This is a genomic window from Rhizobium leguminosarum bv. trifolii WSM2297 (assembly GCF_000271845.1).
On record NZ_JH719395.1, the window covers coordinates 1,465,769 to 1,571,708 of the forward strand.

Here is a 105,940-nt window from a genome sequence, read left to right on the forward strand (position 1 = left end):
CACGCCGACGTCGAAAACAATGCGATTATCTGAATGCTCGCCTAACCTAGCGCATATGACCCTAACCCTCTCCCCGTAAAACGGGGAGAGGGGACGTGCCCCACTCAACGTTGGCGAGGAGCGGAGAGGCTGCGGCTTGTCCCCTTCGCCCCGCGCGCGGGGAGAAGGTGCCGGCAGGCGGATGAGGGGCACGCAGCGAATTCCGAGCGACGATCTCTTCAGCTTGCATTTTCCAGCGATTCTCGCAAAAATAGTGCGATCCGCCCCTCACCCCGCCAGCTGCCCACTCTCGGAAAAATCCAGACCATGGCATCAACGAAATCTTCCGACACTCCGGAAAGGCAAACCGTGACCGAGAATGATTATGATGCCTTCGCGGCGGCTTATGACGCGGATAATGAGGGCAATGCCTGGAATGCCTATTATGAGCGGCCGGCCATTCTTGCCCTGGTCGGCGAGGTCGCCGGGCTTTCCGTGCTCGATGCGGGATGCGGCGGCGGGGCGCATGCGGCAGCGCTCGTCGAGCGCGGGGCCGTGGTCACCGGGATCGATGCAAGCGCCGGCATGCTTGATATCGCGCAACGCCGCCTGGAAGGACGCGCGCGCCTGCTGCGGGCTGATCTCGGCGAAGCACTGCCGTTCGAGGATCAAGCGTTCGGGCTGATCCTCGCCTCGCTGGTCCTGCATTATCTGCCTGATTGGTCGGGGCCGCTCCGGGAATTCAACCGGCTGCTGCCTCAAGGCGGCCGCCTGGTTTTCTCCACCCACCATCCCTTCATGGATCACGCCTCGAGCGGCCGCGACAATTATTTCGAGACCTACAGTTTTGACGAAACCTGGCAGCGCGGCGGCAAGGACATCGCCATGCGCTTCTGGCATCGGCCGCTGCACGCCATGTTCGACGCGCTCAAGACCGCCGGATTTCAGATCGAAACCGTCAGCGAGCCGCAGCCCGATCCGCGCGCCCGCACGCTTTTCCCGCAGGCCTATCAGAGCCTGACGACGACACCGCGGTTCCTGTTTTTCTCGGTGGTGAAAACATGACGACCCATGGAAGGGAAGATTCCGGCAGGAACGCCAGCATAGGCTTTTTGCAAAACTCTTACGGGACAGCGCCGATGCTCGACTTTGATCCGCTCTATTCGACCCCGCGGGTCGAGGCAGTCGAACGGTTCATCGATGCGCATTATTCGCTGGCGGGGCCGGTCTCCTGCCGCCTGCTGCAACGCGGGCTGAACGACGTCTATCTCATCGTTGGCAGCAACGCCGAGCGTTATGTCTTCCGGCTTTCGCATCGGCGGGCGCGTGGTCCAGCCGACGTCAAAACCGAAACGGCCTTTCTCACGCATCTCGCGCAATCGGGCGTTCCGGTCGCCGCGCCCATCCCGACACGCGAGGGCGCCTTGTTCCTTCGAGGATCTGCGCCGGAGGGTGCGCGCGAGGGCGTGCTCTTCCGGGCGCTCGATGGCCGCAAGCCGCAGCCAACGGATGCCGGCGATGCTTTGGCCAACGGCAAGACCCTTGCTCTGCTGCATAATGCCGCCGAGACATTTTCGCCCGATGGCGCGCTCTACCGGCTTGACCTCGAACACCTGCTGTTTCGGCCGCTGGCACGCATACGCGACAGCGGCGTCGTCGAAGACGCGGACGTCTATGGCGAGCTGGAAACCATCGCCGCGCGAACCGCAACGGCGATCGAAGCGGGCAATTTGACCCGGACCTATTGTCATGGAGACTGCCACGGCTTCAATGCGCGCATCAACGACGCCGGCGAAGCCGTATTTTTCGATTTTGACGACGGCGGTCCGGGATACCTCGCCTACGACCTCTCGGTCTTCCTGTGGGCGCAAGTCTCCTTCGGCCGGTCGTCGACCGCCATGTGGGACGCCTTCATCGACGGCTACCGCGCCATCCGGGAGATCACCCCCGACGACTTCGAAGCGGCCCAGAGATTCGTGATCGTCCGCCACATCTGGCTGATGGGCGAATACGCCAGCCGGGCACAAGAATGGGGAAGCGAGGCCGTCGGCTGGATCGCCCGGGAGGCGAATTTTCTCAGGGAGTGGGAGAGCGAGCAATTTGTCGATCGTTTGCTCTGAATTCGATTTTGGGCAGGAGGTCTTCACGGCAAGCACCGTGCCTGCAGCCTTTCACGAGCGCCCTCAGTGCGAGCTATCAGCCAATTCTTTAGCGCCAAAAATTCAAGGCGAGGAAGGAGCTTTATGGAGAGGGTGGCGAATTACAGTCTGGAGGTTGAGGAGTGGTAGCCCGGATGAGATCGATCAGTCGGGACCAACGTTATAAACTGGGAATTTGTAATAGCTGCAGCTACTCATCGAAAAGAACGCCACTCCATCACCAATTTCTCGGCGTGCAAGCTCCCATTCGAAGGTGTCGTCGCTACCGAGCCCGCCGATCAACGCCATCATGCTCAGTTCCTTGAATGGCCCTGGAGGATATACGGTGCCGTAGACGATTGCATCCTTTCCAGGGTACTTTCCCTTGATGACTCTCTTAATCTCCAAATCCACCCGTATCATTCGCGTCGGAGCGCCCTCCGTCACCAGCAAACCGGAATCCCCAATCGACAGCGATTTCACACGTGCCTCAACCACGGTCTTCGCTTTCGCCAGCAATTCATTCTGAGGAGGGCATGGCGGCATCCCGGCGGCCGGCCTTAGACCAACAATCAATAGAGCAACAAGTGCTTTGACGCATACTCGCATCTGCGGGTTCGGAAACGATTTCAGCATCGGTCTATTCCTTATGAATAGCCCTATCTATTCCGCCTTGATTGCGTGAGGCTGAAACGGATATTCTCACTCAATCGCATGCACGCGGCCTTGATCGACCTTGCCCGAATGCGCCAATGCGTTCATTGCAAAGTCTGGACGCGCCGGCCTGGGGTCGAAGCATCCGGCTCAGCTGTTCAGCTCGATCGGCGAGGGCGTTTGTCGAAACCGCACCCCAACCTCCGTTATTCCAGGCCTTGAGCCTGGGATCCATGCCGCAACGGATGGAGGCCGGTGTGGATCCTCGGGCCAAGCCCGAGGAAGACGGAGGGTGGGATGAGCCTGGGAGACAGATAGCGATGGCGGACGGGATATGGGCGAATTTTGCTTCGGTCAGCAGTCATTGTCATCCCGCCAATCCGCCGCCTAACCACCAGCCTACCCCACCCCATCACCCACCCTCGCCGCGCGCAAGGCAATCAATCCCCGCCGCAGCCACAGCAGTTGCTGCGGCGGCATCTGGCGCAGGTGTTCGTAGTCCATCACCGTCACATTGTAGACGGTGCTGCGGACCTGCGGGCCGTCCTGGCAGCGGAGCAGGATGGCCTGCAGGGCCATCATGCGGTTGCTGGCCTTGCGGGCGCGGTCGGCGAGGGTTTCGGTCACTTCGCCCTCGTGGCCTTTAACAGTGAAGAGCGATTGGGCCCGGGGGCTCGGGGCCGGGATGCCGGTGGTCTTGTGGTAGCGGGCCATGGCCTCGGCATAGTCGTCGCCGGCCTGGCGCTGCTCTGAAGTGATCAGGCCGTCGAGGAACATGCGGCCCAGCGTATAACCGGCAACCGGGCTCTTGACCGTCTCGTCGCTGACCGTCCGGCCGAAGCCGTGGATGCGGCGGCGGGCTGATATCGCGACGCTGATATTGTCCTTCTCGGTCTCGAAGGGCTTGATCTTGCCGCAGGGAAAACGCTCGACATTTTCCTTGCGCGGCCGGCCGGCGCCCTTGTTAACCCGTTGTGTCCGTGCCTTGGCTGCTTTGCCACCCATGCTGATTGTCCTTCTATCGAATGATGCCGTTGCGAAGCGCTGCGGCGACAAGTGCGGTATCCTTGACGACGCCGAGTCTGGCCTTGGCGTTGGCGATGTGCGTATTCACCGTGATGTGGGAGATGCCGAGAATGGTGCCGATCTCGGCCGCCGTCTTTCCTGCCTCCATCCAGCCAATGATTTCGGTTTCCCGCGGGGTGACGTTGTTGATGACGGCCGGGCTCATGGCGCCGGCCCATCGATGAACGGCACCCGCGGCATCGTCACCTCGGCGCCCGAGAACGTCATACGCCTGACGCGGTCGGGGTGGCGGGGCGGCTCGGGCGGCGCGAGTTCGGCCTGCGGAAGCTTTTGCCGGGCGTCCTGCCGGGCCGGGAACCTGTCGCGGTTGCGGCGCGCCATCATGATGACGGTGTTCTTCTTCGAGCCGAACAGCTCGGCGATCGCTCTTGCCGACAGGCCGTCGTGCCAGAGCTTCACGGCCCTGCCGATTTTGTCTTCCGTCCAGAATTCGGCTCTCATCTCGCCTCCTGCGTCTCTCGTGCGGCCCTTGCGATGACCGGGTTGTCGGGGAACATCTGCGCCAGTTCCCGCCTGGCGCTGCGGCTGCCATTGGCCGCGTCGCGCAGCAGCTGCATCTTGTAGGCCGCGACTTTCGGCTGCGGCGTCTCGGGTTCGGGCTCGAGGCGCGGGCGGCTTTGCGCTGCCATCACCGCCTGCTGATGTCGGCACTCCTCGGCAAAGCTGGCGCTGCTTGGGGCAAAGGCGCGGTTATGGCCCCTCGTCCTTTCCGGCGATGAAACCTCTGGCGGCCCGCCAGACCGCCTCATCCGAAATGCCGTCGATGGCCAAGAGATAGGCGCGGATCTGCATGTCGGGATCAGTGCCGGCGGATGCCGGGAAACCCGAAAGCATCCCCGCTATGATCTTCACCGGAGAGGAAATCTCTTGCGGCATCGACTGTCGTCCTTCTCGCGCTGCTGTTGATCGACCCGGCTTCCCTCGCCTTCTCCTTGAGGTACCAGTCGCATTTGATCGCCTGCCAGCCGCGGAAGATCTGCATCTCGGCAGCACCCGCCGGGTCGCCGGTCAGCAGATATTCCCTGGCCTGGATCCGGGCTGCGTAAGCCGTCAGCGGCCGCTTCAGCGTGCGCTTGCGATGCTCGATGACCGCTGCCGCCAGCTCCTCCCCCAGCACCGGGCTGAGGATGTCCATGATGTCCTTGCTCATTGTTTCCTTTCCTTTCTCCGGTCGATTGAGCCACGCTCAAACCCACAGCCGCCGCTGCCCGCCGGCAAAATTGACCGGCGTGCCCGGCTTGATCCGGTGGGGAAACCGGCGGATCTCCGCGCCGGCATGATCCTGCTGCGCGGTATCGCCCTTCTCGGCGCTGCGAAGCCGGTGGATCTCGATTTCCACCGAGGGCACCGACATGCCGAGGATGGCTGCGATTTCGATATAGTCCCTGCCGGTGCGGAAGAGCTCGAGCGGGTTCATGCCAGGGTGATCCTTGTTGTCCATTTCGAACGCGGCGCGGCGTTCCCGCCGAAGCGGCGCTGCCAGCTGCTTCCTTTGAATTCATCGACGGCGAGCGGAGCGCCGGCTCTGTTGCGGCAGCAAAGGCTCCGGTCGCCTCCGGGCCGCCGCCCGGGGGGGGAATAAGATGCCGGCGTCGCCGAGGGAGGGCAGCGACGCCGGCCACCGATAGCCGTCAGGGAGGAGTGAGGCTGTCGGGATCGGTCATCGGAGAACAGGCGCTCTGCCGCATTTCCTTCGGGTTCGTCTGCCGGCCGCATGTCTCGCAATGGCGCTCGATCACTTCGGCGATCGACAGCGCCTTGCCGCAGTTCGGGCAGCCGGCGTAGCGGGCGCCGCAGCGCCGGAGGCTTGGTCCGTTGTTGATGATGTTGCTGTTTGTCATGCGTATTAGGGTACAATTAATACCCGACATGTCAAGCACAAAAGGGCATGACATATACCCTGAACTAGGGTATTTTTTATATCATGTTGAAAGATCAGGAACAATTTGAGCGCGAAGAACGCGCAAAGCGGCTGGTTATGGCCAGGAAAAACGCGGGCTTCGCCGGGCCGAAGGCGATCGTCGATCGGTTCGGCTGGAATGCGAATGTCTACAAGGCGCATGAGTCCGGCCGCAACGGGTTCGGCATTGCCGATGCGAAGAAATATGCCCGCGCCTTCAAGGTCAATCTCAACTGGCTGCAGTTCGGAACCGGCAACGCGCTCGATCCGGACGAGCTGCCGGTTTCCGTCGCCGACGTGCCGAAGATCTCCTGGGTCAGCGCCGGCCAGCTGAGCGAGCAGGCGCCGATCACCGACTTTTCGGAATTCCCGACGGTGGCAGCCCTTGATCTGCCGGATGGCGAATGGATCGCGCTCGAAGTCGAAGGCAATTCGATGAACAAGATCTCACCGCCGGGCTCGATCATCTTCGTCAACCTTCGCGATAAGCGCCTGGCGCCGAACGCGCTTTATGTCGTCGCCGACGAGACGGGGGCCGCCACCTACAAGCGCTATCGCCCGAACGACGACCCGCCCTTCCAGCCGGCCTCTTACGAGGACGTGCCGCCGCCGCAATTCCAGGGCGCCGTCACCATCGTCGGCCGCGTCCGCCGATCGATCATCGAGATGTAGGGACGGCATGCCCACGCTCGGAAGAAAAACCGCAATTAAATCATATTTATCAAGGAAACCAGGATGATCCGCCCTTCCTCGCGCGCCGGCAGAATTTGGTTCTATATCGTCACATTAGCGGTGTTTCTGCTGGCGTTCAGCGCCGCGCGAGAAATGTACGGCCTGTAAAATTTCGCTTCGATCTCGCCGATCTGGCGGTTGGGATCATCAGTGCGATCGGGGCGCCCCTTCGCTGAAACCACAAATTGCGGAGGCTCCGGATGCCGTTCGCGCACAGCTTCCGGATGGCTGCGAGCAACCTGTCCCTCGGCAGCGCCCCTCCCACGGATCGTAGAATTTCGATGATCGCATCCAAGTCGCCTCGACCGCTTCGCCGGCGATTTCGTTTTCGCTGCGCATGGCCGGCCCCCGTTTTTTCTCGCAGCATCAGACTCCAAGATAGGTTTTGATTCTATCTTTCTGTCTTCGATCCTGAAGGCTGGTGAGGGAGGGTTCCGGCCAAAGCTTCCCCCTACCCCATGAGCAAAGCCCATGAAGCCGGGAGAGCATTGGCCAAGTCCTGAAGGCCGGAGCCGGGATGGGACACGTGCCAGAGGGGCCATTCGCTTCGCCCTCGTCCTGATTTTCTGACAGCGCACTTAAGGACTTTCGCTTCCCGCGCCGCTGGGCTTCGTCAGCTCGGGAGTTGCACCCGGTCGCCCAATCACTAGGGCACAGACATACGCCTATGATTCGTACCTCGTCAATCGTTAAGGTATTTTTTATATCTTTTACGGTTGACGTTATCGGGTATGATATATACCTTTATCTCACGAGCAGAACAGAGGCGTGTGAGAGGACAGAGCGATGCAGCACATCCGCAATATCGAGACCGTGGAGAGCAAGCGCGACGCCCGCTGGAATGGCGCGCTAGGGATGAGCGACTGCAGCGCCTATATGGCGATCGAGGCCCAGCGCATGGGCGCCCTCGGCTTTGCCTATCTCCGCCGTCCTGAACATTCGGTCCGCGGCCCGTCCTGGCTGCGGGGTGCTGTCGCCTCCGTCGAGGAGCATTACCGCTATGCCCGCGAGATCATGGGCATGACCGATCGCGATCAGCTTTACGCCTGAGGGGAGCGGAGATGTCTGCCGATTGCATCGTCAAGGCCTTTTGCGGCTGCGCCTGCCCGGCCCGTGAATGCGCGGAACAGCCCCTCACCCCGGCGCCCGTCACCTTCATCTCCTGGCGCAAGCAGGCCATCACCTGCCTCACCTTCGGCTTCCTCGCCGCCATCATCACGGCCGCCTGGATGGAGGCGCAGTTCAAGAACCAGGATCTCGCCGATCAGGAGCTGATGTCATGGAAATGAGCGACGGCACTGCCCGATACCACCGATCAGGAACTATATTTGATGTCGCTCGCCTTGGCCGCGGTAATGAACGCCCGCCGCACCTGCTCGGGCTCGGCGGCATCGTTGAAGACGTCGAGCACCAGCCGCTCGGCAACCTTGGCCGCCGGCGTCTGGTCGGGCCAATCGTTCAGCAAAGTGTTGCCGGCCTGGACGACATTATATACCGTCCTCACCTTGCCATTGATGGTGATCTTCACCGGTTTGAAGCTTCGTCGCTTGCTCATGGCCCAGTATCTCACACGGAACGCGACTCAACGAATCACTTTGGGACTCGTTCCGGTTGAGGGAGCCGTCTTGGACATATGCCCTGTGGTTGGCGCGCTCGGTTATAACGTTCCCGCAGAAAAATTCTAACCGGATAGAGGTTCGGCTTCGGCCGAAAAGCGCCGCCCTTCCAGAATTCTCGCCTTGATTCGCCGGCGCCGCCGCCTAATTTGACCATATATGGTCATTTAGAATCGGAGGCTGCAATGTCGACAATCAGCGTGGCAGAGGCAAAGGCCGGTTTCGCCGGTCTGGTCGATGAAGCGGCGAACGGGGAATTCGTCACGATCACGCGGCACGGAAAGCCCGCTGCCGTGCTCGTATCCGTCGAAGCGGCCGAGGCCGCGAAAAGGGCTTTGAAGAAGCCACGGCCGAATTTCGGGGATTTTCTGTTGACCTTCCCCGGCGGGGTTGAGTTGGAGCGGAACCCGTCGACAATGCGCGATATCGATCTGTGACCGCCTACCTTCTCGACACCAACATCATTTCGAAATTCGCGCCGGGCAAGATGCCGCCGTCCGATCCAATAGGGGCATGGTTTCATGAGCAAGGCGAAGCCGATAGCCTGTTTCTGTCGGCTCTATCGGTCGCGGAGATCGAGAAGGGAATGCGGAGCCTTCACCGTCCCGGCGGGATCGAGCGGGCAAAGCGCCTTTCGACATGGCTGGACTTAATCACCGACAGTTTCGGCGATCGGATCTTGCCGATGGATATCGTTGTCGCGCGCATCGTCGGCGCTCTGGAAGATGAAGCCGAGAGCCGAGGGCGTCATCCGGGTCTCGGCGACCTCATCATCGCGGCGACCGCGCGGGCCTACGACCTCACCGTCGTTACGGAAAACCTGCGGCATTTCCAGCCGCTTGATCTCGCTGTCGATCTTCCCGCCGCGTTCCGGTCGGAATGATCGTTGCCGTCATTTTTAGTCAGTCGAGGATTTCGGGAAACATTAGCAACCCTGCTTTCCGGCAATAATGACCGAGGGTTACGACTGGTCGGAGTGGAGTGATTCGAACACTCGACCCCCACGTCCCGAACGTGGTGCGCTACCAGACTGCGCTACACTCCGTGACCAGCGGCGCTTCTATAGAACAGCCTATCTGGTTGCACAAGCACCAAATTCCAAAAAGCCGGTGGAATTTTTGACGGGTTGATGACAGGGCGGGCGATGCACTGCTGCTGCAAAAAGACACACTCGGAGCAAATCGTCTGGAAGTGCCAAAGGGGCAATTTTCTTTTGCCGGGTTCCGCGCTAAAGGGCTCGACGGGACAGGCGAAACCGCGCGTAAACAGCGGATTCGCAGCCACTGCGCTAGAGACCAGGGACAACACGATGAAACTCCGCACCATCACCGCGGCCGGGCTTGCAATTGGGCTTGCCGGATGCACGACCATTCCTTCCGCCGGCAATCCGATCGAGGCCCGCTGGGTCGGCAAATCGGCCGGCATCTTCTTTGCCGCCTACGGGCCGCCGATCAGCGACCGCGAAGAAGGCGCCACCACCGTCTATACCTGGCGCGGCGGCTACAAGACCGTGCGCAGTCCGGCAAAATATGCCGAAGGCGCCGACGGCAAGCGCGGCAAGCAGATCGCGTCGGCCCGCACCGCCTATCTGCGCTGCCAGGCCGAAATCACCACCAGCTCGGATTACACGATCCGCGACATCCGCACCGTCGCCGACATTCCCGGCGTCAACGGCCCGTCCTATTGCGCCGAGTTCCTAGCGCCCGAACAGAAGTAACGGGCAACCCGAAGACACCGAAGCAGGCGGCCGATGTGCCGCCTGTTTTGCGTTGGGAGCCGGCCTTAGAGGTGCGGATCGAGGCGGGCGATGAGGTTGAGCGCATAAGCGGCGCGCAGGAGATGATCGGCGCGTTGGCAGCAAGACCCCTCCCCAACCCCCTCCACACAAGGGGGAGGGGCTAGGCTGCGGTGTCCGGCGGTAGCCGGAAGGCGAGGTCTTGCTGGCTGTTATCGTTTCGCAGATGGTTACGGTGAGGGTTACGTGAAGCGGTGCGACACGTTAGCCCCCCCCTTGTGGGGAGGGGTTGGGGCGGGGTCTTGGGCCGATCCGAGACCGCCGCTAAAGCTCAGCCCTCCGCCGGCCCGTAGAGGCCGAGCTGATCGAGAAGCGCGCGCTGCCGGTCGGCATTTTCGACCAGGAGGCCGGTGTAGCGCTCGACGATGCGGCCGCGGTGATCCGGATCGGAGACGGCGGACAGCGCGCCTGTTATGGCGGCGATCTTTTCCGAGGCCTGGCGCAGCTCTTCCAGCAGCTTGGCCTTGCCGCCGGCTTCCGCGACGACCTGCTTCGTCACCTTGCCGATGCCGGCCGGCGTGCGGCTGCCGCCGGAGACGTATCCCTCCGGCAGATCGCCCTTGAGATTGACGACGGATTTGAAGCGGATGACGTCGAAGATCTGGTCGACCGCCTGCTTGGCGCCGGTTACCCGCGAGGGGTGGTCGGTGTCGGCGGCGGCATGCGGCAGCAGTTCGAGCTTGCCCTTGTGGCGCTCCTCGAGCGGCAGGTAGGGCAGCATCGGGCCGCTGAGCGCGCCGGTCGCAGCATCCCTGAAAAGGTCGGCGTCGATGGCCGCATGGGCGATCTTGCCGGAGGCAAGGGCTGCGTCGAGCGCGCCGGCGTCGACAACTTCGCCGCGGTCGTAATTGACCAGCACGGCGCCGTCCTTCATGGCGCCGAGCACCTTGGCATCGACGGTGCCGGCATTGGAATAGACGCCGGTCGCTGCGTCCAGGCGGCCGAGGCCGATATGGACGGAGAGCACGTCGGCGCCGCTGGCCGCTTCGACCGGGCTTGCGGCATAGTCAAAGCCCTCCGCCTCGATCCAGCGCCGGTGATGCTCGCGGGCATAGATCGCCACCTGCATGCCGAAGGCCTTGGCGAGCTTGGCGACTTCACGGCCGATATTGCCATAGCCGAGCACGGCAAGCTTGCGGCCCTCGAGCTTTGCCGTCGGAAAATCCTTGAGCTGGCGGCCGGTATCGAAATCGCCGCCAGAGACCATCCGGTGCAGCCTGTCGACCGGCAGGTCGGGCACGACCTTGAGGATCGCCTTCACAGCCATCTGGGCGGTCGCCCGGCTGTTGATGCCGGGTGTGTTCATCAGCGCCGCATTGCCGCCCTCGCCGTTGCCGCCGCCCCAGGAGGCCGAACCCATATTGCCGGTGCCGGCGCCGATGCGCACGCCGCCGAGCGAAAACACCGAGGCCTTCGGGATGAAGGTCGCAGCCGCGATCAGCGCGTCATATTGGCCCTTGTCGGTCTGCGGCAGGATCTCCGCCTCGGTGCTGAGGTTCGGCTGATAGAAGAAATGGATGCGGCCCTTTTCAAGCCCGGCTCGATCACCGAGCGGGCCGAGATGAAAGGCGCCGCCCTTCTCCTCGATATAGGCCTTGACCTCGCTATAGTCGGGCTCGCCGTCAGCGCCGAAGCGCAAGCCGACCAGATCGGCAATCAGCACCGTATAGGCGTGGTTCGGATCGTCCTTGCGCACGGCGCCATCGGCCTTGACAGGCGCCTCGAAGGTCACGCCGTTCTTTGCCAGTTCCTCTTCGAGAACGACGATCTTGGCTCTGAGATAGGCGTATTGCAGGTTTTCCAGGAGTGCCACGACATCTTCGGGCTCGCGGATGCCGCCGACCCAGGCGCGGTAATCGCCTGGAGTGCCGGGGAAGGCATTGACGTAGCGGGCGGCATCGAGGCCGGGCTCGTATGCGCCGTTCGGATGGGTGATGCCCTCATAACCGAGCAGTTGTTTGGAACGAGCGATGATGCGGGCGTGAATGCCGAGATCGGTGATGCCGTCGTCCTCGACCTTCAACAGCGTCACTGCCGCACCACGCCGGTCGGCATCGGTGACGGTCAGCGACAGCAGCGGATGCGACTTGACCCACTCGTCAATCACGGCGCGATTAGCGGCGGAGCGGCGGTTGAACTCGACGACGGAGCCGACCCGGGCTTCCGACTGCAGCAGGCCGAAGGTGGTCTCGGCAAAGGCGAGCGCGCTGTAGGTGTTGATGACGCCGCCGAGCATGCGGTCTTCGGCCGGATCGTAGAACGGGCCGGCATCGACGGAGCGCTTGGCCGAAAACGGCTGCCGCGGATCGATCGGCGGGGCGATCTTCAGCTGCCGCGGGATCGCCCAGGCCGGATCCTGCTGATTCTTCTCGATCAGCGCCAGGGCATGCGGCGTGAAGGAGGCGACGAAATAGCCTGAAATGCCGCCGATCGCCTTCTGCAACGGCATGAACAGGCAGCATTTCGCCATCACCGCGCTGACCAGTTCAGGCTCCCAGGGCATGGCGCCGAGCATCGAGGTGGCGTCGAACACCGCATGGCGGTTAGCCGGATCGCCGTCGAGCCAGTTCAACAGCTCGTGGATCTCGCCGCTGGTGTAGGCATTGGCGCCGGTGGTTTCGTGGCCGACGCCGACGAAGATCGAAACGCCGAGCGCCGAAAGTTCGGCCGCCGTCGGGATCACGCCTTCCGAGGCGGCGAAATGAATGCGGCTCTCGCAGCCCTTTTCGGCAAAGCGCTGCATCTCGATCAGCTGCGTCGCCCAGGACTGGCGGAAGAAGCCGGCCGCCTTGGACGGATCGCTCTCCGGCTGCGGCGTATCGACATAGACGCGCTGGGCGGCATCGTTGGCATTCATCAGATGCTGGATGCAGACGGTGAAACCGCTATGGCCGCCGCCGAGCCCGACCGCCATGCGGTTGGTCTTGGGAAAACCGAAATAACGATGGATCGCCCGCATCATGTCGGTCAGGATCTTGTCGGCCGGATAGCCGCGATGCATGCTGCGGGAAATCTCGGCCGTGGTGAAGCCGCCGATGTCGTTGCCGCGGTCGTCGTACTTGCGATAGGTCTTTTCGATCCAGGCGTCGAAGGCGATGCGCCGCAGGCGGCTATCCACTTCGTCGGTCGTCGCATCGGTGATCGGCCCGACGCCGAAGAACGGGTTGGACGGCAGTCTCGGCGCACCCGACGCGGTCTGTCGAAGGGCGCTCAATCGCTGTTCCTGCATCTGCGCGATATCTGTCATTGCCTGCCTGTCTCTGTCCGGAGCTGAAGTTACCTTCATGGTGAAGCGACTGCCCCGGCAAGACAACCTCATATGCGCCGAACGACAGGCGAAACGCGCCATGGGTGAGGAGATCGGCGAAAGTGGCCCCTCATCCGGCTGCCGCCACCGACCGGGGTCGAGCCACGGGTCTCGACCCGTCCTTCGGACCCCCGTAAACGGGGCGAAGGGGGAGAGCCGCAGCCTATCCGATCCTGTCTGACCTCTCGCAGGGCACGTCCCCTCGCCCCGTTTTACGGGGAGAGGGTTAGGGTGAGGGGCAGGCTTCGGATGGACCCCACCATCCGCCCCACACAAAAGGGGCTTGCCGCCCCCAGCCATCCGGCGTATGTCTTGCCCGTCGCGAAAAGCGACTGCTTCCCTTGATCCGCTCAGTGGCGGAGTAAACAGGTGGACGAATGGTCGTCCAGGCGGTCGAATACACGCCAGCCATGCGCTTCAGCCATGGTTCGGCCAGCACCTCCCAGAAACCAAACGCCTGACCCAGCGTCAGGCTTCATCGTGAGCCTTCGGCGTCTCGATCCGTTCCGGCAAAACTGCGTCCCGCGTTTTGCCCGGGAAAACTGCGTCCCGCGTTTTGCCCGGGAAAACTGCGAAGCGGCTTTCCCAGGAATGGCTTGAAAGCGGCAGAGCTTTTCCGTGATTCAAAGGAACCGGAAAGGCGCTGCCGGCGCTGCACGCCTGCGTCGACCGGAAACGCGCCATGACCAGATCCCTCATCGTCATCTTCACTGCCATTGTCCTCGATGCCGTCGGCATCGGGCTGATTTTTCCGATCCTGCCGTCGCTGCTGCAGGAGATTACCCATGCCGAAAACGTCGCCCCCACGATCGGCACGATGACCGCGCTCTATGCGGTCATGCAGTTCATCTTCGCGCCGGTGCTCGGGGCGCTGAGCGATCGGCTCGGCCGCCGGCCGGTGCTGTTGATTTCGCTGGCGGGGGCGGCCGTCAACTACCTGTTCCTCGCCTTTGCGCCCAATCTCGCCCTGCTGTTCATCGGCCGGGCGATCGCCGGGCTGACCAGCGCCAATATCGCGGTGGCGACAGCCTATATCACCGACATTTCGCCGGAGGAGAAACGCGCCCGCCGCTTCGGCCTGTTTAACGCCATGTTCGGCCTCGGCTTCATCATCGGCCCGGTGCTCGGCGGCGTGCTCGGCGATTATTGGCTGCGGTTGCCTTTCATCGCGGCCGCCATCCTCAATGGCGCCAACCTGCTGCTCGCCTTGTTCATCCTGCCGGAATCGCGCCCCGGCAGCCGCGAGAGGATCGAGCTTTCGACGCTCAATCCGCTGCGGCCGCTGCGCGCGGTGCTGGAGGTCAAAAGCCTGCTGCCTGTCATCATCCTGTTCTTCATCTTCAGCGCCACCGGCGAGGCCTACGGCACCTGCTGGGCGCTCTGGGGCAGCGACGCCTTCCACTGGAACGGGCTGTCGATCGGCCTTTCGCTCGGCGCCTTCGGCATCTGCCAGGCGCTCGCCCAGGCCTTCCTGCCCGGGCCTGCCGTCAAACTGCTCGGCGAACGCGGGGCGATCCTGACCGGTGTCGGGGGCGTCTGCATCGCCCTCACCGTCATGGCCTTTGCCGATAAGAGCTGGATGATCTTTGCGATCATGCCGGTGTTCACGCTCGGCGGCATCGGCGTGCCGGCGCTGCAGTCGCTGGCGACCCGGCAGGTCGATGAAACCAGCCAAGGCCAGTTCCAGGGCGTGCTGGCCTCAGTCGTCAGCCTCGCCTCGATCATCGCGCCGCTTGCCTTCTCGAGCTTCTATTTCGTCGTCCGCCGGGAGTGGCCGGGCGCCATCTGGCTCTCGGTCGTCGCCGTCTATGCGGTCAGCGTGCCGCTGGTTCTCGACCTCAGGCTGAAGAGGCCGGAGCGGGCTGCGGGCTAGCATGGGTTTCGCTCCGTCCGGGTCAACGCCCGAAGAGGTAGAGGGTGATGCCTTTTAGCCAGCGTGGCGGCGGGGCGCACCCCCCTCTGTCCTGCCGGACATCTCCCCCACAAGGGGGGAGATCGGCAAGAGGCGAACACTTCGTCCCTCTCGATTGATCGACGGATGCAAGCCGTCATTGTTTGGGGAAGCCCGTGCCCCCAGCCGATCTCCCTCCTTGTGGGGGAGATGCCCGGCAGGGCAGAGGGGGGTGGCCACACGACGGCGCTCTCCGAACCCTACGCCGCCTGCGCCGCATTTTTCGAAATCGTCTTCAGGCGGACGTGCTGTTCTTCCAGGTCAGCCCGAACACACGCAGCCAGTTGTCGAAGGCGAATTTCGACAGGGTCTGCCGGTCGAACCCGCTTTTCCGCATCGCTTCGAACAGATGCGGCAAGCCGCTGGCGTCCTTGATCCCGCGGGGGATGACCGCGCCGTCGAAATCCGAGCCGAGGGCGACCCTGTCTTCGCCGACGCGGTTGATGAGATAGTCGATATGGCGAACGACGGTATCGAGCGGGGTGTCGTCAATCAGGTGGCCGTCGGCGCGGATGTCGTTGACGGAAAGGTTGAAGCCGATCACGCCGTCGGTGTCGCGGATGGCGTCGAGCTGCCGGTCGGTGAGATTGCGGGTGGAGGGGCAGATGGCATGGGCGCAGGCGTGGGTGGCCACCAGTGGGGCGTCACTCAAGGCCGCCACATCCCAGAAACCCTTTTCGTTCAGATGCGCAAGGTCGATCATGATCCCGAGCCCATTGCAGGTCCTGACCAATTGCTTGCCGAGATCGGTCAGCCCGGGCCCGGTATCCGGCGACCTCGGAAAGGCGAAGGGAACGCCGTAGCCGAATATATTCGGGCGGCTCCAGACCGGCCCCAGCGATCGGAGGCCGGCCGCATGCAGCGCATGGAGATAGTCGAATTCCCGATCAACCGCCTCGGCCCCTTCCATATGCAGCACGGCGGCAAAGGCGCCTTCGGCCCGCGCCGCCCTGATCTCATCGACATCAATCGCCATGCGCATCTGCCCGCCGGAACGCCGGATCAGACTTTCCAGCGCCAGGCGCTCGGCCTCGATCTGCTGGCGGGCATAAAGCGGATCGACGGTTTCGGCATACATGACCTCATAGCCATCGGCGGTGATGATCAGGTCATTTTCCGGCGGACGCTCCGGTGCTGCATGCAGCGCAAACAACCCGCCGATCAGGCCGCCCTCGCGGGCCCGCGACAGATCGAGATGACCGGTTTCCGACCGCAGCAGAAAGTCGCGGCCGGAGGGCGAGTATTCGGCAATGAATTGAACCGCGTCATTGTGCCCGTCGAAGACATCGATGTCGGCCATGTCGGTCTCCTCCGGGATCGCGAGAGATCAACGTTGCATGGTTGGGGTCGCTTATGCGCGGGCAACATGCGGTAGTTTGCAGGAATAGTCACTGCTGGGGCGTGGAGAGATACCCCCCTCTGCCCTGCCGGGCATCTCCCCCACAAGGAGGGAGATTGGCTGGGCGCACGGGCTTCCCCAAACAATGGCTGCTCGCATTCATATATCACTAGAGAAGGACAAAGCGCGCGCCTCTTGCCGATCTCCCCCCTTGTGGGGGAGATGCCCGGCAGGGCAGAGGGGGGTGCCACACGCCGGCTCCGAACCTATGTTCGCCTACGCCGCCTCCCCCGCCTGCACCGCACTCTCGGCCAACTTGCGCGCCGCCACGAAATCCACCTTGCCGGATCCCAGCACCGGCACCTTGCCGATGTTGACCTCGGCCGGCACCATCATGTCCATGGCGCCCTTGGATTTGGCGTAGGCGAGGAATTCGGCGCGGGTGGCGGTGGGGGCGTCGGTCAGGAGCACCAGGCGTTCGCCCTTCTTGGCGTCGGGCAGCGACGAGACGACCGAGAGCGCGCCGGGCCAGAGTTCGGCGGCCAGCGTCTCGACGGCGGCAAGCGAGATCATTTCGCCGCCGATCTTGGCGAAGCGCTTGGCGCGGCCGCGGATCTTGACGAAACCGTCCTCGTCGATGGTGACGATGTCGCCGGTGTCGTGCCAGCCGTCGGCGAGCGGTTCGAGCACGCCGGGTTTTTCGGCGCGGAGATAACCGGCCATGACATTGGCGCCGCGCACATGCAGGCGGCCGCCTTCATCGATGCCGGGCACCGGTTCGAGCTTCCAGTCCATGCCCGGCAGGATTTTGCCGACAGTGCCCGATTTATTGTACATCGGCGTGTTGATCGAAATGACCGGCGCGGTCTCGGTGACGCCGTAACCTTCGAGAATGCGCAGGCCGAATTTTTCCATATAGGTCTGGCGGGTTGCGGCCTTCACCGGCTCGGCGCCGGAGAAGATGTAGCGGATCGAGCGGAAGTCGTAAGGGTGCGCCGTCCGGGCATAACCGTTGAGGAAGGTGTCGGTGCCGAAGATGATCGTGGCGTTGGAGACATAGATCAGCTCCGGCACGATGCGGTAATGCAGCGGCGACGGATAGAAATAGACCGGCACGCCCGAGATCAGCGGCAGCACGGTGCCGGCGGTCAGCCCGAAGGAATGGAAAACGGGTAAGATGTTGAACACCTTGTCGCCGCTGTGGAAATCGATGCGGGCGGCGGCCTGGGCGGCGTTCGACAGAATGTTGCGGTGGGTCAGCACCACGCCCTTCGGCGTGCCCTCGGAGCCCGAGGTGAAGAGGATGACGGCCGGATCGTCAGCCTGCCGTTTGACCAGCGGCCGCGCCTTCCTGAGAAGCCCGATGAGCTTGTCCTTGAAGGAGACTTCGGCCCTGAGATCATCGAGCCAGACGATCGTCAGCTGCTTCTCCATCTCTGCGATAACTGGGCCGAGCTTGGCCTGGGTGACGAAGGCGCGCGAGGTCAGCACGTGCTTGACCTCGGCGGCCTTGCAGGCGGAGAGGATATTGGCCGCACCGGCGGTGAAGTTCAGCATCGCCGGCACCTTGCCTGATGTCATGACGCCGAGCAGCGTGGCGGCGGCGCCATTGGCATTCGGCAGCATGACGCCGAGGTTCTGCTCGGGAAAGCGGGCGCGGAATTTTGCGCCGAGCACGGCAGCGCCGGTCAACAGCTTGCCATAGGTGAGACTGCCGGTGACCGGATCTTCGACGGCGAGCTTCTTCATGCCGAATTCGTGGCCGGCCTGAATGACCCGGTCGAGAACGGTCGACGAAGTATCGGCGGTCTGGAACAGCAGGTTCGACATCACCTGATAAAGTGCGGCCCCCGCCGCCGTGCGGCGCTTGCGGCCTTTCAGCTCGGCCGGCACTTCGAGCTTCACCGGTTCGAGAATGGTGACCTTGACCTTGGGAAACAGCCGGCGGCGGATCTTGCCGTTATCGAGATAGGAGAGATAGCTCTTCTCCAGCCCGTCGATCTTCACCGGCACCACCATCGAGCCTGTCTTGTCGGCGACCATGGCGGCGCCGTCATAGACCTTCATCAAGGTGCCGGTCACCGTCAGGCGGCCCTCGGGGAAGATGCCGATCGGGTTGCCCTCCTGCACCACCTTGATCAGCGAACGTGTCGCCATAGGCTTGGTCGGGTCGAGCGGCAGGAACTTGCACATTTTCAGGAACGGCCGCACCCACCAGGCCTGGGCGATCTTGTAATCGCCGGCAAAGGTCGGTTCTTCCTCGGTGATGGCAAGCGCCAGGGCGCCATCGAGCAGGCTGACATGGTTCAGCGCAATGATCGGCGCACGGCCGGCCTTCTTGATATTCTCCAGCCCCTCGACCTCGAGCCGCATGAAGGCGCGGAACAGGATCGAGATGAAATCGCGGAAGGGATTGGTCGGCAGCGTCTTCAGCATCAGCCAGGCGACGCCGAAGTTGATGATCCCAAGCCCGATCAGGATTTGCGGAATGGAGGCGCCGAGCGCCTGGACGACGGCGACGATGCCGAGGCCGACAGTGATGAAGAGGGCCGACAGCACGTTGGCGGCACCGATGACGCGGGCGCGGCGGTCCTCATGCGCCCAGGTCTGCAGGGCGGCGAAGGTGGGAACGGCGATGAAGGCGCCCGATATTGCCATGCCGGCGAGATCGATGGCGACGCGGATGGTATTTTCGCCGGCGAAGAAGCCGGTGATCGTCGTCGCATGGCCTGTTGAGGCCAAGCCCCAGAGGTTCCAGGCGAGATCGAGGCTGAAGAGACCGAGCAGCGCCGTGCCGACGGGGGCCGGCAGCAGCACGATGCGGCCGGAGGACATCCAGGCGGCAATCGCCGACCCGACCGCGACGGCGATGGCAAAGACGGTGAGATAGGCGGGAACGACGAGTTCGGAGCCGCCGAGCAGCTCCGTCACCATGGTCGGCAGGATGGAGAGCACGAAGGCGCCGACCAGCCAGAACCAGCAGTTCATCAGCGCCGAGCGCCACAGCCGTTTATCCCTACGGATTTCCATGACCAGCGTGTAGCTGGAGCGGATGACGTTGCGGTCGATCTGCAGATCCGGGGCCTTGGAGCCGGTCGCCGGGATCATCCGGCTGGCAAGCCAGCAGAGCACCGACAGCCCCATCATCATCGAGCCGAACAGCAAGACATTGTCGCCGCTGGAGAAGGCGAGGGCGGCGATGATCGTGCCGGCGAGGATGGCGATGAAGGTGCCGCCCTCGATCCAGGCATTGGCCTTCGGCAGGTCGCGGCGGTCGAGATGATCGGGCAGGATGCCGTATTTGATCGGCCCGAACAGCGCCGAGACGACGCCGAAGCCGAAGAGTGCCGCCATCAGCACGAAGATCGAGGAGAAGGCGAGACCAACGACGGCAAGTGCGGCAATGCCGATCTCGCAGCGTTTCAACAGCTCGGCGATTTTGGCCTTGTCGTGTTTGTCGGCCAGTTCGCCGCCGAGCGCCGAAAGCAGCAGGAAGGGCACGATGAGGATGACGCCGGCAAGCGTCACCAGGGCAGCCCCTTCGCTGGCCGACATCTTGAAGAGAATGAGGAACACCAAAGTGTTCTTCAGAAAATTGTCGTTGAAGGCCGTGAGGAACTGGGTCCAGAACAGCGGCGCGAATTTCCTTGACGTCATCAGCTTGTGTTGCACGGGCACATTCCCTCTTTTCGGCAGGCAGAGAAGGCCACAGAGTTGTTACGCATTGGTTGAATGCCTTAACAACTCTGCGCTGTGGTTAACGAAGATCAATCTTCATCGCTACGATTGAATTTGACCAGCAGCTTTTCGGTGCGGGCATCCTCGACCTTGCGGATCAGCTTCTCGGATTCGGCATTGTCGCGCAGCGTCTTGGTGATGTTCACCGTCGTCTGCACCAGCATCAATATGCCCATGGCGAGATAACCTTTGCCCCAGAGATCGAGCGGCATCATGTAGAGGCCGAGCGCCAGCATGAAGGCGGCCGAGCCGAAGGAGATGTAGGAGAAGCTGACCCAGCTGGCGGAATGTTTCTGGAAACTGTCGTTCATTTGAGTGGTCCCTATGGTTCGATGGATGGATGGTTCGGTGGAAAAGATATCAGGCGGCGGAATTGATGCGGCTCTTCAGCCGGGCGAGCACATCATCGGCCGATGAGGTGAGCGGCGCGCCGCAGCCGGCATTGGCAAGCTTTTCGATGATGCCGGCCGGCCGGGTGGCGCTTTCCATGTCCTTCAGCGCCGCGGCCGTCAGCTCGTTCTGGCCCTGGCGCAGACGCAGGCGCGCCAGCGTCTCCTCGGCATCGTCGAGTGTGGCCAGGCCGGGGCCGGCCACCGTGATATCGAGCTTCTGCGCCTCCTGCGTGGCGCGCGCCAGCCGCTCGCCGCGCTGCAGCTCCTGCAGCCGCACTTCTGCAGCCCGGACGATGCCCTTCAGCTTGTCGATCGCCTGGGTGAACTGAGCTTGCGCCTTGACCGAGGCATCACGCTCGGCTTCGAGAAAGGCGATCGCTTCGGCCGCTTCCCGCGCCAGGCCTTCATTGCCCTTGGTGAGCGCCGCGATGGCGCGGACCTCGAGATCGGCGATGCGGGCAACGATCGTTGCATGCTGCCCCTTCTCCTGCTCGTTCTGGGCGATGGCGACGGCGACGCTGCGGCGCGCCGACTGGATCTGTTGGGCGGCATCGCGGATCTGCTGGGCAAGCAGCGGCACGGCGTTGCGATCGGCAAAGGCCTGCTCGGCGTCACGCGCCCTGCCCCGCAATAATGTCGAAATCAATTTGAACATTTTGTTCCTCCGGTTTATGAACGTTGTTCACGAGATGAGTTATGGCAGAATCGTGAACGTTGTTCAAGAATAATTTTGAACGACGTTCAAAAAATCGAAGGGAAATGGTTAATGGCCGGTCGACGCGAAGAAAAACGCGAGGATCTGAAGGCCCGGTTGATCGAGGCGGCGCGCGAACGCATCGCCCGCGACGGGCTGACCAATCTGCGCGCCCGCGACATCACCCAGGACGCCGGCTGCGCGCTCGGCGGCCTCTACACCGTCTTTTCAGACCTCGCCGAACTGATCATCCACGTCAACTCGGCGACGCTGAAGGCGCTGGAGACCAAGCTGACCCTGCCCGAGGCCAGGGATAAAAGCCCGACCGACCGCCTGCGCAACCTCGCCCAGGGCTACCTCGCCTTCGCCGTCGAACACCGCAATCTCTGGAAAGCGCTGTTCGACCACTTCCCCCCCGACACCAGCCCGACGCCGCAATGGCACCTCGACGAACACCTCTTCCTGATGGACGTGATCGCCGAGCCGCTGGCCGAACTGCAACCCGACATGCCCGCAGAAGACCGCGCCATCCGCGCCCGCACCCTGTTCGGCGCCGTCCACGGGGTGGTCAGCATCAGCCTCGAAGGCCGCTTCGTCGGCCTGCCGCTGGAGCGGCTGGCACGCGAGGTGGACGAGCTGGTGCAGACGATTGCGGCTGGGGCGGAGCGGCGGCGGCAGGGCATGTGAGGTGGCGGCGGTGAAATGGCGAGGTGGAGCGGCGCAGCCTGACGACGTTGCCGTTTTAGGCGCACCGCCATCACACACTCCGTCATCCTAGGCCTTGAGCCTAGGATCCATTCCCGCTGCCAATGGATACGGCGTGGATCTCACTCAAACCATTGAAATTACCCCCCAAAAGCCCCTCATCCGCCTGCCGGCACCTTCTCCCCGCGCGCGGGGCGAAGGGATATGCCGCGCCCTCGCAGTTCCTCGCCAACGTCCCGCATGGCACGTCCCCTCGCCCCGCGAGCGGGGAGAGGGTTAGGGTGAGGGGCAAGCATCCGCACAATGGACAACCGTAAATTCCTCCCGACGACAGACCTGCGAAGCGCACCAACCATTTTACCGAACGGGAAATTTCACGTCCTCACCCCCTTCCAACCCTCCCGATAATCCCGATCGGTAAATTTCCTTGGACGAAAGCCGGAAATCGACTATATTTTCCCGATCGGGAAAATCACATGCCAGAACATATCAAAACTCCAGCCGATATCGGCGCCCTGGTTCGAAGCACCCGCAAGGAGCAAAACCTGCGGCAGGATGAGCTTGCCGGCGTTGCCGGGGTCGGGCTTCGTTTTATCGTCGACCTCGAAGCCGGCAAGCCCACGGCCCAGATCGGTAAAGTCCTGCAGGTTCTGCAAACGCTCGGCTGCTCCATCGACATTCTGGCTCCCGGCGAGCGCAGGCCATGACAGCAAGGCTTCTCAACGTCTGGTGGGACGGCCGTATCGCCGGTCAATTCATGCAGGACAGACACGGCGATATCGGCTTTGTCTATGCGCGAGCCTGGCTTGACGATGACAAAACGCTGCCGCTCTCCGCCTCTCTGCCGAAACGAGCGGAGCGATTTTCCCGCCGGGAATGCCGGCCGTTTTTCGCCGGCCTGTTGCCTGAGGAAAACCAACGGATAGCCGCCGCGCAGGCCCTGGGCGTTTCTCCGGCCAATGACTTTGCGCTTCTCGATCACCTGGGCGGTGATGTCGCCGGTGCGCTGCAGTTGCTTGCCGAAGGCCAACTCCCCGCGCAGACAGGGCCGATTGCCAATCGCCAGCCGGCGCCCTTGGACGAAGCCGGTATCGTCCGCGTGTTGGAGGCACTGCCCATGCGGCCACTCCTTGCCGGCGAGGAAGGCCTGAGACTGTCGCTTGCCGGCGCGCAATCCAAACTGCCGGTTGTGCTGGTCGATGGCCGGATCGAGCTTCCGCTGCCCGGCCAGGCCACAACCCATATTCTGAAGCCGCCGATCGCCCGCTTCAAGGCGACGACGGAGAACGAAGCTTTCGTGATGAGGCTTGCGGCCGCCATCGATCTCGATGTCGCAGCCGTCGAACCGCGCTATGTGCAGGAGCGCCCGTTTCTTCTGGTCGAACGATATGACCGCCTTCGCGATGCCGTCGGCCTGGTTCGCCGCATTCATCAGGAAGATTTCTGCCAGGCGCTCGGCGTGCCGCCGGAAACGAAATATGCGAGCGAAGGCGGGCCGACCTTCAAGGATTGTTTCGAATTGCTGAGACGGATTTCGGCAAGACCGGCCGTCGATGTGCTGAAGCTGCTGGACGCCGCGATCTTCAACCTGATCGCCGGAAATGCCGATGCCCACGGCAAGAATTTCTCCATCCTTTACGATAGCCAAGGGCCACGGCTGGCAAAACTCTATGACCTGCTCTCCACCGTGATCTATCCGGAGCTATCGCTAAAGCTGGCAATGCGGATCGGTAAACGCGCTACGCTCGCCGAGATGGATGCCGAGGGCTGGCAGGCTTTTGCGGGAGAAGCCGGCATCGGCACTCCACTGCTGCGCCGCCGCGTGAACGAAGTTTGCGACAAGGTGATAACGCTGACCGGCAAGGTCGCGGACGAGCTTGCCGACGGATCGCCCGATCGAGACCCAATCGATGAGATTGCCGGTTTGATAACAGGCCGGGCCGCGGCCGCCGGTTTGACTCTCAAAGCCTAGACCATTGCGGCGCGCAGGCCGACTATGGGATGACGGAGCGGGCGGCCGCGCACTCCGGCGGGACTTGCTCCAGCATCTCGCCTCAGCCAATCGCGCCTCCCCACTCTCCGTCCTCCCAGGGCTTGACCCGAGCACCCCTAGCCAAGCACTCTGTGGCAACCACGCCCCCGCGAAAGGAACCACCATGAGCCGCATCTTCATCACCGGTTCCACCGATGGCCTCGGCCTCGCCGCCGCCCGCACCCTTATCAGCGAAGGCCACGAGGTCGTGCTGCACGCCCGCTCCCGCGAACGCGCCACCGCCCTATCAGAGATTTCACCCACCGCCCTCGGCATCGTCATCGGCGATCTCGCCAGCGCCACCGAGGTTCACTCGATCGCCGAGCAGGTCAACGCCATCGGCCGCATGGACGCCGTCATCCACAATGCCGGCATCTACCTCGAGCGCAGCCGCGGCGAAACGCCTGAAGGCCACGCCAAGACGCTGGCCGTCAACACGCTCGCCCCCTATCTCCTCACCGCCTGGATCACCCGGCCCGACCGCCGGATCTATCTCACCAGCGGCATGCACCGCAGCGGCAGCAGCGCCCTTGACGATATCGACTGGAAGAAGCGGCCATGGCGCGCCAGCCAGGCCTATTCGGAAAGCAAGCTCTACATCGCCACCCTCGCCGCCGCCATCGCCCGCCACTGGCCGGATGTGCTGAGCAATTCAGTCGACCCCGGCTGGGTGCCGACCAAAATGGGCGGCGCCGGCGCGCCCGATGACCTGGAGATGGGGCATCTGACGCAGACGTGGCTGGCGACGAGTGAGGACGAAGCCGCCAAGGTCAGCGGCGGGTATTGGTACCATCGGCAGCAGCGGGAGGCGGCGGCGGAGGTTGGCGATCCCGGGTTTCAGGATGTGCTGTTGGAGAAGCTGGCGGAGTTGACGGGCGTTCGGTTGTTTGCAGCGCGCCGTTGAGGCGCGTTCTCACAACGAGCCGTCCACCCAGGCTCAGCGGGAGTGGCCGGTGCGTACCAGCAACGCACTATCTAATCGGCACATCCCTTTTCCTTGCAGCGGTGACTAGCCGCTCATGGATGCCGTTTATCGCCGGGGCGATCATGTAGCCATTGTCCAGGTCGCCAATCATGACAGATTGCTCGCGCGGTGCCACCAGCCAATGCAAGCCAATGAGGCCACAGATCATTGCGTCAATCTTGTCCTGGTCGGCTTTCCTCGGCGTCATGTTAGCCGACACATCCGAACACCAGAGTTCTAGCTGCTCTAAAGTTCTGAGCGATCCGAATGTCCGGATTGTCTCCGCCACGGAATGCCAATGCTCCAATCTAAACATTCTATGGTTGGCCGGATTGTATTTTGGAGCCCCAAGACGCTGGCAGTAAGCGCTCTCGATAGCAACCAGTGCTAGAGCGGGAAATACCTCAATCAGAAAGAGCCCGGCCGATGCGGTCCGTGCGGCTTCTGGATCCTCAGTGGCTCCGAGTGACTGCTTGAAGCTCCAGATCGGTGCGGCATCATCGAACATGCCAAGCTTCGATCTGTTGGCTGGCTGAACACCACCGCCCACCCAGGAGATGAGCGCCCCTGCAACCTTGTCGACCGGGCGCGAGCCACTGAGGTTCGGAACGATTGTTGGCTGATCAAGCGCGACGAGACATTTGCTCACCTCAAGCCTTTCGGCTCGAATAAGTGCTGCGGCTTCACTGAATGAGGCCAACCTCGGCTCCACGTGCAATCGCGCACCGTGCGAATCAAGTCGGACGACACAGATAGCACCTGGCGCCTTAGGATTGTCCGTCCACGCTGAGTCGAAACCAACAACAGATATAGTTGCGGCGCTCCCTTGGTCACCCACCCTCGTAAGCCCGAACCAGTAGTGGCTGTGCCCTCTCGAAATCCGCCATCGACTTCAGCGTTACCTGCAGATCACCAGTGCCAAAGTGGCCGACATTGCTGACGTCGCGCGTAAAGCCGCTTTCAAGCGCCAAGGTGGTTGGATCGAGCTTAAGGAAAAGCATCACAGTCCGCGCCTGGGGATAGATCTCCATGCAGACGAAGTTCTTCAGCCGCTTAAATGCTGTGTAGAGCTTCAATTCCTTTACCTGCACATCATCCCCCAACCCGATCAGGAACTGGTAAACAGCGTCATAGATATCTCGAAGGTCTGCCGACGACTGCGATAGGCGGTAGCTCATCCTTTGGCTGAGATAGGGGTCGTTTTCCTGACTGGTGTCGGCTGTGGGTTGCAGGGAACTTGGACTTTTCACCTCGACTACCACCTTAGGACCATTGAGTTTACTGGTCTTCGGCACGTGCACTAGTTCCAGCATCAACAGATCCTCACCGAACCGCCGGTAGCGGATCAGCTCGATGTTTCGGGCGATCTGCTTGACGGCGTGCTCGTCATAGCGCGTGAAGTCCCCGGCGATGCAGAGCAGTCGCGGAGCAGACCAATCGACGGAATTGGCCACGTCCTGGCCAAGGCGCTCCATCACCATCCATTGGAATTCCTTGCGGTGATCCAGCAGCCAGTCGAGATAGAACAGGCCCTGGTTGATGACGTTCTCGTTTATCGATCGCTTGTATTCGATAATGACCGGCGAGTTGTCCTCGTCCAGGCCGAGCGTGTCGATCCTTCCGCCGTGCACGGGGCCGGTCGAGTGCTCGGTCGCCAGGAAGCGGATGCCGAGCAGCGCCTCGAGATTGGCCTCGAACAGAACCTGCAGGGATTTCTCGACCTGCATGGCGCTGCCCGGCAGCTCGCTCACCTGCGCGCCGCCGAAATGAAAGAGTTTGATATCGCTCAATATTCGCCCCAAGCGTGACCGCAGATTGTGCTGAAATTTCTATTCGCTTTATCGCCCTTGTCCAGATAATTTGCCGGCGAGCGCCGATTTGCGAGGATCGGCCGGCGACGAGCGATGATGGCCCCCAAGGTCAGCGGCGGTTATCGGTACCATCGGCAGCAGCGGGAGGCGGCGGAAGTGAATGATACATTTCCCTGCAAAGAGACGCTGAACACTGTTCGTCAGGGCGCCACTATCACGGTTGCCCCTATAGCAGCGAGCGCTAGCACAGCCGCAACTATTCCGGCCCAGGCTGCGACCTTCGCCCACCTAAGCATGACCTTTCCGAACTCCGTGTTGCGTCGTGCGATCTCGCCCCGCGCTTTCATCGCTTCCGGCTTACTGACAGTGCAAAGGCTTTCGTTGAGGACGCACGGCTTGCTGTAAGCGGCGACAGTTCCAGCCTGGACGATCAAGAGCGGATCTTCTTAAGCAGCGCAAATGAGTTTTGGCGCATGGCATTGCTCGGCGAGCGCTACGACGAATGGGAAATGACCAATTGACCGGGAGGGCGACTTGCGGAGGCTACTATTCCTTGTCGTGACGGGGCTGGCTCTGTGTGTGGGGAAGGTGCAAGCTCAACAGGAAATGCACCCCTCGGCGCTCTATCTGCTTGGACTTTGCGAGGGTAAGGAAGACGTTGCCCTTGCTTACATCATAGGTTGGACCGATAGGCAGCAACATGATGCCGACAGCGGTGACATCTGCTTTCCGAACGGCATGCGGCCGCAATGGGCGCGCGACATTCTTTGCGAATACATGACCGCCCACGCGAAAAACCTGACACTGAACATGGACGCGGACAAGGCTATGTGGTCTGCGATGCATGAGACTTGGCCGTGCAATAAGTGATAGCGAAAGGTTATTGATTTGGCAGAAAGCGAGAACAAAATAGGAGCAAATTCAAGATCGCTGGAATGAAATCCTATTCCTCTGGAGTTCCATGAATCACCGTCGCGACACCGATTTACGCGCACCTTTCACGCCGGCGGGCTTTTATGAGCGTGGCGGAAACCAAATGCACCCCCGTGAGGGCGCTAAGTGAATGGGAGGTGCTTGGCGCGAGATGCTGTGCATGTGGCCGTCTTACGTGAGTCGACAAGAGCGCGATCTTACGGGAATGCGGAGATAGCTATCTCTTAAATCTTCGCAGGGCTCCGTTGCCGATCCTGCAACCGGGAAGGCAACAGGGTGCTTATAGGATTATGCCGCCTCGATACGGAATATGCACCGGAAACTGTTACGGCTAGCTTTTTCTAACATCCTAAGCGGTTGATTTAACTAATAAAACAAGAAATGGCTGGGGCGCCTGGATTCGAACCAGGGATGACGGTACCAAAAACCGTTGCCTTACCGCTTGGCGACGCCCCAACAGAGCTTTCGGCGGAAACCGCCTGCTCAAATCGACGCCTGATTAGCAAAGCTCTTCGCCTGTCACAATGACTAAGTTTAACCGCGAGCAGATTTATGCGCTGCAGAGCGCGGTGGGCCGTGCTAGGAATTGGCGGTGTCATCGGCCCGAGATCATCGCCTCCATGGACAGTCCCGCATTCGACCTTGCTTTCGAGCCGGCCTATGGGCGGGCCGTGCCGGTGGCGCCGGGTGTCCAGCGGCTCACCGCGAACAATCCCGGGCCTTTCACCTTTTTCGGCACCAACAGCTATATTGTCGGCTCTTCCTCGGTCGCCGTCATCGATCCCGGGCCGGAGGACGAGGCGCATTATCAGGCGCTGATGGCCGCACTTGCCGGCCGCGAGCTGACGCATATCTTCGTCAGCCACACGCATCGCGACCACTCGCCGCTTGCCCGCCGGCTGCAGGCGGCAACCGGGGCGGCGACGGTGGGGCAAGGGCCGCATCGGCCGGCAAGGCCGCTGAGGGCCGGCGAGATCAATCCGTTTTCCGAAAGCTCGGATCTGTCCTTCGTGCCGGATCTCGCGATCGGCGACGGCGAGACGATTGCCGGCGACGGCTGGGCGCTGACCTCGGTGCTGACACCGGGGCACACGGCCAATCATGCCGCCTTCGCGCTTGACGGCGGCGATACTCTCTTCTCCGGCGATCATGTCATGGCCTGGTCGACCTCGATCGTCGCGCCGCCGGATGGTTCGATGGCCGATTACATGGCCTCGCTCGAGCGGCTGATAACGCGTGAGGATCGACTGCTGCTGCCCGGCCATGGCGGGCCGGTGACGGAGCCCGGCTCCTTCCTCCGGGCGCTGAAGGCGCACCGGCTGGGGCGCGAGCAGGCGGTGCTTTCGCGCATCCGGGCCGGCGACCGTCGGATATCGGAGATGGTGAAGGCGATTTATCGCGATACCGATCCGAAGCTGCATGGGGCGGCGGCGCTTTCCGTGCTCGCCCATATCGAGGATCTGATGGAGCGCGGCGAGATTGCCGCGGATGGGCCGCCTTCGCTGGCCGCCGCCTATCGGCTGGCCCCCGGGGGACGAGACTGAGGTGAGACAGGAGATGAGCATGGGCTCCCGAGCCGCTTACAGCTATCGCGACGATGCCGATGTGCCGGATTTTGCCGATGACCGGCCGCTGATCCTCTTCGATGGCGAATGCGTGTTCTGCTCCGGCTGGGTGAAGTTCGCGCTGAAACACGACAGGGAGCGGCGATATCGCTTCCTTGCGGCGCAGACGCCGCTCGGCGCAGCGCTCTACCGGCATTACGGGCTGCAGTCGCGCGACTATGAGACCAATATCCTGATCGAAGAGGGCCGCGCCTTCTTCAAATCAGACGGCTCGATCCGCATGGTGGCGGGCCTCGGCTTTCCCTATTCGCTGGTCAAGCTCTTCCGGCTGCTGCCGCGCCGCATCGCCGATGCGCTCTATGAATTCATCGCCCGCAACCGGCTGAAGATCGCCGGGCGGCAGAGCTGCATGGTGCCGACGCCGGAGCAACGCAGCCGTTTCATCGCATGAGCGGCGACCGGTTTTCCCTGCTGATCATCGGCGGCTACGGCACTTTCGGCGGCCGGCTTGCCCAGCTGCTCGGCGATGAGCCGCGGCTGCGGCTGCTGGTCGCGGGCCGCTCGCTTGCAAAGGCCGATGATTTCCTTGCCGATCTCAGATCGCCGAAAGCCGGAGCCGGACGCCTGGGCAGCAACGATCTCGGGGCGTGGCTGCAGGCGGTGGCCTTCGATCGCGACGGCGATCTCGTGGAACAGCTGACGCGGCTGAAACCGGATCTCGTCGTCGATGCCTCGGGGCCGTTCCAGACCTTCGGCGACGATGCCTACAAGGTGGTGCAGGCCTGCATCGGCCTCGGCATCGATTATGCCGATATCGCCGACAGCACCGGCTTCGTCGCCGGCATCGGCGGGCTGGATGCGGCAGCCAAGGTCAGGGGCACTTTCGCGCTTTCCGGGCTCAGCAGTCTTCCGGCGCTTTCCTTCGCGGCGATCGAGGCGATGGCGCCGGAGTTTTCCAGGGTCGATGCGGTGGCGGCCGGCATTGCCCCCTCCTCGCATGTGAAGATCGGCCTCAACGTCGTCAGGGCGATCGCCACCTATGCCGGCAAGCCGGTGGCGGTGTGGCGCGATGGGCGGAAGGCGAGCGGGCGCGGGCTGATCGATGACATGCGGGTGGTGATCGCGCCGCCGGGGGCTGCACCGCTGCGAAGCCGGAATTTCCTGCTGGTGGATGCGCCGGATCTGGCGCTGCTGCCGCAGCGTTTTGCCGGCCTGCAATCGAGCTTCACCGGGGTCGGCACCGAGCCGCAGGCGCTGCAGCGGCTGCTTGCCCTTTCGGCACGGCTGGTGCGGCTGAAGCTGTTGCCGTCGCTCATGCCGTTTTCGCCGCTGCTGCAGCGCGCCAGTCACCGCTTTGCCGTCGGCGACCATCGCGGCGGCATGTTCGTGCGCCTCGACGGCCTCGATGCCGCCGGAAAAAGCCTTACCTGGGGCTGGCATCTGATTGCCGAGGGTGATGACGGGCCGTTCATTCCGATCACCGGCGTCGCGGCGCTGGTGCGCCGGCTGCTCCAGGGCATCCGGCCGGAGGCTGGCGCGCGGCCGGCGACGGAGGAATTGCAGCTGGCGGATTTCGAAGCGGAATTCCGGCGTTTCCAGATTGCGACGGGGATCCGGAGGGAAAACGAGGCCGCCTGCCCGCCGCTCTACCAGCGGGTTCTCGGCAGCGCTTTCGAACGGCTGCCGCCGGCGATCGCCGAATTGCACTCGGTCGGCCAAGCGGGCGGCGCCCGCCTCGCCTCCGGCCGGGCGCGGACCGAACGCGGCGGCGGCCTGCTCGCCCGGCTCATCGCCGGCATCATCGGCTTTCCCCCGGCGGGCGAGGATGTGCCGGTCGCGGTGCGTTTTGCCGCCGACGGCGAGACGGAGATCTGGACCCGCAATTTCGGCGGCAAGACCTTCCGCAGCCTGCAGCTCGAGGGAAAAGGCCGCGACCGCCACCTGCTCGCCGAAGTCTTCGGACCGTTCCGGGTGCTGCTGGCGCTGGTGCCGGATGGGGAGAAGCTGCGGCTCAAGGTGCGCGGCTGGCGCTTCTGCGGCCTGCCGCTGCCGCTGTTTTTGGCGCCGGGCGGCGATACCTATGAGGAGGAGCGTGATGGGCGGTTCCATTTCCACGTGGAGATCGGCGGGCGGCTGACCGGGCTGGTGGTGCGGTATACGGGGTGGTTGGTGGTGGAGTGAGGTGGCTTTGCGCGGATGGCTGTCCACGCCTTCGCGCCAATGGCTGCCCCTCACCCTAACCCTCTCCCCGTAAAAACGGGGCGAGGGGACGTGCCCTACGAGACGTGGAGGGGAACGGAGAGGTTGCGGCACGCCCCCTTCGCCCCGCAAGCGGGGGTCCGAAGGACGGATCGAGACCCGTGGCTCGACCCCGGTCGGTGCCGGCAGGCGGATGAGAATCTGTGTTGGTTGTCAAGGCGGATTTGGGGTCCAGAGTCGGTCCTGAGCTAAGAGGCAGTTAGCGAGAACGAGAAGTTTGCGCATGACGGCGACTAGGATCACCTTGGGTGGTTTTCCTGTGGCTTTGAGTGTGTCTGCGAAACGAGCAAGAGCGGGATTGTAGCGACAAGCCGACAAGGCGGCCATGTAGAGTGCACGCCGGGGTGCGGGCCTGCCGGCGCGAATGGAACGACGCCCGGTTCGCGCGCCGCTGTCGTTAGCGATTGGAGCAAGCCCTGCCAGCATGGCGGCCTGCTTGCCCGAACAACTGCCCAACTCGTCCATTCCCGCCATCAAGGCCAGGGCCGTGATGCGGCCGACGCCGGGAATGGAGGTGAGGATCTCAGCCTTGCGGCAGAGCTGCGGATCCTCGCGGACACGGCGCTCGATCTCTTTGTTGAGACGTTCGACATGCTGTTCCAGCTGGCGTGTGAGGCGGTTGAGTTCTCCGCGCAGAAAGGCGGTGGTGGTCGTCTTGCTGCGATTTTGCAGGGCGGTGATGTCGCCTATGGTTGCCGATCGTGCATTGACCAGCTCCTGCAAGGCCTCAATGTGAGGAGTTGGCGGCGCGTCGGCCGGCGGGCGCAGGCTCTCGGCCAAGAGCGCCAGGAAACGGGCATCGAGCCGGTCGGTCTTGGCGAGATAGCCGCAAGCGCGGGCAAACATGCGCGCACGCAGCGGATCGATCACAGCCACGGCAAAGCCAGCGAGCCAAAGCGAGCGATGGGCGGCGCGATGGAACTTGCCGGTTGCCTCCATCACGATGCTTTTGGGCCGATGCTTGGCCAGCAGCCGTTTCAGCTGCCGGATGCCCATCTTGTCATTACTGAACCGCCGGCTTTCGCCCAGCGGATGCAGATGAACATCAAGCCACTCTTTACTCACGTCCACACCGGCATAAACTACCGGCATCGCGTCTTCTTGGAACGAAACCTTGCCTTGCATGCGGGACTTGCTCCCCATCATCTGTTCAGGACAAACGCGAGGACGGCCGGACCAATCTCATCCCCGGTTCTAGCCAAGGGGCTTGCGGTCCCGGCCGTCCGCGCTCCGGCGGATGGCCATCCGCCGGAGCGCACACCAATCATCCAACAATTAGTGCGAATTGAACATGCAAGGGGCTCCCCCGATGCTGTCAAATGCCTGTTATCCCTCGCCGCATATGTTGCGGCAAAACCGGCGCGCATTATAGTCGGCCGGAAAATCTCAGGAGATGACAACACATGGACGCTGCCCCTACCCCGCCGGTCACCCTCGTCATCTTCGGCGCCACCGGCGATCTGACACGCCGCCTGCTGGTGCCGGCGATCATCAACCTGACGCGCAGCCGCCTGGTCGGCGGCGATCTTCACATTCTCGGCGTCGGCATCGAACCGGGCGACGACGAATTCCTGCGCAAGCGGCTCGACGAATTCCTCAGCCATCTGAGCGGTGAGGAAGCGACGGCGAAGGACGAGGCCTGGGAGAGCCTGCGGCAGCGGATTTCCTACATGGGAGGCGATTTCACCAAGGACGATATTTTCGTCGAGATCGGCAAGCGGCTGGGGCCGGACGCCAATGCCGCCTTCTATCTCGCGGTGCCGCCATCCTTCTTCGGCTCGATCGTCGAGAAGCTTGCCGCTCATGGCCTCACCGATGAAAAGGACGGCACCTTCCGCCGGGTCGCCATCGAGAAGCCGTTCGGCACCGATCTCGCTTCGGCACGGGCGCTGAATGCGCAGATCCTCGCCCAGATCGACGAAAGCCAAGTCTACCGGCTCGATCATTTCCTTGGCAAGGAGACGGTGCAGAACCTGATGACGGCGCGTTTCGCCAATATGATCATCGAGTCCTTGTGGAACAGCCGCTACATCGACCATGTGCAGATCACCGCCGCCGAGATCGTCGATGTCGGCAGCCGCGGCAAATTCTACGATGCGACAGGTGCGTTGCGCGACATGGTGCCGAACCATCTCTTCCAGCTGCTGGCGATGATCGCCATGGAACCGCCGAACAGCTTCGATGCCGAAGCGATCCGCAACGAGAAGAGCAAGGTGCTGAAGGCGCTGCGCATCTACACGCCCGAGGAGGCAAAGACGCATGGGGTACGCGGCGCCTATACGGCAGGCCCGCTGAACGGTGTCGATCTTCCGGCCTATCGCGACAGCAAGGACGTCTCGCCCGACAGCCGGACCGAGACTTATGTGGCGCTGAAGCTCTATGCCGATACCTGGCGCTGGGCCGGTGTGCCCTTCTACCTCAGGACCGGCAAGGCGCTGACGGCGCGCGACACCGAGATCGTCATCACCTTTCAGCCGGTGCCCTTCGCACAGTTTCGCGAAACCGAGGCCAACCGCCGCCTGCCGCCGAACCGGCTGGTGATCCAGGTGCAGCCGGACGAGGGCATGAGCATGGAAATCTCGATCAAGTCGCCGGGGCTTTCGGTCGATACCACACCGGTCTCTCTCGATTTCCGTTATGCCGACAAATTCGATATCGGCAAAACCACCGGTTATGAATCGCTGCTTTACGATCTCTTCATCGGCGACCAGACGCTGTTCCAGCGCGCCGACGGCATCGAAGCAGGCTGGGCGGCGGTGCAGCCCTTCCTCGATATCTGGGGCAAGGACCAGAGCGTGCCCGATGCTTACGCGCCGGGTAGCATGGGGCCGGCATGCGCCGACGCGCTCATCCAACGCGACGGACGCACATGGCATGAACTCGGCGTCCTGTTGCACGGCGACGGTAAGAACGGCAAATAGGCTTGCCCGAGCTTACTGGTTGCCGCGGTCACGGCATGCGGGGCTGACGGAAGCGCCGCTGTTGCCGCCTTCGGTGGCACGCGCGCCGCGGGCCTTGCGTGGCGGGCAGCGCGCCCAGTCGACGCGACCGCTCGCCGGACCGTTGTCGACGCTGCCGGTTTCGATCGAGTCAAGCGGGATGACCAGCCCGCTTTGCGTCTCGACGCCCGGCGCCGTGCCGAGCGGCGGCGTACCGTCGAACCGGCCGCTGGCATCCATGCCCATATTCGACTGGGCAAGGACCGGAGCGGAGAGGCTAAGGAGAGCGATCGAGGCTGCTGCAATAAACCTGCGCATGATGCTGTTCCTTCTGATTTCAGCAATGCGACAGAAACAGGCGATACGCGCTCATTGTTCCCCGTGGAGCGGGTGTAGATGATCAAAGTTTGGCGAGCGGTATAGAGCCCCGCAGGGACACCGCGGGGCTCTTCTATTCGGCCGTCGTCTCAGACGAACTGGCTAAGCCCAGGCACCGAAGCGACGACTTCGTCGACGACCTCTTCGCCGGCATATTGCTTGGCGATGGCGATGGTCTCTTTGGCGAGCGAAGTGATCTCGCCCATGCCGAGGCCCTCGCCCATCAGTTGCTGGCCGAGGCCCATGATGCCGCCGCCGCCGAGCGAGCTCATCAGGCCGCCGAGCAGACCGCCGCCGCCGGCGCTTTCGCCATTGAACTGGGCGACGAGATCGGCGCCGCCGGGGATCGCCTCGATCATCCGGGCGACCGGGCCGTCAGCCGCCTCGCGCTGCAGGAAGCCGAGCATCATGCCGAGCGCCTTTTCGGCCAAATCAGGCGCGATGCCCACACGATCGGCGATCTGGGTCACAATTTCATTCATCGTTAGCCTCCTTGTGTTTTGACGTTAACGTCAACGTTAATCGAGATTCGAGCGCAACTCAATGTCCGGTTTTGCTTTCAATGCAAACAGTTGTCCGCATCCGCCTGCCTGCTTATAACAGAGAAACGATGGTTCGATGAAGGCGGCGGAAGCCGTCTTCCGACAAAGAACGGCTGAGCCGAAGGGAGAATTGCGGATGATCGAGGATGGCAAGATTTTCATCGGCGCGAGCCGCAATCCCGACGACAGCATCAACAAGCCGGAATATCTCGACCTGAAATTCGGCAACCGCCACGGCCTCGTCACCGGCGCCACCGGCACCGGCAAGACGGTGACGCTGCAGGTGCTGGCCGAAGGCTTCTCCCGGGCCGGCGTCCCGGTCTTTGCGGCCGATATCAAGGGCGATCTTTCCGGCATTGCCGCCAAGGGCGAGGCCAAGGACTTCCTCACCAAGCGGGCCGAGCAGATCGGCTTTACCGATTATGAATTCGACCAGTTTCCGGTGATCTTCTGGGATCTGTTCGGCGAGAAGGGCCACCGGGTGCGCACCACCGTCGCCGAGATGGGGCCGCTGCTGCTTGCCCGGCTGATGGATGCCTCCGAACCGCAGGAAGGCGTCATCAACATTGCCTTCAAGCTCGCCGACCAGGCCGGGCTGCCGCTGCTCGACCTCAAGGATTTCACCTCGCTGCTCAACTATATGGGCGAGAACGCCACCGAGCTTTCCAACCAGTATGGCCTGATCTCCAAGTCTTCGGTCGGCTCGATTCAGCGGGCACTGCTCGTTCTCGAACAGCAGGGTGCGGAACACTTCTTCGGCGAGCCGGCGCTGAAGATTTCCGACATCATGCGAACCAGCAATAGTGGCTACGGCCAGATCTCGGTGCTTGCCGCCGACAAGCTGATGATGAACCCGCGGCTTTACGCCACCTTCCTGCTCTGGCTGCTGTCGGAGCTGTTCGAGGAACTGCCCGAGGTCGGCGACCCGGACAAGCCGAAGCTGGTCTTCTTCTTCGACGAGGCGCACCTGCTCTTCAACGACGCGCCGAAGGTGCTGACCGAACGGGTCGAGCAGGTGGTGCGGCTGATCCGCTCCAAGGGCGTCGGCGTCTATTTCGTGACGCAGAACCCGCTCGACGTGCCGGAAACGGTGCTCGCCCAGCTCGGCAACCGCGCCCAGCATGCCTTGCGCGCCTATTCGCCGCGCGAGCAGAAGGCGGTGAGGACGGCCGCCGATACGTTCCGCCCGAACCCCGCCTTCGACTGCGCCACCGTCATCACCAATCTTGGCACCGGCGAGGCTTTGGTTTCGACGCTGGAGGCCAAAGGCGCGCCGTCGATCGTCGAGCGCACGCTGATCCGCCCGCCCTCCGGCCGCGTCGGCCCGCTGACGGATGGCGAGCGCCAACAGATCATGGACCGAAGCCCGGTTCTCGGCGTCTATGACGAGGATGTCGATCGCGAATCCGCCTTCGAGATCCTGGCGGCGCGCGCCAAGAAGGCGGCGGACGCCGATGCCGCCAAACGGGCGCAGGAGGAAGCGGCACAGCAGGGCAACACCACCTCAGGCTGGTCGCTGCCCGGCTTCGGCGGCAGCCACGACGACAACCAGCAAGGCCGCGGCCAATCGCGTGGCCGGTCCTCCGGCTACCAGCGCGAAACGGTGGTGGAAGCGGCGATGAAGAGCGTGGCGCGCACGGTGGCCACCCAAGTCGGCCGGGCACTGGTGCGCGGGATCTTGGGGAGCTTGAAGCGGTAGCCGTTTCGCGCCAGCGTGCCGCGAGCCCCTCATCCGCCTGCCGGCACCGACCGGGGTCGAGCCACGGGTCTCGACCCGTCCTTCGGACCCCCGCTTGCGGGGCGAAGGGAATGTGCGGCACCCTCTCCGTCCCTCGCCAGCATCTCGCAGGGCACGTCCCCTCTCCCCGTCAGAACGGGGAGAGGGTTAGGGTGAGGGGCAGCCATGGAAAACTGCGCAAATCGCTCCCCGCCTTGAACCCGACGCCTTAATCCCCTAAATTCCCTGCCATCGACCGTTCCAACAGGATGTGTGCCGCAATGGATTTCGACCCGATCGCAATGCCAGCTCGCCTTGCCAATGGGGAAATCCGTATCCATGCCTGCATCCATCACTCTCACGCAAATTTCATGGGCCACGCCTGACGGGCGGCCGCTTTTTTCCGATCTCGATCTGAGTTTCGGGGCGGACCGCACCGGTCTGGTCGGCCGCAACGGCGTCGGCAAGACGACGCTGCTCAGGCTCGTCTCCGGTGACACCAAGCCGCAATCGGGGACGATCTCCGTCAGCGGCAGCCTCGGCATCCTCCGGCAGAGCGTTCAGGTCGCGCCGGATGAAACCGTCGCCGACCTCTTCGGCGTGGCCGATGCGCTTGCCGTCCTTCATCGGGCCGAACGCGGCGAGGCAACGGCCGACGAGCTTTTATCGGCGGACTGGACGCTGGAGGCGCGGATCGCCGCTGCACTTCATCGCACCGGGCTCGACGCAGAGCCGCAGACGCTGCTGGCCGCGCTTTCCGGCGGGCAGCGCACCCGGGCCGGGCTTGCCGCACTGGTTTTCACCGAACCGGATTTCCTGCTGCTCGACGAACCGACAAACAATCTCCACCGCGACGGCCGAAAGGCGGTGATCGCATTGATATCAGGCTGGCGGGCCGGCGCGATCATCGTCAGCCATGACCGGGAATTGCTGGAAAGCATGGATGCGATCGTCGAACTGACGTCGCTCGGCGTCACCCGCTACGGCGGCAACTGGAGCCATTATCGCGAGCGCAAGGCGCTGGAGCTTGCGGCCGCACGGCATGATCTTGCCGATGCCGAAAAGCGCATCGCCGAGGTGGCTGCGAAGGCGCAGGCGACGGTGGAGCGCCAGGCGCACCGGGACAGCGCCGGGCGCAAGATGGCTGCCAAGGGCGGCATTCCACGCATCATGCTCGGCGGCATGAAGGAGCGGAGCGAAACGACCGGCGGCGACAATGCCCGCCTCGCCGAACGCCGGCGCACTCAGGCACAGGACGAAGCAAGGGCGGCGCGCGAGAAAATCGAGATCCTCCAGCCCTTGTCGGTCACCTTGCCGCCGACCGGGCTCCCCGCCAGCAGGATCGTGCTGAAGATGGATAGGGTGACGGCGGGCTATCAACCGGGCGATCCCGTCATCCGAAATCTCTCCTTCGACGTGACGGGGCCGGAGCGGATTGCCATCACCGGCGGCAACGGCTCGGGCAAGACGACGCTGCTTTCGCTCGTTATCGGCGAACTCGAGCCCTGGGCCGGCACGGTCGGCGTCCTGACCGGTTTCGCCATGCTCGATCAGAAGGTCGGCCTTCTCGACCCGTTGGCCTCGATCCGCGACAATTTTCGCCGGATCAATCCGCATTCCGATGAAAACACCTGCCGGGCGGTGCTAGCCCGCTTCATGTTCAGGGCTGATGCGGCGCTGCAGGCCGTTTCGACGCTCAGCGGCGGACAATTGCTGCGCGCCGGCCTTGCCTGTGTTCTCGGCTCCGCACCGCCGCCGCTGCTGATCCTCGATGAGCCGACCAACCATCTCGACATCGACTCGATTTCAGCCGTCGAGGCCGGGCTGCGGGCCTATGACGGCGCACTGCTCGTCGTCAGCCACGACGAGGCGTTCCTCGAAAGCATTGGCATAGGGCGGCGGCTGGAATTGCCTGCCCAGTAATTTGAGCCTCAGGCTTGCTGCATGCCTCGACCGCGGCGGTTTCCGCGGACCGCGACGAACACCGCCGCCGCGCAGATCAGGAGTTCCAAGCCGAAAGTCCAGTGCAACATGAAACTGACAACCCAGTTGCTGTGGGTTGCCGGCACCGTCGCCAGTTCGATTTTCGTCCAATCGAAGGGCGCCAGCCAGAGCACCGGCGCGGCGACGGTATCCATGACCATATGGAGCATGACGGCCGCGAAAAAGACGACGGCGGTGGGAAACCAGCGCGGCGCAAGCGGTCGGATCGCCGGCAGAACTGCGCCGGCGAGAGCCAGCCAGAAAAGCGGCCAATGGGAGATATAGTCGTGGTGGTGAACCTTGCCGCCGGTCATGCAGAAATAGACCATGTCGAAATCCGGCAGCACGCTGCCGATCAGGGCTGCGGCCATGCCGGGCGCTGCGAATCGCTGCCTCGCGACCCTCGCCAGAAGGTAACCCGCAGGCAAATGTGCAATGAGCATGCGTCTGATCTCCCACTCGGCTCCGAGAAATCATCTATGGGCGATTTATGGCTGGAAATCGGCGCGGCTGGGGTTCTCTTGCCTCTTTCTGCGGGCAATGTTATTTCAATCCCGCAAGCTTTCGAGAAAGGAGGATCACGCCATGCAGTATTATTTCCGGTTTCACCGCCAGCGTGGTCCCGTCAACGCCCTGCAAATGCGTTTGCAGGGCTGACCCAGAGACCGTTTACCGACATCTCTTCCTGGTCTGCCCTTCGTGGCCAATGCGGCGCCGTATCCCAAGATTCGCTCCCGCATTCCTATATTTTCCCGGGCCCGATGCGCAATCCCGTGATGGCTGAACGCCCCGGATCACGCTCGTCCCGGTCAAGACCAGAGACCGATCATGACCCTCATCAATATCCGCAATCTCGGCGTAACGCTGGGCAATCCGTTGTTTTCGAAACTCAATCTCGTCGTCAATTCAGGCGACCGCATTGGCCTGGTTGCCGCCAATGGGCGGGGAAAATCGACGCTGCTTGCCTGTATCACCGGCGCGCTGGAGCCGAGCGCGGGCGAAATCACCAAGGCGCGCGGGCTGACTGTCGGCCATGTCGCCCAGAATGTGCCGGCCGCACTGTTCGACACGCCGTTCTACGATGCCGTGCTGCAGGCGCTGCCCGCCGATCAGGCCGAGAGCGAGAGCTGGCGCGTCGACGTGGTGCTGGAATCGCTCGAGGTGCCGGAGGTCATGCGCCAGCGGCCGCTCAAGCAGTTGAGCGGCGGATGGCAGCGGCTCGCCATGCTTGCCCGCAGCTGGGTCAGCGAGCCCGACGTGCTGCTGCTCGACGAGCCGACCAACCATCTCGACCTTGAAAAGATCGCGCAGCTGGAGGGTTGGCTGAACGCGCTGCCGCGCGACGTGCCGGTGATCCTCTCCAGCCATGACCGCGCCTTCCTCGATGCGACGACCAACCGGACGCTGTTCCTGCGACCTGAGCAATCGCCGGTCTTCGCCCTGCCCTATAGCCGGGCGCGCGCCGCGCTCGACGAGGCCGACGCCTCCGAAGCCCGGCGCTACGAGCGCGATATCAAGGCGGCGGAGCAGTTGCGCAAGCAGGCAGCGAAGCTCAACAATATCGGCATCAATTCCGGCAGCGACCTGCTTGTCGTCAAGACGAAGCAGCTGAAGCAAAGGGCGGAGAAGCTGGAGGATGCGGCAAAACCGGCGCATCTCGAGCGCTCGGCCGGCGCGATCCGGCTCTCCAATCGCGGCACCCACGCCAAGGTGCTGGTGACACTCACGGATGCGGCGGTGACGACGCCGGATGGAACGCTGCTGTTCAAGACCGGCCGGCAGTTCATCTGCCAGGGCGATCGCATCGTGCTGCTCGGCCTCAACGGCGCCGGCAAGTCGCGGCTGGTGTCGATGCTGAAACAGGCGATCGAAAGACCGGAGACGGGACAGGACGGCCTCAAGGCGACGCCGTCGCTGGTGCTCGGCTATGGCGACCAGGCGCTTGCCGATCTTGCCGACGCCGACACGCCGATCGGCACGATCATCCGCCGCTTCGATGTCGGCGATCAGCGAGCACGCGCCTTGCTTGCCGGTGCCGGCATGACCATCGACATGCAGGCAAAACCGATCGGCCAGCTTTCCGGCGGCCAAAAGGCGCGGCTCGGCATGCTGGTGCTCAGGCTGACGGAGCCGAACTTTTACCTGCTCGACGAGCCGACCAACCATCTCGACATCGAGGGACAGGAAGCGCTGGAGAGCGAGTTGATGGCGCGGGAGGCAAGCTGCCTGCTGGTATCACACGACCGCAGTTTCGTGCGGGCGGTGGGAAACCGGTTCTGGCTGATCGAGAAGAAGCGGCTGGTGGAGGTGGAGAGCCCGGAAGGGTTCTTTGCATCGGTTGCGGAGTGATGGATGGTGGGTTGGTCTCCGCAAGGGGCTGCCCCTCACCCTAACCCTCTCCCCGTAAAACGGGGAGAGGGGACGTGCCCTGCGTGAGGGCTGCGTGGGACGGAGAGGTCGCGGCCTGTCCCCTTCGCCCCGTTTACGGGGAGAAGGTGGCGGCAGCCGGATGAGGGGCCGGCCGGACGCGACGCATCCAAAACCTACCGCTTCGGTGCGACCAGGCAGAAGAAGGCGCCCTGGGGGTCCATGGCCTGGACGATCCAGCTGCCGCCGGGGACTTCCATCGGGCCGTGGACGATCTTGCCGCCGCCTGAGGTGAGGCGTTCGATCGCGGCATCGAGGGCGGGCACGATGAAATAATAGCTCCAGCACGGCATCGGAATATTTTCCGGCTTGGTCATCATGCCGCCGATCTGCCGGCCATTATGGGAGAAAAGGTAGTAGACGCCCATCGGACCCATGTCCATTTCGCTGTCCTTCGTCCAACCGAACAGCTTGGAATAGAAGGAGACGGCGTCCTTGCCGTTGCCGGCATAGAGTTCGTGCCAGCCGATATTGCCGGGGGCATCGGGGGCCAGTTCCGGCCAGGTTTTGTCCATCGGCGCCGGAGTCATGATGCAGAGCACCGCCCCATGCGGATCGGCGACGACGGCGAAGCGGCCGATCCCCGGGATGTCGTCCGGCGGACGGCGGACCGCACCGCCATTGGCGGCAAAATCCTTGGCCGACTGGTCGACGTCGTCGACACCGACATAACCCGTCCAGTTCGGCGGAATTCCCTGCCCTTCGAGTTCGGCCGGAAATTCCATCAAGCCGGCGACGCCGATGCCGTTCGCCTCGAAGATCGTATAGGTCGGCATGCCCTCCACTTTCATCTCTGAGGTGGTCCAGCCGACGACCGAGCTGTAAAATTTCGCGGCAGCCGATGTGTCGGGGGTCATCAACTCGCACCAGATGAACTTTCCATGCGTCTCAGACATCGTACTCTCCCTTTAGAGGCGCCCCTTTTCCGAGGTTCGAGCGCCGTGATTGTCAGATCTGCCGGGCGTAATGTGCTTCCATGAACTGTTTCCAGGCGCCATCGGGCTGCCTGGCGCTGGAGATGAAGGTGCGGTGATCGGCATCGACGAAGGCGATCTGCTCGCGGTAGTCGGCAAGACCTTCGCCGTTGAAGTCGGGCCCTGTCGTGTAGAGGTCGAGCACATTGCCGGACGCGTCGAGCTCGCCCTCGTAGACCCACATAAAGTCCATCATGCTGCCGATCCAGCTGCCGACATACTTGGCCTTTGCGGCGTTATAGCCGAGCGTCAGGATGCTGGTGGCCTGCTTGCCATCCGGCATGCGGCCGGTGCCTTCGGCGACGAACCAGATGCCGTGCAGCGAGCGGACCGTCTCCGTCCAGGGCTCGCCGCCGGACATTTCAGGTGCGGCGACTGTCCAGTCGCCGACCAGTCTTTCCAGGAAGGAATGTTCCTTCAGCACTTCTGCGGTCTTCATCATTCTCTTCTCCCGTGAGTGATGGTGGCGTTAGTTTCCCGCAATTCCGGACGCAAAACCGCTATGCACTTTTGCTGGAATTTGCTCCATCTCAATGACAGCAGGATGGCGCCTTCGGGGCCTCCTCATATTCGTCATGGCGGCGCACGAAATTCATCGTGCTGTCCTCGTTGCGGCCCTTTGGCGCCCGGTCGAGGATCATCAGGGTGCCGATCAGCTCCTCCGGCCCGCGGGCATAACTGGAATAGGTATGGAAGACCTCGCCCTTGTCGTTGCGGTAGAAGGCGCTGATGCCCGGCAGTTCGTCATTGGCCTCAGCCGGCGGCATGGGGGTGAAATTGTAAAAGACCTTGTCTTTGGCAAGATCCTCGGGACTGAAAGAAACGTGATAATCGAAATTGAAATCGCTGCCGAAGGACGAGACCCAGGGAAATTGCCAGCCCATGCGGCTTTTATAGGCGGCGATCTTGTCGAGCGGCGCGCGCGAGACGGCGACCCAGGTGACGTCGTGATGGTTGAGGTGCGGCAGGGCGCCATCGACATGATCGCACAGGAAGGAGCAGCCGGGGCAGCCGGCATCCCAATCCGGGCCGAGCATGAAATGGTAGATCAGCAGCTGGCTGCGGCCGTCGAAGAGATCGGCGAGCGACTTGCTGCCTTCCGGCGTTTCGAAGAGATAATCCTTGTCGACCTGCACCCAGGGCAGCGCCAGGCGCTGGGCATTGACGCTGTCGCGCAGCCGCGTCGCCTCTTTCTCTTTCAGCAGCAGGGCGCGGCGGGCTTCCAGCCATTCTTCACGGGACACAACTTCATTCTGCATGGATGCGCCCTCCTCCGGCGCCTGCCGGTGAAGCCGGCTCATCTCCTTCTCCTTGACTAATTGCATTGATATCAATAGAAATGGAGCATGTCAAATTCGATCGAGATTCCCTTTTCCACGACGCTTCTGGTGCGCGACACCTGTCTCTGCCTGCATGTGCAGCGGGCGGCGCGGGCGCTGGCCCGGCTGTTCGACGATGCGCTGCGGCCGGCCGGCCTGACCAACGGGCAGTTTTCGCTGATGATGTCGCTGAACCGGCCGGAGCCGCCACCGATGGGACCGGTCGCCGCCCTGCTCGCCATGGACCAGACGACGCTGACGGCGGCGCTGAAGCCGCTGCAGCGCAAGGGCTGGGTGATGGTGATGGAGAACCCGAGGGATAGGCGCGGCCGGCTGCTCAGCCTTACGGGCGAAGGCAAGGCTGTGCTGGCACAGGCGCTGCCGATCTGGATAGAGACGCACGCGGCCCTCGACGACACGCTGCCTGACGGCGACGCCGTGCGGCTGCGGCAGGATCTGCAGGCGCTGTCAGGGATGACGGGTGAAACGCCGAAATCAGCTGGGGCGTCGCGCCGGCCGCGTCAAAGTGCACGGGCAATGGGCGAATAGGGCGAACTGCCCCTCATCCGCCTGCCGGCACCTTCTCCCCGTAAACGGGGCGAAGGGATATGCCGCAACCTCTCCGTTCCTCGCTGACCTTTCGCAGGGCACGTCCCCTCGCCCCGTTTTTACGGGGAGAGGGTTAGGGTGAGGGGCAGCCAAGTTCGCTGAATCGCGCCGATCAGGCGACCGTGACCGGAACTTCGGTCGAGGTGCGCATGGCGTGGCTGTAGGGGCAGACGATGTGGGCGGCGGCGGCGAGCTTTTCGGCGGTTTCGCGGTCGAGGCCGGGGATGTTGACCGTCAGGGCGACTTCGATGCCGAAGCCGGTGCCATCTTCACGCGGGCCGATGCCGACCTTGGCGGAGACCGTCGTGTCTTCCGGAATCTTGACCTTCTGCTGGCCCGCGACAAATTTCAAAGCACCGAGGAAGCAGGCGGAGTAGCCGGCAGCGAAGAGCTGTTCGGGATTGGTGCCGGTTGCGCCGTCGCCGCCGAGTTCCTTCGGAACGGTCAGCGTCACGTCCAGAACGCCGTTTTCGGAAACGGCACGGCCGGCGCGGCCGCCGGTGGCAGAGGCCTTGGTCGTGTAGAGAATAGGCATAACGATCTCCTTTGTTGGCCCTTCGATCGGGTTGGCATTTTAATATCGCACAATTAAATTGTACGAAAGTGAATTTTGCAAATTGCAATTCGGCATGGAAAAGAAGACAATCGCAGCCGCAGGGATGATGGATATGAAAGCGCAGACGACAAAAACGATGGAGATACCGCAGGAGGAGAAACGGCTGGAAAAGCAGCTGTGTTTCGCGGTCTACGCGACGGCGCATGCTTTCACCCGCGCCTACAAGCCGATCCTCGACCGGGTCGGCCTGACCTATCCGCAATATCTGGTGATGCTGGTGCTGTGGGAACGCGGCGAGTTGCCGGTGAAGACGATCGGCGAGCAGCTCGATCTCGATTCCGGCACGCTGTCGCCGCTTTTGAAACGGCTGGAACAGAGCGGGCTGATCAAGCGCCTGCGCGACGTGCGCGACGAACGCCAGGTGATCGTGTCACTGACGCCGAGAGGTGAAGCGATGAAAGGGGAGATCGATACGATCATGACGGCGATCGGCCAGGCCGCAGGCTGCACGCTCGAGGAAATGGCCGATATGCGCGACATGCTGCATCGGCTGCGGGGCAATCTCGGCCGGGCCGGCGCGGGCGGCGACTGACCGCATCCGCCTGGTTCACCTAAAACGGTGTACGCCCGAGGCTCAGGGCCGCTTGACAGCCGCTTTGGCCGGCGACCGGCGTTTCTTTGCAGGCGCCGCTTCAGGTGCTGCCTCGGCCTCCTGCTGCAGACGCAACGCCTTCAGCTTCTCCGTCTTCTTGTCACGGGCCGACGCCTCGGCCGCGATGATGGCGCGCGCCGTGTGATCGGTCGCTTCCGCCTTGTCGCGAGAGGAAAGCTTTGCGGGATTGAAGAATTCTCCCTTGGTGGCGGTCATGTGCCCCTTTCTCAGGTGATGGTGGCGCGAGCGGCTGCCCACGCCTTTGCGCGTCTCAAAAGACGCGCGGCGCTGCAATATCAGCGGGCGCGGAGAACCTTCTTCGGCGCCGGCAGCAGGCCTTCGCGCTGCAGCTTCTTGCGGGCGAGCTTGCGCTGGCGGCGAATGGCCTCGGCCTTTTCGCGGGCGCGCTTCTCGGACGGCTTTTCAAAGGCGCTGCGTGCCTTCATTTCCCGGAACAAGCCTTCGCGCTGCATCTTCTTCTTGAGCACGCGGAGCGCCTGATCGACGTTGTTATCCCTGACGAGAACCTGCAAAACGATATCCTTCCTGTCGGCGGCAAGGCCGCGCTGTCAATGATAGAAAACGGCGGGACTACTTGCCCGTCCGGATGCTCGAAAACTTCAGCCAAGGCTCGGCGCCGCCGGACTTGGCCACCGCCTCGGGAGACGCCCTGGAGGGCGATTCCCCGGTATCGATGTCGGCCTCGGTGATGCGGCGCTCGAAATTCTCCGCATCGAACTGGACGCGATATTGCACATGCCCGTGGTCATTGGGCAAGATGCTGGAAATCCGGCACCGCTTATCGGCTTTCGCCGTGCGGGTGAGGCCCGATTTCAGCACGATCATGTCGCCGATCTGGTAGTTTGGTCTGCCCATTTCAGCGTCCCTTCAACTCTTCGGCTGCTCAACCGGTCATTCGAAGCGACCGGCGATCAAAGCAAAAAGGCCGGGCTGGTACCCGACCTCTTCCAGTCACTCAGCCACTTCACTGCCAGTAGGTCAGCTCGCTGCCAGTACATCCGTGGTCAGCGCGCTGCCGGCATCTGGACAGCATAGGCGAATGACAAATCATGCGGCCTGAAGATTGTCGGCCGAATTCTTGCCCGACTTCTTGTCGCGGACGAGATCGTAGCGGATCTTCTGACCTTCAACGAGCTCGCGCATGCCGGCGCGTTCGACCGCTGAAATGTGGACAAAAACGTCCGTAGAACCATCATCGGGCTGAATAAAGCCAAAACCCTTGGTGCCATTGAACCACTTGACGACGCCTGAATTCATAACGATCTCCTTTTCAACCGTTTCTGTTCGCTTGCGGAAGAATGTCCGACAAGCCGTATCGATGTTGAGAGGATATCTGACGGAGCGCTTCAGCGCGTGGACAAAGGTCGCAAGCAATTCGATACGCACCATGTAGGATATTTATCGAATTAAGCAATGGTTTTCTGAAAAATAAATCTCTCGCGGGCGCAAAATGGGCCACTCCCGGGGAAAAGCATTGGTCCGAGGCGGCCGGGTGACGGCCGCCTCGGCAACATTACTGCAAGACGACGATCGGCGCCTTTGTCGGAACGCGGTCGTAGAGATCGATGATATCCTGGTTCATCAGCCTGACGCAGCCCGATGAAACGGCCTTGCCGATCGAGCGCCAGTCGGGATTGCCGTGCAGGCGGTAGAGCGTATCCTCGCCATTCGAGAAGATATAGAGCGCGCGGGCGCCGAGCGGATTCTTCAGGCCCGGCTCCATGCCGCCGTTGTCGATCGAATATTTGACCAGTTCCGGCTGGCGGGCGACCATCTCGTTCGGCGGCTTCCAGCGCGGCCATTTCTGACGCCACTGGATGACGCCCGAACCCTGCCAGGCGAAACCCTCGCGACCGATGCCGACGCCGTAACGCATCGCCATGCCGTCACCCTGGACGAGATAGAGAAAGCGCGAGGGCGTATCGACAACGATGGTGCCGGGCGGCTGGCCGGTGGGATCGAGGACGCGCTGGCGATAATAGCGCGGGTCGATCTGTTCGTAGGGAACGGCAGGGATGAGGAAGCCGCCATCTTCGACGGGGCCGTACATGACGGCAAGCTCGGCGCCGCTCGGCACGCTCGACGCTTCCGGGGATTGGAACAGGCGCATGGGCGAACGGTAGATGATCGTGGTATCGCCCGATGTGACCGTATTGGCCGAAGAGGCGCAGCCGGTAAGCGCAGACGCTGCGGTCAATGCCGAATAGGAAAGAAAGCTGCGGCGGGAAAGATGTCTATCGAAGCTCATGACGCGGGACTGATTTCCTCTGGTGCGGGACGGACGAGACCGCGCGTGAGCGGCGATTCGTCCGATGCCGAGAACAACATCAGAAGATCTATCGGCTTGCGCCAAATAAACCATAGCTTCACGCAGACGTGTCCGGCCTTGAACGGACGATATCAGCAGCGCTGTTGCAGCGCTACATCACAACGATCTCCGCCTTGGCAGGAAGACGGTCATAGAGATCGACGACATCCTGGTTCAGCATGCGCACGCAGCCGGACGAGGTGGCCTTGCCGATCGACTGCCAGTCGGGCGTGCCGTGGATTCGATAGAGCGTATCCTGGCCGTCCTGGAAAATATACATGGCGCGGGCGCCGAGCGGATTCTGGAGCCCCGGATTCATGCCGCCGTTTTCCGCCGAAAAGGCGCGAACCTCCGGCTGGCGCGAGACCATCTCGACCGGCGGCGTCCAGCGCGGCCATTTCTGCTTCCATTGAATGACCCCACGGCCCGACCAGGCGTAACCATCGCGGCCGAGGCCGACGCCGTAACGCATTGCCTTGCCGTTCCCCTCGACGAAATAGAGGAAATGGGCCTTGGTATCGACGATGACCGTGCCGGGGCGCTCGGCCGTCTGGTAATCGACTTCCTGGCGCAGGAACTGCGGCTGCACGCGGCTGACCGGGATCGCCGGCAGAGTGAAATCCTCGTCACGCACCGCGCCATACATCGCCATATGCACGGGATTGCTGACCGGCAGGCCGTAGGTCTGATGGAACTGGGTCTTGTAGAGTTCACGCGTCTGCGGCACCGGCTGATCGGGGATCGGCCGCACCCGGCGAGGATCGACACCGGGCGGCTGGTAGAAGACCGGCGAGGTTTCCTGGACGAAGCGGGCGGGCGAATCGGCGGCGACATCGGGAATGAGGATGTTGCAGCCGCTCAGCGACGCGGCTGCAATGACGAGCCCGGCAATCGGGAAGACCCGGCGCAGAAAATTCATGGAACCACCCTTATCAACGATCGGCGAGACAGCGATATCTGCCGCGACGATGGCATCCGCGGCTGGCGCGAGGCTGGTGTCGGGATGGGAAGCCGAGAACTGGTGGATGTTGCCCGAAGCGCGCAGCCACTCAGGGCCATCCCCACTGCCCTGCCAAACTTCCTGCAATGGCGAACGCGGCAAACAAGAGCATCAGCGGAAAAACCCGCTTTGCATACCAGCCGTGCTCGGCAGGCGTCATCTTCGCCAAGTCGCGACGCGCGATGAGCGGAAGCATTAGCCAGACGACAGCTGCTAAAATAACGGCAGCGGCGGCGAAGAGTATGTTGCCAGTCATGACGAGAGACGACCACCTGTGGGGACGGGATAAGCCACGATAACCGGGAATCAGGAGACGAGCGGAACACCGTTGCCATAGGTGGCGGCGAGATCGCGGATTAGTCGCATCTCCCGCTCGGTCAGCCTGCCGGTATCGACGAAACGCCAATTGCGCTCATAGAGCGCGAAAGCCTCGCAGGCAGGCATGGCGCGCGCGGGATCGCGATTCCAGACGAGCGATTTCAGCTCGGGAAAGTCGTTCGGCACGATCATGGTCTCTGCGTCCGTCTTCATGCCGGGAATATAGGCCCAATGGGGCTGTATTTGAAGCGGCGACGAAAAATCAGGCTGCCACCCCGTGGAAGAAGCGGATGCTCTGTTCGATCTCGGCCGGCAGCGCCGAAGTGTGATTGCCGGCGACGGTGTCGGTTTCGATGTGGATGCCGGCGGCGCGGGCGCGGCGGGCGAGCAGATCGGCGCGGTCGTTGAAATGGGCCTCTTCTGTACCGTGGACAACACGGACCGGGCATTTGAAGCTGTGGGCGTAACACAGCGCCGACCGTACCTCGAACTCATGCGCATTGCTGTCGTCGAAGCGGATATCCTGGGGATAACGACTGAAGAAGCGGAAAGCGTTGGGATTGCCTGATATCGGCGCGGCGGCGCGGAACTTGTGGCTGCTCATCGCCGTCAGCATGGTCAGCGTGCCACCGATGCTGTGACCGGCGATGAACAGGCGTTGCGGATCGACACCCGGCAAATGCGCCAGGCGCTCGGTGGCGGCAAGCACGTCGTCGACCTCGTCGTAGAAGCCGGAGAAATTGCCCATCTGGCCGTTTTCACCACGCAGCGACGGCATCATCACGACATAACCGGCATCCATATAAGGCTTCATCAGCTGCCAATGGCCGGTGCCCATGGCGTTGCCGCCGTGCAGAAAGAGCACGGCGGGCTTGGGCGCGCGCTCTCGCTTGTATTTCGACACCCAGGCGGCCAGTTCCAGCTCGCCGTAGCCGGAGCGATAGAAGATCTTGTCGGCGTCGGCAGGTGCCGTCAGCGGCTCGTATTTGTCGGGCGCCGGGCCCTTCTGCAACAGCTTCGTGCGGAAATGGCTGCGAACCTTGGCGTAGTCGTGCTTGGCAAGGCGCGGCTCGTCGGGAACATCGAAAGCCGCCGCCATGCGCGGCAGGACGAGTGCACCGGCAAGACCCGCCAGCACGGCACGGCGTCGGCGGAAAAAGGAATTCTGTTCATGCGAGCTCATAACGCAGCACCCAAATCATTTCCCCGGCACACCAGATTTGCACCGGAAGATCGTTGCCGCCAATACACATCCTGTTGAAATTTTGGGACTGCGTCATTGTTGCGCAGGGAGATCGCAGATTACTCCGGCTTGGCGTCGATCATGGCGATCAGCGTCCGCAGCCGGTCGGCCTCGTAGGTGGGTTTGTCGGGGCGAAGGCGGGCGATGCGGGGAAAGCGCATGGCGACGCCTGATTTGTGCCGGGTCGAGCGGTTGATGCCTTCAAACGCCACTTCGACGACGAAGCCGAAATCCTTGTCGGCGCGCACGGCGCGCACCGGCCCGAAACGCTCGGTGGTATTGTTGCGTACGAACTTGTCGAGCACTTCGAGCTCGGCATCGGTGAAGCCGAAATAGGCCTTTCCCACCGGCACCAATTGTTCGCCGTCCTCGTCGTCAGCCCAGACGCCGAAGGTGAAATCGGAATAGTAGCTGGAGCGCTTGCCGTGGCCGCGCTGGGCATACATCAGCACCGCATCGACATTATAGGGGTTGCGCTTCCACTTGAACCACGGGCCCTTCATGCGGCCGGCCTGATAGATGCTGTCGCGCCGCTTGATCATCACACCTTCGATGACCGGATCAGGCGGGGCGGCGCGCAGATCGTCGAGCTCATGCCAGGACGAGAATGGCACGAGCGGCGACAGGTCGAAACGGTCGTGCGGCGCCCGGTCGATAATCTCGGTCAGCCGGTCGCGTCGATCGACATAGCTGCGGCCGCGAACATCCTCCTCATCGTCGAACAGCAGGTCATAGGTGCGGATGAAGGCGGGGTAGTCGGAAAGCATCTTTGCCGTCACCGTCTTGCGGTTCAGGCGCTGCTGCAGGTCGGAGAAAGTGCGGGTCGGGCTGTTGGAGCGGGCAGTGCCGCCGACCAGCAACTCGCCATCGACGACGCCGGAAAAATTGATGGCGTCGAGGACATCGGGAAAGGCGCCCGAAATATCGTCGCCGGAGCGGGAATAGATCTTGCGCCGGTCACCGGAGCGCGAGAGTTGGACGCGGATGCCGTCCCATTTCCATTCGGCGGCGTAATTGGCCGGATCGAGACCGTTAAGGTCCCCCTCCTCCACCGCATTGGCGAGCATGACCGAATGGAAGATCGCCGGTGTGGCCAGCACCGGCTTTTCGCCACCGCCCGCCAGCCACTCGAACAGCGTCTCATAAGGCGGCTGCAGGCCGTGCCAGAGCGTTTCGATTTCGGTGACGTCCTTATCGCCGAGATCGGCCAGCGCCTGCTTGGCAAGACGGGCGGAAACGCCGATGCGCATGGCGCCGGTCGCCAGCTTGATGAAGGCAAACCGGCCCGATGCATCCAGCCGGTCGAGCAGGTCGCGGACGTAGCTGCGCACCTCGGTGCGGCCGAGCGCATTCATGCCGGTGACGACCTCGCCGAGGCGCGGCTGGGAAAGGGCCGAGCGGTCGATATCCCGCTCATTGTCCCAGACGAGCGAGATGGTTTCGGCGAGATCGCCGACATAGTCGTAGGAATAGCGGAACAACACCTCGTCCATGCGCTCCAGCACCAGTTCGCGCAGCATGGCCGGCTTGACGTTGCGCACCTCCAGCGTGCCGGCGATGGCGGCAAGGCCGTAGCCGCGGTCGGGATCCGGCGTGTCGCGGAAATAATCGGTGAGCAGCTTCAGCTTGCCGTTGCGGCTGGGGGTGAGGACGAGGCGGTCAAGGAGGTCGGCGAAGGCTTTCATGTTAGCCTCCGGGCTTGGGGGGAAGGCCCCTCCCCAACCTTGCGGGAAGAAGACCCCTCCCCAACCCCTCCCCACAGGTGGGAGGGGCTAATCTCCTTCGACCACAGCGTTCTCGGCGATGATTTTCTACGGAGGCGGCGCGGCAGGTTAAGCCCCTCCCCCTTGTGGGGGGTTGGGGTGGGGTTTTGAACCTCTCCATCCTCATTCCTGTGGCCTCGGGGCTTTGCCCGAGGGATGTCACAGGAATCCAGTGCGCCCAAGTCCTTGGGCGCGAGAGGCTCTTTGACGTTGCATGAGTCATTCACCGCGCCGACACGCGGTGGCTGGATTCCTGTGACAAGCACAGGAATGAGGGAGATTGGGGCCGAAGTAGGTGCCTCCTCCGACGTACTGCCGATGGTGGCAAGGCCAATCCCGTATGAAGCAGAAGGCCCCTCCCCAACCCCTCCCCACAGGTGGGAGGGGCTCATGTGCGGCACCGATTTCGCCTCCTTCGACCTCAGCGTTCTCGGCGGTGATTTTGCGGTGGGACGGTTCGGCAAGTTAAGCCCCTCCCCCCTGTGGGGAGGGGTTGGGGCGGGGTTTTGGACTAGCGCATAGCTCATCTCAATCCGCCTCATCCTCATACCCCACCAGATGCAGCGGTTTTGCCTTGATGCCCTGCAGCTGGCACCAGCGCACCAGGGCTTCTTCGCGGCCATGGGTCACCCAGACTTCGGCCGGGTGCAGTTCGCGGATGGTTTCCGTCAGTTCCGGCCAGTCGCAATGATCGGAGATGACCAGCGGCAGTTCGACGCCCAGCTGTTTGGCGCGCTGGCGCACCATCATCCAGCCGGAGGCGAAGGCCGGCAGCGGCTCGTTGAAGCGGCGGGCCCAGCGGTCGGCGAAGGCCGAGGACGGGCCGATGACGACGGCGCCCTTGAAAGCGGATTTGTCGCGGCTTTCGATCGTGGCCGGCAGCAGCTCGCCGAGATCGATGCCCTGACCGACATAATAGTCGCAGAGCCTTTCCATGGCGCCGTGGATATAGATCGGCTCGCCGTAACCGGCATCACGCAGCAGCCTTATGACGCGCTGCGCCTTTCCCAGCGCATAGGCGCCGACGAGATGGGTGCGCTCGGGAAATTGCCTGAGCGAGGCCAGCAGCTTGCCAATCTCATCCATCGGATCGGGATGATGAAAGACCGGCAGGCCGAAGGTCGCCTCGGTGATGAAGACATCGCAGGCAACCGGCACATAGGCGGCACAGGTCGGATCCGGGCGGCGCTTGTAATCACCGGAGACGACGATGCGGGTGCCGTTTTTCTCGATGGCGATCTGGGCCGAGCCGAGCACATGGCCGGCCGGATGAAAGCTCACCTTGACGCCGTTGATCAGCAGTTCCTCGCCGAAGGCGGCAGCCTGCTCGCTGACGCAGAAGCCCTCGCCGTATCGCAGGCACATGATGTCGAGCGTCTGGCGGGTGGCAAGCACGTTCACATGGCCCGGCCGGGCGTGATCGGAATGGCCGTGGGTGACGAGCGCCCGCTCTACCGGCCGCACAGGATCGACATAGAAGCCGCCTTCGGGGCAATAGAGCCCTTCGGGGGCGGGATAGAGCAGCGCATCAGGTCTCATGAACGAAGAGATAGCGGCAAATGCACGCGAGGCCAGAGGCAGCGATCATCAAGGGAGCCTGTCGAGGAAGGACAGCGCCGCGGCATTGAATTCGGCCGGCCGCTGCAGCGGCGCAAAATGGCTGACGCCTCTGAGATAAATCATCTCGGCGTCCGGAATGCTGCGGGCAAGATATTCGGCATGCTCCGGCTTGATGAACTCGTCGTGCTCGCCGAGCACGATGGCGACCGGCACGGGGATGCGGCCGAGGTCGGCGGCCTGATAGTTCGGCTCCGTGCGCATCATCAGACTGACCGCCTCGACGAAGGAATTGAAATCGTCAGGCGTGGCGGACAGTGCCGCATAGTCCTTGGCGTGGCGGCTGAAACAGCGGTCGATGACCGGCGTCGGAACAAATTCCAGCGTGCCGCTCGGATCCATGTTGCAAGCAAAGAAGAAGACGCCCTCGACACGTGACGGCGCCGTCGCGGCGAGGATCAGCGCGATGCAAGCGCCGTCGCTCCAGCCGATGAAGGCTGCCTTTTCCAGATGCAATTCGTCCATGACCGCAAGCACGTCGGCGGCCATCAGCTCATAGCTATAGGGATTGATATCGCGGGTGCTGCGGCCATGGCCGCGGCTGTCAATCAGCACGACGCGGCGGCCGCTGTCGAGCAGCGCCTGGAGCTGATAGCCCCAGTTGCCGCTATGGCCGAGGCCGCCATGCAGCAGGATGACGGCAGGGCCGGTCCCGTAGCTCGCATACCAGATGCGGGCGCCGTCGCGTCCGACATGGCCTTCAACAGAAGCCGGCGGCAAGGCGGCCGCGCCGTGTTCTTCGAAACGGATGAGCTCGTCGTCGTGTGTTTCCATAGCGGCAATTCTCTCCGGGAATAAACTACGGCATAGAAAAGCCCGAAAACAGCCCAAGAACAACCAGAATCGCTTTCTAGCTGTTACGTCCTTCTATGCAATCAGGAGGGGCAAAATTGGGCAGGAGGCTTTTCTATTGCGGCGGGGCAATCGCGCTCGCTGCGGCGGGCATCTATCTCAACAACACCAGCCTGCTCGCCGAGCATCGTCCAGGAAAGCCTGTGCTGCTTGCCCATCGCGGCATCGCCCAGCGGTTCGACGAGACCGATCTGAAGAACGACACCTGCACGGCCGCTCGCATGCTGCCGCCGAAGCATGATTATCTCGAGAATACCATCCGCTCGATGCAGGCAGGCTTTGCAGCGGGCGCCGATATTGTCGAGATCGACGTGCATCCGACGACCGACGGCGCATTCGCCGTCTTTCACGACTGGACGCTGCCGGATGCCTGCAAGCAGGCGATGATGCTGGTGCCGATCAATATCGCGCCATGGCTCTGGGGCTGGCCGGACCGTTTTCTCAACCGGATGCAGGATGCCGGAACCGAGGTCTTCGTGCTCGGCCCCTATCGCGGCAGTGATTTTTCCACCGGCATCGACGATCGCGCGCTATTGGCGCGGCTGCCGGCGAATTATGCGGCGGGCCTATGGACGAACGAGATCGAGACGATCGGCAAATCCCTGAAATGAGGTTTAGCCGCCGCGTGCCTCAGAACTCCTCCCAGTCGCCGCCGGCAACGGCCGCATTGCCATGGAAGGCGGCGCTCACCTTCGCAGCCATGGCCCGCGGTGCCGAGGCGACGGGCCTGGACGCGGCGGTAGCCACGGCGGGGCGCGATTGACGTGAGGCGACGCCGCCGATGTGGAATTGCCCCAGCAGCTGGAATAGTGCGTCAGCCTCCTTGGCGAGACTATGGGCGGCGGCCGTCGATTCCTCGACCATGGCTGCATTCTGCTGCGTACCCTGGTCCATGGTGTTTACGGCGGTGTTGATTTCCTTCAATCCCGTCGCCTGCTCCTTCGAACTTTCGACGATCGCCAGAACATTGCCGTTGACCTGCTGGACCTGGCCGACGATTTCTTCCAGGGCCTTGCCGGTTTCGCCAACCAGGGTCACCCCGCTCTTCACATGCTCGTTCGAGGCGCTGATGAGTTCCTTGATCTCCTTTGCCGCCTTGGCCGATCTCTGGGCAAGCTCGCGGACTTCTTGCGCGACGACCGCAAAACCTTTGCCGGCATCGCCCGCACGTGCCGCCTCGACACCGGCGTTGAGCGCCAACAGATTGGTCTGAAAGGCGATTTCGTCGATCACCCCGATAATATTGCTGATTTCTGCAGACGATGTCTCGATCTTCCCCATCGCATCGACGGCGCTGCGGACCACCGCCCCGGAGCGCTCGGCATTCTCCCGGGTCCTTCGCACCAGCTGGCCAGCCTCCTGGGCGCGGTTGCTGGAATCGGAGACCGTCGTGGTGATCTCTTCAAGCGCGGCTGCGGTCTGCTCGACGGAGGCCGCCTGCTGCTCCGTGCGCTTCGACAAATCGTCCGAAGCGGAACGAACCTGCTGGGCTCCGGCCGCGATGCCGGTTGCGTTTTGGGCCACCACCTGCATCGCCGTGCGCAGCTTGCTGACCGCGGCGTTGAAGTCGGTCCGGAGTTTTTCCAGTGTCGGAATGAAGGGTGTGGCGACTTCCTGGGTCAAATCGCCGCCGGAGAGCGCCGTCAGCGATGCCGCCAGCTGATCGACATTGTTGACGCGGGCGGTGACGTCGGTCGCGAACTTGACGACCTTGAACACCTTGCCGTTCATGTCGAAGATCGGATTGTAGGAGGCTTGGATATAAATCTTTTTGCCGCCCTTGCCGATGCGCAGGAACTCGTCAGCGACGAATTCGCCAGCCGACAGACTCGCCCAGAACCGTCGATAATCGTCACTGTTTGCGTATGCGCTGTCGCAGAACATCGAATGGTGGCGACCCTGGATCTCGGCAATCTGATAGCCGAGCGCAGACAGGAAATTCTCGTTCGCCGTCAGAATCTCGCCTTTCGGTGTGAACTCGATAACGGCCTGGGCGCGCGACAGGGCGCTCAATTTGCCGGCATCTTCGGCGGCTTGCAGCTTCTGCTTGGTGATATCGGTCGCGAACTTCACCACTTTATACGGTTTTCCGCCGCTGAAGACCGGATTATAGGAGGCTTCGATCCAGATTTCCTTGCCGCCCTTGCCGATGCGCTTGTACTGGCGCTGATCGAACTCGCGGCCGAGCCTCGCCCAGAATTCGCGATAATCGGCGGACGAGGCTTCTGCCGGCTCGACAAACATCCGGTGGTGCTGGCCGACAATTTCGGATAGCTGATAACCGAGCGCGGCGCAGAAATTGGCATTGGCCGTGAGAATCTTGCCGGCGAGGTCGAATTCGATGATGGCCTGCGACCTGCTCATCGCGGCCAGTACCGCCTTGGCGTCGGATCCGAATCCCAATGCTATCTTTTTCACGCTTTTCCCCTACCTCTGACCCACGCGATTGCCGCGACCCATGACGGGATTCGCTGGACAAGCACCCCGAAAATAGAATCCGCTAAATTCTTTAAGCTTCCTTTAACCGAGCTGCCGCGGAATAGGGTGTCTGAAGTCCGGTGCCGCTGAGAAAAATAAGGAAGCAGAAACAGGCGCTTGAATTAAGGCTTCGCCTCGGCAGCAGGATCTTCCGGGTGGGATTTCGAACATGAAGCAGCTTTTTTCTGATTTTTTTCTCATCGGCTCGTCCCTAAAGTTCGAAGATCGCTTTACTTTTTGTTAAGCAACCGCCGCCCGCCTGTTTCCCGCGTTCAAAAGATCTTTCTGTTTTTCCGCTGCAGGTGCATATTTCACCGTCCTTCGAGCGTGCAGAATCAACTTCCGAAACGAGCGGCTAAGTGGACATCATCCGCCAGGCGCCGAACGCGATTGGCGACCGGAGAAAGACATGACGCTCGAGGCCGAGTTCAATCGAATTGAAGAAGTCGCCACAGGCTTCAACACGCATTACGAAGTCTTCAAATATATGAAGGGCCTCACCCAGTATCTGGGAATGACTGCTTTCCTGATCATGACATTGCCCAACGTCGACGTCGTCGAAATAGGTGCGACAAAGATCATCACCAACTGGCCGGCGGAGATGGTCGATTATTACGACGCCCATAACTTGATGGTCGACAGTCCGGTCATCCGCCGGATGCTGAAATCGACCAGCCCATTCAACTATGATGTCGCAGCAATCAATACCGATCGCGGAGAAGGAAAAAAGTCCACGGTCATCGAATTATTCAACCGATATGGCATGGAAAAAGGAGCCTATTTCCCCGTCCATGATGCCGCCGGTGGGCGCGGTGCGATGTCGATTTCGGGGTCGCGGAATTTCAGCGTGCTCGAAATGGCGAAACTCCTGTATATCGCCACGCTGATCTATGATCGGCTCTCGCAGCTGACGTTGAACGAGAAACACAAGCCGATCGCCTTTACCTCGAGCGAGCTGGACTGCCTGCGGCTGACGGCCGGCGGCCGCAAGAGCAGCGAAATTGCCAAGCTTCTCGATCTGTCGGAACATGCGGTCAACAATCACATCGGCAGCGCGATCAAGAAGCTCGGATGCACGACAAGAACACAGGCAGTCGTCAGCGCGTTGCGTCTCAACATCATTCGGGTTTAGGCGCCTGTCGGCAAACGATCCGCTCGCCATCGGCAAGCCGAAGGTCAGAGATGCGGCGCCTGCAGCAATGCCGGGATTTCCTCCGGCGAGACCGGCTTGGAGAAGCGGAAACCTTGCGCCTCCTCGCAATGCGCCTGCCGCAGGAAATCCATCTGGGCGTCGGTTTCCACGCCTTCGGCGAGGACCGAAAGCTTCAGCGTCTGCGCCAGCGAAATGACCGCAGAGGCGATGGCGACGGCGGTTTTGTCGCCTGGCAGAGCCTCGACCAGCGAACGGTCCATCTTCAACCGGTCGAAGGGGAAGGTCTTGAGCGCCGCCAGGCTTGAATAGCCGGAGCCGAAATCGTCGATCGACAGGCGAACGCCGAGCGCCCGCAGCGATTCCATCATGGCGAGCGCCCGTTCGGCATCCTGCATCACCACGCTTTCGGTGACCTCGAGCTCCAGCCAGCGCGACTGCAGGCGGTGGCGCTCCAGCGCCTCGGCGACATGGCTTGCAAAATCCGGATCGGCAAACTGCTTGGCCGAGACGTTGACGGCGATGGTCAGCGGCGGCAGACCCATATCCTGCCAGTGGCGCGCCTGCCGGCAGGCTTCGTTCAGCACCCAGAGGCCAAGGGGAACGATGAGGCCGGTCTCTTCGGCGAGCGGAATGAAATTGATAGGCGGCACCCTGCCCTTGGCCGGATGGTTCCAGCGCACCAGCGCCTCGAGCCCGGTGATGCGACCGTTGGCGACATCGACCTGCGGCTGATATTGCAGGAACAGCTGGTCGCCGGTAATCGCCTGGTGCAGCTCCTCCTGCTCGCCGAGCGGCATTCCCACAGGCGTGCCACCGCCATCGTGATGCTGCAGGGTGTTGCGGCCGAGTTCCTTGGCGCGGTACATGGCGCGGTCGGCATTGGCGAGAAGTTCTTCCGAGGTCGAACCGTCGAAGGGGAAGGCGGCGACGCCGATGCTCGAGGTGACGGCGATCTCGCCGCCATCACGGGGGATCGGCCGGTTGATCGCCTTCTGCAGCTCGCGCAGCCGACGCGTGATGCCGGCATCGTGGCTCGACTGGTGAACGAGCACCACGAGGAATTCGTCGCCGCCGAGACGCACCACCATATCCGAGGCCCGGACGCTGTTGGCCATGCGGGCGGCGGTTTCCTTCAGCACCTCGTCGCCGGCGGCGTGGCCGCGGCCGTCATTGATGTCCTTGAAATTATCGAGATCGATATAGGCGACGGTGACCTTGCGGGTGTGGCGCCGGGCCTGGTCGAGGATATTGGCCAGCCGCTCCTTCAGGAAGGCGCGGTTCGGCAGGCCGGTGAGATCGTCGTGATGGGCCATGAAATGGATGCGATCGTCGACACGCTTGCGCTCGATGGCGATGCCGGCGATGTGGGTGGCGAGCGCCACCAGCTTCGTCTCGTGCTCGGTGGGACGGCGGACCTCCCTGGAATAGAGGGCGAAGGTGCCGAGCACATTATTCTGCGAGGTGGCGATCGGGGTCGACCAGCAGGAGCGGAAGCCGAACGGCGCGACCAGCGCGCGAAAATCCTCCCACAGCGGATCGCTCATCACGTCCTCGACGATCACCGTCTGGCCGCGCCAGGCGGCGGTGCCGCAGGAGCCGACCTTGGGACCGATGGTGACGCCGTCGATCAGCCGGCTGTAGCCGCCGGGCAGATTTGGGGCGGCGCCGTGATAGAGCCTGGTGCCCTCGCCGTTCAGCAGCAGCACCGATCCGTCGATGCCGGTCAGCTGCGCCTCGATCATCAGCACCAGCGCCTCGAGGATCATCGGCAACGGCTCGTTGCGGGCGATCATTTCGAGCAGATTCGCCTGCTCGCGATGGAGATCCTCCTGGCGCTTGCGTTCGGTGATATCACGGGAAACGCCGATCAGGCCGACGACCTCGCCGCGATCGTTGCGCAGCGGTATCTTCGAGGTCAGCCGGCATATCGGCCTTTTGCCGCCGGGCAGGACGTAGCTTTCCTCCATATCGACGCAGGCTTGCCCCGTCGCCATGATCTGCTGCTCGATATCGAAATGGTGGCGCGCCGTCTCGAAATCGAACAGGTCGAAATCACGTTTGCCGGTAATCAGGTCAGCGCTCTCCAGGCCGAGGCTGCTGGCGGTGACGGCGTTGGCGAAGACGAAGCGGCTGTCACGATCCTTGACGTAGAGGAAATCCGGTAGTTCGTGAACGATTGCCTTGAGGCGGAGGTTCTCGATGCCGTCGGAGAGGTGATGGGCGGTCGAGGCCATCATCGCCTCCGTCGCGGCGACGATGCGCCGCGTTTCGGCCGACAGGGCATCGGTCGATTCCCATCGCCTGGCACTCGGTTCGTACATGCCGCCATTCTCCCCGGCGGGCCGAAGGCCCACACCCCGCATAACCACCGCATGATATTCCCTTCAAAGTAGTCCCCATTCCCTTCGGCTTGCTTAAATGAAAGGGTGAACAAGACGACAAAATCGGCGGCGATATCCTGCCCTTGGCCGGGGCTACAACCGCAATTTCGGCCGCCTGTGCCAGAAAGAGGCAGGCGCGTCTGGCACGTTTCGTGCTATCGGGGCCCTATGACTGGAGAATCCGGAATGCCCTCACGCCGCGACCTGCTTTTCTTTCTCGCCGCCGCGGCGGTTGTGGGAGGTTCAGCGCCGCGCGCGCTTGCCGCACCGCTTGCGGCTGCCGGGCAACCCGATCTGCGCGGCGCGATCGACGCGGTGGAATATCGCGCCATCCCCGAAAGCGGCGACCGCAAGACCCGCAACCTTCAGCAGATGATCGAACGGGCAGCGCGCGAGAACGCGCCGGTCTTCCTGCCGCCAGGCACCTACAAGGTCTCCAACCTCACCTTGCCCGACAATACCCGCATCACTGGCGTGCCCGGCGCCTCGCGGATCGTCTATACCGGCGAAGGACATCTCTTTGCGGCGGCAAATGTGCGCCGCATCGAGCTTTCCAACCTCGTCATCGACGGCGGCAACCGCTGGCTCGGCGACGATGCCGGCGGGCTCTTGCAGTTTACCGGGGTGGACGAGGTGCTGATCGACAATTGCCAGATCGGCGGCAGCCGCAAACACGGGTTGCAGCTGGAGCGCTGCGGCGGGCGGATCGAGCGCAGCCGCATTTCGGGTGCAGCCCAAGCCGGGCTTTATGCGGTCGATTCCGCCAATCTTTCGGTCACCGGAAACACGATCGCCGATTGCGGCAATGGCGGCATCCTGGTGCATCGCTGGAACAAGGCGGAGGACGGCACGGTGGTTTCCGGTAACCGCATCTCCAACATCCGCGCCAATGACGGCGGCACCGGCCAGAACGGCAACGGCATCAACATCTTCCGCGCCGACGGCGTGATGGTGGTGAACAACCAGATTTCCGACTGCGCCTTCACGGCGATCCGCGCCAATTCTGCCTCGGACATCCAGATCAGCAACAACCAGTGCCGGCGCTCCGGCGAGACGGCGATCTATGTCGAATTCGCCTTCGAAGGCGCCGTGGTTTCCGCCAACATCATCGACGGGGCAGCGAACGGCATTTCGATCGCCAATTTCGACGAGGGCGGCAGGCTAGCGAGCGTCACCGGCAACGTCGTACGAAACCTGACACTGAAAGGCCCCTACAAGCACGAGGTCGGCTTCGGCATCGGCATTGCCGCGGAGGCCGATACACTGATTTCGGGCAATGTGATCGAAGGCGCGCCGCGCTGGGGCATGCAGATCGGCTGGGGTCCATATCTCCGCAATGTCGTCGTCAGCGGCAACGTGGTGCGCCAGGCGCCTGTGGGATGCGCCGTCTCGGTCGCCGACGGCGCGGGCACTGCCGTCATCACCGACAACGTCTTCCAGGAGATCGCTGAAGGCGCGGTTTTAGGTTTCCAATGGGAGAAGAAAGTGTCGGACGAGATGGCCGGCGGTGGCGCGCCCTACAAACAGCTGACCATCGAGCGAAACCGCGTCTCCTGAAGCGCATCAAAAGCTTTCATCGTCCCATCAGCGGCAGGGACTTTTCCGCAGCCACTGCGGCCTCTACCCTCTGGTGCAGCTACACTCGGGGGATAAGATCATGCTGACAATTTACGGAGTCTATCGATCGCGGGCATCGCGCGTCTACTGGATGGCGGAGGAGCTCGGGCTCGAATTCCAGTCTGTGCCGGTGCTGCAGGCAAGGCGGCTCGCAGACCCGCTGGCAGCAGAAGCGCCGCTCAACACGCAATCGTCCGATTTTGCTGCCGTCAACCCGATGGCGCAGATCCCCAGCATCACGGACGGCGCGTTCGTCATGCACGAGTCGCTGGCGATCAATCTCTACCTCGCCCGCAAACATGGCGGGCCGCTTGCCGGAGAAACCGTCGAAGAAGACGGATTGCTGACGATGTGGACCGTCTGGGCCGCCTCTCAGGTCGAGCCGGAGACGGTCAAAATCGTTCTGACCTATGATAATGGCCTCGAAAATAGCGACGAGGGCAAGCAGGTGATCGCCGTTGCCTGCCGTGCGCTGCGCCGACCGTTTGCGGCGCTCGAAAGCCAGCTTGCCGGCCGGCAGTGGATCGTCGGCGACCGCTTCACCGTCGCCGATCTCAACATCGCCGAGGTGCTGCGTTACGCCCAGAGTGAGGAGGCGTTGTTCGATTCGCATCCGAACATCAAGGCCTGGATCGAACGCTGCCAGTCGCGCGCCGGCTACAAGGCGATGCAGACAAGCCGCGCCAAGGAACCAATCGAGGTGTGAGTTACCGGAACAGCGCCAGCGTGCCGGCCATTTCCTCACGGATCCAGGCCTTGAAATCCTTGACCTTCTTCGGCTCGCGCGTGCCTTCGGCGGTGACGAAATAGTGACCGAAGCCGGTGCGCGCTCGAATGCCGAAGGGCGCCGCCAGCCGGCCTTCGGCAAGCGCGAAGGCGGCAAGGGTCTGCCAGGCAAGCATGACGCCTTGGCCGGCGATCGCCGCATCGAGGCAGAGCGAGGCATCGTTGAAGACGTGGCGCGTCGCCGGTGTGGCGCCTGACAGGCCCGCCTCGCGCATCCAGACCTCCCAGTTGAACATGGCGCGGCCGTCGACGACGGCAGGCAGCGCCAGGATATCGGCGGGTTCTTGCAATTTCGCCGCCATCTCCGGTGAGCAGACGGGAAAGACCTCCTGCTCCAGCAACAGTTCGGCCTTCACGTCAGGCCACTTGCCGGTACCGACACGGATGCCGATATCGACGTCGCAAAGGGCGGGATTGACGAGATTGGTCGTCGCATCGAGCCGCAGCTTGATATCGGGGTGATGCTCAGCGAAACGATCGAGCCGGCAGACGAGCCAGCGGGCGGCAAAAACCGGCGCCACCGAGATCGTCAGGATCGTGTCGTCCTTGCGGCTTGCGATCGACACCGCCTGGGAAAGACGGGCAAAACCCTCGTCGAGCGCCAAGAGCACCGGCCGGCCGGCTTCGGTGGCGATCATTCCCCTCGCGGTGCGCTCGAACATCACCTGGCCGAGTTGCGCTTCGGCCTTGATCACCTGCTGGCTGACGGCGCCGACCGAGACGCCGAGTTCGTCGGCGGCTGCCTGCAGCGAGCCGAGACGACCGACGGCCTCCAGCGCCCGCAGGCCGTTGAGATGGACGGAATTCAGGTTTTTCATATAGTTTTTCTATAGCAGTTCCGCCGTAATCTCAATTGAAAATCCGCCTGCAAAAGCCGACATTGCAGGCATCGGTAATCCCGTTCGAACGACTTCAGCCAGCGAAACGGGATAGTTCAAATCGGCGTTAGCCCACCTGCGGTCACGATTCCGCACCGTTGGAGAAAGCGAGGCATGCCATGTCGTTGCTGAAGTTTTTCTTGAATCCCGCCCTTGCCATGGGCGGCACGGAGATTGCCCCGGCCTGGAAGGACGACCCGCTGCGGCATCCCGAGGTCGAGCGCATGTCGCTGCGCGAAATCGCCGATCTGCCGCTGGTGTGGAGACCGGCTTTGTTGCCGCGGCCAAGCCGCCGCCGGCGAAATGCGCGTGAGCACGGCTCCCGCGCATTTGGTGAACTGCTCTAGTGCCCGCCGGCTAAACGGCAGATGCCTGCCAGCGAATCACCGGACCGTCTTCGGGATCGATGCGCTCGCCGGCGCGGATAAATCCGTTGCGTTCGAGGACACGCTGGGAGGCGATGTTGTCCACCCCGGTCTCGGCTGAAAGCAGCCTCACCCGGGGGTCCTTCCGCGCCCATTCGAGCAGCTGGCCTATCGCGCGCGTCGCGCATCCACGCCGCTCACGGCTGGGCGCGATCCCATAGCCGATGTGGATCTCGCCGTCCTCAGGCGCGCGAATGACCGAGCATAGCCCGACGATCTCGCCCTCCTCGACAATCATCCAGGCCGACGGGATAAACTTGGCGCCGATCTCCGCGGCGATGCTCGCCAGCATCTCCAGGACCTCCGGCGGCGCGATGACGCTATCGGAAACCAGGCGGGTATTTGCGGGCACGAAGCCTTTCAGCAACGCGGCGAAATCATAAGCAGTCAATTCGATGATCATATTCTTCTCGACATTGGACATGCGCCAGCTTTGGCGCGTCAAGGCCGAGCAGCGAGACCCGAGCATTTATTCCAGATTCCGCGCGCAAACCGCTGCGCATTTTTGCAGGAACTGTTTGGCTAGCTGAAGCCGTGTCTGTCTCGTCCGCCCCGGCCGGTGCGTTCTGGGTGTTTTGCGACGGCAAACAAAGGCATTCTCCTGTTAAACACATGGCTTCGGAAAGAGCCGGTGCGGATCGATACTGAAGCGGAGCTGGATGTTTGTCCAGGCTTTGCAGATCGCCTGATTTGGCGTCGCAATTGCCATGGCTGGAGGATCTGCCGACAATCGGAAGGCGTGCGAAACTGAATCTAATCTGACCCCGCGAGGATTATCGCGAGCATCGGTGTCGGAATCGCGTTTCGCCGGCCGTCTTTCAAGCCACAGGACACCTTAAAACGGTATCGATCTAAGGATAAATTATAGGGAGTAAGCGATGACGATTACCATTACCGCCTTTGAACGCTCGCCCGATCGCGGCCGGGGTCTGGCGCGCGACATGCGCGTTCGCTGGGCGCTCGAGGAAGCGGGCCAGCCTTACGAGGTTCGTCTCGTTTCGTTCAAGACGATGAAGGAGCCCGCGCATCTGGCGCTTCATCCTTTCGGGCAGATTCCGACTTATGAAGAAGGTGATCTCGCTCTGTTCGAGTCCGGAGCGATCGTGTTTCATATCGCCGAGCGCCATGCGGGCCTGCTGCCCGAGGATGCGAATGCCCGGGCGCGCGCTGTCACGTGGATGTTTGCCGCGCTCAATACCGTGGAGCCACCGATCTTCGAGCGCAGCCTCGCCACCATCCTCGAGCGCGACGAACCCTGGTACGAGAGGCGCCTCAGCGTCCTCGATGACAGCATCCGCAAACGGCTGGGGAGCCTTTCCACTCGCCTTGGCGATGCCGACTGGCTCGATGGTGCGTTCAGCGCAGGCGACTTGCTGATGGTGACGGTGCTCCTCAGGGCGCGAGCATCGGGTCTATTGGAGGAATATCCGAACCTTGGCGCCTATGTCGCCCGCGGCGAAGCCCGGCCGGCCTATCAGCGTGCTTTCGCAGCCCAGCTGGCGGTATTCACCGCCGCATCGGCCGGCTGACAAGGGGCCGCTTCGCTTGGACAGTTGTGACCCCAAGCCGCAGGCCGCCAATTCGGATGCCGTCCCTCCCTGGCCCCGTTCCTGCCCGAGCGATGCATCAGCCCCGATCGTAAGCCATGGCCCGCTGGACGGCGGGGCGCTGCAGCATCCGGGCGTGGTGATCACTCGCCTTTGCGAAGCGGGCGGGATCGACGCCGTCGGACGGCAGCCAGCCGGTCATGACGAAGAGATAGGGATCGGCTAGCGAATAGGCCTCGCCCATCACCCACGGGCCTTTGAACATCGTCTGTTCGATCAGGGTGAAACAATCGGCCATATTCTGAGGCACCTTCGCCTTCATCGCCTCGATCGCGGCCGGATCGTCGGTCCAGCGGGAGCCGCGCGGGCGATGGGCATGGTTCACATGCACTGTCGAGCAGAGATAGCTGTTGAAGGATTGCAGCCGCGCCATTTCGAAGGCATCGCCGAGCGGCGCCAGTTTGGCGGCCGGCGCGCTTTCCGCGATAAAACCAAGGATCGCCGGCGTTTCGGTCAGCACGCCACGATCGGTGACCAGTGCCGGCACGCGACCCTTCGGGTTGATCTGCAGATAGTCCGGCGAACGCTGCTCGCCATTGGCAAAGCTGAGCTTCCGAGTTTCGAAGGCGAGGCCGGATTCTTCCAGGGCAATCAGGCTTGCGAGCGCGCAGGTTCCGGACGCGTAGTACAATGTCAGCATGGTTCTCGTCTCCCTTTTGGCACACCTTATAGCGCGGCGACCCTTGCGCCGGAACCGGGGAGATGGCGTTTGCTTAGCTTCTCGGCAGCAGAACAACGATCGGCGTACCGTGGGGTCGCCCCTCATCCGGCTGCCGGCACCGACCGGGGTCGAGCCACGGGTCTCGACCCGTCCTCCGGACCCCCGCAAACGGGGCGAAGGGGGACAGCCGCAACCTCTCCGTTCCTCGCCAGGCTTTCGCAGGGCACGTCCCCTCTCCCCGTTTTACGGGGAGAGGGCTAGGGTCATATGCGCTAGGTTAGGCGAGCATTCAGATAATCGCATTGTTTTCGACGTCGGCGTGGCGGCTCACAGAGGTGGCGCCGACTTCGGGTGACGAGATTACAGACGGCCTGCCACAGCAGCGATCCGCGGATGGCGGCGTGAATGGTGCTCAGGGCTATCTTCATGAGACGCCAGCGTGACGGGCTTGCCTGTGGGATTGGCGTATCCAGAGGGGGGAGAGTCCGGGACTTGCCCGGCAATCTGTTCGGCGATGATGGCCACGATCAGTCTGGCGTAGAGCCAAGCCTGCGCCAGTTCTGGCTTCTTGGCCGGCAAGCTGTCGAGGCCGGCCAGGCTCTTGAACCGTTTGAACGCCAGCTCGATTTGCCAACGGAAGCGATAAAGGGTGAGAATATCTGTCGGCGGGAAGGTGGCGGCCGGCAGCGAGGTCAGCAGCAGAATGTACTTCGCCGCCTCCAGACTGCGCGGATCGGGTTGTTTGCCGCGCTTGCTGGCGTCCTTGAGCAGGCGTTTGTGCTCGGCTTCCACCTGTTGCGGATCCTTGCGCCGGATAACCAGGCGCAGGACCAGTGGCGTCGCCGCCTTCACGCCTTCGTGGATACGAACCTTGAGTTCACTTTCCTGTTCTTGCTGAGCGGCGAGCGCGGCAAACAGATCAAAGGGATCGCCATTCGGCTGCAACAGCCGCAACGAGTTCCAGCCGGTCCGCACGATGAAGTCTGCGCCGGCGTCGATCACGGGCCGCAGATCGCGCGGTCTTGCATAGTAGCGATCGGCCAGCACGATATTACCGGGTGCGTAGGTGAGGCGCTGAAGGTTCTCGGCACCATGGATGTCGGTCAACTCAAGCTGATCGACCTGAGCCGTTGCCAGGTCGTAGCCGACATGCAACCGCCACGTCGTGCGGTCAGCGCCCGGGTGGCAGATCGACGTTCCATCGAGCACACGCAAGCGATACCCCGCCCAGCGCCCTGCCGGCACCTTAGTCTGCTCGGCAATCAGCGTGGCCACGATGTCGCCAAGCCAAGGGGCTGCTTTGCATAGCCGCTCGAGCAGCGATGGGTCGGACAAGCGGGCGATCCCGCCCGCTTCGGCCCATGCACAGGTCTCGCGTAGCGACATACCAAGGCCGCCATAGGCAAGCGCCAGCCGCAACAGCGTCTCGGCGTTCTTGATTTCCCGCACCCGCGTGAAAGCGCCGCGCAACCGCGCCGTTGCTTCCAGGTCAAAACCCGCCGGAAGCCAAGCGCTCACTTCCGACCAATGATCCAAAATCTCAGGACGAATCGTCATCCCAAGCTTGAATCATAACCAGATTCCTCATGTCCAGCCCTAACCTAGCGCATATGAGGGCTAGGGTGAGGGGCAAGCCACACGGTAGTTCCCTCACTCAACCGCAGCCCAGATCCGCTACTCAACCGCAGCCCGGCACATCCTCCAGCCGGTGCCAGACCGGGATGCCGCGCTCCCTGGCGATGCGCACGTCGTTATCGGCGCCCTTGGAATCGCCCGGCAGCCGCAACACGCCCTCGCAAAGCTGCAGCAGCCGGCCGGCGACCGGGTGGAAGATCTCTTCGTAGAGCGCATCGCCGACCGACTTGCCGCCGGCGGCGTGCCAGATCGGCAGCGCCACCCATTCGCCGATCATCGGCACGTGGCCGGCGGCAAACAGCGCGTGTGAGGGTTGCTCCAGCCGCTTCAGGTTGGCGGCCATTTTCTCCGGGTCGTCGCCCGTTCCCGACCTGTATGGCCCGGCAATCAATATCAACATTATCCACTCCATCGCTCCGCTTCTGCGCAAGCACTCCCGGCTTCATGCACGGGATATCGTGAAAATGCACGATATTTCTTGAATGTCGAGTCTGTTCGTGCAATATCATGCCATCTCGTTCACTTTCGTGCGGAGTGATAATGCTGACGACGCAACGCAAGGCCCTCATTCTCGACATCCTGCGCCGTGACGGCCAGGTGATCGCCAAGCGCGTCGCCGAGGATTTTTCGCTTTCGGAAGACACGATTCGGCGCGACCTGCGGGAAATGGCGGCGGAGGGGCTCCTCAAGCGCGTGCATGGCGGGGCGATGCCACTTTCGCCCGATCTGCCCGATTTCACCGCGCGGCGCAGCGTCTCGTCCGAAATCAAGGCGCGGCTGGGGGCTGCTGCGGCGGCGATGATCAGGCCGGGGCAGATGATCTTCCTCGACGGCGGCACCACCACGGCGGAGATCGCCCGGCATTTGCCGCGCGACATGCCGCTGACCGTTGCGACCCACAGCCCGACGATCGCCGCCGAGTTGGAACACCACCCGACGGCCGAAGTGATCCTGACCGGTGGGCGGATCTACAAACATTCGATGGTGGCGACGGGGGCAGCAGCAGTTGCAGCGATCTCGCAGCTGCGCCCCGACCTGTTCTTCCTCGGCGTCACCGCGGCCCATCCCGTGCACGGGCTTTCCACCGGCGATTTCGAGGAAGCGGCGATCAAACGCCATATCGCCGGCTGCTCGGCCGAAACGCATGTGCTGCTGACGGAGGAGAAGTTCGACCTCGTTTCGCCCTGCCCGGTGCTGGCGATTTCCGAAGTCTCGGGGCTGATCGTGCCGGCTGAGATGCCGGCCGAGCGGCTAAAACCCTATCGCGATCTCAACGGCGCAATCGCCGCAGCATGATGGCCTTGCGGCCCGGCGCACGCGGGGCAGCCTGCGGCAGCAGGCTTGCGGCAAGAGCCACGATGAACAGCGTCAGCACTGCATAGGTCGGCGCCACGCTGCCGGTTCCAACGGTGAGCACCGCCTGCAGGTACGGCTGTACAAACGCGACGACGACGGAAAGTGCCGGCATGTCGAGCAGGGTTCCGGCCGTTCGTGATAGATCCGGCATGAATGCCACCGCGGCAAGCGCGCCGTAGACCGCCGCTAGCCGGACCGCCAGGTGCAATGAGGCCGACGCTGCGAGCGGGCGCGCGTCACCATCCTCGAAAGGAACCATGAGATAGACGATGAAGGCTGCCAGAAATAGGAGGGCGACGGGCAGAGCCGTCAGGATTGCCGGCAGCGTCATAACGGCGGCGTCAGCTGCCAAGAGGAGGAGAACCGGCGTCGACGCAACGAACCAGACGCCCACGAGCGGCCCCCAGAACCAGAGCAGCGACAGATAATGAAGACGGACCAGCGTGACCATAAGGAGCAGACCGATCGCGATCCAGGGGCAGGCAGGTTCGAGCACAGCCGATATCAGTCGGACGGCCGGCTCGCAGGCGCTGGCCATATCCGCGCAGCCGGACAACTGGACTGCCAGCCAGGTGATATGATCGAGGACGAACGCGGCGAACATGAAGACGCCGATCGCGGTCAACACCCACCAGAGATAGCGGCCTGCAAACATGCCCTGCCCTCCCGGCTTCCAGGGAACGCGCTTGCGTCCCGGTCGGCGCGAAAGAATGCATCCGATCGCAGGGCGCTCCTTCTTTATATTAGATATTTCTTATTTTTTTGTAACTTATATACTTGTTTCGCATTCATCCGGTCAGGGCGGAGGTGGCCCTGATGTCGCCGACATGGATACCGTTCCAATTGGGCATCGGCGTTACGGCAAAGCCCATCAGAGCGGCATGCACTTCGTCTTCCGTCTCGAAGAAGCGGGCGAGTGTCGCCGCCACCATGGCTTCGGCGGCGCGGGTGGTGCCATCCTCGCATTTCAGCGCGATGGCGATGCCCTTTTCCGGGATCGCGGCGCAGAAGACGCCCTCGGCGCCTGTCTTGACGAAGATGCGGCCGGGGGCGATCTGCATCAGTTTCGTGCAGGCGCGCCCGGAGCCGGCGACATAGAAGGGCTCGGCCATACAGGCATCGATCAGGCGGCGGGACGCTCTGGCGCGCAAGGGTTCGAGGCCGACCCCGGTCGCCATTCTGGCGAAGCCGTGGGCAAGGCTCCTGAGCGGTACGGCATAGGTCGGAATGGAGCAGCCGTCGGTGCCGCAACTCTCGGCGCCGAGCACGGCGCCGGTCAGGCTCTCCATCACCGCGCGGATTTCGACCTGCAGCGGGTGTTCGTAGCCGACATAGCCCTTCGGGTCGATATCCCTGTGGCAGCAGGCGCAGATGAAGCCGGCATGTTTTCCCGAACAATTGTTGTGCAGCGCGGTCGGCGCGTCGAGGGTGCGGACCTGATGAATCAGCACCTTTTGGCTCATCGACCAATGGGCGCCGCATTCCAGGGCTTCGGCATTCCGGCCGGCGCGCGACAGCATGGAGGCGGCAAGCGCCACATGCTCGTCCTCGCCATTGTGCGAGGCGCAGGCGAGCGCCAATTCCTTGTCGCCGAAACCATAGGCGTCGGCCGCACCGCTCTCGATAAGCGGCAGTGCCTGCATTGCCTTGCAGGCCGAGCGCGGGAAAACGGCGGCTTCCGTATCGCCCAGCGAAAAGACGAGCTTGCCATCACCATCGACAATGGCCACCGCGCCGCGATGGCGGCTTTCGACGAGCAGGCCGCGGGTAACTTCGACGGTGACGGGATTGGTCATTGCTCTCATCCGGATGCTGGCGGGATGCGGCAGGCATACCGCGTCAGGGCGCGAAAGCCAACGGGGTATAGGCTTTGACATTGGTGGCTGCGGGGATGCCTGCTGATGAGGCGGTCGACGCGTCGGCGGGATGTTTGGCGGACTCAGCCGCACATTCCGTCATCCCCGGGTCTTGAGCTTGGGATCCATGCCGGCTGCAGAAGGAGGCCAAGACAGATCCTAGGACCCCGCATGATGATGACAGGGTCCCTCGTCCAGCCCATTAAATAGGCGTCACTCTCTGTGCACCTGCGCGTTGTTCCTATTCCCTTTCAACAACGATTATTCGCAGGACACCGTGGCTGTCACGAACCCGGATCTCGATGGTTTTGCTCCTATTTCCAGCTTTCGTCACTTTGCAAACCTCGGATATAGCATCCCAGAATTGGGCTCTGGTAGGATAATCTATCTCAAGAGTATCCATGACTTTTCTCGTCGATTCCAAGGTAATGGGAAAACCACAATCCTCGGCACCCTTACGAAAGAGGCGTTCAAAGGGAGTCTGCGGAACGTGGGTGCAACCTGCAACGGCGAAAGAAAACGCGACAGCGCCAACAATACGAAATTTCATTGTCCCCATCCAATTAATCAACCTCGGCGAGCACTAAGAGCAGAAGATCGGTAGAGTCAACCGGCCAGAGCACGGCGCGCATTTACGCGGGAAGCGATCCCACAAATTCCGTCATCCCAGGCCTCGAGCGTGGGATCCATAGCCGCGGCTGATGGAGGCCGGTGTGGGTGCTCGGGTCAAGCCCGAGCATGACGGAGCGTGGGGTGGGCTTCTGAAGCAAGTACCGCGATGGACGGCGGAGTGGGAGTTGCGTCCCGTCGCTCAACCATCGCGACGGTGATCGCATGACCCCGACAATGATCACAAAAATTGACCCCGTCGATCAAAAACTATCGTTTTCCTGATATGTCCCTTCCAGCTAAAGGTGGTTCATCAGGAACCGTCCATGCCCTCCACCCTCTCGTTGATCCTTCTCGACAACAGGATCCGCATTCCGGCCGTGACCTTGGTCGCGCTCGCCTTTACCTATGCCTCGACCGCGCCCTATCAGTCGATCATCGGGATCAACGAACTGGGCCTCAGCAACGGCACCTATTCGGCGCTGATCTTCTTCTCGGCGATCGTCAACGTCACCACCAGCCTGACGCTCGGCATCTGGTCGGACAGGCTGAAAGAGCGGCGGCCGCTGCTGCTGGGGCTTTCAGTCGCCGGCATGCTTGGCTTCGGGTCGATCGCGATCTTTCACAGCCCGGCGATCTTCATCGTCTCGACGCTGTTGCTGGTGCCGATGAGCAATTCCACCTATTCGCTGCTGTTTGCAAGCCTGCGCGCCAGGACCAACCAGATGGATCGTGGCCAGGCGGCGGGGATCACCGCAACAGTGCGGGCGCTGTTTTCCGGCTCGTGGGCGCTGGCGCCGGGGATGATCGGCCTTTATCTCGTCAATTCGCCATCGATGACGCCGGCTTACGGGATCGCCGCCTTCGCAAGCTTCACCTGTTTCTGCCTGTATTTCTTCTTCGCGCCCGGAAACGGCACTGCCGGTCCCTCCCCCGATCAGCCCGGCTTCCTGGCGTCGCTGAAGCGGATCTTCATGCCCTCTGTGCTGGTGCGCGTCATCGTCATGGCGCTGCTCTTCGGGCTGCAGCGGCTGAACAGCATGCTGCTGCCACTGATCATCACCCACGCGGCTGATGGAAGCGTGGTCGATGTCGGCTTCATCGCCGGATTGACCGCCTTTCTCGAAATGCCGTTCATGGTGATGTGGGGAATGGCGCAACGGCGGTTCCGCACCGTGCATGTGCTCGCCTTCGGCGCGCTGATCTACTGTTCCTATCTGCTGCTGCTCGGCTTTGCCTCAGCGCCATGGCACATCTATGCGCTGCTCCTCCTCAACGCCTCCGGGGCGGCGGCGATCCTCAGCGTGCCGATCACCTATCTGCAGGACCTGATCGCAGATCGGCCGGGGCTCGGAACCTCGCTGCTCTCGCTCAACACCTTCATCGGCACCGGCATCGCCGCCGGGCTTTTTGCCCTCGGCACATCGGTCAGCGACTATTCCGGCACCGCCTTCGTCGGCGCTGCGGCGGGTCTCGCGTCGGTCGGAGTGCTGCTCTATCTCGAAAGCAGCAGGCGGCAGGCGCGGCAGCCGGCGTGAGGCGCGAGCTGCTTGCGCGCGATGTGATCGACGAAGTGCGTCAGAGGAAAACGTGGCGAGCGGGTGAGGTTCTGTGGTGCTGTGCCGAAAAGATCTGCCCCTCACCCTAACCCTCTCCCCGTTCTGACGGGGAGAGGGGACGTGCCCTGCGAGAGGGTGGTGGGAACGGCGAGGTTGCCGCGATTCCCCTTCGCCCCGCAAGCGGGGAGAAGGTGCCGGCAGGCGGATGAGGGGCCGGCGCGGTTCGCTCCGTCCAATCGCTCCGCCTCAACGCGGCGTAATGCGATAGGCGCAGCGCCTTGCCCCGGCGAGGATGTGTTCGCGGCGCTCGACGTCGGCGCCGAGGGCGGTGCGGAAGGTTTCGAGTTCGGAGCGGCAGAAGCCGGCGCAGGCGGTGGCCGCCGCGCAGATCGGGCAGTGGTTTTCGACCAGCATGAAGGACCCGTCCGCCTCCTGCCAGCTGTCGGCCATATAACCCTCGCGGGTGCGGATGGCGGCCAGGCCCTCGACACGCGCGGCAAGGTCGCCGGCATTTTCTAATTCCTGCCGATACCGCTGCAGCGTTTCGGCCTCGCGGGCGGAGATGACGGTGTCGAGGGCCGCGGGGCCAAGCTGTTCGACCAGCGTGCCGAGCAGGTTTGCCGTCAGTTCGGCATGGCCGTCGGGGAATTGACGGTTGCCCGCGGCAGTCAGGTGCCAGAGCTGACGCGGCCGGCCCCTGCCCGTGGCGCCGATGGTGACCGGCTCCACCAGCCCCTGCTCGGCCAGCTTGGCCAGTTGCTGACGGGCGGCCTCGGCCGAAATGCCGAGCGCATTGCCGATCGCGGCGCCAAGCTGCGGGCCGTCGGTCTTTATCAGGATCAGGATGCGGTTGGCGGGCGACTGGCGCATATTTTTCCAAGTTACGTCTTGTTTTAATCGGGGCGGCATGTAATTTTCCAATTTATAACTTGGAAAATAATCCTTCGCCAGCAAAAATCTCGGGGTCCACCCATGTCGGATATCGACCAGACTGCAACCATACCCAACGCCGGCTCCCTCCTCCGCCTCTTCCTGCCCGAGCATCTGCCGGCAACATTGATCCTTGCCGGCGGCGTGACACTGTATGCGGTGGAGACTTACATCATGGCGACGATCGCGCCTTCGATCGTGCGCGACATTGGCGGGCTCGCGCTGTTTTCCTGGGTCACCAGCCTGTTCGTCGCCGCCGCCGTGCTCGGTTCGATCTTCGTCGCCATGCGGCCGCGCGGTATCGGGCTTCGCGCCGTCTATGTGATCGCGGCGCTGGTCTTCGGCGTCGGCAGCCTGATTGCCGCAGCCGCACCGTCGATGCCGGTGGTGCTGATCGGACGCGCGGTGCAGGGTCTCGGCACCGGGGCGCTTGCAGCGCTTGGCTACGCCTTCATCCGCTTCGTCTATCCCGAGCCGCTATGGACGAAGGCGTCGACGCTCTATGCGGCCATCTGGGGCGTGGCAACCGTTATCGGGCCGACGCTTGGCGGCTTTTTCTCCGCCGGCAGCAACTGGCGCTACGCTTTCATCGTGCTGGTGCCGCTCGGCTTGGTGATGGCGGCACTGGCGCCGCGGCTGTTGCCTGAGGTCGCGGACGACCGCGAGCAGGCGAAAACGCCGCTTGCCCAGATCGGGCTGCTGCTCGGCGCCGTGCTGATGGTCAGTACCGCCGGGACAATCGAGATGACGGCCGCGAAAATCGCCTTGATCGCGGCCTCGATCGCTGCGGTCGTCGGCATGCTCCGCATCGAAGGCCGAAGCCCGAACCGGCTGCTGCCCTCCGGCGCGGTCAGCCTTTCCAGGCCGATTGCACGTGTCTACCTGACGATGCTCGCCGTGACTGTCGTGCTCGTCAGCGACGTCTTCATTCCCTATTTCCTGCAGGTGCTGCACGGGGTGACGCCGCTTGTCTCAGGTTATCTCGTGGCACTCGTCGCCCTCGGCTGGACGTTTTCGGCCTTCCTCAGCGGCTCGCTGACCGGCGGCCGCGCGCATGCGGCGATCGTTGCCGGTGCGCTGATCGAGGCGGCGGCCACCATTTCACTGGCGGTCTTTCTCGCGCGCGACAATCCGCAAGCCCATATGCTCTTCATCGTGCCGGCGGCAGTCGGCATGTTCATGATGGGCTTCGGCGTCGGGCTCGGCTGGGCGCATCTTGTCGCCATGGTCCTGACGCTCGTCGCCGACAGCGAACAGGACAAGGCTTCGGCGGCGATCCCGACGATGAGTTCGCTCGGCGGCGCTTTCGGCGCGGCCTTTGCAGGCCTCATTGCCAATGGCGCCGGCCTCGTCGATCCGGGCGGCATAGCCGGGGCGCTGTCGGCAACCTACTGGCTCTATCTGCTGATGGCGCTGCCCGGCGTTCTGGCAGTCGGCGTGGCGCTGACGCTTAGCCGACGCGCAGCATGATCTTGCCGACATGGCTGCCGTCTTCCATCAGCCGGTGGGCTTCGACAACGTCCTCGAAGGCGAAGACCTTGTGGATGACGGGGGCGACGGTGCCGGCTTCCAACAGCGGCCAGACCTCGGAGAGCAAGTCGTCGCGGATGGCGCGTTTTTCTTCCGCCGTGCGCGGGCGCATGGTGGAGCCGGTCACCGTCAGCCGCTTGACCATGATCGGCGACAGATTGATCTTTTCGGCAATGGCGCCGCCGAGGAAGGCGATGATCGACAGGCAGCCGTCTTTTCCAAGCGAGGCGAGATTGCGCTCGAAATAGGCCGCACCGATCATGTCGAGGATGATATCGACACCCTGGCCGGTTTCGGCCTTGATCACCTCGGCGAAATCCTCGCTCCGGTAGTTGATGGCGCGTTTGGCGCCGAGCCTTTCGCAGGCCTCGCATTTCTCGGCTGAGCCGGCCGTGGCGTAGACCTCGGCGCCGAAGGCGCGGGCGAGCTGGATGGCGGTCGTGCCGATGCCGCTGGAGCCGCCATGGATCAGCACGGTCTCGCCTTCGGTCAGCCCGGCCATCTGGAAGAGATTGGCCCAGACGGTGAAGAAGGTTTCCGGCAGAGCGGCAGCCTTGACCGCGTCATAACCCTTGGGAAAGGGCAGGATCTGGCCTGCCGGCAGCAGGCAATATTCGGCATAGGCGCCGCCATTGGCGAGGCCGCAGACCTTGTCGCCGAGGCTGTAGCCGCTGACGCCAGGGCCAATCGCAACGATTTCACCCGACAGTTCCAGGCCGAGGATCGGGCTCGCATTTTTGGGCGCGGGATAGCTGCCCTGGCGCTGGGCGACATCGGGGCGGTTGACGCCGATCGCCTCGGCGCGCACGAGAACCTGTCCCTCACCCGGCACCGGCAGCGGGCGTCTGCCGATCGTCATCACCTCCGGCCCGCCGAACGACGGCAGATCGACGAAACGCATTTCCTGCGGCAATGGCATGGCGCAACCCTCCTGATCCCGACTGTTGGAAATAAGTCAGGCCCGCGGGCTTGGGAAGGCTGGAAGTGGCAAGGGCGTCAATTCGCCTCGCCCAACAGATGGAAAACCAGGCCGTCGTCGCTCTCCTTGGCGGCCGACTTGATGACGGCGATCTCGGCGCTGACGCGATTGATATCGTCGATGACAAGGCCCACCGGCAGTTCGATGACGCCGATCGAGCAGCGCATCAGCGGGAACAGCGCTTCGGCGCCGGCGCGGTCGTGACCGAGAATGCGGCCGGCGGCGCGGTGTTCGTCGGAATAGAGATCGAGCACGTCATCATGGAAATCGCCGATCAGCCGGTCGAGAATCTCCGTCAGTTCCTCCTTGGTCCAGCCGACCACGCCGATGAAGAAATCGTCGCCGCCGACATGCCGAGGAAATGCCGTTCGGCGAAGAAATAACGGCGCATCAGCGCGGCAAACAGCGAGATCGCATGGTCGCCGAGATGGAAGCCGTAGGCATCGTTGAACGGCTTGAAATTGTCGAAATCGCAATAGCAGAAATGACGAACCTCATCACCGTCGCGGCCGGACTGGCGCATGAAATCGCGGATGGCGCGATTGCCCGGCAGGCCGGTCAGCGGGTTCTGATCCTGGGCGGTTTTCAGTTGCTTCTCGTTGATGACCTTGATCAGCGAGGCGGCGGAGACGACGCCGGCATAACGCATGTTGTCGGTGAGGATCAGGCAGTTGCTGCCTTCCATATTGGCAAAGATCGCCATCAGCTGCTCGGCATCGCTGTCGAGGCCGACGATCGGCGCCATCTCGACGAAATGCGAGATGCTGCGCTCATACATCTTGTTCTTCAGGAGATCGCGCCCGAACGGCTGATAGATATATTCCTTGAGGTGCTGCTCGTGGATGATGCCGCGCGGCTCGTCATTGGCGTTGAGCACCGGAAAGAAAGCCTGGCGCGGATTGCGGCGGAAGAGTTCGAAGACGCTGTCGATGCTGTCGTTCTCATACACCGTCGGCAAGAGTTCGATCTGCTTGCGGATGAGGATTTCGTCGAGCGACTGGCTGCCGGGCTTGCTTTTACCAAGCTCCTGCAGATGCGGGAAGGACGGCGCCAGCTCGGAAATATGCGTCGTCGGGCGGGAGATAAACCAACCCTGGACGAGATCAACGCCATATTCGCGGCAGGCGATGAATTCGGCCTCGGTCTCGATGCCTTCGGCGATGACGCGGGTGCCGAGCACATGGGCGATATTGACGATGCTCTTCAGCAGATGGCGCTTACGGGGGCTACGGTCGATCTCGGCGACGAAATGCCGGTCGATCTTCAGATAATCGACGGCATAATCGCACAGCAGCTTCATCTCGCCGTGGCCGACGCCGAAATCGTCGATCGCCAGCTTGAAGCCGGCCTTGCGCAGCTTCGAAACCAGGCCGGCAAACTCCGGCACGCTGGTATTGTCGAACCGCTCGGAGAATTCGAAGCAGACGGAGGACGGCGGGATATCGGCCTTCCGCAGGTGCTGCAGCAGGCTTTCGACCAGGTGTTCGCCATGCGGGATCAGCCGGACGTCTAGATTGAGGAACAGCGTCGCGGTGGAAAAATTCGACAGTGTGGCGAATTTGGCGAGCGCGCGGCTTGCCAGCATCTGTTCGAGCTGCAGCAGCTGGCCGGCCTGATGGGCTTCGTCGAGGATGTCGACCGGCGTATCGTAGCCGATGCGCTCCTGGCCGCGCATCAGGGATTCGTAACCGAAAACCGTGCCGGTGCCGGCCTCGACGATCGGCTGGAAGGCGTTTTCGACAACGAGCTTGGCCAGTGTGACGATCTGGTCGCTGGCATAGCGGCGCAGAACGCCGGGCCCGACGGTGGCAGCCAGGGACATGCTGATCTCCACTGTGACTTGTTCTTGTTGGTCACGAAAATGCCGTGGAAGGATCAATGAACCCTTTCGCCAATATGAAAGTTTTGTGAAGACGCAGGCCATCGCCACGCGTTCCGCGTTTAACTGAATTGCAAAATACAATCAGGCGCTTGTTCAGGCGGTGCGGCGGCGCTCCGCCTCGTGATCGGCGAACATATCGGCGACACATCTGCCGCTGGACGGAGTGCCCTCGTCGTCGAGCACATCGTCGCGGAATTCGTTGAGCTTGCGGGCGGTATCCCAGAGGCGCAGCGCCTCGCGGACGACCTCGCTGCTTGAGGCATAACCGCCATTGTCGACGGCGGCGCGGATGCCCGCTGCCTGTTGCGGTGAGATGGAAACGGTGACCATCGGCATGAACTTCCTCCCTTTTTTATTCAGGCAGAACCCTGCCTTTGGGGGACGCATGACCATTTGCGGTGATCGCACATACCTCTAAAGTCTAATCCCCTGTTATCCCCTTGTCAAAAAGAACGATCGGAATGCGGCGCAGAGGCAACGCTCTCCCCTGTTCCACTGCGAATGCCGAGGCCGAAGGCAATTATCGTCCAACCCTGGATGATGAGATCGGCGGCCAGGAACAGGCCAAGGATCCAGAGGCTGTTGACCGGCCAGCCGAGGGCGATGACGAAACCGGCAAGCGCTGTAATGACGCCGCTGGCGACGATCCATCGCCAACCCTTGATCGGCTTCATACGCATCCCGACCCAGGTGCGGAAGACGCCGGCAATGACGAGCGCAAGTGAAAGAAACAGCGTCAGCGCTGCCGAGGTGAGGATGGGATTGACGAAGGCGCAGATGCCGGCCAGCACATAGAGCAGACCGCTCAGCGCCCAGAAAAGCACGTGATCCCAGCCGCGCACCTGGAAGGCGTGGACGAGATAGATCACGCCGCCGAACAGCATGAGCATGCCGACATAATAGACCGAGATGACGGTGGCGAGCATCAGATTGCCAAGCGCGATCAGACCGCAGACGAGCAGCAACACGCCGAGGCCGACGAACCAGATCCATTTCGACTGCAGAGAGGATGTGGGCACTGCATTGAAGACATCGGCCATGACGCACCTCCGGTTGGGAAAGGATATGTTGCAGCAATTGTTCGGGGAAAGATCGGCGGCCGGGCAAATCGCGAAAGATTTTTGTTGATTGATCACTCAATCAAAAATACTCTAGTCGAAATTTCAGGGGAGTTGGCGGTTTGCCGAAGGTCGGAATGGAGCCGGTGCGCCGCAAGGCGCTGGTCGATGCGGCGCTGCGGGTGATCGGCGATCACGGCTCGCTGGCCGTCACCATGTCCGACATTGCCCGCCAGGCCGGCGTGTCGCCAGCCCTTGCCCATCATTATTTCGGCAGCAAGGAGCAATTGCTGATCGAGACGATCCGCTCGCTGCTCAGACAGTTGCGCCGCGATACGGTGGCGGCGCTAAAGGCGGCGAAGACACCGCGCGCCCGGCTTTCGGCGGTCATCCGCGTCAATTTCCACGCCGACCAGTTCGCGCCGGGCACGATTGCCGCCTGGCTTGCCTTTTACGCCGAAGCGCAGCGCTCGGAGGAAACGCGGCGTTTCCTGGTGATCTACGCCCGGCGGCTGCGCTCCAACCTGCTTGCCGATCTCAAGGCGCTGCTGCCCACCGACGCCGCAGAACGCATCGCCGAGGGCGCAGCGGCGATGATCGACGGGCTCTATATCAGGCAAAGTCTGAAATCGGCGCCGATCGGCATCGAAGCCTCGATCGCGCTGACAGAGGATTACCTGAATGCGCTTTTGGCCGCCACCTCCCCTTCTCCCCGGCGGGGAGAAGATGTCCGAAGGACAGATGAGGGGGTGAGCGACGCAGGAGCGAACGGCCGAAAGGCCGAGACTGCTGCCCCCTCATCCGGCCCTGCGGGCCACCTTCTCCCCGAGGGGAGAAGGGACCACCAGATCGAACCACCCGAAGGACAATTGACATGAAAGCCCAGCCGAAAGCCTCGCACTTCATCGACGGCGAATATGTCGAGGATGCCGACGGCACCGTCATCGAGAGCCTTTATCCGGCGACCGGCGAGGTCATCGCCCGGCTGCACGCGGCAACGCCTGCGATCGTCGAAAAGGCGATTGCAGCGGCCAAACGCGCCCAGCCGGAATGGGCGGCGATGAGCCCGATGGCGCGCGGCCGTATCCTCAAACGCGCCGCCGAGATCATGCGCGAGCGGAACCGGGCGCTGTCGGAACTGGAAACCCTCGATACCGGCAAGCCGATCCAGGAGACTGTTGTCGCCGACCCGACCTCGGGCGCGGATGCCTTCGAATTTTTCGGCGGCGTCGCACCGGCCGGCCTCAACGGCGCCCATATCCCGCTCGGGCAGGATTTTGCCTATACCAAGCGCGTGCCCCTCGGCGTCTGCGTCGGCATCGGCGCCTGGAACTATCCCCAGCAGATCACCTGCTGGAAAGCCGCCCCGGCGCTCATCTGCGGCAATGCCATGGTGTTCAAGCCCTCCGAGAACACCCCGCTCGGCGCCCTGAAGATCGCCGAAATCCTGCATGAGGCCGGGCTGCCGAAGGGCCTGTTCAACGTCATCCAGGGCGACCGCGACACCGGGCCGCTGCTCGTCAACCATGCCGATGTCGCCAAGGTGTCGCTGACCGGATCGGTACCGACCGGACGCAGGGTGGCGGCGGCTGCAGCCGGCAATCTCAAGCACGTGACGATGGAACTCGGTGGCAAGTCGCCGCTCATCGTCTTCGACGACGCCGATCTCGACTCGGCAGTCGGCGGGGCGATGCTCGGCAATTTCTATTCCACCGGCCAGGTCTGCTCGAACGGTACCCGAGTCTTCGTGCAGAAGGCGATCAAAACCGAATTCCTCAAGCGGCTGAAGACGCGCACCGAAGCGATGCTGATCGGCGATCCGCTGGATGAGGCGACGCAGGTCGGGCCGATGGTCTCCTGGGCGCAGCGCGAGAAGGTGATCGCCTATATCGAGAAGGGCAAGGCCGAAGGCGCAACGCTTGTTGCCGGCGGCGGCATTCCGAACAACGTCTCCGGCGAAGGTTATTATGTGCAGCCGACGGTGTTTGCCGATGTCACCGACGACATGACCATCGCCCGCGAGGAAATCTTCGGGCCGGTGATGTCGGTGCTCGACTTCGACGATGAGGATGAAGTGATCGCGCGGGCCAATGCCAGCGAATTCGGCCTGTCCGGCGGCGTCTTCACCGCCGACCTCACCCGCGCCCACCGCGTCGTCGACCGGTTGGAAGCGGGCACGCTCTGGATCAACACCTATAATCTCTGCCCGGTAGAAATCCCCTTCGGCGGCTCGAAACAATCCGGCTTCGGCCGCGAGAATTCGCTGGCCGCGCTGGAGCATTATTCCGAGCTGAAGACGGTCTACGTCGGTATGGGGCCGGTGGTGGCGCCTTATTGAAGTGGAAGACCCCGCCCCAACCCCTCCCCACAAGGGGGAGGGGCTTAACTTGCCGCTCCGCCTCACCCCAAAATCCGCGCCGCAAGCGATGCGATCGAAGGAGGGCAATACCGGTGCCACAAGTTAGCCCCTCCCCCTTGTGGGAGGGGTTGGGGCGGGGTCTTAATCCCCAGTGTCTTCGCACGGTTGCAAAAAAATCCAAGGGAACGTCATGCAACAAGCAGATTTCGTCATCATCGGCTCCGGCTCCGCCGGTTCCGCCCTCGCCTATCGCCTTTCCGAGGACGGCAAGAACAGCGTTCTTGTCATCGAGGCGGGCGGCAGCGATTTCGGGCCGTTCATCCAGATGCCGGCAGCGCTTGCCTGGCCGATGAGCATGAAGCGTTATAATTGGGGTTATCTGTCCGAGCCGGAGCCGAACCTCAACAACCGGCGCGTCACCGCGCCGCGCGGCAAGGTAATCGGTGGCTCCTCCTCGATCAACGGCATGGTCTATGTGCGCGGCCATGCCGAGGATTTCAATCGCTGGGAGGAGCTCGGCGCCAGCGGCTGGGCCTATGCCGATGTGCTTCCCTATTTCAAGCGGATGGAGCATTCGCATGGCGGCGAGGACGGCTGGCGCGGCACCGACGGGCCGCTGCACGTGCAGCGCGGCGGTTTCACCAACCCGCTGTTCCGTGCCTTCATCGAGGCCGGCAAACAGGCGGGCTTCGAGACGACCGAGGATTATAACGGCAGCAAGCAGGAAGGCTTCGGGCTGATGGAGCAGACCATCTTTTCCGGCCGCCGCTGGTCTGCGGCCAACGCCTATCTGAAGCCGGCGCTGAAGCGGAAAAATGTCGGGATCGTCTACGGTTTCGCCCGCAAGATCGTGATCGAGGACGGACGTGCCACCGGCGTCGAGATCGAACGCAACGGCAAGATAGAGGTGGTCAAGGCCAACCGCGAAGTGATCGTCTCGGCCTCCTCGTTCAATTCGCCGAAGCTCTTGATGCTGTCCGGCATCGGCCCCGCGGAGCATCTTAAGGAGATGGGAATTGCGGTGAAGGCAGACCGGCCGGGTGTCGGCGCCAATCTGCAGGACCATATGGAATTCTATTTCCAGCAGGTGAGCACCAAGCCGGTGTCGCTCTATTCCTGGCTGCCATGGTTCTGGCAGGGGGTGGCGGGCGCGCAATGGCTGCTTTCCAAGGGCGGGCTCGGCGCCTCCAACCAGTTCGAGGCTTGCGCCTTCCTGCGCTCGGCTCCCGGGCTGAAACAGCCCGATATCCAGTATCACTTCCTGCCGGTGGCAATCAGCTATGACGGCAAGGCGGCGGCCAAAAGCCACGGCTTCCAGGTGCATGTCGGCTACAATCTGTCGAAATCGCGCGGCAGCGTGACGCTGCGCTCGGATGACCCCAAGGCCGAGCCGGTGCTGCGCTTCAACTATATGAGCCATGCCGAGGACTGGGAGAAATTCCGCCATTGCGTGCGGCTGACCCGCGAGCTCTTCGGTCAGAGCGCCTTCGACGACTATCGCGGCGCCGAGATCCAGCCCGGTGAAGGCGTGCAAAGCGACGATGAGATCGACGCCTTCCTGCGCGAACACCTGGAAAGCGCCTATCACCCCTGCGGCACCTGCAAGATGGGCGCCAAGGACGATCCGATGGCGGTGGTCGATCCGCAAACCCGGGTGATCGGCGTCGACGGTCTTCGCGTCGCCGACAGCTCGATCTTCCCGCACGTCACCTACGGCAACCTGAACGGCCCCTCGATCATGACCGGCGAGAAGGCCGCCGACCATATCCTCGGCAAACAGCCGCTGGCGCGCTCGAACCAGGAGCCATGGGTCAATCCGCGGGCGGCGGTCAGCGATCGATAGTCAGTGGTAATCTTCCTCGCGCTGGTGACGGACGGCGAGGACAACCACACTCGTTTCGTTGACCACTTTGAAAAGAATGACATATCCGGCTGAACCGAATGGTACGACGAGCTCGCGCAGCAATGGATCATCCGCAGATGCGCGTCTGGCGATAAGCGGGAAATCCTCGAGTATCGTCAAAGCTTTTTGGATAGCGTTGAGGGCACGTTCGGCCAAATCCGGATTATATTCGATGAGAAAATCGGCAAGCCGGTCCAGATCTTCATAGAAGGTTTGGGTGTACTTCAGCTCGAAGGTCATTTCTGCTGTGCGGCTTTACGCGCTTTCGCCTTTTCAAGCTTTTTGCGCATCAACTCCTGAATATCGTCCGTTGTGTAAAACACACCAGTCCGCTGCGCTTCCGCCAAGCCGGCCAGCCCCCGCGCGATGAACTCCGCCTGGGTCCTTCTATAATCGATCTGGCGGCGAAGAGAGTCCTCCATCAGCGACGACAAGCTCTCGCCTTCTTTTAGAACGCTTTCGGCGGCGGCGCGCAATTCAGGATCCACGCGCAGAGACGGGAGCGATGCCGTTTTCATGACTTCCTCATGCGTTGCATTTACGATGCAATATGACGGATCAGCGTGTCATATTCAACTCCCGTCCACTGCCACCACCATACGTGCCTGGGCTGACAAAGTCGGGAGCGATCGCATCAGAGAAATCCGATCCAGCGCCCCGCCACAAGTGCGGCGATCCATGTCGCCGCCGACAGAGCCGCCGCAACTCTGATCGCAGGGCGTGGAATGCCGACCGTGGTTACCGTTCGCCACCCCTGACCAGCGTGCACCACCAGCACGTTGAGTAATCCAAAGGTGATCAGGCAAAGCTTGGCGAGGAAGGCCGGGTTGGCGGCATATTCGACCGGCCGGACGCTGAAGAGCCAGAAACCGGTAACAATAGCCGCGGCAAGGCCGAGGCCGGCGGAGCGGGAGAGAAACGGCGCGACGATGTCGACCGGCACCTTGCGGAAGAAGCCGGCGAGCCTCAGATCGAGCGGCAGAATGGCGCCGACGAGAAGGCCGATCGCCAGAATATGCGCGGCATTGACGAACATATAGAGCGTTCCGGAGCGCCGAAGCGCGACCGCGGGTGTGGTGGCCGACAGCCATTCGAGAATGTCGATCACAGCTCGGTTCGCCTTGGTCAGTTCGTCCGGATGCGGTCGGGATAAATATCGTAGCGCTTCTCGCCGATGGTGATGCGCACCGCTTTCATCCGCTTCTCGCTGCGATCCTGCGAACGATTTCCGAGCGCCACGACCTGATCGCCGGGCTTGGCGACGTCTTCGACGAAGCCGGAGCGTTCCGTCTGGCGCGGATTGCCGAGTTCGACGCGCCAGACGCCGTCATCGGCGGTTGCGATGTCGAGGGTCGGATGCGGCCCGCCCATCGAGATCTTCTCAATGGTGCCGCGGAGCTCGATCTGGTCCGCCTCGGCCCACGACCAGCCGTGATGGGCGGCAGCGCCTGTGGCGAAAACCGCCGAGAGCATGGCCGCAGCCAATAGCCGCTGTGCTGAAATTTTGAACATGATGTTCTCCCTACCCGAATGGGCAGGCAGGTGGAGCATGCCGGCGGGAAGAAAAGGTATTTCACCAAATCTTGAAGAAAGAGGTGGTCCCCTCCCGGCAAACCGGTTTAGGAAGAGGTCATCCCAAATGGTCCTCGGCATGCCAGTGTCCTATCGCAAGTCCAGACTTCTTCGCAGATCCCGTGTCCTGTGGGGCTCCTTTTCGCTCTGGCGTCCGCGGCTGATTTTCTGGTTCGGTGCGGTTGCGATCGGCCTCATCAGCGTCGGCTTCGCCAGGCTCGCGGATCTCGCGCAACACGCCTTTGCCGGCGTGACGGCTTCGGGAGAATGGAGTTTTCTGCTGCCGCTCGTCATCACCCCGCTCGGCTTCATGCTGTCGGCCTATCTCGCCGCGACGTTTTTCCCGAACGCCCAGGGCAGCGGCATTCCGCAGGCGATCGCCGCGCGGCATCTGCGCGATCCGGACGACCGGGCGCGCCTGCTGTCGCTGCGCCTCGTCGTCGGCAAGATCGTGCTGACCGTGCTGGGGCTCGCGAGCGGCGCATCGATCGGCCGCGAGGGCCCGACCGTGCAGGTGGGCGCCTCGATCATGCTGGCCGTCGCCCGCTTCGGCGGCATGGCGCAGGCCCGCGGGCTGATCCTCGCCGGCTCGGCGGCCGGCATCGCCGCCGCCTTCAACACGCCGCTCGCCGGTGTCGTCTTTGCGATCGAGGAAATGAGCCGGACCTATGAATCGCGCGCCAACGGCCTGGTGCTGACCGCCGTCATCCTTTCGGGCCTTGCCGCCCTCGGGCTTGCCGGCAGCTATAGCTATTTCGGCTCCACCGCGGTCGCTCCCACCTCGGTGCGCGACTGGGAACTGGTGCTCGTCTGCGGCATCGGCGGCGGCGCATTGGGGGCTGTTTTCAGCGGACTTGCGCTGCATCTCGGGCAGCATGTTCGCCGATGGGCGCATCCGCAGCCGCTGCGGCGGATGGTCATGCTGGCAACGGCCTGCGGCCTTGCCGTCGCGGTGATCGGCATCCTGTCCGATGGCACGACCTTCGGAACGGGCTACGACCAGGCGAAGGGCGCCGTCGAGGGCAATCCCCTGCCCCTGCTGTTCTTCCTGGAAAAGCTCCTTGCCGGCTTCCTGTCGATGATTTCGGGAATTCCGGGCGGCATCTTCGCGCCCTCGCTCGCCGTCGGCGCCGGCTTCGGCAGCACGGTCGGCTCCCTCTTGGGCAGCAGTATCGCCCTTGCAGCCATTCTCGGCATGGCCGGATATTTCTCCGGCGTGGTGCAGGCGCCGATGACGGCCTTCGTCATCATCCTCGAAATGACCGGCGATCACCAGGCCGTCATCCCGATCATGGCGGTATCGATGATCGGCTACATCACCTCGCGCATCCTCTCACGCGAGCCGCTCTATCACGGCCTGTCACGCGTCTTCGTCGCCGCGGCGATCAGGGCCCGGCGCGCCAGGGAAACGGTGGAAAGCTGATCAGGCCAGCAGCCGAGTGACTTCGGCGCTGTGGCGGCATCCGCAACGGTCGTCGAGACAACGGTAGACTTAGGCGCGTCTCAGTTCCTTGATATCTTCAGGGTGCCGTTCGAGCATGCGGAAAAGGTTGACCACCGCAGGCGGCGGGCTGACTTTTCCTGTCTCATATCGAGAGAATGCATTGTGCCCGCCACCTGTCAGGGCAGATGCCTCAGTCTGATTGATGCGCAGCTTCTTGCGAATGCGGCGCAAATCTTCGCCAACCATTCGCCTAGCCTCCAAGACCAGCGCATCACCAGCCTCAGCATAACGCTCCGCGCTCGGCTGGTCATACTCGATTTCACCGCATGCGCCGCAACGCAAACCCGACAAACCTTCGACATCCGCTTTCAAATCACGAAAAGTAACCTGATGGGTCTCGTTGAAGAACGACGTCATTTCCCCTTTAGCGTCGCAGCAAACACATAGCCTCGCCATTGTCATAACTCCTTGAATTGGATTCCGGCGCGCCGTCTGCCCGCAACGTCAGCTTGACATAAGCCTTTCCAGCCGGCGTATCGGCGTGATAAACGTCCTGCCAGACGGTATTGTCGTTATAAGTCGTCATCGACTTGTAGAGATGATGGCTCTTCAGCGCACAAACCGCTTTGATCATTTCCGAGCTGGTAAGTCCCATCGACCTTCCGCCGTCGAGAGCGCTTTTCGTGAATGCCGCCGCCTTTCGCTCCGCGACAACGGCAATCACCGCAGCAAGGTCATAGTGAGCCTTCCGTTTCTCCATATCTTAAATTACCCTCTGAGGGTGAAATATCAAGTCTGAATATTGCTTGGTTCAGGGGATCGCAAGCCGACGTTCGTCGTGCTCAAGCCGACGTTTCGTCGTGCTCAAGAAACCTGCTGGCGCTGATCAGGCCAGCAGCCGGGTGACTTCGGCGCTGTGGGTGGGCTGGGCGGCGTCGGCGATGGTTGTGGAGAACAGCACCTTTCGTGTAGCGTCGGCCACTTTGGCGAAGACGTGGCGGATCTGGCAGTTCTGTTCGCCGTCGCAATCGTCGCATCGGCGGTAGGCGGTGATCGACAGGCACGGGAGCGGCGCGATCGGGCCGTCGACGATGCGCAGGATCTCGCCGAAGGTGATGGTGTGGGCGGGTTTCAGCAGCAGATATCCGCCCTGCTTGCCGCGGCGGCTGACGACGATGCCGTGATGTTTCAGGTCGAGCAGGATCTGTTCGAGGAACTTCTTCGGGATCTTCTGCTGCGCGGCGATATCGGAAATCATCACCGGTTCGTCGGCATCGGCATCAGCCAGAGCCGTCAGCGCCCGCAGCGCATATTTCGCCTTTTGCGTAATCATCTCAGACCATCGACACACACAGGCGGCGCGATTCTTCGCACCGCTACGGAAGTACTTTTGCCTCTATGGCACAACCAGCATGAACGGAATTTGAATGCGCCGGAGAAAGCCTTGAGGAATAAGCGTTTTGGCCTTGTTTTTCGCCCTCGGCCAACGTCCGGTAATCTACGCCTAAACCGCGCGTTCCGCACCTTTTTCGGCATCACTTCAAATTTCGGATTGACAGGCTGCGTGTAACTCTACTATTTTTATAGACATACCAGCTGTTCGCGAGGATTTCTGTCCTCGGGCGGCTTTTTTTTGCATTGCGGCAGCTTCGGAGAGATATTTGCTCCTCCGGCCGCAGCTTTCGAAATCCCTTTTTCTGTCCGATCCAGGATCGAACTGCGATACTCCGGTCAACAAAGGACAGGATTCTCATGACTGTTATCAATAAGATTGCGGAAGAAGGGCCGATTGCTGAAGCCGAAGCGCTGAACGACAGGCTGGCGGGTCTCGACCTGGCCGGACGTCTGTCGCTGGTCGCCGGGCTTGGCGGCCGCGTGGTGTTCACCACCTCGCTCGGCATCGAGGACCAGGTGATTACCGCCGAGATCGGCACGCATCGCCTGCCGATCGATGTTGCGACGCTGCAGACCGGCCGGCTGTTTGCCGAAACGCTATCGCTGATTGCCGAGACGGAAAGCCAATACGATATTCAGATCCAGCGCTACGAGCCCGAAAAGGCCGATATCGAGGCCTATGCGGCGCAATACGGCCTCAATGGCTTTTACGAAAGCGTCGAGGCCCGGCATGCCTGTTGCGGCGTGCGCAAGCTGAAGCCGCTTGCGCGCGCACTCGAAGGTGCCACGATCTGGATCACCGGCCTGCGCCGCGGCCAATCGGCCAACCGCGCCGAGACGCCCTTTGCCGAATATGACGCCGAACGGCACCTGCTGAAGGTCAATCCGCTCGCCGATTGGGATCTCGAGGCGATCAAGGCCTTCGTCTCCGAAAACGGCGTGCCGGTCAACCCGCTGCATGCCCGCGGCTATCCCTCCATCGGCTGCGAGCCCTGCACCCGGGCGATCAAGCCCGGCGAGCCGGAACGCGCCGGCCGCTGGTGGTGGGAGCAGGACGAGACGCGCGAATGCGGCCTGCATGTCGCCGAAGAGGCAGCGGCGATCGCCGCGATATAACCAACTTCACGGCTATCCCAATTCGAAGCGCGGCCACCGCCGCAGCCTTGGGAAAGCCAACATCAAGGAATTGTTTTGCGGCCGCCGCAAACGACCGACAGTCTGGAGTAAGACATGCCCGATAGCCGTCCGGATACGGAACTCAGCAACCCGCAGAGCGCCAAGGCGCCGCTCGACCCGCATCTGAAGGCGCTGGAAAACGAATCCATCCACATTTTCCGTGAGGTTGCGGCCGAATTCGAGCGTCCCGTCATGCTCTATTCGATCGGCAAGGATTCTTCGGTGCTGCTGCATCTGGCGCGCAAGGCCTTTTATCCCGGCCGCGTGCCCTTCCCGCTGCTGCATGTGAACACCGGCTGGAAATTCCGCGAGATGATCGCCTTCCGCGATGAGACCGCCAGGAAATACGATCTCGACCTGATCGAGCATATCAATCCGCGCGGTGCGGCGGAAAACATCACGCCCTTCACCCATGGTTCGGCCGCCTTCACCGACATCATGAAGACCGAGGGCCTGCGCCAGGCGCTCGATGCCGGCCAGTTCGACGCCGCTTTCGGCGGCGCGCGCCGCGACGAGGAAGCAAGCCGCGCCAAGGAGCGCATCTATTCCTTCCGCACCCCCGATCACCGTTGGGACCCGCGTAACCAGCGGCCGGAACTGTGGAACGTCTATAATGGTATGATCCGCAAGGGTGAGAGCGTGCGCGCCTTCCCGTTGTCGAACTGGACGGAGGTCGATATCTGGCGCTATATCCAGGCCGAGGACATTCCGCTGGTGCCGCTCTATTACGCCAAGACGCGGCCTTTCGTCGAACGCGACGGCATGATGATCCTGGCCGAGGATCCGCGCCTTGAGCTGCTGCCCGGCGAAGTGCGCCAGGAAGGCATGATCCGCTTCCGCACGCTCGGCGACTTCCCGCTGACCGGCGCCATCCGTTCCCAGGCGACCACCCTCGAAGAGGTGATCGCCGAACTCGAAATTGCAACGGTGTCCGAACGCCAGGGCCGCGCTATCGATCGCGACCAGTCCGGCTCCATGGAAAAGAAGAAGCGTGAAGGATATTTCTGAGATGACCGCAGCCCAAACCGCCGTCTCGGCCGCCACCGTCGTCAGCCTGCCCGCCGCCGAGCCGCAGAAGGCCCAGCGCGACACGCGCCCGCTGCGGCTGATCACCTGCGGCAGCGTCGATGACGGCAAGTCGACCCTGATCGGCCGCCTGCTCTGGGACACCAAGGCGGTCAAGGAAGACCAGGCCGCCACGCTGCAGCGCGATTCCACCGGCAAGCAGAACGATCTCGGCCTGCCCGACTTCGCGCTCTTGCTCGACGGCCTGCAGGCCGAGCGCGAACAGGGCATCACCATCGATGTCGCCTATCGCTATTTCTCGACCGACAAGCGCTCCTTCATCGTCGCCGATACGCCCGGCCACGAGCAATATACCCGCAACATGGCGACCGGCGCCTCGACCGCCGATCTCGCCATCCTGCTGGTCGATGCGCGTTTCGGCATTCTCGAGCAGACGCGCCGTCACGCGACGATCGCCTCGCTGCTCGGGATCAAGCAGTTCGTGCTCGCCGTCAACAAGATCGACCTGACGGCCTACGACCGCGCCGGCTTCGACAAGATCACCCATGAATTCCGGGAATTTGCGCTGTCGCTCGGCGTCAAGCAGATCACCGCCATTCCGATGTCGGCGCTGAAGGGCGAAAACGTCGTCTATTCCGGCCAGACCGCCATGCCCTGGTACAGCGGCCCGACGCTGGTAGAGACGCTGGAGCTTGCCACCGTGCGCTCGTCGCAGACGGTCGGTTTCCGCCTGTCCGTCCAGCGCGTGTCACGTCCGGGCGAAAGCTTCCGCGGCTATCAGGGCACGGTTGCCGGCGGCTCGGTCAAGCCGGGCGACAGCGTGATGATCCTGCCGTCCGGCATGGTCGCCAATGTCTCCAAGATCGTCACCTTCGATCTGGTGCGCAATGCTGCAGTTGCCGGCGACGCGATCACGCTGGTGCTCGATCGCCAGGTCGATGTGGCGCGCGGCGACATGATCGTCTCGATCGACGCTCAGCCGCAGGTCGGCCTTGCCTTCGACGCGCAGATCGTCGCGCTGCAGCCGGAGGGCATCGAGCCCGGCAAGCGCTACTGGCTGAAGAGCGGCAGCCGCCGCCAGCGCGTCCAGGTGCAGCCGCTCAGCCAGCTCGAATTGAAGACCGGCACCTGGAACGCCGCCCAGCGGCTCTACATGAACGCCATCGGCAAAGTGCGCCTGGTTTTCGACGAAGCGGCGATCTTCGACCCCTATGAGCAGAACCGGCTGTCCGGCTCGTTCATCCTGATCGACCCCGAGACCAACAATACGGTCGCGGGCGGCATGGTGACCGGCAAACGCACCGAACTCGGCGGCCTGCACAACGGCGAAGGCCGCGTCATCCTCTCGCTGCCGGCCGATCTCGCCGAACAGATCATGGCCAGCGAACTCTTCGCCAGCCGCAGCCATGAGGCCGAGGTGCGCCGCATGACGGCAGCCGAAGCGGCCGACCTCTGGTCGAGCGCTGCCAGCGATATCTAAGCGGGCCGACCTGCCCCTCATCCGGCTGCCGCCACCTTCTCCCCGCTTGCGGGGCGAAGGGGATAGGCGGCAACCTCTCCGTCCCCCGCCACCCTCTCGCAGGGCACGTCCCCTCGCCCCGTTCAGCCGGCTCGTCGCGGACGGCGCGCAGCGGATGTCGGCAACGCGCTAGCCGATATCGGAGCGCGGTATGGGCTGCCTGCTTGTCTCGGCGCTGGCGGGGCACTTATCCATAAAATGGCATTATCTTATGCATTTCAGCGATCTACATCAAAAGAAGCTGTTTCGATAAGGTACCCGCTGTCAAAGCTGGGCTATCGGCACGGACCGACGGCCCTGGCTTGTAACGACGCCGCCGATCGGGCGGCGAATGACAGGGAAAAGGATGAAGCCATGTCTACAGACAGTAAGCCGCTGATCGCGGTTACCGGTGCAACCAGCAAACAGGGGCGCAGTGTCGTTGCGACACTTCTTGAGAGCCAACGTTTCCGTGTCCGCGCTTTCACCCGGAGAAAGGATTCGCCCGAAGCTCTACGTCTGGAGAAACTCGGCGCTGAAATCGCCACGGTGCCTCTCGAACTCGGCCGTCAGAAGGAACTCGTTGCTGGATTCAAGGGCGCAGATGGCGCATTTCTGATGACGCCGCCGCTCGCCCCGCCGGAGACGATCGAGGCTCCTCTCGGCCGACAACTGGCGGATGCGGCCGCGGAGGCCGGCGTCGGGCACATTGTTTTCAGCACGCTCGAGAATGTCGACAAGATCGCCGGTGGGACGAAATATGCGCCGCATTTCACCGACAAGGCGCGCGTTGCAGATTATATTCGCGGCCTGCCGATCTCTCATTCCTTCATCATGCTGGCATTCTTCTACACCAATCTTCTCGAGTATTATGCGCCGCGCATGGAAGGCGACACCCTGCTCTTGCCGATTTATCTGCCGGAAGATTTCGCAGCACCCTTTGTCGATCCGCTGACGGCGACCGGGCCTGTTGTCCTCGAAATCTTCTCGAACCCCGAGCGCTACAACGGCAAAACGCTGCCGATCGTCGGCGATATCATTTCTCCGCGGGAGATGGTCGAAACTTTTCAACGCGTGACCGGCCTCAAGGCCGAGTATCGAAATGCTTTCACCAGAGACGGCTTGCTGCACTATTTTCCGGATTTTTCCGCCAACGAATTTCTCGTTCGAGAGATTCTCGGGATGGTCGAATATGCTGTCGAGTATGGCTATTTCGGCAAGGAGCACGATCTCGAATGGAGCCGTCGCCTGAATCCCGAGACGCTCAACTGGGAGCAGTTTCTGCGGACGACGGGGTGGCGCGGCGACAAGCGGTCTTTCGGAGGTTGAACCATGTCGCGCAAAAGCGCGGCAGCGCTTTTGCGCGACATGGTTGAAAACAAACGCTTACGATTTCCGGATTCCCGGCAGTTTGGAAATCTCAGCGGCAAGAAAGTCGACGAGCAGCCGAACGCGGGCAATGGCTGCACGCTCCGGAACGATCAGCAGGCTCACCGGCACCGGCGAAGGCCGATAGTCGCCAAGCACGACCTCGAGCCGGCCGTCGTCCAGAAGATCGTGAATCAGCCAGAGATGGGTAGGGCCAATGCCGCGTCCGGCGGCAAGGGCTTCGCGCGCCGCGAGCCCGTGATCGACTCGCAGCCGACCGCTGACAGGGACCATCAGGCTGGTGCCATCGGGGGAGGAAAGAAGGAGCTGATTGCTGCCTGCGACGTTGGACATCACGACGGTTTCGTAGCGTGACAGATCGGCCGGGCGCTCCGGCCGCCCGATGGCGGACAAATAAGCCGGAGCGCCGACCAGCAGCCGCTGGCTCTCTCCGAGCGCATGAAGTTTCATTGTGCTGTCGGCGAGAGGTCCAAGACGGAGCGCCACGTCAACGCCTTCGCGCACCAGGTCGATACGCTCGTCCGTCAGGTTGAGGTCGACGCGGATGTCCGGATGCCTGTCCTGAAAGTCGAAGATCATCCGCGTGACATGCATGACGCCAAGCGCTGCCGTACAGGAAAGGCGAACTGCGCCGGCGGGGGCCTGACGCGCATCTCTGGCTTCTTCAGCAGCCTGTTCGACCAGGCGCAATATCTGAAGGCAGTTGGTATAATAGCGACTGCCTTCCTCGGTTAAGGTGACGCGTCGTGTGGTGCGGCTGAGAAGCGGCACGCCGACAGCCTCCTCAAGTTCGGTGAGGTGCCGCGTCACGGTGGATTGGCCGACACCCAGCTCCCTTGCGACCATCGACAGGTTGCCGCGCTCGGCGACGCGAACAAAGGTGCGCATTCTGTCAAATGACAGGCCCGCCTTATCCATTTTTCAGCACAGTGGTTGTCATCCGGTCCTTATACGGAATAATCCTGACTGCGCCCAGTGCAGGCCTCCGCAAGGCTCGGCTCCACGTCTATTGTCGTGGCACGCACCAAATTACCGCGTCGAACCGCGCGCAATAATGGTAAAGCCCAAGTCGGCCTTGTCGTCATCAGGCGGCTCGTCGCGGACGGCGCGCAGCAGCATGTCGGCGACGCGGTAGCCGATCTCGTAGCGCGGAATGTGCACCGTCGTCAGCGACGGCTCGGTGAAGGCCGAGAATTCCAGATCGTTAAAGCCGCAGATGCCGACATCCTGCGGCACGCGGACGCCGCGCTCCTTGCATTCGATCAGCACGCCGAGCGCCATCTCGTCGCTCTGGGCAAAGACGGCATCGAGATCGGGTACGCGCTGCAACAGGAGCGAAAACAGCTCCCTGCCGAGGCCGGTGCGGCTTGCCGCATCGCCGCCGATGATGAGATCGGGGTTGAAACACCCGGCTTCCCGCATCGCCGCCTCATAGCCTTCGATGCGGCGGCGCGAGCGGACATCGGCGCCGCGGCCCATGAAAGCGATCTTCCTATAGCCCCTCGACAACAGGAAACGGGTGGGTTCGGCGCCAGCCGTATAATGATCGAGGCCGACGACCAGCGTTTGCGGCTCCTGGCTGAGATCGGCAACATGGGCGATGGGACAGGCCGCACCTTCGATCAGCGGCAAAAGATTATGATAGGATTCGGCGCCGGCGATGATGACGCCCGCCGGTTTCTGCGTCAGGAAAGATTTCAGCAGCCCCGCCTCGCCCTCGGCATGGCGCAGCGTATTCGAATATTGCAGGGTGAATTCGGTGTCGCGGAAGCGATCCTCGATCCCGATCATCAGGTCGGTGAAACCGTACTGGTGCAAGGCGGGCGTGATGACGCCGATGACGCCGTTGTGGCGGCCGGCCAGCGCCCGGGCGGCAAGATTGGGAATATAGCCCATCTCGTCGACCGTGCGCAGAATAACCTCGCGCAGATCGTCCGAAACGATCCCGGGATTGCGAAGCGCGCGCGAAATGGTGATGGGGCTGACACCCACCTTCTTCGCCACATCGGTCAATTTCACTTGCGCGCCCCGCCTGGCGGTCCGCCCCGGCCCCACTGACTTGTTCATTGTTCCTCAAATGCTGCCCGCGAGACTCACCAACCCTCGATTCGCGGCCTTTGCTTTCTGAAGAATAAATAATTTAGAGTCTACTAACGTTTTAAATTAGCAACAGAATCCACGAATAAATTGTGGGAAGAGCCGCTCGATCGTATCGCGGGAAATACGAGCGGGCGGTGTTCCAGTCATGTCTTACAAATCGGCAATATAAACATGATCAATATTTAATTTGTAAATCCACCGGCCGCGATCATATGAATCCCGAGCGCGAATTCTTGCATTCGCCCGGTCGCCACCCCACGACTGCGCTGCGATGAGATGAATTGGCGCCGAACGCCATCCGACGCCAGGTCCCAAGACATGGAACCCCGACGCCATCACACAACGCTCTCGCAAGGGACCATGCCCCATGTCACACATCCCACATATCCTCCGCAAGCATCGCGCCGCAGCCCTCATCGGGGCTGCCATCATCGCCGGCGCGGCATGCCTGCCCTTCACCATCGACGCCTCGAACGCCTCTGCCGCACCGGCCGATGCCGGCGGCGTTCTCGCAGCCAGCGGCTCCTTCGCCTCGATCGTCGATGCCGACAAGCCTGCCGTCGTCACCATCACCACCACGATGAAGGCGACCGATGTCAGCGCGGACCAACAGGATTCGCCGATGGACGAGCAGTTCCGCCAGTTCTTCGAGGATCAGGGGATCCCGCTGCCGCGCCAGGCGCCGAAAAGCCGGCCTTCGCAGCAGGCCATGGCGCTGGGTTCCGGCTTCATCATCAGCCCGGACGGCGTCATCGTCACCAACAACCATGTCATCGACAAGGCCGTCGACATCAAGGTGACGCTCGATGACGGCACGGAACTGCCGGCCAAGCTGCTCGGCACCGACCCGAAATCCGATGTCGCCGTCTTAAAGATCGAGGCGCCCAAGCCGCTGCAGACCATTGCCTGGGGTGATTCCGATAAATTGAAGCTCGGCGACCAGATCCTGGCGATCGGCAATCCCTTCGGCATCGGCACCACGGTGACGGCGGGCATCGTCTCGGCGCGCGGCCGCGACCTGCACAGCGGGCCCTATGACGATTTCATCCAGATCGACGCGCCGATCAACCATGGTAACTCAGGCGGGCCGCTGGTCGACCGCAGCGGCAATGTCGTCGGCATCAACACCGCGATCTATTCGCCGAACGGCGGCAGTGTCGGCGTCGGCTTCGCCATTCCGTCCGACGAGGCGAAGGATATCGTCGCCAAGCTGCAGAAGGACGGCTCGATCGATCACGGCTATCTCGGCGTACAGATCCAGCCGGTGACGAAAGACGTCGCCGATGCCGTCGGCCTCGACAAGTCAGGCGGCGCACTGGTTGCCGCCGTCACCGCCGATACGCCGGCGGCCCATGCCGGCGTGAAGCCGGGCGATATCATCACGTCGGTCGGCGGCGAGACCGTCAAGACGCCGAAGGACCTGTCGCGGCTGGTCGCCGATCTTTCGCCGGGCGCCAAAAAATCCCTTGGCATCTGGCGCGAAGGCAAGGTGATCGATCTCAATGTCACCGTCGGCGGCAATGAGGACGGCCAGAAACAAGCCGCCGCCGAAAGCCCGGACAACAAGGGCTGGAGCAGCGGTCAGCCGAGCCTCGGCCTCGGCCTTGCCGAGCTGACGCCCGACATGCGCCAGCAGCTCGACCTGCCACGCTCGGTCAGCGGCGCGGTGGTCGCCAGCGTCGATCCCGACAAGTCGGCCGCGGCCGCCGGCATTCAGGCGGGCGATGTCATCGTCTCGGTCAACGATCGGCCGGTCCACAACAGCCGCGACGCCAAGACGGCGATTGCCGAGGCCGGTAAATCAGGCCGCAAGTCGGTGCTGCTGCTCGTCGAACGCGACGGTAGTAAAACCTTCGTCGCAGTGCCCTTTACCGCGGCCTGAACGGCCGCGCCTGGTAACAAAACCTTCGTCGCAGTGCCCTTTGCCGCGGCCTGACGATCGCCTGAACTCGCCGCAGAACGAAAAGCCTGCTTGAAGCGGGCTTTTCGCTTAAAACCGCCGGTGTGGCCGCTGCGGTTTATCGCATCGGATTGGCGACGCCCTTTTCCCCCTCACCGCACTTCCTCGCCGGCCGCCATTGATAACGCCGCGGCGGGACCCATTTTTAGAGGCAGGAGATACGCATCATGCGGTTCAACGGTGAAGCGACCGCCAAAGAGCCATCGGCACTGAGTGAAAGCGGGCTCCCATAGATCACCGGAGAGACGGATCGCCCATCTGCCGCACGGTTTGCGCCTGGCCGATGGGCCTGCGCCGGGGTTTCGCAGATGGCAGGCGCTCACCAAAGGATCAGCAAAATGGCACTTACCTTTCCCAACAGAAGCCGCAGTTTCGACGAGGCGAGAAAAGGTGTCCGCTTTATCGGTTATGATGGTATGTTCGAGGTTCGATTTCTGGTCGAAGAAGCAGCACTTGGCAGTGCGATCAAGCAGGGTTCTTCCGAGGCCGCATACCTCAATGCCTTCGATGCCGCGCGTTCTTCGATTCAGGAGGCCGCATCGAGAGCTTATCAGCATCGGCGCGGTAACAACTTGACGCTCAAGGCCGAAGACTTTCGCTGATCGCTGGAATGCGGCGAGCAGAGACGGCCATCGTCCTGCTGCTGCCGGATGAGACAGGGGGAAAGCATATGGGTTCCACACGATACCGCCCGAAAGACCTGAAGCTCGCCCGTTGCCATATCGTCGAGGCCGCGCACCGCATTACCCATCAGGAAATGATCATCAGGACACTCGAGCTCAAAGGCAGCCCGGCAGGACCGGCCTACGCGCTACTGGACAGGCTCTACGACAATCAAAGAAGGAAACTCGACCGCCTGAAGCTGATCGAAGCGATGCTCAGCGAAACCATTGTGTTCACCGGCCTCCAGCCCCGCCATCCCTGCGGCAAGACCACCACGCATCTGCGCCTCGTTGCGGTAAACGGCGGGAACCCGGATCGCTTGCCTTAATCTGGAAAGCGAACTCCAAGCCGGCGCGACGATATTTCGGTCTCGCCGATTGGCATGGTATCGGCGAGGCAAGTGGTCTAAGGTGCAGGCTTCTGACTTGCCGCGCCGTATTCCTCGATTTGCAGGGCGGCGTCGCTGCACCATATATGGAACTCCAGATAGACACGGCTAAGCGCTGTCCGATACCAGCCTTCCCATAGGGGCGCGGATTGCTTGATGCATTTTACCAACGCGGCTGCCGAACCGGCATTGCGCGTTTAATGGGACGCGACACCCAAAGGGATTATAATGAACCAGGCACCTCAGAATGAAGCGCTTTTCAACATCACCGGACACTTCGTCGGGGAGTTGAAGGCCGTTCTTCACAGCGAGAGCATCGTCGAAGGCGCCGACTACGAAAACAGCGCCTTCGACGAAAAACGAAGGGCCGAAGGACTTCACCTGTTGCGCTTCCACGAGACCGGCACCGCGGCGCAGGCAACGCAGATCTGGGAAAAACATACGACCGCCAGATCTCATCGGTAACAGGGAACGAAGCCAATTCGGGCTGACGTTGACGTGATGCGGCTCTCCTCGATGAGGATGCCGCTCGAAAACCGCTGACACATTTCGGCATCAAGCTGGCGCGTCCCGACAGGGCGCGACATTCAGCTCAACATTTCCATGAAAGGAAAAATCATGACCAATGACAAACCGAAGAAGGCCGCCGGCACCGACGGACCCTATGATGTGATCTACTTCGCCAAGAAACACCGCATTTCCAACGAGGATGCCAAGGTCATCATCGAAAAATATGGTGCCAATCGCAAAGAGGCAGACAAGGCCGGCCGCCGCATCAGCGCCTGAAGCAGGCATCTCGGCGGACGAATTAACCCTACTGGCTTACCTTAATATCAGCATGCGCTTGAATAGATCGAGCCCTATGCCATCGTATCTTCAGGAAAACATTTTGGTTCCTGAAGCAGTTCGTCCCCTGGCCGGCCTCTTAGCGGAGAGGCCGGCTTTCATGCAGAGGGACCGAGCAAGATCAAATGGAGGGTATGCGATGAACAACGTCTTGGAATTTCGTGCCGAATGCCCGCATGTCGAAACTCTTCCCGACTGCCGGGAAGCGCTTGAATCGGCCGTGATGAAGATCGTCGGTGAGGCGGTCGGCAAGGGCTATCAGCCGGCGGAAGCCGCGATGGTGATTGCCGATATCGCCGACGACTACATTCTCATGCTGTCGCGGCAGCCACGCCATCAGAGCTGATGCCGAAAAAAGTGCGCGCCGTTTTCGGACAACATCATGCTCCAGCTCGTTCATTGAGAACGGGATGATTTTAGGCCGGGTCGGCTTAAAATCATCCCGTTCACTTGGGCTTTGCCCCGCCCGCGCCCCGCGCGGGCGAGCCGCAGGTGCACACTCTGGTGCAAGCCGCCTGCATCATCGCAGGGATTAAGTGGACCGCACAGCATCTGCAGGGGTAGCAGCAGTGGTACAGGAGACGAGACCTGCTGCACGGTCCGTCGGCCACAACGCCGGTACCTGTCGGAAGTTCCAGCGGAAACGGGGCTGAAAATCACCCGCCTACGGGCACATCTGCTGGAGGAACAAGCGATAATTGTTCCTGTTATATTCCAATCGCTAGACTGGTATGACTCTCCCCCAGCGAAAATGAAATCTCCATCATATTGCCAGCAAAAACCCCGCTAGAGCGGGGCTTTCAGCGAATGAAGCGGCGTAAGCATGTTATCGTTCACCTCGGAAGCCCGCCGACGGGATTTCTGTCCCTGGTCCTGGCGGGCATTGCTCACTCCGCTCAATCTTTAAATCATCGCCGTAACGCGGCGTGAAGGGCTCGGCTTGACGCGTCGTCGCCCGCTACCGCCACCGCGGCTGGCGCGGCGAAGCGTTGGCCTGGATCTCGTGGAGCGGCGCATGGGACCCGAGAAGTTTCTTCAGCTTCTTCTCCTCGGCCGGACCGATCCCGAACTTGCGGCAATGTTCTGCAATATCATGCTCCCGCGGACCGGGAATGCGAACCTGGCGATTGTTCATGCTCTTCATGACTGTTTCCTCCTGAAAGAAGAACCAGCACGATGCGGATTTGTTCGTTAGCAAAGTCTAAAATTTAAAGGGCTCGATTCACTCAGGACGCAAATAGAGCAGCGTCGGTTCCTGATCCGAGTCGATCGGATTGCCGTACTGCTGGCGCGACCACCTGGCAGAGAAGGGTTGGCGCAGACATGGGCGCCCGGGCAGCGGAATGGCTGGTGCGACGAGCGGAATATCCTCAATACGACACTGTACCGGAACCTAACCGCTCCCTCATTCGTTATATTAGCAGGAAAGCATGGGTGTTCCTCCTGTGCGATCCGTCTTTGTCAAACTGCCCCGCCCCGGCGGGGCTTTTTTTGGCTCCCGTGCCGCGGAAGCAAATGCAATGGTCAGCTTACAGCGAGCCTTTGCCTCTATTTTCCGACAAACCACCCGGCAGCAGACGCCCCAAATTTGGTGATGATGAAGGTGAGCGCGGAGGCCCCGATCCCGACGATCCCGAGCGCGCCCAGCCCCATAAGCTTCCACCGGCGGACGTCATCCGTCACCGGCCGCATTTCCGAAATATCCTCCTGCACCGCGGAGACAGTGCCTTCGACCTTGCCAACGCGATCGACGAGCAGATCGAGCCGGCCATGCATCTGCGACCGGCTGTTGTCGGATTTGATTTCCGATTGCCGGAAAGCATCCCTGAGATTGCGGACCTCTGCGAGCAGTTCCCCCATCTGCTGATGCAGCCGGGGGTCGAAGTCAGACGTGTTCATGCTGGGTGCCTCTAGGTTACGAATTTCGTTTTTTCGGACTGGGCGATGCCAGCCACGATGCGGTCAATCATAACGGGCTGCGGGTGCACCATGGACGCAGGCGTGTTTTCCCCGATCGACGCGGCCGGGCGGACGAGCGTTCCCATGGCATCACAACCGCGCCCGTGCCTTGATATGTGATCACATTGCCGGAGATGCCGGCGATGACCTGTGTGCTGAGGCGCGCGACGCCATCGAGGCCGGAATAGAGATTGATGGTCTGCTCTGCTCGAAGGAAGCTCGCATCCGCCACGGTGATGGCGTTGTAGGTCGCAACGCCGTCCGTGCCGGCCTGGACTGTCAGCGTCGTGCTTGGCAATTCCAGCATACCGGGCCAGCAGCCGCCGCGTGAGGGCGACACCCAGGCTGAGTAAGTATCGATCGCCGCGTCGCAGCAGGACGATGTACGCGCCATGATCCGACCAGCCGGGCGGAACCCGGCTGCCGATGGCTGCGGGCTGTTCGCGGCCCTGCATCTCCGGCGTCTGCCGTGCCGCATTTGCCGCGGGCGCCTGCCCTGCCTTTGCCGCTGCTGCGGGCTGCTCCTGCCCCTTGGCGACGAAGCGGCCGTTTTCGCCGTCGCGCGGCTGGGCCGTGAGGTCGTCCGGCCCATTGCCTTCGACGGTGTCGATCGCCGCCTTCAGGCTGTCGCGGATACTCACTGGCTTGTCGTCGAACGCACCAAAATCTTCGCTGCCGTTGTCGGCCTCGTTCAGGTCTTCCATATCCATTGGGAAAGTTTCCTATTTCGGGGATTGATGCCCGGTTCAGGCGTTGTATTCGGCGTGTACCCGCCGCAATTCATTGCGGATCGCCGTTCGATCCGTCTTCGGCTTCTCGATCGGCTGCGGCTTTTCATTGCCGATTTCTTCCACGCCGGCCGCGCGGTACTCTGAACGCAACTTGGCTTTCGAGGTGTAATGCCGGCCGTCATGCATCGACTGGATATCGATGCTGTCGCTGACGAAATGCGGCGCCGGCAGATCCGACTGCGCCGGGTTTTGCGCCGGCAGGCAATACTGCGGCCATTGGTCGAGCTGGTGCCAGCCGCCGCAGACGCGGCAATAGCGTTCTCTCATGCTTTTCTCCCGCACGCTTATTGGTAGAGGGACTGCGCGGCGCGCATCCGGTCGATCGCCTGCGCCGCCATTTCGCCGCGCGCCTGCTCGATCGTGGCGCGATGCTCGATCTCAGCCTCGGCGACGCCGAGCTCGGCCTTGCGCTGTTCCGCACCCGCCTTCACCTCGGCCGTCTTCAGCTTGATCATCTCGCCGGGTGCCGGCTGCGACTCCGGTTTCGGGGCGCTGGCCGCCTGGGAAAGCTGGGCGCCCACCTGCTCCAGCGTGCTCTCCAGCTGACGGCCGGCCCTGAAGCCGCGGGCGGCAAAGAGCAGCGTCTCGACCATCACGGGCACCAGCATCGGGCTCTGCTGCGCCATCGCGCCGGCCTGCTGCATGAAGCCGCCGACCATCTGCACGAATTCCATGCGGCGCTGCTTTTCGGCATCCTCGTCGGGCTCGATCGTCGAATCCGTTTCGATATCGATCTGGAAGCCGCGAATGCTGTCGTTGCGCAGCAGCTGCACCACCTCGTCGATCGAAGGCGAGAGGATCATCTGCTGCAGCTGCGGCGGCATTTCGGGCGGCGCCATTTCGGGGGCCGGCTGGCCGATCTGCTGGGCCCGCATGGCCGCCTGCTGCGCCGCCATCTGCATCTGCTGCACCTGCATCTGCACCTGCTGCTTCTCAGCCATTGTCGGCAGCTTGATGCCGCTCACCAGCATCAGCGTTTCCGGCTGGAACTGGTCACAGATGATTTCGCCGGCAAGGCGGATGATGTCGCGGGCAAAACGCGCCAGCTCGGCCTGGCGGTCGCGGATGCGGATCGAGCCCCATTGGCTCTTGATCCGCTGCGCCGTCGCCGTCTCCGAGGCCTGGGTGTCGCCGCGGACGATGTCGGAGATGCCGGTGATCTGGTAGACATCCTCGATCAGCTGCTTGCGCGCCGCCATGCAGGCAACGATCACCTTCTGCACCTCGTCGATCGGCAGCGTCACGATCGCTTTCGAGCCGCCCTTGTCGGTGAAGGCAGCCCATTCCGGGATCGGCACCATGACCATATCGTTTTCCGGCCGCATCGCCTTTTCGATCGCCGGCGAAATCGCGCCGTCGCCGGAGGGATAGAAGATCTTCAGCCGCAGTTGATCGGTCAGCTTGTTGATGCGCTTGGTCAGCAGATCGATCTCGTCGCATTGCTGCTGGTAATAGACATAGTCGGGAACCGGGATCAGCGAGCTCGTCGACATCGTGCGATAGGCCGGGCGCGGGCACGGCCAGAAATGGTTGAGATCAAGCGGCGGCTCCGAGACTTCGAGCGCCGCCGGCGAACCGTCGGCGATCCAGACGGTATAGTTCTCGCTCTTGCACCAGATCTCCCAGATATGGGTCTTGCCTTCGTTTTCGGCCCGCTCCGCCTGGCTGGCGCCCTTTTTACCGGCAGCACCTTCTGCCGCGCGCGATGTCATCGCCTCGCGGCCGAAGCGCTTCTCCATCTCTTCGTCGGTCATCGGCACGCGCCGCGCCACCCAGGTGACGTCCTTCCAGCGGCGGGCCGGCGAATGCAGGAAATCCGACCAGTGGACATAGTCGATGCAGACACGCTCGTCGGCGATCACCTCCGGCTGAGGGCCGCCGATGGCGCCCATCTCGCCGATGACACCGCCGGGCATGCCCTCGCCAACACTTTGCCCAGCCGGCGGGCTGGAGGGTTCGACGCCCATGTCGAGCGGCTCGAAATCGGCCTCATAACGCAGCCACACGGTACCGAGGGCACAGAGCAGGAAATCGTCGCGCACCGCCCGCATGATGGAATCGATATCGGCTTCATCGCCCGTATAGGCGAGATTGCGTTCGACGACCTCCGAAGCGATGCGCGCCACCGGCTGGGCATCCTTGAAGCGGCGCTCGACCACCGGCTGCGGCACACGGGCATAGACGGCCGGCTGCATCACCGAGGTGTTGGCCCAGAGCATCGGAAAGGCGCTTGGCCGCGCTCGTCTGGTCGGACTGCTGGTCGAGATAGATCTTCTCGATCTTGACGCAGCGGTCGTGCCAGGATTTGAAATAGCGCTGGGCGCGCTCGAGTTCCTGCTGCCAACGGGCGCCGACCTTTGCCGGGTCCCACCGCTCTCCACCCTCTGACGCCGTTATCTCGTCTTCCATCAAACACGCTCGCTATGTCTAGGGGTGGAATCGGCAAATTCGTTGAATGTCATCGTCTGGAATGTCGGCAGCGGCTTACGTTCGGGCCGCAGAGGCTCGGGCGCCAGTCCGGTGAAAATGATCGCCAGACCGCCGAAAGCATCCGCACCATGCGAAGCCCAGTTGTGCAGCGGCTCGTCGCGAAAAACGCTCAGATCCTCGTCCCAGTCCTTGCGGTAGTTCCTGAGGCACTTGATGCCCTCGGTGCAGCCGGCCTGGTCGAACTCGACGCTCGCCAGGATGCGCCGCGTGGCGTTGATGCGGTCGTGCACATAGGCGCGCTCGACCTTGCGGACCGTGCCGAGGCCGCGGGCCCTCACCTCTTTCAGCATGATTTCGATGCGGGTCATGCCGCCGCGCGTCCATTCCCGCACCTTGATGTCATGCGGCATGTTGTGGACGCCGTAGACATAACCATGCTCGCCGCTGCGCCGCTCCAGCTCGTCGAGCATGCCGTCCATGCCGGTGCCGGTATGCTCGAAATAACCGATCATCCGGACCCGGCCGGGCAGCACCTGAAACAGCCAGACGCTGTTGGCATCGTCCATGCCGATGTCGGAGATGGTGTGGACCGGATAACCCTCGACATGCGGGAAAACCCCGATGCGCTCTTCGGCATCGGCCACCGCCATCTGGTCGGCGTAATAGGCACCGTCGACGCTTGCCTCGAAAGCTTCGGCAGGCGTCGAGGGATATTCACGCTTCATGTCGCCGAGCTGGGTTTCGGCCTTCTTGACGTACCAGGCCCTCTGCCGGTCCGTCAGGGTGATCCCCTGTTCGCCGAGCTGGCGGAAATATTTGACGAAAGCATCGCTGATGATGACGCCTTCGGGCG

General features: G+C 62.5%; 108 protein-coding genes, 2 tRNA genes and 5 pseudogenes (1 of these 115 only partly in view). 47 read left to right on the top strand and 68 right to left on the bottom strand.

Translation table 11 applies throughout. The features are described 5' to 3' along the window. Positions 1–348 precede the first annotated feature (348 nt). Both RLEG4DRAFT_RS22450 and RLEG4DRAFT_RS22455 read left to right on the top strand, forming a co-directional pair. Positions 349–1,044, top strand: a complete 696-nt coding sequence (locus RLEG4DRAFT_RS22450; RefSeq protein ID WP_003580166.1) for a class I SAM-dependent methyltransferase — start codon at positions 349–351, stop codon at positions 1,042–1,044. Positions 1,045–1,118: 74 nt separating this feature from the next. Beyond that, positions 1,119–2,099, top strand: coding sequence for a phosphotransferase enzyme family protein (locus RLEG4DRAFT_RS22455; RefSeq protein ID WP_003580167.1), 981 nt, complete (start codon positions 1,119–1,121; stop codon positions 2,097–2,099). 183 nt (positions 2,100–2,282) lie between these two features. On the opposite strand, the gene RLEG4DRAFT_RS22460 is transcribed toward RLEG4DRAFT_RS22455, so the two are convergent. From RLEG4DRAFT_RS22460 to RLEG4DRAFT_RS39040, 8 genes and pseudogenes are all read right to left on the bottom strand, one after another. Further along, the gene (locus RLEG4DRAFT_RS22460) at positions 2,283–2,753 is read right to left on the bottom strand and encodes a hypothetical protein (RefSeq protein ID WP_003580169.1); all 471 of its coding nucleotides are present in this window, start codon (positions 2,751–2,753) and stop codon (positions 2,283–2,285) included. Between the two features lie 417 nt (positions 2,754–3,170). Then, positions 3,171–3,776, bottom strand: coding sequence for a hypothetical protein (locus RLEG4DRAFT_RS22465; protein ID WP_003580171.1), 606 nt, complete (start codon positions 3,774–3,776; stop codon positions 3,171–3,173). Positions 3,777–3,789: 13 nt separating this feature from the next. Continuing rightward, a complete protein-coding gene (locus RLEG4DRAFT_RS22470; protein WP_171898272.1) occupies positions 3,790–3,987 on the bottom strand; it encodes a response regulator transcription factor in 198 nt (65 codons plus the stop codon). Positions 3,988–3,998: 11 nt separating this feature from the next. Next, entirely contained in the window at positions 3,999–4,298 is a 300-nt protein-coding gene (locus tag RLEG4DRAFT_RS22475) for a hypothetical protein (protein ID WP_003580173.1), read from the bottom strand. After that, positions 4,295–4,691, bottom strand: a pseudogene (locus RLEG4DRAFT_RS22480) (hypothetical protein). The gene RLEG4DRAFT_RS22475 and the pseudogene RLEG4DRAFT_RS22480 overlap by 4 nt, the downstream one beginning before the upstream one ends. Further along, positions 4,657–5,007, bottom strand: coding sequence for a hypothetical protein (locus RLEG4DRAFT_RS22485; RefSeq protein ID WP_003580175.1), 351 nt, complete (start codon positions 5,005–5,007; stop codon positions 4,657–4,659). Before RLEG4DRAFT_RS22485 ends, RLEG4DRAFT_RS22480 begins: the two are co-directional and overlap by 35 nt. A 36-nt stretch (positions 5,008–5,043) precedes the next feature. Beyond that, positions 5,044–5,274 (bottom strand): sigma-70 family RNA polymerase sigma factor, encoded by a 231-nt coding sequence (locus RLEG4DRAFT_RS22490; protein WP_125869647.1) that lies wholly within the window; start codon positions 5,272–5,274, stop codon positions 5,044–5,046. A gap of 214 nt (positions 5,275–5,488) precedes the next feature. Then, complete coding sequence (locus RLEG4DRAFT_RS39040; RefSeq protein WP_085061921.1) at positions 5,489–5,698, bottom strand: hypothetical protein; 210 nt, start codon at positions 5,696–5,698, stop codon at positions 5,489–5,491. A gap of 83 nt (positions 5,699–5,781) precedes the next feature. On the opposite strand from RLEG4DRAFT_RS39040, the gene RLEG4DRAFT_RS22495 reads away from it, so the two are divergent. The 3 genes from RLEG4DRAFT_RS22495 (at position 5,782) to RLEG4DRAFT_RS22505 (ending at position 7,778) form a co-directional block, all read left to right on the top strand. After that, positions 5,782–6,429, top strand: coding sequence for a S24 family peptidase (locus tag RLEG4DRAFT_RS22495; RefSeq protein WP_003580178.1), 648 nt, complete (start codon positions 5,782–5,784; stop codon positions 6,427–6,429). 846 nt (positions 6,430–7,275) lie between these two features. Beyond that, entirely contained in the window at positions 7,276–7,539 is a 264-nt protein-coding gene (locus tag RLEG4DRAFT_RS22500) for a hypothetical protein (protein ID WP_003580184.1), read from the top strand. An 11-nt stretch (positions 7,540–7,550) separates the two neighbouring features. Then, positions 7,551–7,778: a hypothetical protein gene (locus tag RLEG4DRAFT_RS22505; protein ID WP_003580185.1), complete on the top strand. Its 228-nt coding sequence runs from the start codon at positions 7,551–7,553 to the stop codon at positions 7,776–7,778. A gap of 26 nt (positions 7,779–7,804) precedes the next feature. Here RLEG4DRAFT_RS22505 and RLEG4DRAFT_RS22510 read toward each other — a convergent pair whose 3' ends face one another. Next, the gene (locus RLEG4DRAFT_RS22510) at positions 7,805–8,044 is read right to left on the bottom strand and encodes a DUF982 domain-containing protein (RefSeq protein WP_003580187.1); all 240 of its coding nucleotides are present in this window, start codon (positions 8,042–8,044) and stop codon (positions 7,805–7,807) included. Between the two features lie 246 nt (positions 8,045–8,290). Here RLEG4DRAFT_RS22510 and RLEG4DRAFT_RS22515 point away from each other — a divergent pair, with 246 nt between their 5' ends. After that, a complete protein-coding gene (locus RLEG4DRAFT_RS22515; protein ID WP_003580189.1) occupies positions 8,291–8,542 on the top strand; it encodes a type II toxin-antitoxin system Phd/YefM family antitoxin in 252 nt (83 codons plus the stop codon). Next, positions 8,539–8,988 carry a type II toxin-antitoxin system VapC family toxin gene (locus RLEG4DRAFT_RS22520; RefSeq protein WP_003580192.1) on the top strand — a complete coding sequence of 150 codons (450 nt, stop codon included), beginning with the start codon at positions 8,539–8,541 and terminating at the stop codon, positions 8,986–8,988. Before RLEG4DRAFT_RS22515 ends, RLEG4DRAFT_RS22520 begins: the two co-directional genes overlap by 4 nt. Before the next feature lie 85 nt (positions 8,989–9,073). Here RLEG4DRAFT_RS22520 and RLEG4DRAFT_RS22525 read toward each other — a convergent pair. Further along, positions 9,074–9,150, bottom strand: a tRNA-Pro gene (locus RLEG4DRAFT_RS22525). Between the two features lie 264 nt (positions 9,151–9,414). On the opposite strand from RLEG4DRAFT_RS22525, the gene RLEG4DRAFT_RS22530 reads away from it, so the two are divergent. Continuing rightward, entirely contained in the window at positions 9,415–9,822 is a 408-nt protein-coding gene (locus tag RLEG4DRAFT_RS22530) for a hypothetical protein (RefSeq protein ID WP_037094009.1), read from the top strand. Between the two features lie 349 nt (positions 9,823–10,171). On the opposite strand, the gene RLEG4DRAFT_RS22535 is transcribed toward RLEG4DRAFT_RS22530, so the two are convergent. Further along, positions 10,172–13,147 (bottom strand): NAD(P)-dependent oxidoreductase, encoded by a 2,976-nt coding sequence (locus RLEG4DRAFT_RS22535; RefSeq protein WP_003580196.1) that lies wholly within the window; start codon positions 13,145–13,147, stop codon positions 10,172–10,174. Between the two features lie 742 nt (positions 13,148–13,889). Between RLEG4DRAFT_RS22535 and RLEG4DRAFT_RS22545 the strand changes: the two genes are divergently transcribed. After that, a complete protein-coding gene (locus RLEG4DRAFT_RS22545; protein ID WP_003580198.1) occupies positions 13,890–15,080 on the top strand; it encodes a TCR/Tet family MFS transporter in 1,191 nt (396 codons plus the stop codon). Between the two features lie 313 nt (positions 15,081–15,393). Here RLEG4DRAFT_RS22545 and RLEG4DRAFT_RS22550 read toward each other — a convergent pair whose 3' ends face one another. The 4 genes from RLEG4DRAFT_RS22550 to RLEG4DRAFT_RS22565 all read right to left on the bottom strand — a co-directional run bounded on the left by RLEG4DRAFT_RS22550 (position 15,394) and on the right by RLEG4DRAFT_RS22565 (position 21,282). Continuing rightward, positions 15,394–16,458, bottom strand: a complete 1,065-nt coding sequence (locus RLEG4DRAFT_RS22550; RefSeq protein WP_003580201.1) for a dipeptidase — start codon at positions 16,456–16,458, stop codon at positions 15,394–15,396. A gap of 315 nt (positions 16,459–16,773) precedes the next feature. Beyond that, positions 16,774–20,169 (bottom strand): acyl-[ACP]--phospholipid O-acyltransferase, encoded by a 3,396-nt coding sequence (locus RLEG4DRAFT_RS22555; protein ID WP_003580202.1) that lies wholly within the window; start codon positions 20,167–20,169, stop codon positions 16,774–16,776. Positions 20,170–20,264: 95 nt separating this feature from the next. Further along, on the bottom strand, positions 20,265–20,546 hold the full coding sequence (locus RLEG4DRAFT_RS22560) for a YiaA/YiaB family inner membrane protein (RefSeq protein ID WP_003569708.1): 282 nt from the start codon (positions 20,544–20,546) through the stop codon (positions 20,265–20,267). Between the two features lie 49 nt (positions 20,547–20,595). Then, complete coding sequence (locus RLEG4DRAFT_RS22565; protein WP_003580203.1) at positions 20,596–21,282, bottom strand: PspA/IM30 family protein; 687 nt, start codon at positions 21,280–21,282, stop codon at positions 20,596–20,598. A gap of 111 nt (positions 21,283–21,393) precedes the next feature. Here RLEG4DRAFT_RS22565 and RLEG4DRAFT_RS22570 point away from each other — a divergent pair, with 111 nt between their 5' ends. The 4 genes from RLEG4DRAFT_RS22570 (at position 21,394) to RLEG4DRAFT_RS22585 (ending at position 24,962) form a co-directional block, all read left to right on the top strand. Beyond that, positions 21,394–22,008, top strand: a complete 615-nt coding sequence (locus RLEG4DRAFT_RS22570) for a TetR/AcrR family transcriptional regulator (RefSeq protein ID WP_003580204.1) — start codon at positions 21,394–21,396, stop codon at positions 22,006–22,008. A 494-nt stretch (positions 22,009–22,502) separates the two neighbouring features. Further along, positions 22,503–22,733, top strand: a complete 231-nt coding sequence (locus tag RLEG4DRAFT_RS39060; RefSeq protein ID WP_003580205.1) for a helix-turn-helix transcriptional regulator — start codon at positions 22,503–22,505, stop codon at positions 22,731–22,733. Beyond that, a complete protein-coding gene (locus RLEG4DRAFT_RS22580; RefSeq protein ID WP_003580206.1) occupies positions 22,730–23,998 on the top strand; it encodes a type II toxin-antitoxin system HipA family toxin in 1,269 nt (422 codons plus the stop codon). Before RLEG4DRAFT_RS39060 ends, RLEG4DRAFT_RS22580 begins: the two co-directional genes overlap by 4 nt. 184 nt (positions 23,999–24,182) lie before the next feature. After that, the gene (locus tag RLEG4DRAFT_RS22585) at positions 24,183–24,962 is read left to right on the top strand and encodes an SDR family NAD(P)-dependent oxidoreductase (protein WP_003580207.1); all 780 of its coding nucleotides are present in this window, start codon (positions 24,183–24,185) and stop codon (positions 24,960–24,962) included. 67 nt (positions 24,963–25,029) lie between these two features. On the opposite strand, the gene RLEG4DRAFT_RS22590 is transcribed toward RLEG4DRAFT_RS22585, so the two are convergent. Further along, positions 25,030–25,860 (bottom strand): DUF429 domain-containing protein, encoded by an 831-nt coding sequence (locus tag RLEG4DRAFT_RS22590; RefSeq protein WP_003580208.1) that lies wholly within the window; start codon positions 25,858–25,860, stop codon positions 25,030–25,032. Next, positions 25,853–26,812: a DUF5655 domain-containing protein gene (locus RLEG4DRAFT_RS22595; RefSeq protein WP_003580210.1), complete on the bottom strand. Its 960-nt coding sequence runs from the start codon at positions 26,810–26,812 to the stop codon at positions 25,853–25,855. Before RLEG4DRAFT_RS22595 ends, RLEG4DRAFT_RS22590 begins: the two co-directional genes overlap by 8 nt. 627 nt (positions 26,813–27,439) lie before the next feature. On the opposite strand from RLEG4DRAFT_RS22595, the gene RLEG4DRAFT_RS47165 reads away from it, so the two are divergent. Further along, on the top strand, positions 27,440–27,703 hold the full coding sequence (locus RLEG4DRAFT_RS47165) for a Rap1a/Tai family immunity protein (RefSeq protein ID WP_245278014.1): 264 nt from the start codon (positions 27,440–27,442) through the stop codon (positions 27,701–27,703). Positions 27,704–28,148: 445 nt separating this feature from the next. Here RLEG4DRAFT_RS47165 and RLEG4DRAFT_RS22610 read toward each other — a convergent pair. Continuing rightward, positions 28,149–28,222: transfer RNA gene (locus tag RLEG4DRAFT_RS22610), tRNA-Gln, on the bottom strand. A gap of 164 nt (positions 28,223–28,386) precedes the next feature. Here RLEG4DRAFT_RS22610 and RLEG4DRAFT_RS22615 point away from each other — a divergent pair. Genes RLEG4DRAFT_RS22615 through RLEG4DRAFT_RS22625 form a run of 3 tightly spaced genes read left to right on the top strand, consistent with a single transcriptional unit; the run spans position 28,387 to position 31,512 of the window. Beyond that, positions 28,387–29,310: an MBL fold metallo-hydrolase gene (locus tag RLEG4DRAFT_RS22615; RefSeq protein WP_037094021.1), complete on the top strand. Its 924-nt coding sequence runs from the start codon at positions 28,387–28,389 to the stop codon at positions 29,308–29,310. Positions 29,311–29,323: 13 nt separating this feature from the next. Next, positions 29,324–29,782: a thiol-disulfide oxidoreductase DCC family protein gene (locus RLEG4DRAFT_RS22620; RefSeq protein ID WP_037094022.1), complete on the top strand. Its 459-nt coding sequence runs from the start codon at positions 29,324–29,326 to the stop codon at positions 29,780–29,782. Further along, a complete protein-coding gene (locus tag RLEG4DRAFT_RS22625; protein ID WP_003580218.1) occupies positions 29,779–31,512 on the top strand; it encodes an SDR family oxidoreductase in 1,734 nt (577 codons plus the stop codon). Before RLEG4DRAFT_RS22620 ends, RLEG4DRAFT_RS22625 begins: the two co-directional genes overlap by 4 nt. Positions 31,513–31,743: 231 nt before the next feature. Here the strand turns inward: RLEG4DRAFT_RS22625 and RLEG4DRAFT_RS22630 are convergent, their stop codons facing one another. Beyond that, positions 31,744–32,715, bottom strand: a complete 972-nt coding sequence (locus RLEG4DRAFT_RS22630) for an IS110 family transposase (RefSeq protein WP_003580220.1) — start codon at positions 32,713–32,715, stop codon at positions 31,744–31,746. A gap of 278 nt (positions 32,716–32,993) precedes the next feature. On the opposite strand from RLEG4DRAFT_RS22630, the gene zwf reads away from it, so the two are divergent. Next, the gene (gene zwf, locus RLEG4DRAFT_RS22635; RefSeq protein WP_003580222.1) at positions 32,994–34,511 is read left to right on the top strand and encodes a glucose-6-phosphate dehydrogenase; all 1,518 of its coding nucleotides are present in this window, start codon (positions 32,994–32,996) and stop codon (positions 34,509–34,511) included. Between the two features lie 12 nt (positions 34,512–34,523). On the opposite strand, the gene RLEG4DRAFT_RS22640 is transcribed toward zwf, so the two are convergent. Continuing rightward, positions 34,524–34,847, bottom strand: a complete 324-nt coding sequence (locus RLEG4DRAFT_RS22640; RefSeq protein ID WP_003580225.1) for a hypothetical protein — start codon at positions 34,845–34,847, stop codon at positions 34,524–34,526. Positions 34,848–34,996: 149 nt separating this feature from the next. Beyond that, positions 34,997–35,389 (bottom strand): hypothetical protein, encoded by a 393-nt coding sequence (locus RLEG4DRAFT_RS22645; protein WP_003580227.1) that lies wholly within the window; start codon positions 35,387–35,389, stop codon positions 34,997–34,999. Positions 35,390–35,585: 196 nt separating this feature from the next. On the opposite strand from RLEG4DRAFT_RS22645, the gene RLEG4DRAFT_RS22650 reads away from it, so the two are divergent. Then, entirely contained in the window at positions 35,586–37,148 is a 1,563-nt protein-coding gene (locus RLEG4DRAFT_RS22650) for a helicase HerA-like C-terminal domain-containing protein (protein ID WP_003580228.1), read from the top strand. Positions 37,149–37,505: 357 nt separating this feature from the next. After that, positions 37,506–39,089, top strand: a complete 1,584-nt coding sequence (locus tag RLEG4DRAFT_RS22655; protein WP_003580230.1) for an ABC-F family ATP-binding cassette domain-containing protein — start codon at positions 37,506–37,508, stop codon at positions 39,087–39,089. A gap of 8 nt (positions 39,090–39,097) precedes the next feature. On the opposite strand, the gene RLEG4DRAFT_RS22660 is transcribed toward RLEG4DRAFT_RS22655, so the two are convergent. Beyond that, positions 39,098–39,592 (bottom strand): metal-dependent hydrolase, encoded by a 495-nt coding sequence (locus RLEG4DRAFT_RS22660; protein ID WP_003580233.1) that lies wholly within the window; start codon positions 39,590–39,592, stop codon positions 39,098–39,100. Between RLEG4DRAFT_RS22660 and RLEG4DRAFT_RS40985 the strand changes: the two genes are divergently transcribed. Together RLEG4DRAFT_RS40985 and RLEG4DRAFT_RS22670 are read left to right on the top strand one after the other, a co-directional pair. After that, positions 39,585–39,806: a hypothetical protein gene (locus RLEG4DRAFT_RS40985; RefSeq protein ID WP_037094026.1), complete on the top strand. Its 222-nt coding sequence runs from the start codon at positions 39,585–39,587 to the stop codon at positions 39,804–39,806. The two genes, RLEG4DRAFT_RS22660 and RLEG4DRAFT_RS40985, sit on opposite strands and share 8 nt — an antisense overlap. 171 nt (positions 39,807–39,977) lie before the next feature. Further along, a complete protein-coding gene (locus tag RLEG4DRAFT_RS22670) occupies positions 39,978–41,498 on the top strand; it encodes an ABC-F family ATP-binding cassette domain-containing protein (protein ID WP_003580236.1) in 1,521 nt (506 codons plus the stop codon). A gap of 194 nt (positions 41,499–41,692) precedes the next feature. On the opposite strand, the gene RLEG4DRAFT_RS22675 is transcribed toward RLEG4DRAFT_RS22670, so the two are convergent. The 3 genes from RLEG4DRAFT_RS22675 to RLEG4DRAFT_RS22685 all read right to left on the bottom strand — a co-directional run bounded on the left by RLEG4DRAFT_RS22675 (position 41,693) and on the right by RLEG4DRAFT_RS22685 (position 43,809). Beyond that, positions 41,693–42,472, bottom strand: a complete 780-nt coding sequence (locus tag RLEG4DRAFT_RS22675; RefSeq protein ID WP_003580238.1) for a VOC family protein — start codon at positions 42,470–42,472, stop codon at positions 41,693–41,695. A gap of 52 nt (positions 42,473–42,524) precedes the next feature. Then, positions 42,525–42,992 carry a DUF1579 domain-containing protein gene (locus tag RLEG4DRAFT_RS22680; protein ID WP_003580241.1) on the bottom strand — a complete coding sequence of 156 codons (468 nt, stop codon included), beginning with the start codon at positions 42,990–42,992 and terminating at the stop codon, positions 42,525–42,527. Between the two features lie 88 nt (positions 42,993–43,080). After that, positions 43,081–43,809: a DUF899 domain-containing protein gene (locus RLEG4DRAFT_RS22685; RefSeq protein WP_037094722.1), complete on the bottom strand. Its 729-nt coding sequence runs from the start codon at positions 43,807–43,809 to the stop codon at positions 43,081–43,083. 87 nt (positions 43,810–43,896) lie between these two features. Between RLEG4DRAFT_RS22685 and RLEG4DRAFT_RS22690 the strand changes: the two genes are divergently transcribed. Next, positions 43,897–44,418 (top strand): MarR family winged helix-turn-helix transcriptional regulator, encoded by a 522-nt coding sequence (locus RLEG4DRAFT_RS22690; RefSeq protein ID WP_003580245.1) that lies wholly within the window; start codon positions 43,897–43,899, stop codon positions 44,416–44,418. Positions 44,419–44,590: 172 nt separating this feature from the next. Here the strand turns inward: RLEG4DRAFT_RS22690 and RLEG4DRAFT_RS22695 are convergent, their stop codons facing one another. Then, positions 44,591–45,013, bottom strand: coding sequence for an organic hydroperoxide resistance protein (locus RLEG4DRAFT_RS22695; protein WP_003580247.1), 423 nt, complete (start codon positions 45,011–45,013; stop codon positions 44,591–44,593). A 124-nt stretch (positions 45,014–45,137) separates the two neighbouring features. On the opposite strand from RLEG4DRAFT_RS22695, the gene RLEG4DRAFT_RS22700 reads away from it, so the two are divergent. Then, entirely contained in the window at positions 45,138–45,626 is a 489-nt protein-coding gene (locus RLEG4DRAFT_RS22700; protein WP_037094725.1) for a MarR family winged helix-turn-helix transcriptional regulator, read from the top strand. A gap of 42 nt (positions 45,627–45,668) precedes the next feature. On the opposite strand, the gene RLEG4DRAFT_RS22705 is transcribed toward RLEG4DRAFT_RS22700, so the two are convergent. From RLEG4DRAFT_RS22705 to RLEG4DRAFT_RS22755, 12 genes are all read right to left on the bottom strand, one after another. Then, complete coding sequence (locus RLEG4DRAFT_RS22705) at positions 45,669–45,902, bottom strand: hypothetical protein (RefSeq protein WP_003580252.1); 234 nt, start codon at positions 45,900–45,902, stop codon at positions 45,669–45,671. Positions 45,903–45,982: 80 nt separating this feature from the next. Next, positions 45,983–46,219, bottom strand: a complete 237-nt coding sequence (gene rpsU, locus RLEG4DRAFT_RS22710; RefSeq protein WP_003569533.1) for a 30S ribosomal protein S21 — start codon at positions 46,217–46,219, stop codon at positions 45,983–45,985. A 58-nt stretch (positions 46,220–46,277) separates the two neighbouring features. Continuing rightward, positions 46,278–46,562: a hypothetical protein gene (locus tag RLEG4DRAFT_RS22715; protein ID WP_003580254.1), complete on the bottom strand. Its 285-nt coding sequence runs from the start codon at positions 46,560–46,562 to the stop codon at positions 46,278–46,280. Between the two features lie 192 nt (positions 46,563–46,754). Then, positions 46,755–46,964 carry a cold-shock protein gene (locus RLEG4DRAFT_RS22720; protein WP_003546468.1) on the bottom strand — a complete coding sequence of 70 codons (210 nt, stop codon included), beginning with the start codon at positions 46,962–46,964 and terminating at the stop codon, positions 46,755–46,757. A gap of 256 nt (positions 46,965–47,220) precedes the next feature. After that, positions 47,221–47,955 carry a L,D-transpeptidase family protein gene (locus tag RLEG4DRAFT_RS22725; RefSeq protein WP_003580260.1) on the bottom strand — a complete coding sequence of 245 codons (735 nt, stop codon included), beginning with the start codon at positions 47,953–47,955 and terminating at the stop codon, positions 47,221–47,223. Positions 47,956–48,127: 172 nt separating this feature from the next. Continuing rightward, positions 48,128–48,934: a L,D-transpeptidase gene (locus RLEG4DRAFT_RS22730; RefSeq protein ID WP_003580262.1), complete on the bottom strand. Its 807-nt coding sequence runs from the start codon at positions 48,932–48,934 to the stop codon at positions 48,128–48,130. Between the two features lie 130 nt (positions 48,935–49,064). Further along, on the bottom strand, positions 49,065–49,271 hold the full coding sequence (locus RLEG4DRAFT_RS39070; RefSeq protein ID WP_003580264.1) for a hypothetical protein: 207 nt from the start codon (positions 49,269–49,271) through the stop codon (positions 49,065–49,067). A gap of 50 nt (positions 49,272–49,321) precedes the next feature. Next, entirely contained in the window at positions 49,322–49,546 is a 225-nt protein-coding gene (locus RLEG4DRAFT_RS22735; RefSeq protein ID WP_037094031.1) for a hypothetical protein, read from the bottom strand. A gap of 49 nt (positions 49,547–49,595) precedes the next feature. Beyond that, the gene (locus tag RLEG4DRAFT_RS22740) at positions 49,596–50,516 is read right to left on the bottom strand and encodes an alpha/beta hydrolase family protein (RefSeq protein ID WP_003580268.1); all 921 of its coding nucleotides are present in this window, start codon (positions 50,514–50,516) and stop codon (positions 49,596–49,598) included. A 119-nt stretch (positions 50,517–50,635) separates the two neighbouring features. Then, a complete protein-coding gene (locus RLEG4DRAFT_RS22745) occupies positions 50,636–52,261 on the bottom strand; it encodes a cisplatin damage response ATP-dependent DNA ligase (RefSeq protein WP_003580271.1) in 1,626 nt (541 codons plus the stop codon). Positions 52,262–52,867: 606 nt separating this feature from the next. Further along, entirely contained in the window at positions 52,868–53,878 is a 1,011-nt protein-coding gene (locus tag RLEG4DRAFT_RS22750; protein WP_003580275.1) for a ligase-associated DNA damage response exonuclease, read from the bottom strand. Positions 53,879–53,926: 48 nt separating this feature from the next. After that, complete coding sequence (locus tag RLEG4DRAFT_RS22755) at positions 53,927–54,730, bottom strand: alpha/beta fold hydrolase (RefSeq protein WP_003580277.1); 804 nt, start codon at positions 54,728–54,730, stop codon at positions 53,927–53,929. 116 nt (positions 54,731–54,846) lie between these two features. On the opposite strand from RLEG4DRAFT_RS22755, the gene RLEG4DRAFT_RS22760 reads away from it, so the two are divergent. Then, entirely contained in the window at positions 54,847–55,419 is a 573-nt protein-coding gene (locus tag RLEG4DRAFT_RS22760) for a glycerophosphodiester phosphodiesterase family protein (protein ID WP_003580279.1), read from the top strand. 19 nt (positions 55,420–55,438) lie between these two features. On the opposite strand, the gene RLEG4DRAFT_RS22765 is transcribed toward RLEG4DRAFT_RS22760, so the two are convergent. Beyond that, on the bottom strand, positions 55,439–57,226 hold the full coding sequence (locus RLEG4DRAFT_RS22765) for a methyl-accepting chemotaxis protein (protein WP_003580282.1): 1,788 nt from the start codon (positions 57,224–57,226) through the stop codon (positions 55,439–55,441). Between the two features lie 469 nt (positions 57,227–57,695). Here RLEG4DRAFT_RS22765 and RLEG4DRAFT_RS22770 point away from each other — a divergent pair, with 469 nt between their 5' ends. Continuing rightward, a complete protein-coding gene (locus RLEG4DRAFT_RS22770) occupies positions 57,696–58,418 on the top strand; it encodes a helix-turn-helix transcriptional regulator (protein ID WP_003580285.1) in 723 nt (240 codons plus the stop codon). A gap of 44 nt (positions 58,419–58,462) precedes the next feature. Here the strand turns inward: RLEG4DRAFT_RS22770 and RLEG4DRAFT_RS22775 are convergent, their stop codons facing one another. After that, positions 58,463–60,760: a sensor domain-containing protein gene (locus RLEG4DRAFT_RS22775; protein WP_003580287.1), complete on the bottom strand. Its 2,298-nt coding sequence runs from the start codon at positions 60,758–60,760 to the stop codon at positions 58,463–58,465. Positions 60,761–61,006: 246 nt separating this feature from the next. Between RLEG4DRAFT_RS22775 and RLEG4DRAFT_RS22780 the strand changes: the two genes are divergently transcribed. Together RLEG4DRAFT_RS22780 and RLEG4DRAFT_RS22785 are read left to right on the top strand one after the other, a co-directional pair. Then, complete coding sequence (locus RLEG4DRAFT_RS22780; RefSeq protein ID WP_003580289.1) at positions 61,007–62,377, top strand: TIGR03808 family TAT-translocated repetitive protein; 1,371 nt, start codon at positions 61,007–61,009, stop codon at positions 62,375–62,377. Between the two features lie 100 nt (positions 62,378–62,477). Further along, positions 62,478–63,143, top strand: a complete 666-nt coding sequence (locus RLEG4DRAFT_RS22785; RefSeq protein ID WP_003580291.1) for a glutathione S-transferase family protein — start codon at positions 62,478–62,480, stop codon at positions 63,141–63,143. Position 63,144: 1 nt separating this feature from the next. Here the strand turns inward: RLEG4DRAFT_RS22785 and RLEG4DRAFT_RS22790 are convergent, their stop codons facing one another. Beyond that, complete coding sequence (locus RLEG4DRAFT_RS22790; protein ID WP_003580293.1) at positions 63,145–64,041, bottom strand: LysR substrate-binding domain-containing protein; 897 nt, start codon at positions 64,039–64,041, stop codon at positions 63,145–63,147. Between the two features lie 179 nt (positions 64,042–64,220). On the opposite strand from RLEG4DRAFT_RS22790, the pseudogene RLEG4DRAFT_RS22795 reads away from it, so the two are divergent. Next, a pseudogene (locus tag RLEG4DRAFT_RS22795) lies at positions 64,221–64,414 on the top strand (hypothetical protein). 44 nt (positions 64,415–64,458) lie between these two features. Here the strand turns inward: RLEG4DRAFT_RS22795 and RLEG4DRAFT_RS22800 are convergent. Beyond that, positions 64,459–64,950: a GNAT family N-acetyltransferase gene (locus RLEG4DRAFT_RS22800; RefSeq protein WP_037094727.1), complete on the bottom strand. Its 492-nt coding sequence runs from the start codon at positions 64,948–64,950 to the stop codon at positions 64,459–64,461. A 454-nt stretch (positions 64,951–65,404) separates the two neighbouring features. Between RLEG4DRAFT_RS22800 and RLEG4DRAFT_RS22805 the strand changes: the two genes are divergently transcribed. Further along, positions 65,405–66,055 (top strand): glutathione S-transferase family protein, encoded by a 651-nt coding sequence (locus RLEG4DRAFT_RS22805; RefSeq protein WP_003580298.1) that lies wholly within the window; start codon positions 65,405–65,407, stop codon positions 66,053–66,055. 97 nt (positions 66,056–66,152) lie between these two features. Here RLEG4DRAFT_RS22805 and RLEG4DRAFT_RS22810 read toward each other — a convergent pair whose 3' ends face one another. The 3 genes from RLEG4DRAFT_RS22810 to RLEG4DRAFT_RS22820 form a co-directional block, all read right to left on the bottom strand. Next, the gene (locus tag RLEG4DRAFT_RS22810; protein WP_003580300.1) at positions 66,153–66,773 is read right to left on the bottom strand and encodes a glutathione S-transferase family protein; all 621 of its coding nucleotides are present in this window, start codon (positions 66,771–66,773) and stop codon (positions 66,153–66,155) included. A gap of 381 nt (positions 66,774–67,154) precedes the next feature. Further along, positions 67,155–68,351 (bottom strand): IS4 family transposase, encoded by a 1,197-nt coding sequence (locus tag RLEG4DRAFT_RS22815; RefSeq protein ID WP_003580302.1) that lies wholly within the window; start codon positions 68,349–68,351, stop codon positions 67,155–67,157. Between the two features lie 121 nt (positions 68,352–68,472). Further along, positions 68,473–68,829 (bottom strand): hypothetical protein, encoded by a 357-nt coding sequence (locus RLEG4DRAFT_RS22820; protein ID WP_003580304.1) that lies wholly within the window; start codon positions 68,827–68,829, stop codon positions 68,473–68,475. 140 nt (positions 68,830–68,969) lie between these two features. Here RLEG4DRAFT_RS22820 and RLEG4DRAFT_RS22825 point away from each other — a divergent pair, with 140 nt between their 5' ends. Beyond that, complete coding sequence (locus RLEG4DRAFT_RS22825) at positions 68,970–69,725, top strand: DeoR/GlpR family DNA-binding transcription regulator (protein WP_003580306.1); 756 nt, start codon at positions 68,970–68,972, stop codon at positions 69,723–69,725. On the opposite strand, the gene RLEG4DRAFT_RS22830 is transcribed toward RLEG4DRAFT_RS22825, so the two are convergent. From RLEG4DRAFT_RS22830 to RLEG4DRAFT_RS39080, 3 genes are all read right to left on the bottom strand, one after another. After that, positions 69,700–70,440, bottom strand: a complete 741-nt coding sequence (locus tag RLEG4DRAFT_RS22830) for a hypothetical protein (protein WP_003580308.1) — start codon at positions 70,438–70,440, stop codon at positions 69,700–69,702. The two genes, RLEG4DRAFT_RS22825 and RLEG4DRAFT_RS22830, sit on opposite strands and share 26 nt — an antisense overlap. A 133-nt stretch (positions 70,441–70,573) precedes the next feature. Beyond that, positions 70,574–71,581 carry an asparaginase gene (locus tag RLEG4DRAFT_RS22835; RefSeq protein WP_003580310.1) on the bottom strand — a complete coding sequence of 336 codons (1,008 nt, stop codon included), beginning with the start codon at positions 71,579–71,581 and terminating at the stop codon, positions 70,574–70,576. Positions 71,582–71,882: 301 nt separating this feature from the next. After that, positions 71,883–72,191 carry a hypothetical protein gene (locus RLEG4DRAFT_RS39080; RefSeq protein ID WP_085061925.1) on the bottom strand — a complete coding sequence of 103 codons (309 nt, stop codon included), beginning with the start codon at positions 72,189–72,191 and terminating at the stop codon, positions 71,883–71,885. Positions 72,192–72,576: 385 nt separating this feature from the next. Between RLEG4DRAFT_RS39080 and RLEG4DRAFT_RS22840 the strand changes: the two genes are divergently transcribed. Next, positions 72,577–73,788, top strand: a complete 1,212-nt coding sequence (locus RLEG4DRAFT_RS22840) for an MFS transporter (protein ID WP_003580312.1) — start codon at positions 72,577–72,579, stop codon at positions 73,786–73,788. 267 nt (positions 73,789–74,055) lie between these two features. On the opposite strand, the gene RLEG4DRAFT_RS22845 is transcribed toward RLEG4DRAFT_RS22840, so the two are convergent. Then, on the bottom strand, positions 74,056–74,679 hold the full coding sequence (locus tag RLEG4DRAFT_RS22845) for a helix-turn-helix transcriptional regulator (protein ID WP_003580314.1): 624 nt from the start codon (positions 74,677–74,679) through the stop codon (positions 74,056–74,058). 102 nt (positions 74,680–74,781) lie between these two features. Here RLEG4DRAFT_RS22845 and RLEG4DRAFT_RS22850 point away from each other — a divergent pair, with 102 nt between their 5' ends. Further along, entirely contained in the window at positions 74,782–76,209 is a 1,428-nt protein-coding gene (locus RLEG4DRAFT_RS22850) for an MFS transporter (RefSeq protein WP_003580316.1), read from the top strand. Here the strand turns inward: RLEG4DRAFT_RS22850 and RLEG4DRAFT_RS22855 are convergent. From RLEG4DRAFT_RS22855 to RLEG4DRAFT_RS22870, 4 genes and pseudogenes are all read right to left on the bottom strand, one after another. Next, positions 76,190–77,188: an NAD(P)H-quinone oxidoreductase gene (locus RLEG4DRAFT_RS22855; protein ID WP_003580318.1), complete on the bottom strand. Its 999-nt coding sequence runs from the start codon at positions 77,186–77,188 to the stop codon at positions 76,190–76,192. The two genes, RLEG4DRAFT_RS22850 and RLEG4DRAFT_RS22855, sit on opposite strands and share 20 nt — an antisense overlap. 77 nt (positions 77,189–77,265) lie before the next feature. Continuing rightward, a pseudogene (locus RLEG4DRAFT_RS22860) lies at positions 77,266–79,111 on the bottom strand (GGDEF domain-containing protein). Positions 79,112–79,223: 112 nt separating this feature from the next. Beyond that, a complete protein-coding gene (locus RLEG4DRAFT_RS22865; RefSeq protein WP_003580323.1) occupies positions 79,224–79,466 on the bottom strand; it encodes a ribbon-helix-helix domain-containing protein in 243 nt (80 codons plus the stop codon). Between the two features lie 107 nt (positions 79,467–79,573). Then, positions 79,574–80,170 carry an HdeD family acid-resistance protein gene (locus RLEG4DRAFT_RS22870; protein ID WP_003580325.1) on the bottom strand — a complete coding sequence of 199 codons (597 nt, stop codon included), beginning with the start codon at positions 80,168–80,170 and terminating at the stop codon, positions 79,574–79,576. Between the two features lie 140 nt (positions 80,171–80,310). On the opposite strand from RLEG4DRAFT_RS22870, the gene betI reads away from it, so the two are divergent. The 3 genes from betI (at position 80,311) to betA (ending at position 84,390) form a co-directional block, all read left to right on the top strand. Next, positions 80,311–81,066, top strand: a complete 756-nt coding sequence (betI, locus tag RLEG4DRAFT_RS22875; protein ID WP_085061926.1) for a transcriptional regulator BetI — start codon at positions 80,311–80,313, stop codon at positions 81,064–81,066. After that, positions 81,063–82,526: a betaine-aldehyde dehydrogenase gene (betB, locus tag RLEG4DRAFT_RS22880; protein WP_003580328.1), complete on the top strand. Its 1,464-nt coding sequence runs from the start codon at positions 81,063–81,065 to the stop codon at positions 82,524–82,526. Before betI ends, betB begins: the two co-directional genes overlap by 4 nt. 211 nt (positions 82,527–82,737) lie before the next feature. Then, positions 82,738–84,390, top strand: coding sequence for a choline dehydrogenase (gene betA / locus RLEG4DRAFT_RS22885; protein ID WP_003580331.1), 1,653 nt, complete (start codon positions 82,738–82,740; stop codon positions 84,388–84,390). Here the strand turns inward: betA and RLEG4DRAFT_RS22890 are convergent, their stop codons facing one another. The 4 genes from RLEG4DRAFT_RS22890 to RLEG4DRAFT_RS22905 all read right to left on the bottom strand — a co-directional run bounded on the left by RLEG4DRAFT_RS22890 (position 84,391) and on the right by RLEG4DRAFT_RS22905 (position 85,962). Next, a complete protein-coding gene (locus RLEG4DRAFT_RS22890; protein ID WP_003580333.1) occupies positions 84,391–84,690 on the bottom strand; it encodes a type II toxin-antitoxin system RelE/ParE family toxin in 300 nt (99 codons plus the stop codon). It abuts the gene before it with no gap. Beyond that, positions 84,687–84,968, bottom strand: coding sequence for a YlcI/YnfO family protein (locus RLEG4DRAFT_RS22895; RefSeq protein ID WP_003580335.1), 282 nt, complete (start codon positions 84,966–84,968; stop codon positions 84,687–84,689). Before RLEG4DRAFT_RS22895 ends, RLEG4DRAFT_RS22890 begins: the two co-directional genes overlap by 4 nt. A 116-nt stretch (positions 84,969–85,084) precedes the next feature. After that, complete coding sequence (locus tag RLEG4DRAFT_RS22900; protein WP_003580338.1) at positions 85,085–85,558, bottom strand: DUF6644 family protein; 474 nt, start codon at positions 85,556–85,558, stop codon at positions 85,085–85,087. Between the two features lie 17 nt (positions 85,559–85,575). Next, positions 85,576–85,962: a DUF6152 family protein gene (locus RLEG4DRAFT_RS22905; protein ID WP_003580340.1), complete on the bottom strand. Its 387-nt coding sequence runs from the start codon at positions 85,960–85,962 to the stop codon at positions 85,576–85,578. 139 nt (positions 85,963–86,101) lie between these two features. Here RLEG4DRAFT_RS22905 and RLEG4DRAFT_RS22910 point away from each other — a divergent pair, with 139 nt between their 5' ends. After that, positions 86,102–87,445, top strand: a complete 1,344-nt coding sequence (locus RLEG4DRAFT_RS22910) for a chloride channel protein (RefSeq protein WP_037094729.1) — start codon at positions 86,102–86,104, stop codon at positions 87,443–87,445. Positions 87,446–87,514: 69 nt separating this feature from the next. On the opposite strand, the gene RLEG4DRAFT_RS22915 is transcribed toward RLEG4DRAFT_RS22910, so the two are convergent. From RLEG4DRAFT_RS22915 to RLEG4DRAFT_RS22925, 3 genes are all read right to left on the bottom strand, one after another. Beyond that, on the bottom strand, positions 87,515–87,883 hold the full coding sequence (locus RLEG4DRAFT_RS22915; protein ID WP_245277973.1) for a type II toxin-antitoxin system MqsA family antitoxin: 369 nt from the start codon (positions 87,881–87,883) through the stop codon (positions 87,515–87,517). A gap of 7 nt (positions 87,884–87,890) precedes the next feature. Then, the gene (locus RLEG4DRAFT_RS22920; RefSeq protein ID WP_003580346.1) at positions 87,891–88,226 is read right to left on the bottom strand and encodes a type II toxin-antitoxin system MqsR family toxin; all 336 of its coding nucleotides are present in this window, start codon (positions 88,224–88,226) and stop codon (positions 87,891–87,893) included. Positions 88,227–88,352: 126 nt separating this feature from the next. Then, positions 88,353–88,799: an RrF2 family transcriptional regulator gene (locus tag RLEG4DRAFT_RS22925; protein ID WP_003580348.1), complete on the bottom strand. Its 447-nt coding sequence runs from the start codon at positions 88,797–88,799 to the stop codon at positions 88,353–88,355. A 419-nt stretch (positions 88,800–89,218) separates the two neighbouring features. Between RLEG4DRAFT_RS22925 and RLEG4DRAFT_RS22930 the strand changes: the two genes are divergently transcribed. From RLEG4DRAFT_RS22930 to RLEG4DRAFT_RS22945, 4 genes are all read left to right on the top strand, one after another. After that, positions 89,219–89,977 (top strand): phosphoadenylyl-sulfate reductase, encoded by a 759-nt coding sequence (locus RLEG4DRAFT_RS22930; RefSeq protein WP_003580350.1) that lies wholly within the window; start codon positions 89,219–89,221, stop codon positions 89,975–89,977. A gap of 114 nt (positions 89,978–90,091) precedes the next feature. Further along, positions 90,092–91,045: a sulfate adenylyltransferase subunit CysD gene (cysD, locus tag RLEG4DRAFT_RS22935; RefSeq protein WP_003580352.1), complete on the top strand. Its 954-nt coding sequence runs from the start codon at positions 90,092–90,094 to the stop codon at positions 91,043–91,045. A gap of 1 nt (position 91,046) precedes the next feature. Further along, a complete protein-coding gene (cysN, locus tag RLEG4DRAFT_RS22940) occupies positions 91,047–92,543 on the top strand; it encodes a sulfate adenylyltransferase subunit CysN (RefSeq protein WP_003580353.1) in 1,497 nt (498 codons plus the stop codon). Positions 92,544–92,936: 393 nt separating this feature from the next. Further along, entirely contained in the window at positions 92,937–93,890 is a 954-nt protein-coding gene (locus RLEG4DRAFT_RS22945; RefSeq protein ID WP_003580354.1) for an NmrA/HSCARG family protein, read from the top strand. A 57-nt stretch (positions 93,891–93,947) separates the two neighbouring features. On the opposite strand, the gene RLEG4DRAFT_RS22950 is transcribed toward RLEG4DRAFT_RS22945, so the two are convergent. Continuing rightward, a complete protein-coding gene (locus tag RLEG4DRAFT_RS22950; protein ID WP_003580355.1) occupies positions 93,948–94,868 on the bottom strand; it encodes a LysR family transcriptional regulator in 921 nt (306 codons plus the stop codon). A gap of 111 nt (positions 94,869–94,979) precedes the next feature. Continuing rightward, positions 94,980–96,017 carry a LacI family DNA-binding transcriptional regulator gene (locus RLEG4DRAFT_RS22955; RefSeq protein WP_003580356.1) on the bottom strand — a complete coding sequence of 346 codons (1,038 nt, stop codon included), beginning with the start codon at positions 96,015–96,017 and terminating at the stop codon, positions 94,980–94,982. Between the two features lie 409 nt (positions 96,018–96,426). On the opposite strand from RLEG4DRAFT_RS22955, the gene RLEG4DRAFT_RS22960 reads away from it, so the two are divergent. From RLEG4DRAFT_RS22960 to RLEG4DRAFT_RS22980, 6 genes are all read left to right on the top strand, one after another. After that, the gene (locus tag RLEG4DRAFT_RS22960) at positions 96,427–97,932 is read left to right on the top strand and encodes a DegQ family serine endoprotease (RefSeq protein ID WP_037094734.1); all 1,506 of its coding nucleotides are present in this window, start codon (positions 96,427–96,429) and stop codon (positions 97,930–97,932) included. A gap of 416 nt (positions 97,933–98,348) precedes the next feature. Then, positions 98,349–98,612 carry a DUF1488 domain-containing protein gene (locus RLEG4DRAFT_RS22965; protein ID WP_003580358.1) on the top strand — a complete coding sequence of 88 codons (264 nt, stop codon included), beginning with the start codon at positions 98,349–98,351 and terminating at the stop codon, positions 98,610–98,612. Between the two features lie 68 nt (positions 98,613–98,680). Further along, positions 98,681–99,001, top strand: coding sequence for a hypothetical protein (locus RLEG4DRAFT_RS22970; RefSeq protein ID WP_003580359.1), 321 nt, complete (start codon positions 98,681–98,683; stop codon positions 98,999–99,001). 288 nt (positions 99,002–99,289) lie between these two features. Continuing rightward, positions 99,290–99,526: a hypothetical protein gene (locus tag RLEG4DRAFT_RS22975; RefSeq protein WP_003580360.1), complete on the top strand. Its 237-nt coding sequence runs from the start codon at positions 99,290–99,292 to the stop codon at positions 99,524–99,526. A gap of 153 nt (positions 99,527–99,679) precedes the next feature. Next, positions 99,680–99,847 (top strand): hypothetical protein, encoded by a 168-nt coding sequence (locus tag RLEG4DRAFT_RS39085; RefSeq protein WP_003580361.1) that lies wholly within the window; start codon positions 99,680–99,682, stop codon positions 99,845–99,847. 199 nt (positions 99,848–100,046) lie between these two features. Beyond that, positions 100,047–100,253, top strand: a complete 207-nt coding sequence (locus RLEG4DRAFT_RS22980) for a hypothetical protein (RefSeq protein ID WP_003580362.1) — start codon at positions 100,047–100,049, stop codon at positions 100,251–100,253. Between the two features lie 612 nt (positions 100,254–100,865). Here the strand turns inward: RLEG4DRAFT_RS22980 and RLEG4DRAFT_RS22985 are convergent. The 6 genes and pseudogenes from RLEG4DRAFT_RS22985 to RLEG4DRAFT_RS23010 all read right to left on the bottom strand — a co-directional run. Next, positions 100,866–101,051, bottom strand: a complete 186-nt coding sequence (locus RLEG4DRAFT_RS22985; RefSeq protein ID WP_003580363.1) for a hypothetical protein — start codon at positions 101,049–101,051, stop codon at positions 100,866–100,868. Between the two features lie 404 nt (positions 101,052–101,455). Next, complete coding sequence (locus tag RLEG4DRAFT_RS22990; protein ID WP_003580366.1) at positions 101,456–101,806, bottom strand: DUF1515 family protein; 351 nt, start codon at positions 101,804–101,806, stop codon at positions 101,456–101,458. 458 nt (positions 101,807–102,264) lie between these two features. Further along, positions 102,265–102,576: pseudogene (locus RLEG4DRAFT_RS39090) on the bottom strand (hypothetical protein); the annotation flags it as partial. A 36-nt stretch (positions 102,577–102,612) separates the two neighbouring features. Further along, a complete protein-coding gene (locus RLEG4DRAFT_RS23000) occupies positions 102,613–102,924 on the bottom strand; it encodes a hypothetical protein (protein WP_003580369.1) in 312 nt (103 codons plus the stop codon). A 17-nt stretch (positions 102,925–102,941) separates the two neighbouring features. Then, positions 102,942–105,066 (bottom strand): annotated as a pseudogene (locus tag RLEG4DRAFT_RS23005) (hypothetical protein). Then, positions 105,066–105,940, bottom strand: the 3' portion of a protein-coding gene (locus tag RLEG4DRAFT_RS23010) for a hypothetical protein (RefSeq protein WP_003580373.1). 697 nt of this gene lie beyond the right edge of the window; only the last 875 of its 1,572 coding nucleotides appear in the window; the start codon falls outside the window, past its right edge — the gene reads right to left on this strand; its stop codon occupies positions 105,066–105,068. The pseudogene RLEG4DRAFT_RS23005 and the gene RLEG4DRAFT_RS23010 overlap by 1 nt, the downstream one beginning before the upstream one ends.

Excerpts from the sequence above, each read along its gene's own strand:
- RLEG4DRAFT_RS22455 (WP_003580167.1), top strand. The coding sequence starts at position 1,119 with ATGCTCGACTTTGATCCGCTCTATTCGACCCCGCGGGTCGAGGCAGTC.
- RLEG4DRAFT_RS22460 (WP_003580169.1), bottom strand. The coding sequence starts at position 2,753 with ATGCTGAAATCGTTTCCGAACCCGCAGATGCGAGTATGCGTCAAAGCA.
- RLEG4DRAFT_RS22465 (WP_003580171.1), bottom strand. The coding sequence starts at position 3,776 with ATGGGTGGCAAAGCAGCCAAGGCACGGACACAACGGGTTAACAAGGGC.
- RLEG4DRAFT_RS22475 (WP_003580173.1), bottom strand. The coding sequence starts at position 4,298 with ATGAGAGCCGAATTCTGGACGGAAGACAAAATCGGCAGGGCCGTGAAG.
- RLEG4DRAFT_RS22485 (WP_003580175.1), bottom strand. The coding sequence starts at position 5,007 with ATGAGCAAGGACATCATGGACATCCTCAGCCCGGTGCTGGGGGAGGAG.
- RLEG4DRAFT_RS22490 (WP_125869647.1), bottom strand. The coding sequence starts at position 5,274 with ATGAACCCGCTCGAGCTCTTCCGCACCGGCAGGGACTATATCGAAATC.
- RLEG4DRAFT_RS39040 (WP_085061921.1), bottom strand. The coding sequence starts at position 5,698 with ATGACAAACAGCAACATCATCAACAACGGACCAAGCCTCCGGCGCTGC.
- RLEG4DRAFT_RS22495 (WP_003580178.1), top strand. The coding sequence starts at position 5,782 with ATGTTGAAAGATCAGGAACAATTTGAGCGCGAAGAACGCGCAAAGCGG.
- RLEG4DRAFT_RS22500 (WP_003580184.1), top strand. The coding sequence starts at position 7,276 with ATGCAGCACATCCGCAATATCGAGACCGTGGAGAGCAAGCGCGACGCC.
- RLEG4DRAFT_RS22505 (WP_003580185.1), top strand. The coding sequence starts at position 7,551 with ATGTCTGCCGATTGCATCGTCAAGGCCTTTTGCGGCTGCGCCTGCCCG.
- RLEG4DRAFT_RS22510 (WP_003580187.1), bottom strand. The coding sequence starts at position 8,044 with ATGAGCAAGCGACGAAGCTTCAAACCGGTGAAGATCACCATCAATGGC.
- RLEG4DRAFT_RS22515 (WP_003580189.1), top strand. The coding sequence starts at position 8,291 with ATGTCGACAATCAGCGTGGCAGAGGCAAAGGCCGGTTTCGCCGGTCTG.
- RLEG4DRAFT_RS22530 (WP_037094009.1), top strand. The coding sequence starts at position 9,415 with ATGAAACTCCGCACCATCACCGCGGCCGGGCTTGCAATTGGGCTTGCC.
- RLEG4DRAFT_RS22535 (WP_003580196.1), bottom strand. The coding sequence starts at position 13,147 with ATGACAGATATCGCGCAGATGCAGGAACAGCGATTGAGCGCCCTTCGA.
- RLEG4DRAFT_RS22545 (WP_003580198.1), top strand. The coding sequence starts at position 13,890 with ATGACCAGATCCCTCATCGTCATCTTCACTGCCATTGTCCTCGATGCC.
- RLEG4DRAFT_RS22550 (WP_003580201.1), bottom strand. The coding sequence starts at position 16,458 with ATGGCCGACATCGATGTCTTCGACGGGCACAATGACGCGGTTCAATTC.
- RLEG4DRAFT_RS22560 (WP_003569708.1), bottom strand. The coding sequence starts at position 20,546 with ATGAACGACAGTTTCCAGAAACATTCCGCCAGCTGGGTCAGCTTCTCC.
- RLEG4DRAFT_RS22565 (WP_003580203.1), bottom strand. The coding sequence starts at position 21,282 with ATGTTCAAATTGATTTCGACATTATTGCGGGGCAGGGCGCGTGACGCC.
- RLEG4DRAFT_RS22570 (WP_003580204.1), top strand. The coding sequence starts at position 21,394 with ATGGCCGGTCGACGCGAAGAAAAACGCGAGGATCTGAAGGCCCGGTTG.
- RLEG4DRAFT_RS39060 (WP_003580205.1), top strand. The coding sequence starts at position 22,503 with ATGCCAGAACATATCAAAACTCCAGCCGATATCGGCGCCCTGGTTCGA.
- RLEG4DRAFT_RS22580 (WP_003580206.1), top strand. The coding sequence starts at position 22,730 with ATGACAGCAAGGCTTCTCAACGTCTGGTGGGACGGCCGTATCGCCGGT.
- RLEG4DRAFT_RS22585 (WP_003580207.1), top strand. The coding sequence starts at position 24,183 with ATGAGCCGCATCTTCATCACCGGTTCCACCGATGGCCTCGGCCTCGCC.
- RLEG4DRAFT_RS47165 (WP_245278014.1), top strand. The coding sequence starts at position 27,440 with ATGCACCCCTCGGCGCTCTATCTGCTTGGACTTTGCGAGGGTAAGGAA.
- RLEG4DRAFT_RS22615 (WP_037094021.1), top strand. The coding sequence starts at position 28,387 with ATGGACAGTCCCGCATTCGACCTTGCTTTCGAGCCGGCCTATGGGCGG.
- RLEG4DRAFT_RS22620 (WP_037094022.1), top strand. The coding sequence starts at position 29,324 with ATGAGCATGGGCTCCCGAGCCGCTTACAGCTATCGCGACGATGCCGAT.
- RLEG4DRAFT_RS22625 (WP_003580218.1), top strand. The coding sequence starts at position 29,779 with ATGAGCGGCGACCGGTTTTCCCTGCTGATCATCGGCGGCTACGGCACT.
- RLEG4DRAFT_RS22630 (WP_003580220.1), bottom strand. The coding sequence starts at position 32,715 with ATGCAAGGCAAGGTTTCGTTCCAAGAAGACGCGATGCCGGTAGTTTAT.
- zwf (WP_003580222.1), top strand. The coding sequence starts at position 32,994 with ATGGACGCTGCCCCTACCCCGCCGGTCACCCTCGTCATCTTCGGCGCC.
- RLEG4DRAFT_RS22640 (WP_003580225.1), bottom strand. The coding sequence starts at position 34,847 with ATGCGCAGGTTTATTGCAGCAGCCTCGATCGCTCTCCTTAGCCTCTCC.
- RLEG4DRAFT_RS22645 (WP_003580227.1), bottom strand. The coding sequence starts at position 35,389 with ATGAATGAAATTGTGACCCAGATCGCCGATCGTGTGGGCATCGCGCCT.
- RLEG4DRAFT_RS22650 (WP_003580228.1), top strand. The coding sequence starts at position 35,586 with ATGATCGAGGATGGCAAGATTTTCATCGGCGCGAGCCGCAATCCCGAC.
- RLEG4DRAFT_RS22655 (WP_003580230.1), top strand. The coding sequence starts at position 37,506 with ATGCCTGCATCCATCACTCTCACGCAAATTTCATGGGCCACGCCTGAC.
- RLEG4DRAFT_RS40985 (WP_037094026.1), top strand. The coding sequence starts at position 39,585 with ATGAGCATGCGTCTGATCTCCCACTCGGCTCCGAGAAATCATCTATGG.
- RLEG4DRAFT_RS22660 (WP_003580233.1), bottom strand. The coding sequence starts at position 39,592 with ATGCTCATTGCACATTTGCCTGCGGGTTACCTTCTGGCGAGGGTCGCG.
- RLEG4DRAFT_RS22670 (WP_003580236.1), top strand. The coding sequence starts at position 39,978 with ATGACCCTCATCAATATCCGCAATCTCGGCGTAACGCTGGGCAATCCG.
- RLEG4DRAFT_RS22675 (WP_003580238.1), bottom strand. The coding sequence starts at position 42,472 with ATGTCTGAGACGCATGGAAAGTTCATCTGGTGCGAGTTGATGACCCCC.
- RLEG4DRAFT_RS22680 (WP_003580241.1), bottom strand. The coding sequence starts at position 42,992 with ATGATGAAGACCGCAGAAGTGCTGAAGGAACATTCCTTCCTGGAAAGA.
- RLEG4DRAFT_RS22685 (WP_037094722.1), bottom strand. The coding sequence starts at position 43,809 with ATGCAGAATGAAGTTGTGTCCCGTGAAGAATGGCTGGAAGCCCGCCGC.
- RLEG4DRAFT_RS22690 (WP_003580245.1), top strand. The coding sequence starts at position 43,897 with ATGTCAAATTCGATCGAGATTCCCTTTTCCACGACGCTTCTGGTGCGC.
- RLEG4DRAFT_RS22695 (WP_003580247.1), bottom strand. The coding sequence starts at position 45,013 with ATGCCTATTCTCTACACGACCAAGGCCTCTGCCACCGGCGGCCGCGCC.
- RLEG4DRAFT_RS22700 (WP_037094725.1), top strand. The coding sequence starts at position 45,138 with ATGATGGATATGAAAGCGCAGACGACAAAAACGATGGAGATACCGCAG.
- RLEG4DRAFT_RS22705 (WP_003580252.1), bottom strand. The coding sequence starts at position 45,902 with ATGACCGCCACCAAGGGAGAATTCTTCAATCCCGCAAAGCTTTCCTCT.
- RLEG4DRAFT_RS22715 (WP_003580254.1), bottom strand. The coding sequence starts at position 46,562 with ATGGGCAGACCAAACTACCAGATCGGCGACATGATCGTGCTGAAATCG.
- RLEG4DRAFT_RS22720 (WP_003546468.1), bottom strand. The coding sequence starts at position 46,964 with ATGAATTCAGGCGTCGTCAAGTGGTTCAATGGCACCAAGGGTTTTGGC.
- RLEG4DRAFT_RS22725 (WP_003580260.1), bottom strand. The coding sequence starts at position 47,955 with ATGAGCTTCGATAGACATCTTTCCCGCCGCAGCTTTCTTTCCTATTCG.
- RLEG4DRAFT_RS22730 (WP_003580262.1), bottom strand. The coding sequence starts at position 48,934 with ATGAATTTTCTGCGCCGGGTCTTCCCGATTGCCGGGCTCGTCATTGCA.
- RLEG4DRAFT_RS39070 (WP_003580264.1), bottom strand. The coding sequence starts at position 49,271 with ATGACTGGCAACATACTCTTCGCCGCCGCTGCCGTTATTTTAGCAGCT.
- RLEG4DRAFT_RS22735 (WP_037094031.1), bottom strand. The coding sequence starts at position 49,546 with ATGAAGACGGACGCAGAGACCATGATCGTGCCGAACGACTTTCCCGAG.
- RLEG4DRAFT_RS22740 (WP_003580268.1), bottom strand. The coding sequence starts at position 50,516 with ATGAGCTCGCATGAACAGAATTCCTTTTTCCGCCGACGCCGTGCCGTG.
- RLEG4DRAFT_RS22745 (WP_003580271.1), bottom strand. The coding sequence starts at position 52,261 with ATGAAAGCCTTCGCCGACCTCCTTGACCGCCTCGTCCTCACCCCCAGC.
- RLEG4DRAFT_RS22750 (WP_003580275.1), bottom strand. The coding sequence starts at position 53,878 with ATGAGACCTGATGCGCTGCTCTATCCCGCCCCCGAAGGGCTCTATTGC.
- RLEG4DRAFT_RS22755 (WP_003580277.1), bottom strand. The coding sequence starts at position 54,730 with ATGGAAACACACGACGACGAGCTCATCCGTTTCGAAGAACACGGCGCG.
- RLEG4DRAFT_RS22770 (WP_003580285.1), top strand. The coding sequence starts at position 57,696 with ATGACGCTCGAGGCCGAGTTCAATCGAATTGAAGAAGTCGCCACAGGC.
- RLEG4DRAFT_RS22775 (WP_003580287.1), bottom strand. The coding sequence starts at position 60,760 with ATGTACGAACCGAGTGCCAGGCGATGGGAATCGACCGATGCCCTGTCG.
- RLEG4DRAFT_RS22780 (WP_003580289.1), top strand. The coding sequence starts at position 61,007 with ATGCCCTCACGCCGCGACCTGCTTTTCTTTCTCGCCGCCGCGGCGGTT.
- RLEG4DRAFT_RS22785 (WP_003580291.1), top strand. The coding sequence starts at position 62,478 with ATGCTGACAATTTACGGAGTCTATCGATCGCGGGCATCGCGCGTCTAC.
- RLEG4DRAFT_RS22790 (WP_003580293.1), bottom strand. The coding sequence starts at position 64,041 with ATGAAAAACCTGAATTCCGTCCATCTCAACGGCCTGCGGGCGCTGGAG.
- RLEG4DRAFT_RS22800 (WP_037094727.1), bottom strand. The coding sequence starts at position 64,950 with ATGTCCAATGTCGAGAAGAATATGATCATCGAATTGACTGCTTATGAT.
- RLEG4DRAFT_RS22805 (WP_003580298.1), top strand. The coding sequence starts at position 65,405 with ATGACGATTACCATTACCGCCTTTGAACGCTCGCCCGATCGCGGCCGG.
- RLEG4DRAFT_RS22810 (WP_003580300.1), bottom strand. The coding sequence starts at position 66,773 with ATGCTGACATTGTACTACGCGTCCGGAACCTGCGCGCTCGCAAGCCTG.
- RLEG4DRAFT_RS22815 (WP_003580302.1), bottom strand. The coding sequence starts at position 68,351 with ATGACGATTCGTCCTGAGATTTTGGATCATTGGTCGGAAGTGAGCGCT.
- RLEG4DRAFT_RS22820 (WP_003580304.1), bottom strand. The coding sequence starts at position 68,829 with ATGTTGATATTGATTGCCGGGCCATACAGGTCGGGAACGGGCGACGAC.
- RLEG4DRAFT_RS22825 (WP_003580306.1), top strand. The coding sequence starts at position 68,970 with ATGCTGACGACGCAACGCAAGGCCCTCATTCTCGACATCCTGCGCCGT.
- RLEG4DRAFT_RS22830 (WP_003580308.1), bottom strand. The coding sequence starts at position 70,440 with ATGTTTGCAGGCCGCTATCTCTGGTGGGTGTTGACCGCGATCGGCGTC.
- RLEG4DRAFT_RS22835 (WP_003580310.1), bottom strand. The coding sequence starts at position 71,581 with ATGACCAATCCCGTCACCGTCGAAGTTACCCGCGGCCTGCTCGTCGAA.
- RLEG4DRAFT_RS39080 (WP_085061925.1), bottom strand. The coding sequence starts at position 72,191 with ATGAAATTTCGTATTGTTGGCGCTGTCGCGTTTTCTTTCGCCGTTGCA.
- RLEG4DRAFT_RS22840 (WP_003580312.1), top strand. The coding sequence starts at position 72,577 with ATGCCCTCCACCCTCTCGTTGATCCTTCTCGACAACAGGATCCGCATT.
- RLEG4DRAFT_RS22845 (WP_003580314.1), bottom strand. The coding sequence starts at position 74,679 with ATGCGCCAGTCGCCCGCCAACCGCATCCTGATCCTGATAAAGACCGAC.
- RLEG4DRAFT_RS22850 (WP_003580316.1), top strand. The coding sequence starts at position 74,782 with ATGTCGGATATCGACCAGACTGCAACCATACCCAACGCCGGCTCCCTC.
- RLEG4DRAFT_RS22855 (WP_003580318.1), bottom strand. The coding sequence starts at position 77,188 with ATGCCATTGCCGCAGGAAATGCGTTTCGTCGATCTGCCGTCGTTCGGC.
- RLEG4DRAFT_RS22865 (WP_003580323.1), bottom strand. The coding sequence starts at position 79,466 with ATGCCGATGGTCACCGTTTCCATCTCACCGCAACAGGCAGCGGGCATC.
- RLEG4DRAFT_RS22870 (WP_003580325.1), bottom strand. The coding sequence starts at position 80,170 with ATGGCCGATGTCTTCAATGCAGTGCCCACATCCTCTCTGCAGTCGAAA.
- betB (WP_003580328.1), top strand. The coding sequence starts at position 81,063 with ATGAAAGCCCAGCCGAAAGCCTCGCACTTCATCGACGGCGAATATGTC.
- betA (WP_003580331.1), top strand. The coding sequence starts at position 82,738 with ATGCAACAAGCAGATTTCGTCATCATCGGCTCCGGCTCCGCCGGTTCC.
- RLEG4DRAFT_RS22890 (WP_003580333.1), bottom strand. The coding sequence starts at position 84,690 with ATGACCTTCGAGCTGAAGTACACCCAAACCTTCTATGAAGATCTGGAC.
- RLEG4DRAFT_RS22895 (WP_003580335.1), bottom strand. The coding sequence starts at position 84,968 with ATGAAAACGGCATCGCTCCCGTCTCTGCGCGTGGATCCTGAATTGCGC.
- RLEG4DRAFT_RS22905 (WP_003580340.1), bottom strand. The coding sequence starts at position 85,962 with ATGTTCAAAATTTCAGCACAGCGGCTATTGGCTGCGGCCATGCTCTCG.
- RLEG4DRAFT_RS22910 (WP_037094729.1), top strand. The coding sequence starts at position 86,102 with ATGCCAGTGTCCTATCGCAAGTCCAGACTTCTTCGCAGATCCCGTGTC.
- RLEG4DRAFT_RS22915 (WP_245277973.1), bottom strand. The coding sequence starts at position 87,883 with ATGACGTCGTTCTTCAACGAGACCCATCAGGTTACTTTTCGTGATTTG.
- RLEG4DRAFT_RS22920 (WP_003580346.1), bottom strand. The coding sequence starts at position 88,226 with ATGGAGAAACGGAAGGCTCACTATGACCTTGCTGCGGTGATTGCCGTT.
- RLEG4DRAFT_RS22925 (WP_003580348.1), bottom strand. The coding sequence starts at position 88,799 with ATGATTACGCAAAAGGCGAAATATGCGCTGCGGGCGCTGACGGCTCTG.
- RLEG4DRAFT_RS22930 (WP_003580350.1), top strand. The coding sequence starts at position 89,219 with ATGACTGTTATCAATAAGATTGCGGAAGAAGGGCCGATTGCTGAAGCC.
- cysD (WP_003580352.1), top strand. The coding sequence starts at position 90,092 with ATGCCCGATAGCCGTCCGGATACGGAACTCAGCAACCCGCAGAGCGCC.
- cysN (WP_003580353.1), top strand. The coding sequence starts at position 91,047 with ATGACCGCAGCCCAAACCGCCGTCTCGGCCGCCACCGTCGTCAGCCTG.
- RLEG4DRAFT_RS22945 (WP_003580354.1), top strand. The coding sequence starts at position 92,937 with ATGTCTACAGACAGTAAGCCGCTGATCGCGGTTACCGGTGCAACCAGC.
- RLEG4DRAFT_RS22950 (WP_003580355.1), bottom strand. The coding sequence starts at position 94,868 with ATGGATAAGGCGGGCCTGTCATTTGACAGAATGCGCACCTTTGTTCGC.
- RLEG4DRAFT_RS22955 (WP_003580356.1), bottom strand. The coding sequence starts at position 96,017 with ATGAACAAGTCAGTGGGGCCGGGGCGGACCGCCAGGCGGGGCGCGCAA.
- RLEG4DRAFT_RS22965 (WP_003580358.1), top strand. The coding sequence starts at position 98,349 with ATGGCACTTACCTTTCCCAACAGAAGCCGCAGTTTCGACGAGGCGAGA.
- RLEG4DRAFT_RS22970 (WP_003580359.1), top strand. The coding sequence starts at position 98,681 with ATGGGTTCCACACGATACCGCCCGAAAGACCTGAAGCTCGCCCGTTGC.
- RLEG4DRAFT_RS22975 (WP_003580360.1), top strand. The coding sequence starts at position 99,290 with ATGAACCAGGCACCTCAGAATGAAGCGCTTTTCAACATCACCGGACAC.
- RLEG4DRAFT_RS39085 (WP_003580361.1), top strand. The coding sequence starts at position 99,680 with ATGACCAATGACAAACCGAAGAAGGCCGCCGGCACCGACGGACCCTAT.
- RLEG4DRAFT_RS22980 (WP_003580362.1), top strand. The coding sequence starts at position 100,047 with ATGAACAACGTCTTGGAATTTCGTGCCGAATGCCCGCATGTCGAAACT.
- RLEG4DRAFT_RS22985 (WP_003580363.1), bottom strand. The coding sequence starts at position 101,051 with ATGAAGAGCATGAACAATCGCCAGGTTCGCATTCCCGGTCCGCGGGAG.
- RLEG4DRAFT_RS22990 (WP_003580366.1), bottom strand. The coding sequence starts at position 101,806 with ATGAACACGTCTGACTTCGACCCCCGGCTGCATCAGCAGATGGGGGAA.
- RLEG4DRAFT_RS23000 (WP_003580369.1), bottom strand. The coding sequence starts at position 102,924 with ATGAGAGAACGCTATTGCCGCGTCTGCGGCGGCTGGCACCAGCTCGAC.